Origin of the sequence: Streptomyces radiopugnans (assembly GCF_900110735.1) — a bacterium.
In the GTDB taxonomy this organism is placed as follows: Bacteria; Actinomycetota; Actinomycetes; order Streptomycetales; family Streptomycetaceae; genus Streptomyces; species Streptomyces radiopugnans.
The window spans coordinates 224,115-335,828 of the sequence record NZ_FOET01000005.1; the positions used below are offsets into that span (position 1 = coordinate 224,115).

104 protein-coding genes, 1 tRNA gene and 2 pseudogenes (1 of these 107 cut by a window edge) are annotated in these 111,714 nt (G+C 73.4%); 58 read left to right on the plus strand and 49 right to left on the minus strand.

All coding sequences use genetic code 11. From position 1 onward, the window contains the following. Both BMY40_RS13320 and thpR read left to right on the plus strand, forming a co-directional pair. Positions 1-792 carry the 3' portion of an MFS transporter gene (locus BMY40_RS13320; RefSeq protein ID WP_245770058.1) on the plus strand. Its footprint begins 822 nt before the window's first position, so only the last 792 of its 1,614 coding nucleotides appear in the window; the start codon falls outside the window, past its left edge; its stop codon occupies positions 790-792. 27 nt (positions 793-819) lie between these two features. Further along, the gene (thpR, locus tag BMY40_RS13325; protein ID WP_093658976.1) at positions 820-1,389 is read left to right on the plus strand and encodes an RNA 2',3'-cyclic phosphodiesterase; all 570 of its coding nucleotides are present in this window, start codon (positions 820-822) and stop codon (positions 1,387-1,389) included. 182 nt (positions 1,390-1,571) lie between these two features. On the opposite strand, the gene BMY40_RS13330 is transcribed toward thpR, so the two are convergent. The 18 genes from BMY40_RS13330 to BMY40_RS13405 all read right to left on the minus strand — a co-directional run bounded on the left by BMY40_RS13330 (position 1,572) and on the right by BMY40_RS13405 (position 16,414). After that, complete coding sequence (locus tag BMY40_RS13330) at positions 1,572-2,558, minus strand: aldo/keto reductase (protein WP_093658978.1); 987 nt, start codon at positions 2,556-2,558, stop codon at positions 1,572-1,574. Positions 2,559-2,692: 134 nt separating this feature from the next. Continuing rightward, the gene (locus BMY40_RS13335) at positions 2,693-3,361 is read right to left on the minus strand and encodes a hypothetical protein (protein WP_093658980.1); all 669 of its coding nucleotides are present in this window, start codon (positions 3,359-3,361) and stop codon (positions 2,693-2,695) included. Between the two features lie 145 nt (positions 3,362-3,506). After that, a complete protein-coding gene (locus BMY40_RS13340) occupies positions 3,507-4,847 on the minus strand; it encodes an APC family permease (protein WP_218158283.1) in 1,341 nt (446 codons plus the stop codon). Then, positions 4,844-5,230 (minus strand): cupin domain-containing protein, encoded by a 387-nt coding sequence (locus BMY40_RS13345; protein WP_218158285.1) that lies wholly within the window; start codon positions 5,228-5,230, stop codon positions 4,844-4,846. The genes BMY40_RS13340 and BMY40_RS13345 overlap by 4 nt, the downstream gene beginning before the upstream one ends. Before the next feature lie 11 nt (positions 5,231-5,241). After that, entirely contained in the window at positions 5,242-5,979 is a 738-nt protein-coding gene (locus tag BMY40_RS13350) for a YqcI/YcgG family protein (RefSeq protein ID WP_177213992.1), read from the minus strand. Positions 5,980-6,458: 479 nt separating this feature from the next. Then, a complete protein-coding gene (locus tag BMY40_RS13355) occupies positions 6,459-7,214 on the minus strand; it encodes a GDSL-type esterase/lipase family protein (protein ID WP_093658984.1) in 756 nt (251 codons plus the stop codon). 100 nt (positions 7,215-7,314) lie between these two features. After that, positions 7,315-7,488 (minus strand): hypothetical protein, encoded by a 174-nt coding sequence (locus BMY40_RS28050; protein ID WP_177213993.1) that lies wholly within the window; start codon positions 7,486-7,488, stop codon positions 7,315-7,317. A 49-nt stretch (positions 7,489-7,537) separates the two neighbouring features. Continuing rightward, a complete protein-coding gene (locus BMY40_RS13360) occupies positions 7,538-8,041 on the minus strand; it encodes a hypothetical protein (protein ID WP_093658986.1) in 504 nt (167 codons plus the stop codon). Beyond that, a complete protein-coding gene (locus BMY40_RS13365; protein WP_245770059.1) occupies positions 8,034-9,527 on the minus strand; it encodes a phytoene desaturase family protein in 1,494 nt (497 codons plus the stop codon). Before BMY40_RS13365 ends, BMY40_RS13360 begins: the two co-directional genes overlap by 8 nt. Beyond that, positions 9,524-11,317 carry an ABC transporter ATP-binding protein gene (locus BMY40_RS13370; RefSeq protein WP_093658987.1) on the minus strand — a complete coding sequence of 598 codons (1,794 nt, stop codon included), beginning with the start codon at positions 11,315-11,317 and terminating at the stop codon, positions 9,524-9,526. The genes BMY40_RS13365 and BMY40_RS13370 overlap by 4 nt, the downstream gene beginning before the upstream one ends. Then, on the minus strand, positions 11,314-11,493 hold the full coding sequence (locus BMY40_RS13375) for a hypothetical protein (protein WP_143071771.1): 180 nt from the start codon (positions 11,491-11,493) through the stop codon (positions 11,314-11,316). Before BMY40_RS13375 ends, BMY40_RS13370 begins: the two co-directional genes overlap by 4 nt. Positions 11,494-11,509: 16 nt before the next feature. After that, on the minus strand, positions 11,510-12,265 hold the full coding sequence (locus tag BMY40_RS13380; RefSeq protein ID WP_143071772.1) for a class I SAM-dependent DNA methyltransferase: 756 nt from the start codon (positions 12,263-12,265) through the stop codon (positions 11,510-11,512). Next, positions 12,262-12,804 (minus strand): hypothetical protein, encoded by a 543-nt coding sequence (locus BMY40_RS13385; protein ID WP_093658991.1) that lies wholly within the window; start codon positions 12,802-12,804, stop codon positions 12,262-12,264. Before BMY40_RS13385 ends, BMY40_RS13380 begins: the two co-directional genes overlap by 4 nt. Continuing rightward, positions 12,801-13,862 carry an alpha/beta hydrolase gene (locus tag BMY40_RS13390; RefSeq protein ID WP_177213994.1) on the minus strand — a complete coding sequence of 354 codons (1,062 nt, stop codon included), beginning with the start codon at positions 13,860-13,862 and terminating at the stop codon, positions 12,801-12,803. Before BMY40_RS13390 ends, BMY40_RS13385 begins: the two co-directional genes overlap by 4 nt. After that, entirely contained in the window at positions 13,859-14,695 is an 837-nt protein-coding gene (locus BMY40_RS28055) for a hypothetical protein (RefSeq protein ID WP_177213995.1), read from the minus strand. The genes BMY40_RS13390 and BMY40_RS28055 overlap by 4 nt, the downstream gene beginning before the upstream one ends. A gap of 202 nt (positions 14,696-14,897) precedes the next feature. Beyond that, the gene (locus BMY40_RS13395; protein WP_093658995.1) at positions 14,898-15,077 is read right to left on the minus strand and encodes a hypothetical protein; all 180 of its coding nucleotides are present in this window, start codon (positions 15,075-15,077) and stop codon (positions 14,898-14,900) included. A 249-nt stretch (positions 15,078-15,326) separates the two neighbouring features. Continuing rightward, a complete protein-coding gene (locus tag BMY40_RS13400; protein ID WP_093658997.1) occupies positions 15,327-15,527 on the minus strand; it encodes a hypothetical protein in 201 nt (66 codons plus the stop codon). 428 nt (positions 15,528-15,955) lie between these two features. Then, complete coding sequence (locus BMY40_RS13405; RefSeq protein WP_177213996.1) at positions 15,956-16,414, minus strand: RNA polymerase sigma factor; 459 nt, start codon at positions 16,412-16,414, stop codon at positions 15,956-15,958. A gap of 433 nt (positions 16,415-16,847) precedes the next feature. Here BMY40_RS13405 and BMY40_RS13410 point away from each other — a divergent pair, with 433 nt between their 5' ends. The 5 genes from BMY40_RS13410 to BMY40_RS13430 all read left to right on the plus strand — a co-directional run bounded on the left by BMY40_RS13410 (position 16,848) and on the right by BMY40_RS13430 (position 21,986). Next, positions 16,848-17,888 (plus strand): ABC transporter ATP-binding protein, encoded by a 1,041-nt coding sequence (locus tag BMY40_RS13410; RefSeq protein WP_093659001.1) that lies wholly within the window; start codon positions 16,848-16,850, stop codon positions 17,886-17,888. Further along, complete coding sequence (locus tag BMY40_RS13415; RefSeq protein WP_093659003.1) at positions 17,885-18,649, plus strand: ABC transporter permease; 765 nt, start codon at positions 17,885-17,887, stop codon at positions 18,647-18,649. Before BMY40_RS13410 ends, BMY40_RS13415 begins: the two co-directional genes overlap by 4 nt. Before the next feature lie 179 nt (positions 18,650-18,828). Continuing rightward, positions 18,829-20,076, plus strand: a complete 1,248-nt coding sequence (locus BMY40_RS13420; RefSeq protein WP_245770060.1) for a serine hydrolase domain-containing protein — start codon at positions 18,829-18,831, stop codon at positions 20,074-20,076. A 75-nt stretch (positions 20,077-20,151) separates the two neighbouring features. After that, positions 20,152-21,228, plus strand: a complete 1,077-nt coding sequence (locus BMY40_RS13425; protein WP_093659005.1) for an esterase-like activity of phytase family protein — start codon at positions 20,152-20,154, stop codon at positions 21,226-21,228. 257 nt (positions 21,229-21,485) lie between these two features. Further along, positions 21,486-21,986, plus strand: coding sequence for an anthrone oxygenase family protein (locus tag BMY40_RS13430; protein WP_093659007.1), 501 nt, complete (start codon positions 21,486-21,488; stop codon positions 21,984-21,986). A 67-nt stretch (positions 21,987-22,053) separates the two neighbouring features. On the opposite strand, the gene BMY40_RS13435 is transcribed toward BMY40_RS13430, so the two are convergent. Then, positions 22,054-22,836 (minus strand): TetR/AcrR family transcriptional regulator, encoded by a 783-nt coding sequence (locus BMY40_RS13435; RefSeq protein ID WP_093659009.1) that lies wholly within the window; start codon positions 22,834-22,836, stop codon positions 22,054-22,056. Positions 22,837-22,924: 88 nt separating this feature from the next. On the opposite strand from BMY40_RS13435, the gene BMY40_RS13440 reads away from it, so the two are divergent. Together BMY40_RS13440 and BMY40_RS13445 are read left to right on the plus strand one after the other, a co-directional pair. Beyond that, complete coding sequence (locus tag BMY40_RS13440) at positions 22,925-23,971, plus strand: ATP-binding cassette domain-containing protein (protein WP_093659011.1); 1,047 nt, start codon at positions 22,925-22,927, stop codon at positions 23,969-23,971. After that, positions 23,968-24,843, plus strand: a complete 876-nt coding sequence (locus BMY40_RS13445; RefSeq protein ID WP_093659013.1) for an ABC transporter permease — start codon at positions 23,968-23,970, stop codon at positions 24,841-24,843. Before BMY40_RS13440 ends, BMY40_RS13445 begins: the two co-directional genes overlap by 4 nt. A gap of 40 nt (positions 24,844-24,883) precedes the next feature. On the opposite strand, the gene BMY40_RS13450 is transcribed toward BMY40_RS13445, so the two are convergent. Beyond that, entirely contained in the window at positions 24,884-25,276 is a 393-nt protein-coding gene (locus BMY40_RS13450; protein ID WP_093659015.1) for a pyridoxamine 5'-phosphate oxidase family protein, read from the minus strand. Positions 25,277-25,531: 255 nt separating this feature from the next. Here BMY40_RS13450 and BMY40_RS13455 point away from each other — a divergent pair, with 255 nt between their 5' ends. The 9 genes from BMY40_RS13455 (at position 25,532) to BMY40_RS13495 (ending at position 30,378) form a co-directional block, all read left to right on the plus strand. Continuing rightward, positions 25,532-26,770: a helix-turn-helix domain-containing protein gene (locus BMY40_RS13455; protein WP_093659017.1), complete on the plus strand. Its 1,239-nt coding sequence runs from the start codon at positions 25,532-25,534 to the stop codon at positions 26,768-26,770. 111 nt (positions 26,771-26,881) lie between these two features. Next, the gene (locus tag BMY40_RS13460) at positions 26,882-27,226 is read left to right on the plus strand and encodes a hypothetical protein (protein ID WP_143071773.1); all 345 of its coding nucleotides are present in this window, start codon (positions 26,882-26,884) and stop codon (positions 27,224-27,226) included. Beyond that, positions 27,223-27,657, plus strand: coding sequence for a hypothetical protein (locus BMY40_RS13465; RefSeq protein ID WP_093659021.1), 435 nt, complete (start codon positions 27,223-27,225; stop codon positions 27,655-27,657). The genes BMY40_RS13460 and BMY40_RS13465 overlap by 4 nt, the downstream gene beginning before the upstream one ends. After that, positions 27,647-27,826, plus strand: coding sequence for a hypothetical protein (locus BMY40_RS13470; protein ID WP_093659023.1), 180 nt, complete (start codon positions 27,647-27,649; stop codon positions 27,824-27,826). The genes BMY40_RS13465 and BMY40_RS13470 overlap by 11 nt, the downstream gene beginning before the upstream one ends. A gap of 79 nt (positions 27,827-27,905) precedes the next feature. Continuing rightward, positions 27,906-28,388, plus strand: coding sequence for a hypothetical protein (locus BMY40_RS13475; RefSeq protein WP_093659025.1), 483 nt, complete (start codon positions 27,906-27,908; stop codon positions 28,386-28,388). A 119-nt stretch (positions 28,389-28,507) separates the two neighbouring features. Beyond that, a complete protein-coding gene (locus BMY40_RS13480; protein ID WP_093659027.1) occupies positions 28,508-28,945 on the plus strand; it encodes a roadblock/LC7 domain-containing protein in 438 nt (145 codons plus the stop codon). 212 nt (positions 28,946-29,157) lie between these two features. Continuing rightward, positions 29,158-29,643 carry a glycine-rich domain-containing protein gene (locus BMY40_RS13485; protein ID WP_093659029.1) on the plus strand — a complete coding sequence of 162 codons (486 nt, stop codon included), beginning with the start codon at positions 29,158-29,160 and terminating at the stop codon, positions 29,641-29,643. Positions 29,644-29,682: 39 nt separating this feature from the next. After that, entirely contained in the window at positions 29,683-29,934 is a 252-nt protein-coding gene (locus BMY40_RS13490) for a hypothetical protein (RefSeq protein ID WP_093659031.1), read from the plus strand. A gap of 126 nt (positions 29,935-30,060) precedes the next feature. Then, positions 30,061-30,378: a MazG-like family protein gene (locus tag BMY40_RS13495; RefSeq protein WP_093659033.1), complete on the plus strand. Its 318-nt coding sequence runs from the start codon at positions 30,061-30,063 to the stop codon at positions 30,376-30,378. Between the two features lie 104 nt (positions 30,379-30,482). On the opposite strand, the gene serC is transcribed toward BMY40_RS13495, so the two are convergent. Next, positions 30,483-31,601, minus strand: coding sequence for a phosphoserine transaminase (serC, locus tag BMY40_RS13500; protein ID WP_093659035.1), 1,119 nt, complete (start codon positions 31,599-31,601; stop codon positions 30,483-30,485). A 170-nt stretch (positions 31,602-31,771) separates the two neighbouring features. Here serC and BMY40_RS13505 point away from each other — a divergent pair, with 170 nt between their 5' ends. Both BMY40_RS13505 and BMY40_RS13510 read left to right on the plus strand, forming a co-directional pair. Beyond that, complete coding sequence (locus BMY40_RS13505; protein WP_093659223.1) at positions 31,772-34,702, plus strand: FAD-binding and (Fe-S)-binding domain-containing protein; 2,931 nt, start codon at positions 31,772-31,774, stop codon at positions 34,700-34,702. 202 nt (positions 34,703-34,904) lie between these two features. Then, positions 34,905-36,476 (plus strand): alpha/beta fold hydrolase, encoded by a 1,572-nt coding sequence (locus BMY40_RS13510; RefSeq protein WP_093659037.1) that lies wholly within the window; start codon positions 34,905-34,907, stop codon positions 36,474-36,476. A 228-nt stretch (positions 36,477-36,704) separates the two neighbouring features. Here BMY40_RS13510 and BMY40_RS13515 read toward each other — a convergent pair whose 3' ends face one another. Continuing rightward, positions 36,705-37,805 carry a citrate synthase 2 gene (locus tag BMY40_RS13515; RefSeq protein WP_093659039.1) on the minus strand — a complete coding sequence of 367 codons (1,101 nt, stop codon included), beginning with the start codon at positions 37,803-37,805 and terminating at the stop codon, positions 36,705-36,707. A gap of 438 nt (positions 37,806-38,243) precedes the next feature. Here BMY40_RS13515 and pdxH point away from each other — a divergent pair, with 438 nt between their 5' ends. Continuing rightward, a complete protein-coding gene (gene pdxH / locus BMY40_RS13520; RefSeq protein WP_093659225.1) occupies positions 38,244-38,888 on the plus strand; it encodes a pyridoxamine 5'-phosphate oxidase in 645 nt (214 codons plus the stop codon). Positions 38,889-39,313: 425 nt separating this feature from the next. After that, entirely contained in the window at positions 39,314-40,735 is a 1,422-nt protein-coding gene (locus BMY40_RS13525; RefSeq protein ID WP_093659040.1) for a PAS domain-containing protein, read from the plus strand. A gap of 86 nt (positions 40,736-40,821) precedes the next feature. On the opposite strand, the gene BMY40_RS13530 is transcribed toward BMY40_RS13525, so the two are convergent. Then, positions 40,822-41,625 carry an SIS domain-containing protein gene (locus BMY40_RS13530; RefSeq protein ID WP_093659042.1) on the minus strand — a complete coding sequence of 268 codons (804 nt, stop codon included), beginning with the start codon at positions 41,623-41,625 and terminating at the stop codon, positions 40,822-40,824. Between the two features lie 256 nt (positions 41,626-41,881). Between BMY40_RS13530 and BMY40_RS13535 the strand changes: the two genes are divergently transcribed. Together BMY40_RS13535 and BMY40_RS13540 are read left to right on the plus strand one after the other, a co-directional pair. Further along, positions 41,882-42,577, plus strand: coding sequence for an iron-dependent transcriptional repressor DtxR (locus BMY40_RS13535; RefSeq protein ID WP_093659044.1), 696 nt, complete (start codon positions 41,882-41,884; stop codon positions 42,575-42,577). A gap of 496 nt (positions 42,578-43,073) precedes the next feature. After that, positions 43,074-43,943, plus strand: coding sequence for an alpha/beta fold hydrolase (locus tag BMY40_RS13540; protein WP_093659046.1), 870 nt, complete (start codon positions 43,074-43,076; stop codon positions 43,941-43,943). A 174-nt stretch (positions 43,944-44,117) separates the two neighbouring features. Here the strand turns inward: BMY40_RS13540 and BMY40_RS13545 are convergent, their stop codons facing one another. Continuing rightward, the gene (locus BMY40_RS13545) at positions 44,118-44,858 is read right to left on the minus strand and encodes a bifunctional DNA primase/polymerase (protein WP_425443105.1); all 741 of its coding nucleotides are present in this window, start codon (positions 44,856-44,858) and stop codon (positions 44,118-44,120) included. Between the two features lie 330 nt (positions 44,859-45,188). Between BMY40_RS13545 and BMY40_RS13550 the strand changes: the two genes are divergently transcribed. Then, positions 45,189-46,574, plus strand: coding sequence for an NsdA family TPR-like regulatory protein (locus BMY40_RS13550; RefSeq protein ID WP_093659048.1), 1,386 nt, complete (start codon positions 45,189-45,191; stop codon positions 46,572-46,574). 198 nt (positions 46,575-46,772) lie between these two features. Beyond that, complete coding sequence (locus BMY40_RS13555) at positions 46,773-48,227, plus strand: hypothetical protein (protein WP_093659050.1); 1,455 nt, start codon at positions 46,773-46,775, stop codon at positions 48,225-48,227. A 79-nt stretch (positions 48,228-48,306) separates the two neighbouring features. Here BMY40_RS13555 and BMY40_RS13560 read toward each other — a convergent pair whose 3' ends face one another. After that, complete coding sequence (locus BMY40_RS13560) at positions 48,307-49,641, minus strand: ABC transporter substrate-binding protein (protein WP_093659052.1); 1,335 nt, start codon at positions 49,639-49,641, stop codon at positions 48,307-48,309. Between the two features lie 223 nt (positions 49,642-49,864). On the opposite strand from BMY40_RS13560, the gene BMY40_RS13565 reads away from it, so the two are divergent. Continuing rightward, the gene (locus BMY40_RS13565; protein WP_093659054.1) at positions 49,865-50,311 is read left to right on the plus strand and encodes an SCO4402 family protein; all 447 of its coding nucleotides are present in this window, start codon (positions 49,865-49,867) and stop codon (positions 50,309-50,311) included. A 137-nt stretch (positions 50,312-50,448) separates the two neighbouring features. Beyond that, positions 50,449-51,333 carry a formyltetrahydrofolate deformylase gene (gene purU, locus BMY40_RS13570; protein ID WP_093659056.1) on the plus strand — a complete coding sequence of 295 codons (885 nt, stop codon included), beginning with the start codon at positions 50,449-50,451 and terminating at the stop codon, positions 51,331-51,333. Between the two features lie 64 nt (positions 51,334-51,397). On the opposite strand, the gene BMY40_RS13575 is transcribed toward purU, so the two are convergent. Both BMY40_RS13575 and BMY40_RS13580 read right to left on the minus strand, forming a co-directional pair. Next, a complete protein-coding gene (locus tag BMY40_RS13575) occupies positions 51,398-52,588 on the minus strand; it encodes a maleylpyruvate isomerase mycothiol-dependent enzyme family protein (protein ID WP_177213997.1) in 1,191 nt (396 codons plus the stop codon). Next, a complete protein-coding gene (locus tag BMY40_RS13580) occupies positions 52,585-53,184 on the minus strand; it encodes an RNA polymerase sigma factor (protein WP_245770062.1) in 600 nt (199 codons plus the stop codon). The genes BMY40_RS13575 and BMY40_RS13580 overlap by 4 nt, the downstream gene beginning before the upstream one ends. A 335-nt stretch (positions 53,185-53,519) precedes the next feature. Between BMY40_RS13580 and BMY40_RS13585 the strand changes: the two genes are divergently transcribed. Beyond that, complete coding sequence (locus BMY40_RS13585) at positions 53,520-53,894, plus strand: STAS domain-containing protein (protein ID WP_177213998.1); 375 nt, start codon at positions 53,520-53,522, stop codon at positions 53,892-53,894. A 555-nt stretch (positions 53,895-54,449) separates the two neighbouring features. Then, entirely contained in the window at positions 54,450-54,971 is a 522-nt protein-coding gene (locus BMY40_RS13590) for an ATP-binding protein (protein WP_093659058.1), read from the plus strand. A 49-nt stretch (positions 54,972-55,020) separates the two neighbouring features. Here the strand turns inward: BMY40_RS13590 and BMY40_RS13595 are convergent, their stop codons facing one another. After that, positions 55,021-56,019 carry a GlxA family transcriptional regulator gene (locus BMY40_RS13595; RefSeq protein ID WP_425443106.1) on the minus strand — a complete coding sequence of 333 codons (999 nt, stop codon included), beginning with the start codon at positions 56,017-56,019 and terminating at the stop codon, positions 55,021-55,023. Between the two features lie 202 nt (positions 56,020-56,221). Between BMY40_RS13595 and BMY40_RS13600 the strand changes: the two genes are divergently transcribed. Then, on the plus strand, positions 56,222-57,457 hold the full coding sequence (locus BMY40_RS13600; protein WP_093659235.1) for an MFS transporter: 1,236 nt from the start codon (positions 56,222-56,224) through the stop codon (positions 57,455-57,457). Here the strand turns inward: BMY40_RS13600 and BMY40_RS13605 are convergent. The 4 genes from BMY40_RS13605 to BMY40_RS13620 all read right to left on the minus strand — a co-directional run bounded on the left by BMY40_RS13605 (position 57,447) and on the right by BMY40_RS13620 (position 59,922). Continuing rightward, positions 57,447-57,941: an NUDIX domain-containing protein gene (locus BMY40_RS13605; protein WP_093659060.1), complete on the minus strand. Its 495-nt coding sequence runs from the start codon at positions 57,939-57,941 to the stop codon at positions 57,447-57,449. The two genes, BMY40_RS13600 and BMY40_RS13605, sit on opposite strands and share 11 nt — an antisense overlap. After that, the gene (locus BMY40_RS13610; RefSeq protein WP_093659233.1) at positions 57,938-59,080 is read right to left on the minus strand and encodes a flavin-containing monooxygenase; all 1,143 of its coding nucleotides are present in this window, start codon (positions 59,078-59,080) and stop codon (positions 57,938-57,940) included. Before BMY40_RS13610 ends, BMY40_RS13605 begins: the two co-directional genes overlap by 4 nt. 105 nt (positions 59,081-59,185) lie before the next feature. After that, entirely contained in the window at positions 59,186-59,728 is a 543-nt protein-coding gene (locus BMY40_RS13615; protein WP_245770063.1) for a GNAT family N-acetyltransferase, read from the minus strand. After that, entirely contained in the window at positions 59,725-59,922 is a 198-nt protein-coding gene (locus BMY40_RS13620; protein ID WP_093659062.1) for a hypothetical protein, read from the minus strand. Before BMY40_RS13620 ends, BMY40_RS13615 begins: the two co-directional genes overlap by 4 nt. 283 nt (positions 59,923-60,205) lie before the next feature. On the opposite strand from BMY40_RS13620, the gene BMY40_RS13625 reads away from it, so the two are divergent. Further along, positions 60,206-61,273, plus strand: coding sequence for a helix-turn-helix transcriptional regulator (locus BMY40_RS13625; RefSeq protein WP_093659064.1), 1,068 nt, complete (start codon positions 60,206-60,208; stop codon positions 61,271-61,273). A gap of 246 nt (positions 61,274-61,519) precedes the next feature. After that, the gene (locus tag BMY40_RS13630) at positions 61,520-62,797 is read left to right on the plus strand and encodes a S8 family peptidase (RefSeq protein ID WP_245770064.1); all 1,278 of its coding nucleotides are present in this window, start codon (positions 61,520-61,522) and stop codon (positions 62,795-62,797) included. A 157-nt stretch (positions 62,798-62,954) separates the two neighbouring features. On the opposite strand, the gene BMY40_RS13635 is transcribed toward BMY40_RS13630, so the two are convergent. Further along, entirely contained in the window at positions 62,955-63,602 is a 648-nt protein-coding gene (locus BMY40_RS13635; RefSeq protein WP_093659068.1) for a TetR family transcriptional regulator, read from the minus strand. Positions 63,603-63,731: 129 nt separating this feature from the next. Between BMY40_RS13635 and BMY40_RS13640 the strand changes: the two genes are divergently transcribed. The 4 genes from BMY40_RS13640 (at position 63,732) to BMY40_RS13655 (ending at position 68,638) form a co-directional block, all read left to right on the plus strand. Beyond that, positions 63,732-64,541 carry a VOC family protein gene (locus BMY40_RS13640; RefSeq protein ID WP_093659070.1) on the plus strand — a complete coding sequence of 270 codons (810 nt, stop codon included), beginning with the start codon at positions 63,732-63,734 and terminating at the stop codon, positions 64,539-64,541. Between the two features lie 295 nt (positions 64,542-64,836). Then, positions 64,837-67,335, plus strand: coding sequence for a protein serine/threonine kinase AfsK (gene afsK / locus BMY40_RS13645; protein ID WP_093659072.1), 2,499 nt, complete (start codon positions 64,837-64,839; stop codon positions 67,333-67,335). A 176-nt stretch (positions 67,336-67,511) separates the two neighbouring features. Beyond that, positions 67,512-68,003: a hypothetical protein gene (locus BMY40_RS28060; RefSeq protein WP_093659074.1), complete on the plus strand. Its 492-nt coding sequence runs from the start codon at positions 67,512-67,514 to the stop codon at positions 68,001-68,003. 146 nt (positions 68,004-68,149) lie between these two features. Continuing rightward, positions 68,150-68,638 carry a hypothetical protein gene (locus BMY40_RS13655; RefSeq protein WP_143071774.1) on the plus strand — a complete coding sequence of 163 codons (489 nt, stop codon included), beginning with the start codon at positions 68,150-68,152 and terminating at the stop codon, positions 68,636-68,638. A gap of 89 nt (positions 68,639-68,727) precedes the next feature. Here BMY40_RS13655 and BMY40_RS28955 read toward each other — a convergent pair whose 3' ends face one another. From BMY40_RS28955 to BMY40_RS13665, 4 genes are all read right to left on the minus strand, one after another. Further along, a complete protein-coding gene (locus BMY40_RS28955) occupies positions 68,728-68,856 on the minus strand; it encodes a hypothetical protein (RefSeq protein WP_281250772.1) in 129 nt (42 codons plus the stop codon). Positions 68,857-69,050: 194 nt separating this feature from the next. Then, a complete protein-coding gene (locus BMY40_RS27525) occupies positions 69,051-69,209 on the minus strand; it encodes a sigma-like protein (RefSeq protein ID WP_107436768.1) in 159 nt (52 codons plus the stop codon). A gap of 230 nt (positions 69,210-69,439) precedes the next feature. After that, positions 69,440-72,397 carry an SARP-family global regulator AfsR gene (gene afsR, locus BMY40_RS13660; protein ID WP_093659078.1) on the minus strand — a complete coding sequence of 986 codons (2,958 nt, stop codon included), beginning with the start codon at positions 72,395-72,397 and terminating at the stop codon, positions 69,440-69,442. A gap of 207 nt (positions 72,398-72,604) precedes the next feature. Beyond that, on the minus strand, positions 72,605-74,137 hold the full coding sequence (locus BMY40_RS13665; RefSeq protein WP_093659080.1) for a CehA/McbA family metallohydrolase: 1,533 nt from the start codon (positions 74,135-74,137) through the stop codon (positions 72,605-72,607). A 203-nt stretch (positions 74,138-74,340) separates the two neighbouring features. Between BMY40_RS13665 and BMY40_RS13670 the strand changes: the two genes are divergently transcribed. Both BMY40_RS13670 and BMY40_RS13675 read left to right on the plus strand, forming a co-directional pair. Beyond that, positions 74,341-76,959, plus strand: a complete 2,619-nt coding sequence (locus BMY40_RS13670) for a bifunctional FO biosynthesis protein CofGH (protein WP_245770065.1) — start codon at positions 74,341-74,343, stop codon at positions 76,957-76,959. Between the two features lie 250 nt (positions 76,960-77,209). Then, complete coding sequence (locus tag BMY40_RS13675; RefSeq protein WP_093659084.1) at positions 77,210-78,334, plus strand: ADP-ribosylglycohydrolase family protein; 1,125 nt, start codon at positions 77,210-77,212, stop codon at positions 78,332-78,334. A gap of 236 nt (positions 78,335-78,570) precedes the next feature. Here the strand turns inward: BMY40_RS13675 and BMY40_RS13680 are convergent, their stop codons facing one another. From BMY40_RS13680 to BMY40_RS13690, 3 genes are all read right to left on the minus strand, one after another. Beyond that, on the minus strand, positions 78,571-78,780 hold the full coding sequence (locus tag BMY40_RS13680; RefSeq protein ID WP_093659086.1) for a DUF397 domain-containing protein: 210 nt from the start codon (positions 78,778-78,780) through the stop codon (positions 78,571-78,573). 226 nt (positions 78,781-79,006) lie between these two features. Then, positions 79,007-79,867 carry a helix-turn-helix domain-containing protein gene (locus BMY40_RS13685; RefSeq protein WP_093659237.1) on the minus strand — a complete coding sequence of 287 codons (861 nt, stop codon included), beginning with the start codon at positions 79,865-79,867 and terminating at the stop codon, positions 79,007-79,009. Positions 79,868-80,100: 233 nt separating this feature from the next. After that, positions 80,101-80,871, minus strand: a complete 771-nt coding sequence (locus tag BMY40_RS13690) for a GOLPH3/VPS74 family protein (RefSeq protein ID WP_093659088.1) — start codon at positions 80,869-80,871, stop codon at positions 80,101-80,103. Positions 80,872-81,193: 322 nt separating this feature from the next. Here BMY40_RS13690 and BMY40_RS13695 point away from each other — a divergent pair, with 322 nt between their 5' ends. Both BMY40_RS13695 and BMY40_RS13700 read left to right on the plus strand, forming a co-directional pair. Then, positions 81,194-83,425, plus strand: coding sequence for a serine hydrolase (locus BMY40_RS13695; protein WP_342745072.1), 2,232 nt, complete (start codon positions 81,194-81,196; stop codon positions 83,423-83,425). Positions 83,426-83,591: 166 nt separating this feature from the next. Continuing rightward, positions 83,592-84,668, plus strand: a complete 1,077-nt coding sequence (locus BMY40_RS13700; RefSeq protein WP_245770066.1) for a YihY/virulence factor BrkB family protein — start codon at positions 83,592-83,594, stop codon at positions 84,666-84,668. On the opposite strand, the gene BMY40_RS13705 is transcribed toward BMY40_RS13700, so the two are convergent. The 3 genes and pseudogenes from BMY40_RS13705 to BMY40_RS13715 form a co-directional block, all read right to left on the minus strand. After that, complete coding sequence (locus tag BMY40_RS13705; RefSeq protein WP_093659093.1) at positions 84,633-85,001, minus strand: DUF3618 domain-containing protein; 369 nt, start codon at positions 84,999-85,001, stop codon at positions 84,633-84,635. The two genes, BMY40_RS13700 and BMY40_RS13705, sit on opposite strands and share 36 nt — an antisense overlap. Beyond that, positions 84,998-85,432, minus strand: a complete 435-nt coding sequence (locus BMY40_RS13710) for a phage holin family protein (protein ID WP_245770067.1) — start codon at positions 85,430-85,432, stop codon at positions 84,998-85,000. Before BMY40_RS13710 ends, BMY40_RS13705 begins: the two co-directional genes overlap by 4 nt. A 95-nt stretch (positions 85,433-85,527) precedes the next feature. After that, a pseudogene (locus BMY40_RS13715) lies at positions 85,528-86,606 on the minus strand (C40 family peptidase). A 315-nt stretch (positions 86,607-86,921) separates the two neighbouring features. Between BMY40_RS13715 and BMY40_RS13720 the strand changes: the two are divergent. The 4 genes from BMY40_RS13720 (at position 86,922) to BMY40_RS13735 (ending at position 90,542) form a co-directional block, all read left to right on the plus strand. Further along, a complete protein-coding gene (locus tag BMY40_RS13720) occupies positions 86,922-88,352 on the plus strand; it encodes an FAD-dependent oxidoreductase (RefSeq protein WP_093659095.1) in 1,431 nt (476 codons plus the stop codon). Between the two features lie 134 nt (positions 88,353-88,486). Then, complete coding sequence (locus BMY40_RS13725) at positions 88,487-89,179, plus strand: esterase/lipase family protein (protein WP_093659097.1); 693 nt, start codon at positions 88,487-88,489, stop codon at positions 89,177-89,179. A 112-nt stretch (positions 89,180-89,291) separates the two neighbouring features. Continuing rightward, a complete protein-coding gene (locus BMY40_RS13730) occupies positions 89,292-89,960 on the plus strand; it encodes a hypothetical protein (RefSeq protein WP_093659099.1) in 669 nt (222 codons plus the stop codon). A 243-nt stretch (positions 89,961-90,203) separates the two neighbouring features. Next, positions 90,204-90,542: a MerR family transcriptional regulator gene (locus tag BMY40_RS13735; RefSeq protein WP_093659101.1), complete on the plus strand. Its 339-nt coding sequence runs from the start codon at positions 90,204-90,206 to the stop codon at positions 90,540-90,542. A gap of 183 nt (positions 90,543-90,725) precedes the next feature. On the opposite strand, the gene BMY40_RS13740 is transcribed toward BMY40_RS13735, so the two are convergent. The 3 genes from BMY40_RS13740 to BMY40_RS13750 all read right to left on the minus strand — a co-directional run bounded on the left by BMY40_RS13740 (position 90,726) and on the right by BMY40_RS13750 (position 93,061). Then, positions 90,726-91,031, minus strand: a complete 306-nt coding sequence (locus BMY40_RS13740; protein WP_093659103.1) for a CBS domain-containing protein — start codon at positions 91,029-91,031, stop codon at positions 90,726-90,728. A 59-nt stretch (positions 91,032-91,090) separates the two neighbouring features. After that, on the minus strand, positions 91,091-92,584 hold the full coding sequence (locus BMY40_RS13745) for a DEAD/DEAH box helicase (protein ID WP_093659105.1): 1,494 nt from the start codon (positions 92,582-92,584) through the stop codon (positions 91,091-91,093). Positions 92,585-92,857: 273 nt separating this feature from the next. Next, positions 92,858-93,061: a cold-shock protein gene (locus BMY40_RS13750; RefSeq protein ID WP_093659107.1), complete on the minus strand. Its 204-nt coding sequence runs from the start codon at positions 93,059-93,061 to the stop codon at positions 92,858-92,860. A gap of 532 nt (positions 93,062-93,593) precedes the next feature. Here BMY40_RS13750 and BMY40_RS13755 point away from each other — a divergent pair. The 3 genes from BMY40_RS13755 to BMY40_RS13765 all read left to right on the plus strand — a co-directional run bounded on the left by BMY40_RS13755 (position 93,594) and on the right by BMY40_RS13765 (position 97,915). After that, positions 93,594-94,022 carry a PIN domain-containing protein gene (locus tag BMY40_RS13755; protein WP_093659109.1) on the plus strand — a complete coding sequence of 143 codons (429 nt, stop codon included), beginning with the start codon at positions 93,594-93,596 and terminating at the stop codon, positions 94,020-94,022. A 1,478-nt stretch (positions 94,023-95,500) separates the two neighbouring features. Continuing rightward, entirely contained in the window at positions 95,501-97,177 is a 1,677-nt protein-coding gene (locus tag BMY40_RS13760) for an Eco57I restriction-modification methylase domain-containing protein (RefSeq protein WP_093659111.1), read from the plus strand. A 12-nt stretch (positions 97,178-97,189) separates the two neighbouring features. Further along, positions 97,190-97,915: a PaeR7I family type II restriction endonuclease gene (locus BMY40_RS13765; RefSeq protein WP_093659113.1), complete on the plus strand. Its 726-nt coding sequence runs from the start codon at positions 97,190-97,192 to the stop codon at positions 97,913-97,915. A gap of 12 nt (positions 97,916-97,927) precedes the next feature. Here the strand turns inward: BMY40_RS13765 and BMY40_RS13770 are convergent, their stop codons facing one another. After that, entirely contained in the window at positions 97,928-98,827 is a 900-nt protein-coding gene (locus tag BMY40_RS13770) for an HNH endonuclease (RefSeq protein WP_093659115.1), read from the minus strand. A gap of 193 nt (positions 98,828-99,020) precedes the next feature. Here BMY40_RS13770 and BMY40_RS13775 point away from each other — a divergent pair. Then, positions 99,021-99,227, plus strand: a pseudogene (locus BMY40_RS13775) (tyrosine-type recombinase/integrase); the annotation flags it as partial. Between the two features lie 82 nt (positions 99,228-99,309). Here BMY40_RS13775 and BMY40_RS13780 read toward each other — a convergent pair. Next, a complete protein-coding gene (locus BMY40_RS13780; RefSeq protein ID WP_093659117.1) occupies positions 99,310-100,026 on the minus strand; it encodes a hypothetical protein in 717 nt (238 codons plus the stop codon). A 158-nt stretch (positions 100,027-100,184) separates the two neighbouring features. After that, positions 100,185-100,260 (minus strand) — tRNA-Arg (locus tag BMY40_RS13785). A gap of 574 nt (positions 100,261-100,834) precedes the next feature. Here BMY40_RS13785 and BMY40_RS13790 point away from each other — a divergent pair. The 9 genes from BMY40_RS13790 to BMY40_RS13825 all read left to right on the plus strand — a co-directional run bounded on the left by BMY40_RS13790 (position 100,835) and on the right by BMY40_RS13825 (position 111,624). After that, positions 100,835-101,617: an SDR family oxidoreductase gene (locus BMY40_RS13790; protein ID WP_093659119.1), complete on the plus strand. Its 783-nt coding sequence runs from the start codon at positions 100,835-100,837 to the stop codon at positions 101,615-101,617. A 226-nt stretch (positions 101,618-101,843) separates the two neighbouring features. Further along, on the plus strand, positions 101,844-102,863 hold the full coding sequence (locus tag BMY40_RS13795) for an SGNH/GDSL hydrolase family protein (protein WP_093659121.1): 1,020 nt from the start codon (positions 101,844-101,846) through the stop codon (positions 102,861-102,863). Positions 102,864-103,061: 198 nt separating this feature from the next. Continuing rightward, positions 103,062-105,350 (plus strand): iron-containing redox enzyme family protein, encoded by a 2,289-nt coding sequence (locus BMY40_RS13800; RefSeq protein ID WP_093659123.1) that lies wholly within the window; start codon positions 103,062-103,064, stop codon positions 105,348-105,350. Positions 105,351-105,425: 75 nt separating this feature from the next. Further along, entirely contained in the window at positions 105,426-107,264 is a 1,839-nt protein-coding gene (locus BMY40_RS13805; protein ID WP_093659125.1) for a carbamoyltransferase family protein, read from the plus strand. A 183-nt stretch (positions 107,265-107,447) separates the two neighbouring features. Beyond that, positions 107,448-107,597, plus strand: coding sequence for a hypothetical protein (locus tag BMY40_RS28065; RefSeq protein ID WP_177214000.1), 150 nt, complete (start codon positions 107,448-107,450; stop codon positions 107,595-107,597). Positions 107,598-107,638: 41 nt separating this feature from the next. Further along, positions 107,639-108,592 (plus strand): TauD/TfdA family dioxygenase, encoded by a 954-nt coding sequence (locus tag BMY40_RS13810; protein ID WP_093659127.1) that lies wholly within the window; start codon positions 107,639-107,641, stop codon positions 108,590-108,592. 103 nt (positions 108,593-108,695) lie between these two features. Continuing rightward, positions 108,696-109,949, plus strand: coding sequence for an ATP-grasp domain-containing protein (locus BMY40_RS13815; RefSeq protein WP_093659129.1), 1,254 nt, complete (start codon positions 108,696-108,698; stop codon positions 109,947-109,949). A 113-nt stretch (positions 109,950-110,062) separates the two neighbouring features. Further along, complete coding sequence (locus BMY40_RS13820) at positions 110,063-110,365, plus strand: hypothetical protein (RefSeq protein WP_177214001.1); 303 nt, start codon at positions 110,063-110,065, stop codon at positions 110,363-110,365. Then, entirely contained in the window at positions 110,362-111,624 is a 1,263-nt protein-coding gene (locus BMY40_RS13825; protein WP_093659133.1) for an ATP-grasp domain-containing protein, read from the plus strand. The genes BMY40_RS13820 and BMY40_RS13825 overlap by 4 nt, the downstream gene beginning before the upstream one ends. Positions 111,625-111,714 lie beyond the last annotated feature (90 nt).

Below are 111,714 nucleotides of genomic sequence, written 5' to 3' on the forward strand. Positions count from 1 at the left end.
CTGATCTGGCCGATCACGCTCGTCGGCTTCGTCGGCACCTTCGCCTACAACTTCCCCATCTGGCTCACCGCCTTCACCGACAGGGTCTTCGACGAGGGCGCGGGCACCTACGGCCTGCTCAACAGCCTGATGGCCGCCGGCTCGGTCGCCGGCGCGCTGCTGGCCGCCCGGCGCGGTGTGAGCCGGATGCGGGTGATGGTCGGCGCCGCGCTGCTCTTCGGCGTGCTGGAGATGGCCGCAGCCCTCTCCCCGTCGTTCTGGGTCTTCGCCCTGCTGATGGCGCCCATCGGCGCGGTGGGCCTGACCTTCAACGTCACCGCCAACTCCACCGTCCAGCTCGCCTCCGACCCGGCGATGCGCGGCCGGGTGATGAGCCTGTACATGATGGTGTTCATGGGCGGCACCCCGCTCGGCGGTCCGCTGATGGGCTGGATCACCGACACCTACGGCCCCCGCGCCGGCTTCCTGGCCGGCGGTCTGGTCTCGGCCGTGGCCGCCGTCGCCACCGCCCTGGTGCTGGCCCGGATCGGCGGGCTGCGGCCGAGGGTGGGCCTGCGCCGCGGCCGCCGGGGCCTGACGTTCGTCCCGGTGGCGCGGGGCGTGCGGGCGGCCGGGGCCGCGGGCGCCGAAGGGCCGGAGAGCATAGCGGGCGACGGCCCGGCCCCGCAGGACCGCACCCCGGTCTCCTCGCGCCGCACCGCCCCCGCCGCCGCCCCGGCCACCGCGCCGCCCAGCGCCCCGGCCTCCGCGCCGGGCGAGGACCGCGACCACCGCAGGGACGTGCTCGCGTGAGCGGCCCGCTCGCGTGAGACTCCTCCCATGAGGCTTTTCACCGCCGTGCTGCCGCCGCCCCCCGCCGTCGCGGAACTGGCCGGGGAGGTGGAGCGGCTGAGGGGACTGCCCGGCGCGGACCGGCTGCGCTGGGCCCTCCCCGAGGGCTGGCACTTCACACTCGCCTTCCTGGGCGAGGTGGACGACGACCTGCTGCCCGCGCTGTGCGAGCGCCTGGAGCGCGCCGCCCACCGCCACCACCCCTTCGGGGTGCGGCTGGCCGGGGGCGGCCGGTTCGGCGACCGGGTGCTGTGGGCTGGGGTGGACGACGGCCGCGAGCCGCTGCGGCGGCTGGCCGACTCCGTCACCGCGGGCGTCAACCGGGCCGGGGTGACGACCGACGACCGCCCCTACAAGCCGCATCTGACCCTGGCCCGCGCCGGCCGCCGCGGGCCGGGCCCGGATCTGCGCCCCCTGGCGGCGGCCCTGGAGGACTTCGCGGGAAGCCCCTGGCGGGCGGAGGAGCTGACCCTCGTACGCAGCAGGCTGCCCCGCTCCGGGGTCCCCGGGGAGCATCCCCGCTACGAGACGCTGGCGGCCTGGCCGCTGGGCCGCTGAAGGGCCGCTGAAGGGCTTCCGGCCGGGCGGGCTACCGTTGGGGCGTGGACCCGAAGACCCGTACCCGCATCGTCAGCGGGGCCCTGGTGCTCATGCTCGCCGTGGTGATGCTGGCGGCCCTCATCGGCTGAGAGGGCCGCCCGTCCGCCCCGCCGGAGAGCGGGGCGGACGGGCGGCGGGCGTCACCAGGCGAACGCCTCCGGGGACGGCCCGGGGCCGGGGAAGATCTCGTCCAGCGAGGCCAGCAGCTCCTCGCTCAGCTCCAGCTCCACCGCGCGCAGCGCCGAGTCGAGCTGCTCGCGCGTGCGCGGGCCGATGATCGGGCCGGTGATGCCGGGCTGGGCCAGGTGCCAGGCCAGGGCCACCTCGCCGGGCTCCAGACCGTGCTTGTCCAGCAGGTCCTCGTACGCCTGGACCTGGTCGCGCAGCCCGGGGTTGTTCGCCAGCGCCTGCGACGAACGGCGCTCGGGGTTCTCCCGCTCCTTGCGGAGCACGCCGCCCAGCAGGCCCCCGCCCAGCGGGGACCACGGGATGACGCCGAGACCGTAGCCGCGCGCCGCCGGGATGACCTCCATCTCGGCGCGGCGCTCGACGAGGCTGTACTTGCACTGCTCGCTGACCAGGCCGAGACGGCCGGTGCGGGCGGCGGCCTCGTTGGCCCGGGCGATGTGCCAGCCGGCGAAGTTGGACGACCCGACGTAGAGGATCTTGCCCTGCTGGACCAGGACGTCCATCGCCTGCCAGATCTCCTCCCACGGCGTGTTCCGGTCGACGTGGTGGAACTGGTAGAGGTCGATGTGGTCGGTGCGCAGCCGCTTCAGGCTGGCGTCCACGGCGCGGCGGATGTTCACCGCGGACAGCTTGTCGTGGTTGGGCCAGACGTCGCCGTCCGTGGCCGCCATGTTGCCGTACACCTTGGTGGCGAGGACGACCTTGTCGCGGCGGTCGCCGCCCTTGGCGAACCAGTTGCCGATGATCTCCTCGGTGCGGCCCTTGTTCTCGCCCCAACCGTAGACGTTGGCGGTGTCGAAGAAGTTGACGCCCGCGTCGAGCGCGGCGTCCATGATGGCGTGGCTGTCGGCCTCCTCGGTCTGCGGACCGAAGTTCATCGTGCCGAGGACCAGGCGGCTGACCTTGAGACCGGTGCGTCCGAGCTGCGTGTACTTCATGGGTACCAGCCAACGTGCTGGAGTGGGCTCGAAGCAAGAGCGGCACGGCGGAGGGCCGGACCTCCGGAAACCGCCGCGCGGGGTCCGGAGGTCCGGCGCGGTGCGGGCGGGGGCCGCGCGGCGGGCCCGCGCCGTCAGGGCGCGTCGGTGACGACGAGTTCGGTGGCGGTGATGTCGGGCCGCAGACGGGCGAGCAGCTCCAGGACGGTGCCGCCCGCCTCGGCGGTGTGGCCGGCGCCGGTGCCGGGGCAGCCCAGGACGACCATCACCGCCTCGGTGGTGTCGTCGAGGAGCTGGAAGTCGGCGCTGTCGCAGTCGCGGCGCCCCAGCCAGGCCATGGGCCGAAGCTCCTCGCCGTCCCGGCCGCCGTGGAGCCCGTATACCAGGTCCCCCTCGGGGACGGGCCTGGAGCGGTCCGAGAAGGCGGGGACCATGCGCAGTCCGGCGGGGGCGCGGGTGATGAGCATCCGCGCGCCCCCGGTGTCGTCCGCCCGGTGCAGGCCGATGCCGCCGCCGTGCTCCATGGTGGCGGCGTTGACGGCGTCGACGACGGGCCCGTGGGAGCGCCAGCCGCGCTCGGCCACGGTGCGCCGCAGCCTCTCCCCGGCCGGAACCGTGCCGGGGTGGCCCAGTGCCGCCAGCAGGTCCCGGTACCCGGGCGGGTGCTCGCCGCCGCTGAACGCCGCGGCCTCCTCGGCGCCGATACCGGTCCCGGACAGCAGGGGCCGGCCGGACTTCAGGGACCAGACCCGGGGGTGGCGCAGCCCCAGGCCGCGGGCCGATGCGGAAAGCAGGACGTTCAAGGCTGCCTCTCTCGTGGCGTCTCGGTGCGGACGGACCGGTGCCGGCGGGATCCGTGCCCGTACCGGGTGCGGACCCCGCTCCGTCCCGGGGCATACTGCCGCGCCGCCCGGACACCGCCAAACCGGTGCCCGGGCGGCGCGGCCGTCAGCTCCCCGGTGCGGCCTCCCGCCGGTTCCCGCCCCGTCGCGACAGGGCCCAGCCGAGCACCAGCAGAGCCAGCGCGTACCCGAGCTGGAGGGGGCCGAAGGTCAGCGCCAGCAGCCCCAGCAGCACGGCGATGGTGATGCCGAACACCCTGGGGGCGCCGGCCTTGAGCCGCGCGTAGACGACCGCGGAGAACAGGTAGAGCAGGAAGAAGTTCTGCCCCGCGACGGTCAGCAGGTCCGACAGCGACAGCAGGTCGGACGCCGTCGCCAGTGCCATCAGGCTGAAGACCGCGACGCACACCGCCACCGCGTTGCGCGGGGGCGTGCCGGCCGACCGGCTCAGCCTGGCCAGGGGACGCGGCAGCAGCCCCTCGCGGGCGCTGGACATCACCAGCCGGGAGGCCGCCCACACGGCGCCCACCAGATTGGCGGCGATGATCACCACGCCCAGCACCGACACCACCCAGGCCAGGCCCGGGGCGGCGGCCGACACCACGGCGTGGATCGGCGAGGAGGCCGCCTTCGGGTCGTCCTCCGCCAGCCGTGTCTGGACCGCCCACGCCAGCAGGACGTAGAGGGTCGTGACGACGAGGAAGCTGATGACCACCACCCGGGGGAAGTCCCTGCGCGGATTGGCGTACTCCTCGGTGGTGAAGGAGAGCATCTCCCAGCCGGTGAACGCGAAGAACACCGCTCCCAGCGCCGCCACACCCAGCGCGAGCTCCTCCGGCCGGGCCGGCGGCAGGTGCTGCACGGGATCGCCGCCGGACAGGCCGATCACCGCCGCCGCGAGCAGTCCGGCCGTCATGAGCAGCGCCAGGACGATCTGGATGCGCGACGACACCGACCCGCCGATCGCCACCGACACGCCGGCCAGGGCCAGCAGCCCGATCGCCGCCGCCCAGGCCGGGACCCCGTGCAGACCGGGGATCTGCTGGAAGTAGAAGCCCCCGGTCAGGGCGATGGCAGGGATGCCGAGGCCGAAGGTGCCCAGGAGCATGACCTCCACGCCGGCCGCCCAGGAGCGGCCGAACCCGGCCTGGACGAAGCCGGCGACGCCCCCGGCGCCGGGCAGGTCGGCGCCCAGCCGGGCGAAGACGATCAGCAGCGGGACGGTGACGGCGGCGGCCACGAGCCAGGCGTAGAGGGCGGCCTGGCCGGTCTGGTGGTAGGCGATGCCGGGTGAGACGAGGGCGCCGCTGCCCACCACGATGGTGATGGCCAGCGCCACGGCCCCGGGCAGGCGCAGATGGCCCGCCATCCGTGTGGGAGGCCCGGCGGCGGCGCCCTCGGCGCCGGCCGCCTCGCCCGCGGCCTTCGTGCCGTGCGGACCGGTCACGCCGCGGATTCCCGTGCGACCGGGGTGGGGTGCGGGTGCTCGCCGTCGGCCAGGAACGTGGTCTCGGCCGTACGGCCGTCACGCGGGCGGATCATGTAGACCGCGCCCTCCGGGCCGGCCAGCGAGCCGTGCACGGTACCGGCGGGCAGCGTGATCCAGGTGCCCGCCGGGCAGTCGCGCTCCTGGTAGGCGCCCGCCGCGTCCCAGAAGAGCAGGGCACTGCCCCGCAGTATGAACAACTCCTCGTCCAGACTGTGGTGATGCCAGTTGTGGACCTTGCCCGGCTGGTCGTTCTGCAGCTCGAAGCTGCCCTGGTGCGGAAGGAGTTCGGTGAGGCCGGCCGGGACGGCGGGGGCCGTGCGGCTGTCGAAACGGGGGTTCATGCGGCGGTCTCCTAGGCGTTGTCGGCGTGCTGTGCTTCGTGCCTGACGCGCAGGGGGCAGCGCGTCCCCCGGTCGTGAGGCGTGTTGTCGTCGTCCAGGAAGTACTGGGCCCACTCCAGGTTGCCCGGCTTGCCGTAACTGCCCAGGAGCGGGCTGGCGGGGACGTCGTCGTAGGCGGCCAGGCGGCCGCGGATGATGGTACGGGCGTTGCGCCCCTGCTTGGAGTCCTCGGAGATGTCGTCGAAGACGAAGCGGGGCTGGAAGGTGATCGCGAGGTCCTCGAAGTAGCGGCTGTTGCGTCTGCGGTGGGCCGGGGTGTTCGCGACGACGAACATCGGCATTCCGGCGAAGACGAACTCCCACTCGGGGTCCTCCGTGTCCGGCGGGATGTCCGCCGGCCAGGGCACGGTGTCCAGGTCGTGCACCCCCTGGAGCAGGTCCCACACCAGGGTGCGGAAGCCCTCCACGTCGCGGGCGCGGTCCTCGTCGGTGGTCTCGAAGAACGCCACCAGGGAGGTTCTGCGGCCCAGTTCGGGCGCGAGGGCGACGAAGTCGCCGAGTGCCGCCGCGAGCCGCCGGGCGAGGTCGTCCCCCCGTTCCAGGAACGAGAAGCGCAGGGTGGCCTTGCGCAGCGCGTCCACGCCGAAGACGCACGGGAAGAGGGCGCTCTCGTCGAGCATGCGCTTGCGGAACCGCTCGACCGCGTCCGCCTCCCACGCCTTCCCGCGGGGCTGCCGCGGGTCGCACACCAGAGGTGTGGTCAGCGGAAGGGCAGATGGCTCGGAAAAGGAGATTGAAGCGGAATCGGTCATCTGGATACCCCCCGTTGCGTATTGACAGGACGGTGCCGCCGGAATCCCGCCGGGGATTCTCCGCCGGAGTTCCGGTGGCGCCGAGATGGTTTCAGCACAGCCGTGGGAGGGAGGACTGTTTATTGAGCCAAACACCGTCTTTTTCCAGCCACTCCGGCAGGTGCGCACGGCCGGCTGAGAGCGCGTCCAGCGCGCTGAACACCGTTGCTGTAAGCCCGTGTTCGCAGGGGGATGTCCGGATCCGGCGCCTTTTCCGACCGCGGTGAAACCAGGCATTCCGGAGCTCCGGTGTATGTCCGTCATCATTCCGGAGTCGCGCTTGCCTGTCTTTCGCCGCCCGTCGCGGCGGCCTTCCGGAAACCTTCGGAAAAACCTTCACCGCCGCCGGGGGATACCGGGGCGAACGGGAGCGGAATTTATTGTTCCACGGTGACCGGCTCGGCCCGGCGGGCGCGGGACCCACCCGGCTGGGCCCCCACCGCGCCCGCGCCGTACGGGCCGCCCACACCCCACGCCCGGTGCAGCGTGCCGGCGAAGGCCGCGGCGATGCGGTGCTCGCCGGAGGCGGTGGGGTGGGTGCCGTCGTAGGTGTCGCGGGCCAGGTCCCAGTCGTGCGGCGGTACGGCCGTCAGCAGCGGCGAGGAGGGGGTGGACAGCTCGGCCGCGGCCCGGGCCAGCAGTCCGTTGAAGCGCTCGCACTCGGCGGCGAAGAAGGCGTCGTGCCGCGCCCGTGTGTTGGGGATCACCGGCAGCAGCGCCATCCGTACCCGCGGTTCGGCGGAACGGGCCTCGGCGACGAAGCGGCGGACGTTGGCGGCGGTGGCGTCGGAGCCGGTGTAGAAGCCGAGGTCGATCAGGCCCAGGAAGACCAGCAGGGTGTCGGCGCGGTGCTCGCGCACCGCGCCGCCTATCACCGGAGCCATGTGCAGCCAGCCCTCGCCCCAGCCGGCGAGATGGCGGCGGGCGCCGGCGGGGAAGGCCGGATCTGCGTAGTCGTGGGAGACCGGGGCGTCGGCGGCCTTGTCGTACAGCGCGTCGCGCGGGCCGACGATCTCGTACGCGGTGCCGTGCGGGCCGCAGGTGCGCTCCAGATGCCGCCACATGCGGTGGCGCCAGGTGTGCTCCCCGGCGCTGCCGATGGTCATGGAGTCGCCGACGAAGAGCACGCGCATCCGCTCATCTTCCCGGAAGGCGGCTGTGACCTGCGACGTGACGCCCGTCACCCGACGGCGCCCGCAGGGCGGGGCGGACGCCGTCGGGGCGGTCCGGAGGTCAGCCGGCGGCGCGGTCCCCGGACACCACCTGCTGCCGCAGCTCCACCAGAGCGCGCAGGGCGTTGCTGTACATCTGGAGGCTCTTCTCGCTGTGGGTGTCGATGGCGGTGCGGACCTCCTTGAAGGTCTTGGCGATGGTCTCGTCCAGCTCGGCGCGGTCGATGCCGTTCATTTCTCTCCCTCTTTCTCTTTCTTCGGTGCCGGCCGCCTCTCGGCGGCGGTCAGCCCCCGCTGACGGGCCACCAGGTGATGTTCTGCCAGGCGGCGCAGTCCTCGGTGTCATCGGTGCCCCGGCACACGGTGAGATAGCCGCTTGTGGTGGGGCGGTACTGGTGCCGCAGGGCGACGGGGGTGCTGCCGGAGCCGCACACCTCGGCGTACTTGCGGGGCGGGGCCGGGGCGAGGTCGTAGGTGTAGCGGATCCACAGCGAGTGGCAGCCGCTGCCGGAACCGGTCAGTTCGCCCCGGATCACCAGGGTGTGGAAGATCCCGGCGACGCTCGTCTCGACCCACCGCTCGCCGGAGGCGGACGCCGACCCGTGCCGCACCGACCAGGGGACGCGGGCGGCCGCGGCGGTGGCGTCGGCGGTGGCGCCGGTCCCGGCGACTGTGCTCCCGGCTGTGCTCGCGGCCGTGCTCGCGGCCGCGGTGGCCGCGCCGGGCAGGGCGGTGGCCGCGAGCAGGGCGGCGGCGGCCGTGATCGCGGCCCGGGTACGTCTACGCATCGGATCGGCTCCTCGTGTCGGCGGGGGACAGGTCGGGCGGGGTGCGCAGGCCGTGGTGGCGGCGGAGCGCGGCCAGCGCGGCGAGATGGCCGCACATCCCGTGCACGGACGGCCCCGGCGGGGTGGCGGCCGAGCACAGGTACACCCCGCGCAGCGGTGTGGTGTACGGGTTCCAGCGCACGGTGGGGCGGGCGACGGACTGGCGCAGGGTCATGGCGCCGGCGCCGATGTCGCCGCCCGTGTAGTTGGGGTTGTAGGTCTCGTAGTCGGCGGCCGGGATGCCGCGGGAGGCGACGATCGTGTCGGTGAAGCCGGGCGCGTACTCCTCGATGCGGCGGCGCACCAGCTCCACCGGGTCGCGGGTGTCGCCGTTGGGCACGTGGGCGTAGGCCCACACCGGCCGCCGCCCGCCCGCGGCTCGCGAGGGGTCGGTGACGGCCGGGTCCACCACCAGCACGAACGGCGCGCCGGCGGGGTGTCCGGCGGCGGTGGCGTTCTCCTGCCGGACCACGTCGTCACGGGTGCCACCGAGGTGGACGGTGCCGGCCCGCCCCACCAGCGGGTTGCGCCAGGGGATCGGGGCGGAGACCAGGAAGTCGGCCTTGGCCGCGCCGGGCCCGTACCGGAAGCGCTCCAGGGCGCGCCGGTAGCGGGCGGGCAGCCGGCGGCCGGCCAGGGCCAGGAACTCCCGGGGACCGACGTCCAGCAGGACGATGGGTACGCCGCCCAGTTCGGCCAGGTCGCGCACGCGGTGGCCGGTGCGGAAGACGCCGCCGTGCGCGGCGATGTCGGCGGCCATGGCCTCGGCGATGCGCGCGCTGCCGCCCTCGGGCAGCGGCCAGCCGGTGCTGTGCGCGGTGTGGCCCAGCAGCATCGCCACCGCGGCCGAGGTCAGGGAGGGCATCCGCCCCACCGCGTGGGCGGCGACCCCGGCCAGCAGCGCCTCGGCCTCCTCGGTGGCGAACCGGCCGCCGCGCGCGGTGGCGTGGGCCAGCACCCGGGGAGCCAGCCGCAGCGCCGCGACCGGGTCCGGCGGCAGGGAGCGCTGCCCGGACAGCAGCAGGTCCACCACGCCCCGGCTGCGGTCGGCCAGCGGCGCCATCAGCTTCGTCCAGCGGGTCCCGTCCACGCCCAGGCGCTCGGCGGTGGTCTCCAGGCTGCGCCAGGCCGCCGCCGCCCGCCCCCGGGACAGCGGGTGGGCGTAGGGGATGTCGGGCTGGAGCAGCCGCACCCCCCGGGCGGGCAGGTCGAAGCGGCGGAAGAAGGCGGAGGCGGCGGCCATCGGGTGGACGGCCGAGCAGACGTCGTGCGCCACGTCGGAGTCGAACAGCGACTCGGTGCGCAGACCGCCGCCGATCGTCTCCTCCTTCTCGTACAGCACCACCCGCAGCCCGGCGCGGGCCAGCGTCACCGCGGCGGACAGACCGTTGGGCCCGGTGCCCACGATCGCCGCGTCGGGGGTCGCGCCGCCCACGGGGTCGGTCACTGCCCGGCCCCCGCCGGGGCGAGCTGCCGGCCGGCCAGCCGCCGGTAGGTCTCGTCGCTCTCCATCAGCTCGGCGTGGGTGCCGCGGGCGCGCAGCCGCCCGCCCTCCAGCACCAGGATCCGGTCGGCGTCGATGACGGTGGAGATGCGGTGGGCGATGGTCAGCACCTGGCAGCGGGTGCCGACGGTGGCGATGGCGGCCCGCAGCGCCGACTCGGAGTCGGAGTCGAGATTGGAGGTGGCCTCGTCCAGCAGCAGTACGTCGGGCCGGGCCAGCAGCGCACGGGCGATGGCCAGGCGCTGCCGCTGGCCGCCGGACAGGCCGGCGCCGCCCTCGCCGAGTTCGGTTTCCAGACCGTCCGGCAGCGCCTGGACGACGTCGGTGAGGTGGGCCGCCTCGACCGCCTCGGCGATCTCCTCGTCGGTGGCGTCGGGGCGGGCGTAGACCAGGTTCTCCCGCACGGTGCCGCGCATCAGCGGTGCCTCCTGCTCCACCAGGCCGATCCGGGAGCGCAGTTCGTCCAGCGGCAGGGCGGCGGCGTCCGAGCCCGCGACGCGGACGGTGCCCCGGTCGGGGGCCTGGAAGCGCTCGATGAGCTGGAACAGGGTGGTCTTCCCGGCGCCGGACGGGCCGACGACCGCGGTGACCCCGGTGGCGGGCAGGGAGAACGAGATCCCCTCCACCGCGGGGGCCGGGGCGCCGGGGTAGGCGAAGGCGACGTCCTCGAACTCCACCGCGGGGACCTCGCCGCGGCCCGCGGACGCGGAGGCGGGTGCGGACGCGGAGGAGGCGGCGGGGGAGGGGGTGCCGGGTGCGCCGTCCCGGCCGCCGTCCCGGTCACCGTCCTCGCCGTCGGTCTCCTGGCCGATGGCGGCCAGCTCCTTGACCCGGTCGATGGCGGCCCGCCCCTGCTGGAACTCCCCGAGCGCCATGAACAGCATCACCAGCGGGGACACCAGGTAGAACAGGTACATGATGAACGCGGTCAGGTCCTCCACCGGCAGTTCCCCGGTGGCGGTGCGGGCCATGCCCCAGGCGATCACCACGGCCAGCGACACCTGGGTGCCCACGTTCATGGCGGGCATCAGCATCGCCGACAGCCGGGTGACGTGGATGCCGCTGCCGCGCGCGGCGTCGGCCAGCCCCCGCAGCCGCTCGGCCTCGCGCTCCTCGGCACGGGACGCCTTGACGGTGGTCAGCGCGCCCAGGGCGCGCAGCAGCCCGGAGCCGTAGGCGCTGGTGTCCTCCCGGTTGACCACCGCCACCCGGCGCACCGCGCGGGCCAGCCCCAGGGCGACCGCCGAGGCGACGCCCAGGCAGCCGGCGGTGACCAGCAGCATCCGCCAGTCGATCCAGGCCATCACGGCGATGCAGCCGACGGTGGTGAACCCGGCGGTGATCATCTGCGCGACGGAGGAGGACAGCGCCACCCGGGCGATGGAGGTGTCGGCGACGGTGCGGGTGAACACGTCGCCGTGCTCCAGCCTGCTGAACTCCGCGATACGGGAGTGCAGCAGACGCCCGGTGAGGGTGGTGCGCATGTCCAGGACGATGTTCTCCCCCGCGCGCCCGATCAGGTAGAAGTGCGTGGCGGCCAGCAGGGCGTCGGCGGCGAACAGCGCGGCGATCAGCGCGATCGGACGGGCCGTCGGCTCGTCCAGCACCACGGCCTCGATCAGGTCGCCGATCAGCAGCGGCTGCAGCAGGGTCGCGGCCGTGCCCAGCAGACCGAGGAGCACACCGGCGCCGAGCAGCGGCCGGTGGCGGCGGACGATGGCGGATATGTTCACGACGGCCCCCTGCCGAAGACGACCGCGACCGCCGCGGCGATGCTCGCGGCGAACAGGGCGCTCTGGAGCCAGAGCGTGCCGCGGGTGAGCCCGCTGTCCCCGAACATGAGGAGCATGGCGGGCAGGGCGAAGACGAAAGCGGCGCCGAACCACGCCGCACGGCTCGCTGTCAGCACGGCCGTGGACCTCCTCTCAGGCGACACCGCGGGCGGTGTACCAGTCGTAGGGCAGCAGTTCCTCGGCCGGAACCACCTCCTGGACGGCGAATCCGGCGCGGACCAGGCAGGCCTCCACCTCGTCGCGCTCGATCAGCAGCACCTGCTCGGCGAACTCCACCGGCGCCTCGCCGTCCTTCTCCACGAGGGTGCCCATGGTCAGCACGTCCGCGTCGTCGACGGTGGTGGTGAACGTGGTGGTGCCCCCGTGGTGCGGCATGGGCACGGTGACGGTGCCCAGCTCCACCAGGGGCCGGTAGACGGCCGTGGAGTAGTACTCCAGCGACAGCGTCGCGCCGGGCTCCAGCACCTCGCGCACATGGGCGAGGGCGGCGGTCAGCTCCTCGCGGGAGTGGACGCAGGCCAGGGAGCCCATGGTGGAGTACGCGGCGCCGAACCGGCCCTGGAGCGGCAGCGGCCGGCGGAAGTCGGCCTCCACCAGCGACACGTTGGCCGGAACGCCCTTGGCGCGGAACTCCGCCAGCATCGGGCGGGAGTTGTCCACGCCGACCACCTCGCGGGCGAGGGCGGCGACGGGCACGGCCACCCGGCCGGTGCCCACCCCGACCTCCAGCACGCGCGCGCCGGCGACGTACGGGCGCAGGCGGTCGACGGCGACCTCGGCGGGCATGGCGGGCGCGATCAGTGAGTCGTACACGGACGCCACGGCCGTGCCGTACTGCACGCCGCGTCCGTCACGAACACCGGGAGCGTCATGGACGTCCTGGGTCACGGTGTCACCCTCTCGTAGTCGAAGACCATGTCGTACTTGGGGTCCTCGCTGTGGTCGTAGCCGGAGTAGCGCACCAGCATCACCTGGAACAGCGGATAGCCCGGCTCGGGCTGGATGCGCCTGCGGACGAAGTCGCCGACCAGCCGGTAGGCGGCCTTCTTGGCCTCCTGGTGCAGGGGCGTCATCGCGCCGGGGTTGTGCACCAGGGTGGAGGCCACGTCGAAGACGGCCTTCTCCATGCGGCGGCCGGGGAACCAGAACGCGTGGGCCATCTTCCGGGGCGTGATGGAGTACACCTCGCGCCACTCGGTGTGCTCGCTTCTGTCCTCGCTGGCCAGCCGGTACAGGAAGTGCTGGTCCTCGACGGCCGGATTGGGCGCGAAGAAGCGCCAGTTGGGGATGAGGATCCCCGTGCCCGTCTTGTCCATGCTCCGGAGCTTGTCGTAGCTGCGGTCGGGGTGCTGGCTGAGCACCGACGCCACGAACCAGCCGGCGAGTACCGCCGGGACCGCGCGCTCCAGTACCGCTGCCGCCTTCACGCCGCCTCCTCGCTCTCGGACTTCCCGTGTGCCTCGCGTACCTCGTGTACCTCGCGCGCCCCGTGGGCGGGCCGGGCCGCGGCGTCCGCCAGGACCTGCCCGATCGCCTCCGCGGTGTGCGGCGCGCACGCGGTGCCGCCGAGGACCGACAGGTGGTTGGAGCCGGGCACGGTGGTGATGCGGCCGCCGGTGCCGGAGGCGAGGTACTCCTCGTACAGCTCCCGGTGCTCGGGGGTGTCCCGCACCGTCCCCTCGGCCGCCACGACCGAGACCGGCACGTCCAGCCGGTCCAGGGGGCGGCCGCCGTCGAGCATGAACGCGTAGGAGTAGTCCCACTCGCGCCGCGCCGAGCGCCAGGTGGAGGGGGCGGAGCCCTCCAGCCGCAGCTTGCGGTGGTACGGGCTGCCCTCGGCGAACGAGAACAGGCCCTTCTTGTCGATGAGCAGGCCGGCGCCGAACACCGACGACCACGGGCCCAGCTTCATCGTCAGGTTCACGCCCCGGGACCCCTCGCGCTGCCGGCGCGAGTGCAACAGCTCGCGCGGGTGGGTGGGGTCCACCAGGACCAGCCCGTGCACCCGCCCGGGCGCCGCCGCGGCGGCGCGGTGGACGAGGTAGCCGCCCAGGGAGTGCCCGGCCAGCACGCACGGCCCGCCGCCGAGCAGACGGGCGTCGGCCGCGTCCGCGAGGACCTCCGTCAGGTCGCTCACCGACTCGTTCAGCGAGTAGTCCTCCGGGCAGCGCCGCAGCGAACCGCGGTACCCGGCCCGGTCGTACAGCAGCACCGTCACATCGGGGCCGAGGTGGTCGGCGACCAGCAGCCACGCCGCGGAGGTGCTCATCAGACCGGCCTCGCACACCACGGCCGGGCCGCCCTCGCGCCCGCGCCGCACGTGGTAGTCGACGATGTTGCCGGTGCCGCAGCGCACCCGGCGCCGCTCGAAACCGCGGTGGCCGGTGCGCGACATGACGGTGGCGTAGTTCTGGTGGGCGAGCCCGGCGGCCAGGCACGCCGCCAGGCCGGCCGCGGTGAGCCGGGTGAAGGACGTCCCCGTCACGACGCCTCCCCGGTGCCCCGGGCCAGCGCCCGTACGGACGGGTAGGTGGAGGCGAACGCCCACGCGAACCGGGACAGGCCCATGAAGCGGGCGTTGGCCAGGTGGAAGGCGCCCATCACCAGCAGCCCGGCGTCGATGTACCGGCCCTTCCTCAGCAGCAGCAGCGGGAAGCCGCACTCCAGGGCGAGCACGGCGTGGCAGATCGCCCGGGACGCGGCCGGGTACCTGTCGAGCTGCTTGAAGAACCACTCGTCGCCGTAGGTCTGGGTACGCATGATCTTCACCAGCGCGTCGCCCGAACGCCAGGCGTCGCCGGGCAGCTTGGCCCATCCGGAGGCGCCGTAGGACAGCACGGTCTGGGCGCCGATGAACTGCACCGCGGCGTTGCGGGTGGCGTCGGTGCCGCCGGCCCGGCCCAGCGCGGCGGCCGTCTGCACCAGGAACGAGACCTGGTCGGAGCCGTCGGTGCCGAACAGGTGGCGGGGGTAGATCAGGACCTGGCTGCCGGCCAGATAGGCGTTGGCGAGCATCCGCACCGTGTTGTTCCGCACCGGCGAGATGAGCACCGCCGCCGCCAGGGCGCGGGAACCGTGGAGGGCCTGGGTGACCGGCTCGCGGGCGACGAAGTCCCTGACCTTCTGCATCGCCTTCGTCTTCGCGGGCACCTGGGCCCTGGTGTGGGTCCAGTCGTTCAGGCCGCCCGGTTCCCGGTCGACCTTGCGCACCATGTACTCGAGACTGGACAGCAGGTGCGTGGCGGCGGAGAGCCGCTCGGCGGTGGCGAGCGGCCTGGCACACGCCGACTCCGCGGCCCTGCGGAGACGTGACAGCATGATCTGCTCCTGATCGCGCGGCGGTTGGGGGCGGGGTGGGGACGGATCGGGACGGTGGCGGGGAGGGAGGGGCGGCGGGCGCGAACGGCGGAAGCGGCGGAAACCGCGGAAGCGGGCGGCGGGAGGCGTGGGGCGGATGCGGGGGGCCCGGGCCCGTGAGACCCCCCGCGGGCGCCCGGTCGCTTCCGGGTCCGCCTCGTGCTTACTTCTGGGCGTTGGCGACCGCGGCGCCGACACCGGCGGCGGCGACGAGGATGGCGGACGCCTTCGCGCCGGCCACGACGCCCGCGGCGAACGCGGCCGGGGTCGCCATCACCGGGGCGGCCTCGTCCTCGACCGGACGACCGACACCGGCGTTGACCTTCTCGACGAGCACGGACATGGTGCTTCCTCCACTGGTCTGGTAGATCGGAGTGCGCTCCGGTTCCGGCGGGCAACGGGACTGTCCGCCGGAACCGGGGCCCGGGAGCGGTCCCGGGCACGCGGGGCTGTGCTCACCGGCGGCCGTACGCAGGGCGGCCGCCGAGGACCGCCGGGCCCACGGCCCCGGGTACGTCGATCGGCGCCGGAGGTCTCGCGGACTCCGGCAGTGGGGACGGTGCCGGTGGGCGGATCGGCGGGTTCACCGGGATCAGCCGGTGGCGGTCTTGTACGCCACGTAGGCGGCACCGGTCACCGCGCCGGCGCCGACCACGGCACCGGCGGCCTTGGCGATCACCGGGGTCGCGATCAGCGCCGGGGTGGCCATGACCGGGGCGGCACCGCCGAGGGGCGAACCGGGCTCCAGCGTCCCGCGCAGGGACGTGTCGGCGTTCACCTTCCGGATCAGCATGAGCTGTCCCTCCTTTCATGCGAATCGTTTCGGTTTCAAGGGCATCCCGCCGCCGGATCCCCACAGGGCAGGCGCCGGGAATTCTTCTGGTCCGGTCTCCCGGAGGCAGGGGGAATCGCCGGACGGCCGGAACGGGAAATCATCACCGCACGACCGCCGACGGGAAAGGGTCGAATTCCCGTGGCGCCTTGCGGAAGCCGCTCGCGGCCGTTTCCGTTTCCTCTGTCCCCCTTTTGCGGAATGGTCTGGGGAAGTGCGGCGGCGGCCTGTCCGGGATGCCCGGGCGCGGGACGCGGTCCGTGTTCCGGCCCGGCTCCCGGCCCTCTCCCCGGCGCGTCTTCCGGGTCTCCGCCGTACTTCTGCCTGGATAACCCCCCGGGGCCCGTCCGCGTATGACCGGCCGGCGGGGAATTTTTCCGGCAGGCCCCTCAGGAGGCCTCGGCCAGCCCCACCAGACCCCGCATGGCCCGCAGCCCGTGCGCCCGGGCCCGGGAGACCGTCCCCCGGTGGACGCCCAGCACGGCGGCGGCCCCGTCGATGGTGTAGTCCTGGACGTCGACGAGGAAGATCGCGGCGGCCTGCCCGCGCGGCACCGCGGACAGCAGCCGGCCCACCTCCCACCTGGCCTCCCGCTGCGCCATGGGGTCGCCGGGATGAGCGTGGTCGGGGAACTCGTCGACGGGGGTGTCCTTCGCCCGGCGCTCGGCCAGGTCGTACGCCGCGGTGGTGACCGCGCGGACCGCGTACGCGGCGGGGTTGGGGTGGGAGAGCCAGGAGTCGGACGACCTCAGCAGCTTGAGGCACGCGGTCTGCACCGCGTCGTCGGCGTCCTGTCCCAGCAGCCGGGAAGCCCGGCGGCGCAGCAGCGGAAGAAGTTCACGGATCAACGACTCCGTGTCTCTCCCGCCCTCTCTCTCGCGTCCCATCTCGCACTGAACATCGGCATTCGGCATCAAAACGCTCCCCCGGCGAGGCCCCTTCGCAAAGGGCGGCGGCACTGGTACTGCGCGTGGCGCGTTGGTCAGGCGCACGCAGCGCGGTAACTGTAGGCACGCATGACCGAATCTTTGACCGGTGGAGGCATCGATCTGAGCAAGATTTGAGGGTTACCGCCGGACCCCCGCGGACCTCCGGGCGTATGCCTAACTTCGGCTGCCGAGTGCGGATTTTTCGGACCGCTGCCGACTGGGGGCGAGATGACCGCCGACACCGATGGTATTGAATTCATCGACGGCGTGGCCAAGAATTCACGGGATATGCGCGGGTCTCGAACCGCCTCATGACATGATCACCCCGGCTCCCCACACCGAGGAAGGACACATGCCGGAAGCGGAAAGCAGCCACATACACGCCCATGACGTCTGGCGCCGCTACGGACGCGGGAAGAAGACCTTCGACGCGGTGCGCGGGGTGAGCTTCACCGTACGGCCCGGGCAGCTGTTCGCCCTGCTGGGGACCAACGGCGCCGGCAAGACCTCCACCGTCGAACTGCTGGAGGGACTGGCCGCCCCGTACCGCGGGCGCGTACGCCTCTTCGGCGACCTCGACCCGATCGCGGACCGGGCCCGTATCCGCCCGCGCACCGGCGCGATGCTCCAGGAGGGCGGCTTCATCTCGCATCTGACGGTGCGGGAGAGCGTGGAGATGTGGGCCGAGCTGACCTCCCGGCCCCGCCCCGTCGAACAGGCGCTGGAGCTCGCCGGGCTCTCCCACCGCCGCGACGTGATGGTGCAGAACCTCTCCGGCGGGGAGAAGCGGCGCCTGGACCTGGCCGTCGCCACCCTCTCCCGCCCCGAGGTGCTCTTCCTCGACGAGCCCACCGCCGGCATGGACGCCGAGGGCCGGCACGCCACCTGGCGGCTGATCGGGGAACTGCGGGAGCGGGGCTCGACGATCCTGCTCACCACGCACTACCTGGAGGAGGCCGAGTCCCTGGCCGACCGGCTGGCCATCATGCACCGGGGCCGTATCGCCGCCTCCGGCACCGTCGCGGAGATCGTCGCCGACCACCCCTCCACACTGTCGTTCGGCCTGGACGACCGGTGGACGGTGCGCGATCTGCCCATCGGCGGCACCTCGCTGGAGGAGCGGGGCGGGCGGGTGACGATCACCACCGGGCAGCTCCAGAAGGACGCCGCCCGGCTGCTGGCCTGGGCCGAGGAGAAGGGCGCGGAGCTGGAGCGGTTCACCGCGCGGCCGGCCTCCCTGGAGGAGGCCTTCATCAGCATCGCCGGCCGGGACGACGGGGACGACCGGGACGGCGAGGACGGCCGGGACGGCGGGAACGACGGGGACGGCCGGGGCGACCGGGGCGGGGAGACGCTCGCCGGCATCGGGGCGAAGCAGGGGGAGGAAGCGTGAACGGCCTGGCACTGCGGCACATGAGGACCCTGTTCCGCATCGAGTGGAAGCTGTTCAACCGGATCCGGGCCAACTACGTCTTCGCGGTCGCCGTCCCGCTGATGCTGCTGGTGGCGATGCGCTCCGTGCAGGAGCAGATGGACCTCGCCGCCCACGGCGTCGACGCGGGCCCGCTGATGGTCTCCACCTCCGCCGGCATCCTGCTGATCTTCACCCTGTACTCCTCCGTCACCGGTCTGTACGTGGCCCGCCGCGAGGAACTCGTCCTCAAGCGGCTGCGCACCGGGGAGGTCTCCGACCCGGTGATCCTGGCCGGCGGCGCGTCCATGTACGTCGCGCTCACCGTGGCCCAGATCGCCGTGGTGGCCGTGGTGCTGTCGGTGATGTTCGGCGCGGCGCCCCGGCAGCCGCTCTCGGCCGTCGCCGGGCTGGTCACCGGGGTCGCGCTGATGACCGCGATGGCCGCCGCCACGGCCGCGCTGTGCCGCTCCGTGGAGTCGGTGATGGTCGCCACCCTCCCGGCGATCTTCGTCCTGCCGCTGGCCTCGGGCGTCTACATCCCCCGCGAGGTGCTGCCGGACGCGCTCGGCGACGTGCTGGTGTACGCCCCCCTCTCCCCGACCGTGGACCTGATCCGCTCCGGGTGGACCGGGCAGCTCTCGGCGGCCGAGGTGCCGGCGCGGATCGTGCTGGACGCGGTGTGGGCGGCGCTGTTCGCGTGGGTGGCGTTCCGCAGGTTCCGCTGGGAGCCCCGCACCTGACGTGCCGCCGCCGGCCGGTGACCCACTGCCCGGGAGCCGTCCGCCGGGGGTGACGGGAAAAGGGCCGGAACCGGCCCAACCGTCCGGCGGCGGCTCAACGTTGCGGACTCCCCGTCCGTCCTCGGGGGTGCCGTGCGGCCCGTCCGCGCACGGCACCGCCGACAGGAAGGGGACACCCCTTGAGCAGGAGAAGCCTCCGCACCGCGACCACCCTGGCCGTGGCCGCCGCCCTGGCCCTGACCGCCGTCCCGGCGGCAGCCTCCGCCGCCTCCGGTCCCGCCGCGCCCGCGGACACCGCCGAGCGGCAGCGGCACCACGGCGGACACCACGCGGCGCTCCGGCAGGCCATGGACGACATGGTGGACGCCGGCGTCCCCGGGGTGCTCGCCCAGGCGCGGGACGGGCACGGCACCTGGACCGCCTCCGCCGGCGTCGCCGACCTGGACACCGGGCGGCCGCGGATCCGCCCGGACCGCTTCCGGGTCGGAAGCATCACCAAGACCTTCGTCGCCACCGTCATGCTCCAACTCCAGCAGGAGGGACGGCTGGACCTGGACGACACGGTGGAGGAGCGGCTGCCCGGAGTGGTGCGCGGCAACGGACACGACGGCCGCCGCGTCACCCTCCGGCAGCTCCTGAACCACACCAGCGGGATCTTCGACTACACCTCGGACGAGAGGTTCGGCAGAAGGCTGCGGGAGGACTTCGAGAAGCACCGCTACGACACCCACACCCCCGAGCAGCTGGTCGGCATCGCCATGGGGCACGAGCCGGACTTCGCCCCGGGCACCGACTGGTCCTACTCCAACACCAACTACGTCCTGGCGGGCATGGTGATCGAGGCGGTCACCGGTGACTCCTACGCGCACCAGGTCGAGCGCCGCGTCCTGCGCCCGCTCGGCCTGCGCGCCACGGTCCTGCCCGGCACCCGGGCCACGATGCCGCGCCCGCACGGCCGGGCCTACGTGCCGTTCGGCGGCCCCGGGGCGGAACTGACCGACGTCACCGACTTCAACCCCTCCGCGGCCTGGGCGGCCGGCGAGATGGTCTCCACCGTGGACGACCTCAACCGCTTCCTGCGCGCGCTGATGACCGGCAGGCTGCTGTCCGGGGAGAGCATGGCCGAGATGTTCGAGGCCGTCCCCACGGGCGAGCAGGGCGGCGACCGCTACGGGCTGGGCCTCCAGACCCGCGAACTGTCCTGCGGCAAGCGGGTGTGGGGCCACAGCGGCGGCATCCCCGGTTCGTCCTCCCTCGCCCTCGCCACCCGGGACGGCGGCCACTCCCTGGCCCTCAACCTCAACGCCCAGGGGATCCCCGTGAACGCCACCGCCGCCCTGGAGGCGGAGTTCTGCGGCACCCCGGCGGCCCCGGCGCCGAAGCCCGGGCCGAAGACCGGCCCGCTCCAGCCGGAACCGCTGTGGTGACGGCGGCACGGTGACCGGCGCCCGCCCGGGGCGCACACGTGCGGACGGCGCCCCCGCGGATGGCAGGCTTGGGGCATGCGGAGGCTTGTGCGCGCCCTGGGCGCGGCGACGGTGATCGTGCTGGCCGGGACGACCGGATCGACCGGAACAGCGGGGGCGGCCCGGGCGGCCGACCCCGCCTCCGACGGCTTCACGATCGAGGACGAGCGGATCACCGAGTCCAGCGGCCTGGCGGCCGGCCGCACCCACCCCGGCGTGTACTGGACGCACAACGACAGCGACGACGGGCCGTACGTCTACGCGATCGACGGCCGCACCGGCGAGACGGTCGCCACCGTCACCCTGACCGGCGTCTCGCCGCGCGACGTCGAGGCCGTCTCCGTCGGCCCGGACGGCGACGTGTACGTCGGCGACATCGGCGACAACTTCGGCGGCCGGTGGCCCGAGGTGTGGATCTACCGCTTCGCCGAGCCCGAGAGGCTGGCCGACCAGGCGGTCGAGGTCACCCGCCACACCGTGCGCTACGCGGACGGCCCGCGCGACGCCGAGTCGCTGGCCGTCCACCCCGTCACCGGGCGGGTGTACATTGTCAGCAAGCACGAGGACGGCGGCGCCCTGTACGCCGGGCCCGAGAAGCTCCCGGCGTCCGGCGCCGCCACCTTCACACGCGTCGCGGACATCGACCTGTGGGCCACCGACGCCGCCTTCTCCCCGGACGGCACCCGGCTTGCGGTGCGCGGCTACTTCGGCGGGACCATGTACGCCTGGGAGGACGGCAAGCCGCGCGAGCTGGGACGGCTGACGGTGCCGGTGCAGCGCCAGGGCGAGTCGGTGACCTTCACCCCGGACGGCCGGACCCTGCTGTACGGCACCGAGGGCGAGCGCAGCCCCGTACGGCCCATGCCCCTGACCGAGGAGCAACTCCCCGAGAGCGCGCGGGAGGAGAATCCGGACCGGACCGGCGGCGGTGACGGCGCCGGGGACGGCGACCGGAAGCCGGACGCCGACGGCGCCGGGGACGCCGGGGACGGCACCGGGGAGGACGGCGGGGGAGAGGGGAACACCCTCGGCTTCGTCCTCGCCCTCGCCGCGGGCGCCGTCCTCCTCCTGGCCCTGCGCCGCTCGAAGCGGCGCGGAGGCGACGCTTCCTGACGCCGTATCGGCAACCGACCCCGCCCGGGAGCGGGTGCCCGGCCGCCGCACCGGCCGGAAGCTCTGCCGCGCGGGGCGGCCGGTCGCGGTAGCGTCCTTCGGGGCCCGGTCCGTCGGCGCCCCGCCGTGCCCGCGCCTGTCCGCGCGTGCCCGTGCGTGTCCGTGAAGGAGAACCGCGTGCGCGAGCCCGTCCACCGCACCACCTGCCGTACCGCCTGCCGCACCACGGCCGCGTCCCGCGCCCTGAGGGCGGCGGCATGAGGGCGCTCACGACCCTCGCCCTGCTCGCGGGCACGCTGACCGCGGGCCTGATGGCCGGGCTGTTCGCGGGCTTCGCCTACGCCGTGATGCCCGGTCTGCGCCGCGGCGACGACCGTACCTTCGTCACGGCGATGCGGCGGATCAACGAGGCGATCCTCAACGGCTGGTTCCTGGGCTGCTTCATGGGCGCGCCCGTCGTCATCGCCCTCGCCACCGCCCTGCAGTGGGCCGGTGACGGGGGCGCGGCCCTGCCGTTCACCGTCGCCGGACTGGTGCTGTACCTGGTGATGTTCGCCGTCACCGCGGCGGTCAACGTCCCGCTCAACGAGCGTCTCGCCGCCGCCGGCGAGCCGGACGGCGAGGCCGGTCTCGCCGCCGTCCGCGAGCGCTTCGAGTCCTCGTGGGCCGCCTGGAACACCGTCCGCGCGGTGGCGGCCACCGCCGCGTTCGGCTGCCTGGCCTGGGCCCTGGTCCTGTACGGGCGCGCCACGGCCTGACGCGGTACGGGCGGTACGGGCGGTACGGCCCTCAGCCCCCGCCGCCCAGCCGCTCAGCCCCAGCCGCTCAGCCCTCGCCGCCCAGCCGCTCGGCGGTCCCGCCGTCCGCGGCGGCGAGGAACGCCGCCAGGCCGTCGAGCAGCCGCTCCAGGCCGAACTCGAAGAGCCGCTCCCCGGGGACGGCGAAGGTGTCCTCGGAGAGCGCGGCCGCATGCGGGTACGCGCCGCTGAGCATCGCCTTCTCCAGGAGGGGCCCGTGGGTGGTCCAGAACTCCTCGTCGCTGATGCCGGTCTGCCGCGCGGCGAGGGCCGCGTGCACGTGGGCGCGGGCGCAGCCGGCGACATAGCCGTCCACGGCGGCGATGAACCCCAGCCGTTCCTGGTCGGTGAGGGGGAGGGGGACCAGGCCGGACAGCGCGTAGTCGAATCCGGCCATGGCGCCGGGGCCGAGTACGGGCCGGGCCAGGCTGGTCTGGAGCAGCCAGGGATGGGCCAGGTACATGCGCCAGTTGCCGTGGGCGACGTACCGCAGGACCGTGCGCCAGTCGGCGTCCCGCGGCGCGTCGTCGCCGGGCATCATCCGGTAGGCCCGGTCGATCATCAGCTCCAGCAGTTCGGCCTTGCCCGGCACGTAGCGGTAGAGCGACATCGTGCCGACGCCCAGTTCGGCGGCGACGCGGCGCATGGAGAGCGCGTCGATCCCCTCGGCGTCGGCGATCGCGACGCCCGCGGCGGCGATGCGCTCCAGGGTCAGGCCCGGTTTGGGGCCGCGGGAGGGGCGCTCCCCCTGGCCCCACAGGAGGTCCAGGCTGCGCTTGAGGTAGCCGCGGTCGCTGTTCTCGCTCGTCATCGCGGTCCATCCTACGGGTGCGTCAGAAAACCGGGTACGGTGTACGCGTAATCGGGTACGCTGTACCCGGTTTCGAAGGGAGGCCACCATGACCACAACCGCGACCCCGTACGCCGTACTGGCGGAAGGGCTGGTGAAGCGGTACGGCGACAGGAACGCGCTGGACGGCTTCGATCTGGAGGTGCGGCGCGGCACCGTGCACGGCCTGCTCGGCCCCAACGGGGCGGGCAAGACCACCGCCGTACGCGTCCTGGCCACGCTCGTCCGGCCCGACGGCGGACGGGCCGGGGTGGCGGGGCACGACGTGGCCCGCGAGCCCGCCCGCGTGCGCCGCCGGATCGGGCTGACCGGGCAGTACGCGGCGGTCGACGAGATCCTCACCGGCCGCCAGAACCTGGAGATGTTCGGCCGCCTGTTCCACCTCGGCACCCGGCGCGCACGGCAGCGGGCCGGGGAACTGCTGGAGCGCTTCGCGCTCACCGAGGCGGCCGACAAGCCGCTCAAGGCGTACAGCGGCGGCATGCGGCGCCGCCTGGACCTGGCCGCCGGGATGATCCTCGCCCCCGAGGTGCTCTTCCTGGACGAGCCCACCACCGGACTCGACCCGCGCAGCCGCAACGAGGTGTGGGAGGCGGTGCGCTCACTGGTGGCCGGCGGCACGACGGTGCTGCTCACCACGCAGTACCTGGAGGAGGCCGACCGGCTCGCCGACCGCGTCACCGTCATCGACCGCGGCGTGCGCATCGCCGACGACACCCCGGCCGCCCTCAAGAGCGCCGTCGGCGGCGACCGGGTGGAGGTGGTGCTGTACGACGCGGCCGACCTGCCCGCCGCCGCCAAGGTCCTCGCCCGCGTCGCGGACGAGGGCGCCGAACCGTACACCGACCCCGTGGAGCGCCGGGCGCACGCGCCGGTCACCGACCGGGTGGCCGCGCTCACGGAGGTGGCCCGGACCCTCCAGGACGAGGGCGTCGGGGTGGAGGACATCGGCCTGCGCCGCCCCACCCTGGACGAGGTCTTCCTGAGCCTGACCGGCCACCGCGCCGACACCGCCACCGACACCGCCACCGCCGCCGTCTCGGCCGCCGCCACGGCCGCCGGCGCCGGCACCGAGCAGAAGGAGAACGCGGCATGAGCACCCCCACCGGTGCCCCGGCCGGCACCCGGACCGGCAGCCCGACCGGCACCGCCCCGCACCCCGCGGCCCCCTCCGGCCCGGAGAACCGCCTGTACTGGGCCCTCGCCGACTGCTGGACGATCGTCCGCCGCGATCTGACCCACCTCGTCCGCCAGCCGTCCATCATCGCCTGGCAGCTCGGCTTCCCGATCGTCTCGGTGCTGCTGTTCGTCTACGTCTTCGGCAGCGCCATGGACGTGGGCGCGGCCGACTACGAGTCGTACGCGCTGCCCGGCATGTTCACCATGACGATGGCCTTCGGCTTCATGAACACCGCGATGGCCGTCGCGGTGGACAAGGAGCGCGGAATCACCGACCGCTTCCGCTCCATGCCCATGTCACCGTCGGCGGTGGTCACCGGACGCGGCGTCTCCGACGTGCTGCACGCCGGGCTGGACCTGCTGGTCCTGGCCGCGATCGCCCTGGTGGTCGGCTGGCGCTCGGACGGCGGCCCGCTCGCCACCCTCTACGCCTTCGGGCTGCTGCTCCTGCTGCGCTTCGCGCTGATCTGGGTCGGGGTGTTCATCGGGCTGCTCGTGCCCAACCAGGAGGCGGCGGGGAACCTGTTCGCGCTCGCCTTCCCCTTCGGCATGATCTCCAGCGTCTTCACCCCGCCCTCGATGATGCCGGACTGGCTGGGCGCGATCGCGATGTGGAACCCGGTCTCCTCCACGGCGAACGCCGTGCGCGACCTCTTCGGCAACCCCGTGCCGGGCGGCGGGAGCTGGATCGAGCAGCACGCGCCGCTGATGGCGGTGGTCTGGCCGCTGGTGATCACGGTGGTCTTCCTGCCCCTGGCGGTACGGCGCTACCAGCGGCTCTCGACCTGAGGGCCGGCGGTGAGGGCCCGCGCCGCTCGACCGCCGGGCCTCACCGCTCGCCCACCGGGTGCAGCTCGTACAGCAGCGACCGGTCGAGCATCAGCCGGTGGCCCAGCGGCACCAGCACGCCCCGTACGGGGTGCTTGCGGGTCAGGTGCCGGGCCGCGTGCCGGGCCTCGCGGCCCGACAGCCGCCGCACGTCCACCTTCATCGGGGCGCCCGCCGGGGTGCCGCCCAGGGTGGAGGGGGAGATCTCCGCCTCGGGGCGGCGGCGCAGCCGCTCGGCCGTGCCCGACCGGCCGTGGGCGCGTACGTAGGCGCGGTCGCCCTCCACGGCGATCGCGGTGGCCGTGCCCACCGGCACGCCCTCGCGGTCGTACGTGGCCAGCCAGACGCGCGGCTCGTCGGCGAACAGACTCAGTCCGGTGCCGGGAGTGCTCATGCGCCGCCGGGTACCTCGCCGGGGCCGCACGGAAACGGGCGGGGCCCCACGGCCGCGTCCGCCGGGCGGTCCCGCCCGGCGACCGGCCGGGCCCGGAGCGCACCGCCGCCCCCGGCACCGCTGTGTGCGGATGAGTCACCCGGGATCGCGCACCGCAGCCCTCACGGGCCATACCTCGTACTCAACCCCCACACGAAAACGGCTCCGCCCCATACTCTGTGAGGGACGAGTCACACAGAGAGAGGGGGCGGAGCCATGTCCATCACCGATGTTGCCCCGGAACCCATCGCGTTCGGGGAGCGTCTGCGCATCCTGCGGACCCGCCGCGGCATGAGCCGACCCGTCCTGGCCGGGCTGCTGGGCCGCTCCCCGAGCTGGCTCAAGCAGGTCGAGCGGGGGGAGATCCACACCCCTCCACTGCCGATGATCCTGCGGATCGCCGAGGTGCTGCGGGTTCGTGATCTGTCCGACCTGACCGGGGACCAGTCCATGCCCACCGCTCTTTTCATCGGCCCTGGCCACCCTCGCCTGCCCGAGGTCCGCGCCGCCGTCGACGCCTTCCCCCTCGCCCGTGCCGACGGCCAGGCCCCCGACGCCGCGCACCTGCGCGCCCGCCTCGACCGCGCCTGGGCCGCCCGCCACTCCGCCCCCAACCACCGCGAAGTCCTCGGCTCCCTGCTGCCCGGCCTGATCCGTGACGCCCAGCTCGCCGTACGGCAGGCCGACGCCGCACCCGAGCGGCGCACCGCCCAGGCCGTGCTCGCCGAGGTCTACAGCCTCAGCCAGTTCTTCCTGGCCTACCAGCCCGACAGCGCGCTGCTGTGGCGGGTCGCCGAACGCGGTATGGTCGCCGCCCAGGAATCGGAAGACCCCCACGCCCTGGGCATGGTGGCCTGGTTGACCGCCGAGGCACATCGCGACTCCGGCCACTACGACGGCGCCGACGCCGTCACGATGGAGTGCCTGCGCCACCTTGGGCCCGAACTGCCCGACGCAGACGACCACGTCCGCGCGATCGCCGGAGCCCTGCAGGTCGCCGCGGGTTACACCGCCGCCCGCCGCGGTGACACCGGCGCGGCTTGGGGTTGGTGGGACAAGGCCGACCGCATCGCCCAGAGCCTGCCCGACGGCTACTACCACCCCGTCACCTCCTTCTCCCGCGCCGTCATGGGCGCCCACGCCGTCACCTTCGCCGTCGAGCTCAACGCCGGCGGGGAGAGCGTGAGGCAGGCCGCCCGGGCCGACGCCCGCTGCATCCCCTCCCGCCCGCGCCGCGCCCGGCACCGCATCGAGGAGGCCCGCGGCTACCAGCTCGACGGCCAGCCCGACACCGCGCTGGCCACCCTGGAGAAGGCCCACGAGAACGCGCCCGAGACGATCCGCTACAACGGCTACGCCCGGCGGATCATCCTGGAGGAGACCGAGGCGAAGTCTCCCGAGCGGCGGCGCCGCGCCTCCGATCTGGCGGTGAAGGTCGGTGTCCTCACCGCCTGAGTGATCGTCGCCTGAACGGGAGTGCGAGGGGCAGGAATCCTGCCCCTTCCTTCGCCACAGGGGTCCTACTTTCGGTGACGAACCGATCACCGGAACTGTTCGGGGGCTCCTGTGCAGACCTTGCCCACCGCACCACCACCTGCTGCCGCGTCAGCCGCAGCAGACGCCCTGGCCGACATCGCCACCGCCATGGCGACGATCGGCCGGGCCCTGCCCATCAGCACAGTCCTGCCCCGGCCTGCGGCCGCCGAGGGACTCGTCGCCGAACCGGCCGATCCCCCAAGGCTGTTGCCGGCCGTCGTGCCGCACACCCGCCCGGCACGGGCCACCACCGTGGCCGGTCAGGCCACGGCCGGCCTGGGCCGGCGCTCGGCCACCGGCCTGGCCCGGCTCCCGACCGCCGACTGCTGGCGGCTGCTGCACCGTCTCGTACCCGAAGAGGGGCCGGCACGGTGACCGCCTCCGCCGAGCAGGCCGTCCACGCCGCCCCGCTCGTCCGGCCGGGGGTGTGGTGCGAGGCGGTCAGCACCCTTGCGGGCATGCCGGGAACGGCTTCGCGCCGGGACGGGTACGCGGCCCTGAGCCCCGAGGCGGCGATCCGGTGGATACGGGCCGGGGCGCGCACCGTGGCCTGCGTACTCGGCCCGAACCAGGCCGAGTACGTGCTGGACCACTGGGTGGACGGACCCGGCTCGGCGCGGGCGTGCGCCCGGCTGCGCCGGGGCGAGCCCTGCTCGCTGACCCTCTACCCGGGCATTCAGCACCTCACCTGGGAGGCCCGCCCGGTGCGGTTCCTACGTCTGGCGGAGGTCAACGGCGGCTCCCCGTGCGGCCGTCGGTACCGGCCGCGACTGCTGCTGACCGGGAGGGGCGACCGTGCCCGGTGACGCGTCCCGGACGCCCGGCAGCGCGACGAAGACCAGGCAGCCCGGCCCGCTGGGCCGCGCGTACCGGACGGCCAAGGCCAACCCCGGCGCCCTCCTCGTCGTGCTGGCGATCCTCGGCTGCGCCGCCTGGTGGCTGTGGCCGCTCGCCGCCTTCGTACTCGGCCGGTAGCAACCGGCCCCATCGAACCGCCCCGCGGTCGGCAGGCCGACCAACCCCCGTAATACCTGATCGAGAGGCACCACGACCCGTGAACCCGACCCTGACGCACACCGATGCGGACCTGTCGGACCTGATCCTCGGCCCCCTGGAGCTGGGATGGCTGCGGCCGACCGGCCGCGTCCCGGACGTGCTGCTCGCCTGGGAGAACGGGGCGTTGGGTGAGGTGCCGGCCGGGCTCGCCTGGGACGTGGTGCGCCTCCCCACCGGGGTCGCGTACGAGACGGTGCGGCGGCTCCGCACGGCCCGCGCACCGCTGGGGCCTGTCCTGGCCACCCCGCTGGGCGTGGACTTCCTCGTCACCCCGGGTTCGGCGGACGGCTGGGACGCCCCCGGCAGCGCCCGCCTGCCCGACCGCACGCTGGTGCTGCTGCCGCACCCGGACTACTTCGAGCCCCGCCACCTGGGAAACCGGTCCTGGATCGTGCGCCCGGCCACGGGGGCGCTCACCGAGGGCCCCGCCCTGCGGGACGCCTACGCCCTGGCCCGCGCGACGGCGCAGACCACCCGGTGAGTGCCGTGGAGGAGACCCCTGCCCCCGGCGACGGACGTTCCGACTCCCCTGCGGCCCACCGCCGGGGGCAGGCACCAGACCGCTTTCCCATCCCGTCCCGCACCCGAGGAAGGCACCCCATGGCCGGCGCACAGAACACCGGCGGCACCGACCCGAAGACGTGGCTGCTCCAGGGCCTGGTCGAGCGCAACGCCCGCATCCGCAGCGCGGCACTGGTCACCTCCGACGGGCTGGTCCAGGCCGTCCACGGCCTGGACGACACCGACACCGCCGACGTCCTGGCGGCCACCGTCTCCGGCCTGTACTCCCTGGCCAGGGGCGCCGCCGCCCGCATCGACACCGGACCCGATCCACACCAGGACGGCGGCGTGCGGCAGATGATCGTGGAGCTGAACCACACCCTGCTGTTCGTCTGCGCCGCCGGCGACCGCGCCCACCTGGCCGTCGTCGCCGACCGTGACGCCGACCCGGCCGTGGTCGGCTACGAGACGGCGCGACTGGTCAGGCGGGTCCGCACCCACCTGGCCGCGCCCGCCCGCACCACGGTGGCCCCGTGAGGCGCGCGGCCGCCCCGCCGCCCGGCGTAGGCACACAGACCGCCGTCCCCGGGGCCGTGGCCGTCCACGGCTTGGGGGACGGCCGACGCGGTCGGCTGTGACACGGCCGCGTCCCGCGCCCCCAGGGCGCGCCCTGTACCCGCTCCGTCCAGCGATCTGACCGGACCACAGACGGAGCGGGCCCCTACCCGAACACAACTCAGGAGGGACCCATGAGCGTACCCACCGCACTGCCTCCCAACGTGAGGGAGCTGGTCACCGCGGACCAGTTCGCGAACCTGAGCAACACCGTTCTCGACGGCAACCCGGACATGGCCGAGGAGATGGCAGGCCGGATCGTGGAGGAGGGACTGAAGTTCGTCGTCGCCTGCGCCGCGTTCCCCAACGTGGGCTTGGCGCCGTCCCGTGTCGTGGACGAGGGATGGCACGCCCTGATCCTGCACACCAAGCTCTACGAGGAGCTCGGCGAGCGGCTGGGGAAGTTCGTCCACCACTACCCGGGCTGGGACCCGACCCACTACGACCCGGAGATCCTGGAGCGGACCCGCGCGACGATCGGCGAGTGCGGGTACGCCCCGGACCCGGAGTTGTGGGGGCACCCCACCGAGAACGTGCTGGTGTCCGTGGCGGCGAACTGCCAGCACGCGCCGGAGTGCACGATCATCCCGATGCCGCCGGATCCCGGCCCGACCGACTGACCCGGGCGTAGTGTCTGCGGGGAGCGAGAGGAGCAGGTCATGGAAGAACACCAGGCGCGGTTGGTCGCGGAGGCGATGCGGCGGCTCGGTATCCCCGGCGTAGCCGCTCCGGTGGCCGAGACCACCGGGGAGTGGGCCATCTACGACCGCTCTGCCGCTCCCCGCAGGGACATCACCGCCCGGGCGAGAGCTGCGGTCCGGGAGCGGCTCGGCGCCCGTCAGGGACTGCCGTGGTCGGACGTTCCGCCGGCCCGGGGATTCGTCTTCCCACGACTGGGCCGCAGGCCGTGAACTCCGGCTCCCCCCCCGACCGGGGGGAGCTGGACCGGGCCCTGTGCCTTCCCGGGACGTCCGGCCCTGTCCCGACAGCACACCGACCACAAGACCGGCCACTTCGAATCCTGTAGAACGGCGCACATGGACGACGAGACCTGGGAGACGATCGGCCGGCTCGTGAAGCGGCTGGACGAACACGGCACCGCCTCACCGGAGACGGTCCGGCTGCTGCGCATCCTCAAGATCGGCGAGGAGGCCGGGGAGGTCGCCGAGGCCGTCCACGGCGCGATGGGCTCCAACCCCCGCAAGGGGCACAGCCACACCTGGGACGACGTGCAGAAGGAACTGTGCGACGTGGTCCTCACCGCGATGGTCGCGCTGCGCACCATCACCCCGGACGCGCAGCGGGTGTTCCGCGAGAACCTGGAGCGCGTCGCCGCGCGGGACGCGCCCCGCTGACCCGCCTCCCGCGAGGGGCGGGGACGGCGGGGAAGACGGCGCCGCCGGCCGCCGGGACCGCGACGGGGTCCCGGCGGCCGGTTGTGTACGGGCCGCCGTACGGCTCAGAGGCGCTCGGCGACGTAGTCCACGCAGGCCGTCAGCGCCTCGACGTCCGCCGGCTCGACGGCCGGGAACATCGCCACGCGAAGCTGGTTGCGGCCCAGCTTGCGGTACGGCTCGGTGTCCACGATGCCGTTGGCGCGCAGCGCCTTGGCGATCGCGGAGGCGTCCACGCCCTCGGCGAAGTCGATCGTGCCGACGACCTGGGAGCGCTGGGCCGGGTCGGCCACGAAGGGCGTGGCGAACTCCGACTTCTCCGCCCAGCCGTACAGCCGCGAGGAGGAGTCGGCGGTGCGGGAGACGGCCCAGTCCAGACCGCCCTGGCCGTTGATCCACTCCAGCTGGTCGGCCAGCAGGAAGAGGGTGGCGATGGCCGGGGTGTTGTACGTCTGGTTCTTGCGGGAGTTGTCGATCGCGGTCGGCAGGTCGAAGAACGCCGGGATGTGCCGGTCGGTCGCGGCGATCCGCTCGGCCCGCTCCAGCGCGGCCGGGGAGAACACGCCCAGCCACAGGCCGCCGTCCGCGGCGAACGACTTCTGCGGGGCGAAGTAGTAGACGTCCGTCTCGGATACGTCCACCGGGAGGCCGCCCGCGCCGGAGGTGGCGTCCACCAGGACCAGCGCGCCCTCGTCCGCGCCCTCGACCCGCTTGATCGGCATGGCGACGCCGGTGGAGGTCTCGTTGTGGGTGTAGGCGTACACGTCCACGCCCGCCTCGGCGCTCGGCAGCGGGTGGGTGCCGGGCTCGGAGGAGATCACGGACGGCTCGGCCAGCCAGGGGGCGAGCTTGGCGGCCTTGGCGAACTTCGAGGAGAACTCGCCGAAGGACAGGTGCTGGGACCTGGACTCGATCAGGCCGTGGGTCGCGATGTCCCAGAAGGCGGTGGAGCCGCCGTTGCCCAGGACGACCTCGTAGCCCTCCGGAAGACCGAAGAGCTCCTTCACTCCCTCGCGCACCCTGCCGACCAGGTTCTTGACCGGAGCCTGGCGGTGTGAGGTGCCCAGCAGGGACGTACCGGTGGCGGCCAGGGCGCTCAGCGCCTCCGTCCGCACCTTGGACGGGCCCGAACCGAATCGTCCGTCGGCGGGCTTGATGTCTGCGGGAATCTGGAGATCGGCCACGCTGTGAAGCGTAGTCCGTGTCCGTCGGGTGTTCCGTGAGGCGTCCACCCCGCGAGACGCGCCGTGGACGCGCCGCGGGACGCACGGCGGGACGCGCCGTGGAGCACGTGACGGAACACACCGCGGGCCGCCTGGTGCGGACGGGGCCGGTCGGGATGCACGCTGTTGCCATGGGTGACGACGCGGCGAGGACGGCACAGCGGCAGGCGCGCACGGCGCTGGAGCGTACGGCGCAGGCGGAGGAGTACGAGCGGGCGCGGGAGGCGGTGCGGGCGCTGCGGGCGGCCGTACGGGGGGAGGTCGCCGACGACGCGGGCGCCCGCGCGCTGGTGACGATGGACGCGTCCAACTACCGGCGGGTGCCGCTGGCCGTGGTCGCGCCGCGCGACGCCGGCGACGTGGCGGCGGCGCTGGCGGTGTGCCGGGAGCTGGGGGTGCCGGTGGTGCCGCGCGGCGGGGGCACGTCCATCGCCGGGCAGGCGACGGGCACGGGGGTGGTGCTGGACTTCACCCGCCACATGGACGCGGTCCTGTCGGTCGATCCGCGGGCACGCACCGCCGTCGTCCAGCCGGGCGTGGTCCTGGACGACCTGTGCCGCGCGGCCGGCGCCCACGGGCTGACCTTCGGCCCCGACCCCTCCACCCACAGCCGCTGCACGCTCGGCGGGATGATCGGCAACAACTCCTGCGGCTCCCACTCGGTGGCCTGGGGCACGACCGCCGACAACGTCCGCGCCCTGGACGTGCTCACCTACGGCGGTGAACGCGCCCGGCTCACGCCCGGCGGGGAGGGCGTACCCGAGCGGCTGCGCGCCGGGGCGCGGGAACTGGTGGGCGGGGAACTCGCCCGCCTGCGCACCGGCTTCCCCGATCTGCCGCGCCGTATCTCCGGCTACGCCCTGGACGCGCTGCTGCCCGAGCGGGGCGAGGACTGGGTGCGGGCGTTCACCGGCAGCGAGGGCACCCTCGGGGTGGTCACGGCCGCCACGGTGAGGCTGGTGGAGCGGCCCGGCGCGCGGGTGCTGGCGGTGCTCGGCTACGCGGACGAGAGCGCTGCGGCCGAGGCGGCCGTCACCCTCCTCCCGCACCACCCGCTGACGGTGGAGGGCATGGCGAGCGATCTGGTGCCCGAGGCCGAGAGGGCGGCGCTGCCCCGGGGCGGGGCGTGGCTGTTCGCCGAGGTCGGCGGCGCGGACGCGGCCGAGGCGCGAGCGGGTGCCGAGCGGCTGTGCCGGGCGGCGGCCGGGGACGCGGCGGACCACGCGCTGGTCGCCGACCCGGCCGGGCAGCGCGCCCTGTGGCGGGTGCGCGAGGACGCCTCCGGCACCGCCACCCGCATGCCCGACGGCAGCGAGGCGTGGCCCGGCTGGGAGGACTGCGCGGTCCCGCCCGCCCGGCTGGGCGCGTATCTGCGGGACTTCCGCGCGCTGCTGGCCGACCACGGGCTGCGCGGGCTGCCGTACGGCCACTTCGGCGACGGCTGCATCCACGTGCGCATCGACTTCGACCTGATCGGCGAGGCGGGCATCGCCCGCTTCCGCCGCTTCTCCACCGACCTGGCCGATCTGGTGGTCGCGCACGGCGGCTCGCTGTCGGGCGAGCACGGCGACGGGCAGGCGCGCGCCGAGCTGCTGCCGCGCATGTACGGGCGGGAGACGGTGGAGCTGTTCGGCCGCTTCAAGGACCTGTGGGATCCCGACGGCGGTCTCAACCCCGGCATGCTGGTGCGCCCCCACCGCCTGGACGAGAACCTGCGCTTCGCGCCGCTGCCGCGCGAGCCCCTTCCCGTCGTCTACGGCTACCCGGAGGACGGCGGCGACTTCTCCGCGGCGGTACGGCGCTGCGTGGGGGTGGCCAAGTGCCGCAATCCCGCCGGGAGTCCGGGCGTGATGTGCCCCTCCTACCGGGCGACGGGGGAGGAGAAGCACTCCACGCGCGGCCGGGCGCGGCTGCTGCACGAGATGCTCGCGGGCGAGGTGGTCACCGACGGCTGGCGCTCGGAGGAGGTCCGCGATGCGCTGGACCTGTGCCTGTCGTGCAAGGGCTGCCGCAGGGACTGCCCGGTGGGGGTGGACATGGCCACCTACAAGGCGGAGTTCCTGCACCACCACTACGCGGGCCGCCGCCGTCCGATGGCCCACTACACGATGGGCCGGCTGCCGCTGTGGCTGCGGGCGGTGGCGGTCACCCGTACCGCGCCGCTGCTCAACGCGCTGGCCCGCACCCCGCCGGCGGCCCTGGCCAAGCGGCTGGGCGGCATCGCCCCGGAGCGGGACATCCCGCCGCTGCCGCGCGCCCCGTTCCTGCGCCGGTGGCGCGCGCACCGCCGCACGAGCCCCGCGCGGCCGGCGCGCGGCGGGCGGCGCGTCGTGCTGTGGCCGGACACCTTCACCAACCACCTCTCCCCCGAGGCGGGCACCGCGGCCGTCCGGGTGCTGGAGGCGGCCGGGCTGGAGGTGGTCCCGCCGCCGGGGGCGGACCGGGTCTGCTGCGGCCTGACCTGGATCTCCACCGGACAGCTCGACGGCGCGCGCCGCGTGCTGCGCCGCACCCTGGACCGGCTGGAGCCCGTACTGGAGGCGGGGGTCCCGGTGGTCGTGCTGGAACCGCCGTGCGCGGCGGCGCTGCGCACCGACGCCCCCGAACTGCTCCCGGACGATCCGCGCGCGAAGCGGCTGGCCGCCGCCGTGCGCACCTTCGCGCAGGCCCTGGAGGAGTACGCCCCCGACTGGACCCCGCCGCGGATCGGCCGCCCGGTGGCCGGCCAGACCCACTGCCACCAGCACGCCGTGCTGGGCGACGCGGCGGAGCGGCGGCTGCGGGAGAAGGCCGGGCTGACCGGCGGGCTGAGCGACGGCTGCTGCGGGCTGGCGGGCAACTTCGGCTTCGAGAAAGGGCACTTCGAGGTCTCGGCCGCCTGCGCGGAGGAGAAGCTGCTGCCGGCGGTGCGCGGCGCCGCGCCGGGTACGGAGCTGCTGGCCGACGGCTACTCCTGCCGCACCCAGCTCGCCCAGCTCGGCGGGTACCGCGCCCGCCACCTGGCGGAGGTGCTGGCCGAGGCGCTGGACGGGCCGCCGGACAAGGAGCGGCCGGAGCGGTGAGGCGGCGGCGCCCGCACGGCGGACGGAACCGGTCGCCGTTCGCCCGATGGTGCGACGAGAGGCGCGACAGGGGGCGGGGAAAGTTACGGATGCGTAACTTACCGATGGGTTACCAGCGGTAAGACCCGCGTCTAGTCTCGGGCCACCTTCCCCACACGCCCGCCGGCCCCCACGCCGGCGGCACGACTCAGGAAGAGGGCCCATGGGACACCCTCGCAGGCGTCTGCGCACGTCCACCGCCGTGGCCGCCGCCTCGGCCGCGATGCTGGCCGGGACCGTCGCCGGCCCGGCCTCCGCCGCCCACGGCGCGACCGCCTCGTCCACCGTCCGCTTCGTCGAGATCCCCGGCGACGGCGGCACGCCGCTGGCCGCCAACGTCGTCGTCCCCGGCGACGCGGACGGCGGGCGCCGCTACCCGCTCGTCGTACTCCCCACCAGCTGGTCCATGCCGCAGGTCGAGTACCTCGCCCAGGCGAAGAAGCTCGCCGACTCCGGCTACGTGGTGCTCAGCTACAACTCGCGCGGCTTCTGGCAGTCCGGCGGCGAGATCGAGGTCGCCGGCCCGCCCGACATCGCCGACGCCTCGAAGGCCATCGACTGGGCGCTGGCCAACACCCCCGCCGACCCCGGGCGGATCGGCATGGCCGGCATCTCCTACGGCGCCGGCATCAGCCTGCTGGCCTCCGCCCACGACGACCGGATCAAGGCCGTGGTCGCCATGAGCGGCTGGGCCGACCTGGTCGACTCCATCTACAGCGGCCGCACCCAGCACACCCAGGCGGCCGCGTTCCTCACCGGCGCCGGCTACCTCACCGGCCGCCCCGGCGACGAGTTCCAGGAGATCATCACCGGCTTCCTCTCCTCCGACCTGGAGAAGGAAGGGGACATGATCGCCTGGGGCGAGAAGCGCTCCGCCGCCACCCACATCGACCGCATCAACGCCAACGGGCCCGCGATCATGCTGGGCAACGCCTGGGGCGACTCGATCTTCCCGCCCAACCAGTACGCCGACTTCTACGAGAAGCTGACCGGCCCCAAGCGCCTGGAGTTCCGGCACGGCGACCACGCCACCCCCGAGATGCCCGGCCTGCTGGGCCTGCCCAACGAGGTGTGGAACAACGCCGAGCGCTGGCTCGACCACCACCTCAAGGGCGAGGACAACGGCATCGACCGCGAGCGGCCCGTTCAGCTCACCGACCGCCAGGGCGACCAGGAGGGCTACCCCGGCTGGAAGTCCGTCCCCTCGGGCGCCGAGCGGATCGCGCTGAAGGACACCGATCGGGTCCTGGCGAACGTCGACTCCGGCGCGAACGGCGGCACGGTCTTCCTCTCCAGCATCTTCGACCAGCTCACCGGCATCCCGCCGACGGTCTCCGTCCCGCTGCTGCCCGACTGGCACTCCGCGGTCTGGAAGTCCGAGCGGTACACCACCACCCGGCAGATCCGGGGCACCGCGAAGCTGCACACCACGGTGACCGCCGACAAGTCCAGCGGCACCTTCGTCGCCCACCTCTACGACGTCAACGCCCTCGGGGTGGGCAGGCTGGTCACCCACGCGCCGTTCAGCTTCCACGGCAGGACGCCGGGCGAGGCGTTCGGCGTGGACCTGGAGCTGTTCTCGACCGCATACGACGTCCCGGCCGGGCACCGGCTCGCCCTGGTGATCGACACCGTCGACCCGCTCTACGCCGAGCACAACCCGTTCGGCGCGAAGCTCACCTTCTCCTCGCCCGCGGACGACCCCTCGTACGCCGAGATCCCCGTGCGCGAATGAACGCCCCGCCGGCCCGCACCGGCGTCCACCGGCCGTACCCCGCCGCCTCCGGCGGGGTACGGCCGTCCGCTTTCCGCGGACGGTTCCGCCGGCGGTTCCGCCGGCGGGCCCGGGCGCGGGAGGGAGCGAGCCCGGACGCGGGCCGGCCCCGGCGCGACGGGGCTGCCGTCGCGCCGGGGCCGGAGGGCCGTACGTCCCGCCGCCCGGAGGCGGGCGCCGGGACGGGGATCAGCGGGCGATCTCGTCGTACCCCTCGATCTCCCGCAGGCTGCGCGAGCCCGGACCCACATAGCGCGCGGAGGGACGCACCAGGCGGCCGGTGCGCTTCTGCTCCAGGATGTGCGCCGACCAGCCGGCGGTGCGGGCGCAGCTGAACATCGAGGTGAACATGTGCGCCGGGACCTCGGCGAAGTCCAGCACGATCGCCGCCCAGAACTCCACGTTGGTGGCCAGCACCCGGTCCGGGCGCCGGTTGTGCAGTTCCTCCAGCGCCGCCTTCTCCAGGGCCTCGGCGACCTCGAAGCGCGGTGCGCCCAGTTCCCTGGCGGTACGGCGCAGCACACGGGCGCGCGGGTCCTCGGCGCGGTAGACGCGGTGGCCGAAGCCCATCAGGCGCTCACCGCGGTCCAGGGCGCCCTTCACGTACGCCTCGGCGTCCCCGGTCCGCTCGATCTCCTCGATCATGCCCAGCACGCGCGAGGGCGCGCCGCCGTGCAGCGGGCCGGACATCGCGCCGACCGCACCCGACAGCGCAGCCGCCACGTCCGCGCCGGTGGAGGCGATGACGCGGGCGGTGAAGGTGGATGCGTTCATGCCGTGCTCGGCGGCCGACGTCCAGTAGGCGTCCACGGCCGCGACGTGCTTGGGGTCGGGCTCGCCGCGCCAGCGGCGCATGAAGCGCTCCACGACGGTCTCGGCCTTGTCGATCTCGCGCTGCGGCACCATCGGCAGACCCTGGCCGCGCGCCGACTGGGCGACGTACGACAGCGCCATCACCGCGGCCCGCGCCAGGTCGTCGCGGGCCTGCTCCTCGTCGATGTCCAGCAGCGGGCGCAGGCCCCACACGGGCGCGAGCATCGCCAGCGCGGACTGCACGTCCACCCGGATGTCACCCGAGTGGACCGGGATGGGGAAGGGCTCGGCCGGGGGCAGACCGGGGTTGAAGCTGCCGTCCACCAGCAGGCCCCACACGTTCCCGAACGAGACGTGACCCACCAGGTCCTCGATGTCCACACCCCGGTAGCGGAGGGCGCCGCCCTCCTTGTCGGGCTCGGCGATCTCCGTCTCGAACGCGACGACTCCCTCGAGTCCGGGTACGAAGTCGGACATCTGGCGGCTCCTCGTATGTGGTTCGGTAGGAGGACGGCGGGCACCCCAGGGGGCCGGTCGGCTCTCTGCGGGCGTGCCTGCGCGGTTCCGCCGCCGCGGGGGCTGGCGGTCCGGGCCGGCACCCGGTCCTGCCCTGCTGCTGTTGGGCTGCCGGTGGTGACCGGGCAGCGACTGGTCGGACACGATAGCCCGCGCTGTGCGGAGGCCACAGTGGTCCAGCCAGCGATTCTGTCCGGTTCGGCAGATGCGGGGAAGAGTGAGATGCGGCACACTCGCCGTTTCCCCGTATCCAGGTGTACACGCTCCGGAGGACGGGCAAACTCGCCCGCCACCGCCCGATGCCGCGCGCCGGGCGTGTTGCAAGATGAACGCGTGCCCCAAGCCGACGACGCAGCCCGCGAAGCCCTCGCCCACCGCCCGCACCTGGACCCCGCCGCGATGCGGGCCCACTACCGGGCGGAAGGACTCCGGGAGGAGGATCTCGCCCCCGACCCCTACGGGCAGTTCCTGCGCTGGTTCGAGGAGGCGGTGGCCGCCGGGCTCCACGAACCGAACGCGATGGTCGTCTCGACGGCCGACCAGCAGGGACGGCCCAGCTCGCGCACGGTGCTGCTCAAGCAGTTCGACGAGCGCGGCTTCGTCTTCTACACCAACTACGACTCGCGCAAGGGCCGCGAGATCGACGCCAACCCGTACGTCTCGCTGCTCTTCCCCTGGCACGCCGTCGCCCGCCAGGTGATCGTCGGCGGCCGGGCGGAGCGCACCGGCCGCGACGAGACGGCCGCCTACTTCCGCACCCGCCCGCACGGCTCGCAGCTCGGCGCGTGGGCCAGCGAGCAGTCCTCGAAGGTGGCCTCCCGGGAGGAGCTGGACCGCTCCTACGAACAGCTCGCGGCCCGCTACCCGGAGACGGAGCGGGTCCCCGTCCCGCCGCACTGGGGCGGCTACCGGGTGGTGGCGCGGACGGTGGAGTTCTGGCAGGGCCGCGAGAACCGCCTCCACGACCGCCTGCGCTACGTCCGCCGGGACTCCGGCGGCTCCGGCGCCGAGGCGGCCTGGACGGTCGAGCGCCTCAGTCCCTGACGGGTCCGCCGGCCCCCGGCGGGCCCCTGCTGTCCGGGGGCTCCGGGGAACCCGAAGGCCCAGAAGGTCCAGAAGACGCAGACGACCCGCGGGCCTTGGCCCCGGTCGCGCCGTGCGGCGCGAGGGGGGTCGGTCGGACGTACCGACAGCCCGCGGGTCGGGTGACTGCTTGGGATTGGCCGGCGGCGCCGGCATCACGCTGTGACGTCGGCCTCCTAGGCCGCAGCCACCTCACGCGTCCGGTTGCAACTCATCTGCCGAACCACCTCCCTTCTCGTGTACCTCAAACGTTAGGCGGCCGTATGGGCACGGACAAGCGAATTTCGAGGGCACAACGATTTGCGTGAATCACATGTGTGCTGCGTCACGTTCGAGTTCAATGATCGGGAGTGCAGTTGCGCGCAGCGTCCAGCTGGGGGTGCCAGGTGACGGCTCAGTCCGAGACCCACTTCGAACACGGTGCAGGTGACGGAGGCGACACCCGCGGCGGTCCCGGGGGAGGAGCCGCCCCGCCGCGGTTCGCCGACTCCGAGGACGAGCTGCTGCTCGCCGCCCTCCTGGACGGCATGGACGCCGCCCTGTGCGCCTTCGACGCCGACGGCGTCGTCACCCACTGGAACCGCGAGGCCGAGCGCATCCTGGGCTGGACCAGACAGGAGGCCGTCGGCCGCCGGGGGCTGGCGGGGTGGGCGGTACGCGCCGCCGACGCGGAGGACGTCCAGGGGCGGCTGATGGCCGCGATGGCCGCGCCGGGACGCCGGGTCCACGAGTTCGCGCTGGTGCGCAAGGACGGCGGACGGGTGCTGGTGCGGGTGCAGTGCTCGGGGGTGCGCGGCGCGGGCGGCCGGCCGACCGGCGTGTACTGCGCGTTCGGCGAGGTGCGCACGCAGATCGACCTGGAGCGGTCCATCGCCCTGAGCGAGGCCCTGTTCGAGGGCGCCTCGTGGGGGGTGGTCCTGGTGGACGCCGACCTGCGCCCGGCCGTCGCCAACCTCCACGCCGCCCGCGCGCTGCGCGTCGGCCGTACGGCCATGCTCGGACGGCCGCTGGGCGAGCTGGTGGGGGAGGGCGTGGAGGAGCTGGAGAGCGCCCTCCAGCACGTGCTGGCGGAGGGCCCGCCGCCCGCTCCGGCGGAGCTGTGGGTGACGCTGCGCCCGCCGGCCGACGGGCGGGAGGACGGCCGGGAGGACGGGCCGGCCGGGGACGCGCGGCGCTGCTGGCGCAGCGGCTTCCTGCGGCTGGTCTCGCCGATGGCGGAGGAGACGCCGGTGCCGCTGGGCGTGGCGTGGTTCTTCACGGACGTCACGGACGCCAGGCGGGCCGAGCAGGAGGCGGCGCGGTTCCGCTTCCGGGGCAACCAGATCCACCGGGCGGCGCGGGCCGCGGCCGAGTGCGAGGACCCGATGGAGGCGGCGGCCGTCCACCTGGACTTCGCGCTGGCGGGCTTCGCCGACCACGCGCTGCTGGACCTGGCGGCGGCCGGCTCGCCGGTCCGGCTGGTGCGCACCGCCGAGGCCCCGGCCCCGGGCACGACGACGACGGGCGTCCCGATCCCCTACGCGCGCGACCACCCGGCGCTCCAGGCGTACGAGCGCTGCGGCCCGGTCCGCACCAGCGTGGGCGGCGCGGCGGTGCAGGGGTGGGCGCGGGCCCGCAGATGGCCGGAGGGCACGGTGCACGGCCTGTGCGTGGTCCTGCGCAGCCGCGGCCGCACCCTGGGCGTGCTCACCTTCCTGCGGGGGGCGAGCCGGCGCGCCTTCGACCGATCGGACGCGGTCTACGCGGAGGGCGTCGCCGACCGCGTCGCCGCCGCGATCGACCTCGCCCGCGCCCTGTCCCGGGACTGAGCCCGCGCCCGGGAGCCGGGGCGCGGGACCGTGACGCGGGCCGGGACATGGAGCCGGGACGCGGGCCGGGACACGGAGCCGGGCCGTCAGCGCAGGTAGAAGATCCGGTCCGCGTGTTCGGCCATCACCCGGGCGTTCCACTCGTGGCCCCCGTCCACGTTCCCCGAGCGCAGCAGGGGCGGGGTGACGCCGCGGGCGGCCAGCGCGCCCACGGCCGAGGCGACGACGGCCTGCATGATCGCGCCGGTCACCACCGTCGAGGCGGGGGCGAAGGGGGCGCCGACGCCGTCCGCCGTCAGCTCCGCGTCGCCCACCGCGATCTTGCTGTCGACGACGACGTCGCAGTGGTCCTTCAGGAAGGTGCCCGACGGGTTGCGCGGCGAGGTGGCCGACGCGTACGCCACCGAGGTCACGCCGATCACCCTCAGGCCGAGCTCCCGGGCGCGGGAGGCCATCTCCACCGGCAGCGCGTTGCGGCCCGACAGGGAGATCACCACCAGTACGTCGCCGGCCCGCGCGGGAGAGGTCTCCAGCACGGCCGAGGCCAGTCCCTCCACCCGTTCCAGCGCGCTGCCCAGCGTCGCGGGCACCACGTCGACGCCGACCGCGCCGGGCACGGGCAGGAGGTTCAGCACTGCGAGGCCGCCCGCCCGGTAGACCACGTCCTGGGCCGGCAGGGAGGAGTGGCCCGCGCCGAAGGCGAAGACGCGGCCGCCGCCGGTGAAGGCGTCGGCGATCAGCGCCCCGGCCGCCGAGATGCTGCCGGCCTCCTCCTTGCGGACCCGCTCCAGCAGGCCGATGGCCGCGTCGATGAACCGCTCGGCCGGGCTGCTCCCGTCCGCCGTCCCGCCTGCCGCCCCGTCCGCAGCCCTGTCCGCCGTCCCGCCCATCGCCCCGGCCTCCCGTCGTGTGCCGCCGTCGTACGGCCCCGGCGCGCGTCCGGCCGCATGCCCCGGTGAACGCTCCGGCGCGCGCCCCGGAACATCCCGTGACGCCGCGATCACGGTGAGGTCTGGACCAGTGCGCTGTCAATACGCCGCGCTTCGGTACGGCGTACGGACGGCCTCCGGCGGACCGGGAACGGTTGTCGGCTCCATGCGTCAGAATTGGTTCCCAGGGCCACCGCACGAGCTGACGAGGGGCACGATGTCCGGACTCATCGACACCACGGAGATGTATCTCCGTACCATCCTGGAGCTGGAGGAGGAGGGCGTGGTCCCCATGCGTGCCCGTATCGCCGAGCGGCTCGACCAGAGCGGCCCGACGGTGAGCCAGACGGTGGCCCGCATGGAGCGTGACGGCCTGGTCCGGGTCGCCGGCGACCGGCACCTGGAGCTGACCGAGGAGGGGCGGCGGCTGGCCACGCGCGTGATGCGCAAGCACCGGCTGGCCGAGTGCCTCCTGGTCGACGTGATCGGCCTGGAGTGGGAGCAGGTGCACGCCGAGGCGTGCCGCTGGGAGCACGTGATGAGCGAGGCGGTGGAACGCCGCGTGCTGGAGCTGCTGCGGCACCCCACCGAGTCTCCCTACGGCAACCCGATCCCGGGCCTCGAGGAGCTGGGCGAGCCGTCGGAGGCCGGGCCGTTCCTGAGCGACGACATGGTGAGCCTGTCGGAGCTGGACGCGGGCTCGGACGGCAAGACGGTCGTGGTGCGCCGGATCGGCGAGCCGATCCAGACGGACGCCCAGCTGATGTACACGCTGCGGCGGGCCGGTGTGCAGCCGGGCGCCGTGGTCAGCGTGACGCCGGGGGCGGGCGGCGGTGTTCAGGTCGGCAGCGGCGGCGAGGCGGCGGAGCTGACCGCCGACGTCGCCACGCACGTGTTCGTCGCCAGGCGCTGAGGGCGGGTCGGACTGCCGGACTGCCGGACTGCCGGGAGGGTGCCCGGCGTCCGGCCTTCCGGCGGTCCGGCCTTCCGACGGTCCGGGGTTGCGCGGAACGCGAGTGGCGGGGACCGTGTCGTGGCACGCTTTCGGTGACGCGTACGGGAAGACGGAAGGGGAGCCGTCCATGGGGCTGTCGTACCACCGGGGCCCCGGCGCCGTCGTCGGCCGCCGGGGCCCCGCCTCCCCGTGTCCCCCCGTTCCGCCGCCCCCCTGTGCGACCCTGAGCCCCGAACTCCCAGGGTCGCTCCCCGCGGGCCCCTGTCCCCGAGCGGCCCGCCTCCCGGTAGCTGTCTCCCCTCGGCCCGGCCGAACGACACTCGCTGAGTGTCACTCAAAAGAGGGGTGTTGCACGTCAGATGGGCTTGTTCGAATAAAGGTTCGATAGCGTGAGGCCGGCAGACGACGAGGCAGGCGCACGACACGGACGGGAGGGATGGGGGTGCCAGGACGCATGGTTCGACGCATCAACGTCAGGGGAGCGGACGGTCTGCGGCTCGCGGCCTGGGAGTTCGCCGACCCGCCCAAGGGCACGCTGCCGGGGGGCGACGGGCAGGCTCCGGGCGTGCTGCTGCTGCACGGCCTGATGGGCCGCGGCTCGCACTGGGCCTCCACCGCCCGCTGGCTCTCCGGGCGTTACCGCGCCGTCTGCCTGGACCAGCGCGGACACGGCCGCAGCGACAAGCCGACCGACGGCCCGTTCGGCCGCGAGGCGTACGTCGCCGACGCCGAGGCGGTCATCGAGCAGCTCGGTCTGGCGCCCGTGGCGCTCGTCGGGCACGGGATGGGCGCACTGACGGCCTGGCAGCTCGCGGCCAAGCGCCCCGACCTGGTGCGCGCCGTGGTGATCTGCGACATGCGGGCCTCGGCGCTGGGCAAGCGCTCCCAGCGCGACTGGGAGCAGTGGCTCGCGACCTGGCCGGTGCCCTTCGCCACGCTCGCGGACGTCCGCAGGTGGTTCGGCGAGGAGGACCCGCTTCTGGATCGCCCGAGCCCCTCGCGCGGCGAGTTCTTCACCGAGGTGATGGCCGAGCGGATGGACGGCTGGCGTCCGGTGTTCTCGCGCCGCCAGGTGCTGATGATCCGCCAGGAATGGGTGCACGAGGCGCACTGGGAGGAGCTGGCCCTGGTGCGCTGCCCGGCCCTGGTGGTCCGCGGTATCGACGGGGAACTCGGGCGCGCCGAGGCCCAGGAGATGGTCCGGGTGCTGCCCCAGGGCGTCTACGCCGAGGTCGCCGACGCGGGCCACCTCGTCCACTACGACCAGCCGGAGCAGTGGCGGCAGGCCGTCGAACCCTTCCTCCAGGGCGCGCTCCCGGCCTGAGCGGCACCGGCCGGGCGGACCGGCGCCGGAGGCCGGGGCGCGAGGGCCGGGCGGCCGGCCGTGGACCGGCCGCCGGATGCGTTCTCCCCGCCGCTCCCGGGCCCCCGTTCCCGGGGCCTCCGTTTCCCGTGCCCGCCGCCGTGGAACGCCGGGCACGGGCCGGTCCGAGGCCGGTCAGCGCGCGCGTGCCGCGGCGGCGTCGCGGCCGCAGGCGTAGGCCAGCGGCCGGACGATCTCCTCGATGTCGGGGAGCCGGTGCCCGGCGTCCTCCGGCTGCCGTACCCACAGCACCGCGCCGCGGGCGCCCACCCGGGTCGGCGGGGCCGCCACCCAGTCGCCGTCGCCCCGCGCGGTCATGTCGACACCGCTGGGCGACCAGCCCAGTCCCCGCACCAGGTCCGGCAGCCTGGCCGCGCCGCCGGGCAGGACGAAGAAGAGCATCCGCCCGTCCGGAGTGCCGGTGACCGGGCCGGACGCCAGGCCCATGCGCTCCATACGGGCCAGGGCCAGGCAGCCCGTGGTCTCCGGCACCTCGATCGCGTCGAAGGCCCGCCCGGTCGGCAGCAGCACCGACGCGTGGGGCCGGTCGGCCCACATGCGGCGCACGGCCGTGGCGCCGCCGGTGGCCTGCGCCGCCCAGTCGGGGCGCATGGGGTGTGCGCCGGGCGCCCCGCAGTTCGCCGCGCCGCACGAGCAGCGCGGTATGCCCCCCGCGGTCTCCAGCCACGCGCCGGGGAACACGTCCCACAGTTGTTCCCTCGTGTAGCGCACCGCGTGCTCGACCATCGGGCTCTGCGGGCCCGGGCCGGACGGCGCGCCGCCGTGTCGTCCGGTGATGTCGGGACCGGTCGCGACCGCGGTTGTCGCTGTTGTGATGTTCATGGGCTCCTCCACGATGATCACAACTTCCTCCATGACGAAGGGTTACGGCTTGGGGATCGATTCGTCTGAGGCATCGTTCCGGCACACGGGGCGCACAGGTGCATGGGCGGGGGCGCGTGCATGAACGGACGGCCTCGGATGGGTAGTTCCCTGTGCGGCACGACGCCGGAAATCTTGGCATATGCGCCCGGCGGCGCGGTCGAGGCGCCCGGAGCACCCGGAGCACCCGGAGCGCTGGACCGGGCAGAGCAGGCAGAGCAGGCAGAGCAGGCACAAGAGCACTCGCAAGAGCAGCCGCAGCAGACGGCGTGGTCGGAAGGACGGCGCGGTCAGGACAGGCAGCACGCAGAGGGAGGGGACCGTATGGCCGCGAGGCCGCTGGTCGCACGGCAGCCGAACGAACGGCTGCAGGCGCTCATCCAGGAGGCAGGCTGTTCCAACGCCGGGCTGGCCCGCCGCGTCAACATGTGCGGGGCGGAGCAGGGGCTCGACCTGCGCTACGACAAGACCTCCGTCGCCCGCTGGCTGCGCGGCCAGCAGCCGCGCGGCCGGGCCCCGGCGGTCATCGCCGAGGCGCTGGGGCGCAAGCTCGGCCGGACGGTGACGGTCGAGGAGATCGGCATGGCGGGCGGCCGGAACACGGCCGCCGGTATCGGCCTCCGGTTCGCGCCCACCGTCTCCGGCGCCGTCGAGCAGGCGAGCGAGCTGTGGCGCAGCGACGTGGGGCGCCGCGATCTGCTCGCCGCGCGGTCGGGGGCGTTCTCCGCGCTGGTCGAGCCCAGCCGCGACTGGCTCATCTCCGCCCCGGACCCCGAGGTGGAGCGCCGTACCGGCCCGAGGGTGGGGGCATCGGACGTCGCGGCCGTACGGGACACCACCGCGGCCCTGTCGGAGCTGGACCACCGCTACGGCAGCGGCCATGTGCGGCCGGTGGTCGTCCACTACCTCAACAGCGTGGTCTCCGGGCTGCTGACGGGCTCCTACACGGAGGCGGTGGGGCGCGAGCTGTTCGCCGCGGTCGCCCGGCTGACCGAACTCGCGGGCTACATGGCCGTGGACACCGGGCAGCCAGGCCTGGCCCAGCGGTACTACATCCAGGCGCTGCGGCTGGCCCAGGCCGCGGACGACCGCGCGTACGGCGGCTATGTGCTCGCCGCGGGCATGAGCCACCTCGCGGCCTCGCTGGGCACCCCCCGGGAGATAGCCCAGCTCGCGAGAGCCGCCCAGGAGGGCACGAGGGGCCGGGTGACCCCGCGGGCGCAGGCGATGTTCCACGCGGCGGAGGCGCGCGGCCACGCGCTGATGGGCGACGCCCGCACCTGCCAGCTCGCCGCGGGGCGGGCGCTGGCGGCGTTCGACCGGGCGGAGTCGGCGACGGACGCGGGCGACGACCCGGAGTGGATCGGCCACTTCGACGCCGCCTACCTGGCCGACGAACTCGCCCACTGCCACCGGGACCTGAACCAGCCCACCCCCGCCCAGCGCCGCGCCGAGGAGGCCCTGGCGGGCCATCCGGAACGGCGTGCGCGGCGGCGGGCGATCGACCTGCTGCTGCTCGCCACCGCGCGGCTCCAGCAGCGTGAGCTGGAACACGCCTGCCATGCGGGAGCGCAGGCGGCGGAGCTGCTGAACGGCCTGCGCTCGCAGAGGGGTTCGGAGTACCTGGAGGACTTCCGGGCGCGGCTGGAGCCCCACCGGGAGGAGCCCGTGGTCAGGGAGTTCGCGCAGCGGCTGGAGCCGGCGGCGTGAGGGGAGCGGGGAAGGGGGCGGCACAGGGCGGCGAGGAAGGCGAGGAAGAGGAAGGGGGACGGTGAGGTTTCGCCCCGGCCGGTGGTGGGGAGAATGTGCAGCCCTTCCGGGGGCGTGGTCGATCGTGTGAATGACCGGGTAGCGTGAGCCGACGAATTCGCAGTCGTGTTTTGGTAGTCAGGCGAACGAGGAGTCCCGGTGACGACGCACAGCCGACAGGGCGACGAGGCGCGTGAGGGTGTTGTCCTGCCGTCGAACGGTGACCGGTGGACTCCCGGTCACGGCGACTCCCAGGTGAGCCCGCCGGCGGGGCAGCCCTGGGGGCAGCCGTGGGGCCCTGCCGCCCCGTCCGGGCAGCAGGGGCAGCCGGCCCCGCCCCCGGGCGGGCCGGCTCCCCAGCCGCAGCCGCCGCAGTACCAGCCGCAGTACCAGCCGCCGAGCCCGCCGCCGCAGCCTCCGGTGGCCGGTGCCGTGCCCGGGGCCGCCGACGAGACGCAGCTCCTGCCCCCGATGACCCCGTCCGGCCCGGCGCCCCACGCTCCTCAGGCGCCCCACGCTCCTCAGCCCTCCCACGCTCCTCAGGCTGCGCCGGGAGCTCCGGGCTCGCCGGGTGCCCAGGGTGGCCGGGGCGGTCAGGAGAGCCTGGACGACGCCACCCGGGTCCTGCGGCCGGTCACCGGCGGCACGCCCCCGGAGCGCGACACCGAGAGCACCACGATGCTGCGCAGGCCGCTGCCGCCCGAAGGCGTGCCCGCCGCCTCGCGCCCGGTGCCTCCGCCGCCCGCCGGGGCCCCGTACGGGATACGCCCCGGCGCCCCCGGCGACCGCACCACCCCGCCCTCGGACTTCGACGGCCTGTTCCGGGGCGGCGCACAGCCCGGTGTCCAGCCGGGCGCCCAGCCCGCAGACGCCACCCAGCAGCTTCCGCCCATCGACGCGGGGACCGCACAGCCCTCCTACGGCGGCGGCCACGGCGGATACGGCGGCCCCGGTGGCCACGGGGACGGCGGCCGGGCCACCGGCGGGCGGCGCGGTCTGCCGCGTGCCGCCGTCGCCGGGCTCGTCGTCGCCGGACTCGTCACCGCCGGGCTGGCCGCGGGCGCGGCGCTGAGCGGCGGTGACAAGCCGGTGGAGCAGCCGCGGGCGGAGGCGCCGGCCCCCGCCGAGCCCGAGCGGTCGCCGTCCCCCTCGGCCGACCCGGCGGAGGCCCAGGCCAAGGAACTGGACAAGCTGCTCGCGGACAGCAACAACAGCCGCAACGCGGTCATCCGGTCGGTCGAGAACATCAAGAAGTGCGAGAACCTGGGCAAGGCCGCCACCGATCTGCGCGACGCCGCCCGGCAGCGCAACGACCTGGTCACCAGGCTGGGCGAGATCGAGATCGACGAACTGCCCAGGCACCAGGAGCTGGCCGACGCGCTCACCGATGCGTGGAAGGCGTCGGCCGCCGCGGACAACCACTACGCCGCGTGGGCCGACCAGGTCGCGGGGAAGGAGGGCTGCCGCAAGGGCCAGGCCCGGATCACCGACCGGACCGCTCAGGGCAACAAGGCCAGCGGCGACGCCACGGCGGCCAAGAAGAAGGCGGCCGGACTGTGGAATCCGACCGCCCGCCGGTACGGCCTGCCCGAGAGGCAGTTCAGCCAGCTCTGACCACGTGCCCGGTCCCGTTCCCGGTGGTGGCCGGGGCCGGGCTCCCGGGCCCGGTCCGGAGCCGTGCCGCGCGCGTGCCTCAGCTGCCGCCCGGCACGGTCTCCAGGGTGTCGCGCACGTCGACGAAGCCCTTGCGGGCCGGGGCCAGCGTGCCCTTCCTGATCTGCTGGAAGGTCACCATCGCGTTGACCAGCCGCGGATGGTCGCGAACGGCCAGCATGTCGTCGTAGCGCCAGCTCAGCTGCGGTGTCAGGTCTCCGGTGTCCACCGGGGGCATGGTCTCCAGGGCGCGCCGGACGGTCCTGGCGGTGACGGGCCCCTCGGTGTGCTCCAGCGCCGCCCGCAGCACGGTGTACGCGATCCAGGTGGTCTGGACGCCGGGGTCGGCGGCGTCGATCCGGTTGTCGCCGAAGGCGTGCTCGCGGATGACGCTCTTCATCTGCGCCCAGCGCGGGTCGGAGGAGACCGGGTACCAGCCGGTGGCGTACGCGCCCTCCCACTGGCTGTCCGGGCCGCCCGTCCGGTCCACGAGCGACTGCTGCACGCTGCCGAGCACCGAGGCGATCCGCACTCCGGGGCCGTCCTCGCGCAGCCGCCTGAAGGAGTCGAAGAAGGTGTCGGTACGGCCGCCGAGCACGGCGGTGACGCAGGCACCCTCCGCCTCGTCCCCCGCGGTGCCGTCCGCACCGCCGGCGGCCCGGGCCCCGCCGCCGTCCTCCGCCAGGCCCACTCCGGCCAGGGCGCGCCTGGCGTGCTCGGTGTAGGCGGAGGCGTCCTCCGGGGCGCGGATGTCGGCCGCCGGACCCCGGTCGCCGGCGGTGGCCAGGCCGGCGTTGAGCAGCCGGGGGAGCTGGTCGCCCGAGACGGTGTCGGGGCGTACGAGCGAGACCCGCTCGCAGTGGTCGGCGAGCTGGTGGCCGTTCCCGGCGAGCAGGGTGGCCTGGCCCCCGTTGACCGGGTACGACAGCGGGCTGGTGAACTCCTCGTCCGTCACGCCGTAACCGCCGAGGTAGGGGATGCCGGCCGACTCCAGGGCCGTCATGAACGTACGGCCGTGCTGGCTGTACGAGCCGACGACCGCGGCGACCTCCTCGGTGCGGGCGCGGTCGGCGCACCGCGCGGCGCCCACCGAGTCGTTGTGATCGTTGCAGGTGAGAACACGGAGTGTCCGCCCGTTGATGCCCCCGGTGGCGTTCACCCAGCGCGCATATGCCTGTGCCATAGCCGGCATACCGGGCATGTTGGTGGCCTCGGTCCCCTCCGGGGCCCAAGTCATCACGGTCACAGTGCCCTCGTCGGCCCTCGCGTCACCGGGCAGCATGCCGCAGCCGGTGAGCAGTGAAGTGCAGATCCCCGTGGTGGCGGCGAGAGCGGCCATGGTCCTAGCGGAACGTTTGCTACGCCATGCGGTCATGACCCCGAACGATTCCGCCGCGGCTGTAACGGACGAGTGATGAACAGACAACGCGGAGCAACGGCGAGGTGAACAGGCGGGGGGTGCGCGGATCCGTCCGGTGCGGAACGTACGATCGACGACCGTGCAGGGACAACAGGGTGAGCCACAGCAGGGCGAGCAGAGCGGGCAGGGCCGGCAGGGTCAGGAGAGGTCTTCCCGCCGCGGCGGTCGTTCGAGCACCATGGACGGCATGCCGCCCAAAGACATGCCCTGGTGGCGCTGGCGCAGCAACGTGCGCTCGGCGCTGCACATGCTCTCCGACCCCGTCTTCCAGCGGGAGTGCTGGCTGACGGGCCTGCCCGGGTACGGCGACGTCACGGACGCCGTCTACCGCCTGGTCGAGGACACCTGGCTGGACAACTGGTCCGCGGACAAGTACATCGGCACGATCTTCCGCGACGCACAGGAGGCCGCGCTCGTCGACGTCGCGGTGCTGCGCGTCCTGCGGATCATGCACCAGGTCGGGGCGGACGCCCCGGTGGCCGCCTATCTGGAGCACCCGGGCTGGCCGGAGGCCGTCCACGCGGCGCGCGACGCCCACGTCCTGCTCTCCGCCAACGACGGCGAGGACCCGGACCGCCCGCCCCACTCGCTGGACGTGCTGGCGGCCATGCTGCGGGCCGCCTGACCCCCGGTCCCGCCCCGGCGCCACGCCGCCCCGTCCCGACCTCGTCCGCCCCCGTCCCGACCTCGTCCGCCCCGGCCCCGTTCCCACCGGCGGGGACCGGTCACGGCGCCCGGCCCGGATGTGCCACGCTTGTGCGCATGAGCCAGCCGCAGCCCACCGCAGCGCCCGAGAAGCCCGAGCAGTACGTCCTGACGTTGTCGTGCCCGGACAAACAGGGCATCGTGCACGCCGTCTCCAGCTACCTCTTCATGACCGGCTGCAACATCGAGGACAGCCGGCAGTTCGGGGACCACGACACCGGGCTGTTCTTCATGCGGGTGCACTTCAGCGCGGAGGCCCCGGTGACCGTGGAGAAGCTGCGGGCGAGCTTCGCGGCGGTGGGCGACTCCTTCCAGATGGACTGGCAGATCCACCGCGCCGACGAGCGGATGCGCGTCGTCCTCATGGTCAGCAGGTTCGGGCACTGCCTGAACGACCTGCTGTTCCGCACGCGCATCGGCGCGCTGCCGATCGAGATCGTGGCCGTGGTCTCCAACCACACCGACTTCGAGGAGCTGGTCTCCTCCTACGGCATCCCCTTCCACCACATCCCGGTCACCAGGGAGACCAAGCCTCAGGCGGAGGCGCGGCTGCTGGAGATCGTCCGGGAGGAGGGCGTGGAGCTGGTGGTGCTGGCCCGCTACATGCAGGTGATCTCGGACGAGCTGTGCAAGGAGCTGTCGGGCCGGATCATCAACATCCACCACTCCTTCCTGCCGAGCTTCAAGGGCGCCAAGCCCTACCACCAGGCCCACGCGCGCGGTGTGAAACTGATCGGCGCCACGGCGCACTACGTCACCGCCGAGCTGGACGAGGGCCCGATCATCGAGCAGGAGGTGGAGCGCGTCGGGCACGAGCTCACCCCCGAGCAGCTCGTGGCGGTCGGCCGGGACGTGGAGTGCCAGGCGCTGGCCCGCGCGGTGAAGTGGCACAGCGAGCACCGCGTACTGCTCAACGGCCACCGCACGGTCGTCTTCGACTGACGCTCCCGCCCGCGGCCCCGCCGTGCCCGCGCCGAGGCGGGCCGGCGGACGGGGCCGGACGGGGTCACATCCGGGAGAGCGAGGCCACGGCCCGCAGGGTGTCGCCGACCGCCTCGTCGTCGCCCTCCCGGCCCGCGGCCGCCTCCCGCGGCGGTACGTGGCCCGCGGCCAGCCGGCAGAACTCCGTGTCCTCCAGCGCGAGACGGGCCACCGTGTGCTCCGGGGAGGCGAGGGCGGCCGGGGAGTCCAGGGGGATGTACCAGTCGCCGCCGCCCCGGCCCCCGATCTCCAGACGGAGGGTGCGGCCCGGAGCGCCCGCCGCCGTCAGCCGGCGCGGCGGTGCGGCCAGCCCGGCGCGGCGCCGCGCCGCGATGGCCTCCGGAAGCCGCCGGGCGATGAAGTCGACCATGCGGGCCAGGTGTTCGGGCGCGGGCGGCTCGTACGGGTAGTCGACCGCCGTGGCGATGTCCTCCGCGTGGATCCAGCACGCGAACGCCCGCCCGGCCAGCGCGTCGCGCAACGGGCGCCGGAACTCGGCGAAGTCCACCGGCAGATCGGCCTCGTGGGCGTGCAGGGCCGCGGTGCGCACGATGTTCCGGGTCTGGGTGCGCCACTTGTTCCGCACGAACGGCGGCCCGTGCGCGCGGCACCGCTCGACCGCCGTCTCCGTGCGGTCGCCCACGGTGCGCGGGGCGCCGGGGCCGAGGGGGTCGTCCAGCCCGAGCGCGGTGGCCACCAGGCCGTCCACCGAACCGAGGTGGGCGAGCACCCCGCACAGCGTCAGCGTGCGCTCGCCGGTCGCCCAGTGCAGCCGGACCGGGGTGTTCCACTCCGCCTCGCCCATGTCGCGCAGCAGCGCGTCGAGCCGCGCGGTCTCGGCGTCGTACGGCGCCGCCCACTCCGGCAGGGGCGTGTGGGCCGGGCGTCGGCGCAGGCACTCGTCCAGCACCCGCGAACGCAGCAGCGGGCCCGGGTCCAGGCTCTCCTCTCGGTGCATCAGCCCCACGGCGTCCCGCAGTTGACGCGCCTCCTCGGCGCAGGGCGGGCACCGGGGCAGATGCGCCTCGACGGCGGCGGTCTCCTCGGGCGAGCAGACCGCCAGGGCCCACACGCCCAGCAGGGACTTCAGGGCGAGGTGCTCGTCCGGGGAGGTGCGGCCGGCCTCGGCGGCGCTCTCTTCACCGTCCTCCGCGGCCGCCGGCCCGGACACCGGCCCGGCCGCCCGCCCGGCGTCCCGGCCCCCGGCGGGACTCACGAGGCCTTCTCCGTTCCGTTCCCCGCGGGCGGACGCGGCGGGTGGGGGGCCGGGCGGGCGGCGGCCGTGGAGAGCAACTGCAGCCCCAACCTCATCCGCCGCCGCGCCTCGCCCTCGCTGACGCCCAGTTCGGCGGCGGCCTCGCGGTAGTCCCGGCGCCCCACGTACGCCAGCTCCAGGGCCGTCCGCAGCGAGCCGGGCATGGCGGTGACCATGCGATCGGCGCGGGCGGCGGCGGACGCGGCACGGATCCGCTCCTCCAGCCGGGCCCGCGACTCCGGGGCGAGGGAGATCGCGTCCAGGTGCCGCAGCGCCCGCCGCTGGGTGAGCTCGGTCAGCCACAGGCGCAGCGAGCCGCGCTCCGGCTCGTACGCCCCGGGGTCCGCCCAGACCTCGGCGAAGACCTCCGCCACGACGCGGTCCGCGGCCTCCTCGTCGTCCAGGAAGCGGTGGGCGAGGCCGCGCACCACGGAGGCGTGACCGTCGTACAGCTCCGCCAGCGCGGACTCCTCGCCCTGCACCAGCCGCCGCCGCATCTCGTGGTCCCGGTGAGGACTTGTCGTGCCGGGTGTCCCGTCGGGCGTCTCGTTCGGCATCCTCCACCCCCCAGCCTGCTGCTCATCTCGAATGTAATGGCAGAAGCTGACAGGATGCCTCCCTTTACGGCAGTGTGCTCCTCCACACGGTTGCGCATGGTCGCGGACCGGTCACTTCGTGCGCCTTCGTGTTGATCGGGACCGTTCGGTCCTGTCCGGATCCGGTGGTGTGTTACGCGGGTGTGACCGGAAGTGGGGAGAGGCGGTGACCCGGTTCGGCATAGGGTCGAGGTCTGCAGGTGTCGTGACGATGCCCGGCAGGGGCGGTCGGCGAGGGGGCAGGGCGGGAAGGGAACGTTCCGGTCGGTGTCGGCGGATGAAGGGACTACGGGCACGTGTCGTTGAAGGTGATCGGGGAGGACCGGGGGGAGTGGGCCGTGCTGCGGGTGTCGGGTGAGCTGGATCTCGTCACCTCTCCCGTGGTCCGTCAGCATGTGCACGACGCCGTGGCCGACGGCCGCCGCAGCCTCGTACTGGACCTGTCGCAGGTGCTGTTCTGCGACTCCAGCGGCGTCGGCGTCCTCATAGCGTCGCGCAGGCTGATGCGCTCGTGCGCCGGCCGCCTCAGGCTGATCCTCCCCGCCCAGGGCGCGGTGGACGGATCCCACGTCAACCGGGTCCTCGCCGCGCTCGGCGTCCGCAGGCTCTTCGACTGCTACCCGGACCTCGACGAGGCGACGGACGACGCCGCCAGCCCGCTCAGCGCCTGACCCCTTCCCCGCCGCGCCGGTGCGGTGCCCGTCTCAGGGGGCTCGCCCACACAGGGCGCCGCCGCCGGGACGAAGCCCTCGACGGCCTGTTTCGATGAGATCCCGGAGGGCGTCCAGGCCCCGGCGTGCCAACTCCTCGCCGTACGCGGTCGTCCGGCGCCGGAACGCGTAGGTGATACCCGAGCCCGGCGGGGCGCCGAGGACGGCGATGAGCGCCGCCGTCGCTTCCACGACCCGAGTCGATCACGAAAAGCGGTCGAGGGAAGGGGAGTTGGCGATTGCGGGCGCATCCGGTCGCATATCGGCGCGTCCGGTGGTGCGCCGCGGCCGACCGCCGCGCGCCGGAGCGCGTTCCGCCCGCCGGGCTCGGATGTTCGACTCCCCGGCCCGGGCGTCGCACAGTATGCGGTGTCACTACTCCTTTGCGCCGGAATATGCCCGAAGCGCTTGTTGCCGCGGCGCCGGTTCCAGCACTCTGTGCGACACCGGGGGAACGGACAGTGGCCTCGCGTCGGCGTGAGGCCGTGCGGACCCGGGCCATGGACGGTGTGAAGGGTGCAGATGCTTCAGGTTCAGCTGGAGGTCGGAAGCGATCCCAGGGAGGTGAGCAGAGCCCGCAGATGGGCCCGGTCGAGACTGGCCGGTTTCGGCATGGAGCCGGACGAGTCCATGGTGGAGACGCTGGTGCTGCTGGTATCGGAACTGGTGACCAACGCCGTCGTCCACACCGGGCGCCCCGCGGTGCTGCGCATGCTCCTCTCCGGGTGCCTCGTGGCGGGGGGAGGGACCGTGCGCATCGAGGTCGCCGACACCAGCAGCAGCCCGCCGCTGCGGCGGCGGGCCGAGGGGGACGCCACCGGCGGACGCGGTCTGGAACTGGTCGTCGGGCTCGCCGACCGCTGGGGCTGGCTCCACGAGGGCGCGGGCAAGCGCATCTGGTGCGAACTGGACCGCGGCAGCGGTGCGGTGGCCGAGAGCGCGGACGCCCGGGACGCCGGGGACACCGGAAGGGCCGCGGCCCGTACCGCCCCGCGCGGGGCCTACGACGAGCCGCGGGCCCAGCCGGTCCGCACCTGACGCCGCGCCGGTCCGGCCCCGGCACGACGCGGCCCCGGCGCCCTGCGCGTCAACGGCCCTCCGCCGTACGGAAGGTACGGCGGTACGCGCCCGGGGAGACGCCCAGCGCCGCCTGGAAGTGCAGCCGCAGCGAGGCCGCCGTGCCGAAGCCCGCCTCCGCGGCCACCCGCTCCACCGGCAGATCGCTGCTCTCCAGGAGGTGCCGGGCGCGCTCGACCCGCTGCCGGGTGAGCCACCGCAGCGGGCTCGTCCCGACCTCCTCGCGGAAGCGGCGGGTGAAGGTCCGTACGCTCATCGCCTCCTTGCCGGCCAACTCCCGCAGTGAGATGGGCCGTTCCAGATTGCTCAGCGCCCAGGCGCGGGCCGCGCCGGTGGTGCGGATCTGCGGCTCCGGCACGGGCCGCCGCACGTACTGCGCCTGGCCGCCGTCGCGGTGGGGCGGCACGACGGTGCGGCGGGCCACGTCGTTGGCCACCGCCGAGCCGTGGTCGAGGCGCACCATGTGCAGGCAGAGGTCGATGCCGGAGGCGACGCCGGCCGAGGTCAGTACGTCGCCGTCGTCCACGTACAGCACGTCCGGGTCCACCCGCACCGCCGGGTACATCCGCCTCAGGCGCTCGCACGACGCCCAGTGCGTCGTCGCCGGCCGCCCGTCGAGCAGCCCGGCCGCGGCCAGGACGAAGGCCCCGGTGCAGATCGAGGCGGTGCGGGTGCCGGGCCGGACGCGGGCGAGGGCCTCGGCCACGGCCGGCTCCGGACGGCCCTCGGTGTAGGCCGGGTCCTCCCCGTGGGCGGCCGGGACGATCACGGTGTCGGCCTCGGCCAGCGCCTCGGGGCCGTGCTCCACGGTGACGGCGAAGTCGGCGTCGGTGCGCACCTGCCCGGGCTCCGGTGTGCAGGTGACGACTTCGTACAGCGGCTCGCCGGCGGCCGACAGCGCCCTGCCCATGATCCGGTGCGGGATGCCGAGTTCGATGGGCAGCAGGCCGTGGCGGACGAGGACGGCGACCCGGTGGCGTCCCGGATGGCGGAAGACGGCGGGGCTCATGGCCCGATCCTTGCACACCATGTCCTCCGGGCCACTCGTTCCGCTCCGGTCCGGCGGCCAGGGTGGGGGCGTGACCCAGACACCCTGGACCCTGTCGGCCGACGGAGCGGAGGACCCGAGCGGCCCGAGCGGCGCGAACGGCGCGGCGGGCGCTCCGAGCGCCCCCGCCTCCGCGCCTCCGGCACGCCACCGCGTCCCGCGTGTGCACCGCGCCTGGTACGTGGCCGCCGTCGCCTTCGTGACCATCGTCGGCGCGGCGGCCTTCGCCTCCCTGCCCGGCCTGCTGATCGACCCCCTGCACACGGAGTTCGGCTGGTCGCGCGGCACGATCGGCTTCGCGATCTCCGTCAACCTCGCGCTGTACGGACTGACCGCCCCCTTCGCCGCCGCCCTGATGGACCGCTTCGGCATCCGCCGCGTCGTGGCCTGCGCGCTCACCCTCATCGCGGCCGGGGCGGGTTCGGCGGTGTTCATGACCGAGCCCTGGCATTTCACGCTGACCTGGGGCGTGCTCGTCGGCCTGGGCAGCGGCTCGATGGCGCTGGCGTTCTCCGCGACCGTCGCCAACCGGTGGTTCGCCGCCCGCCGCGGCCTGGTCACCGGCCTCCTCACCGCCGCCGGGGCCTCCGGCCAGCTCGTCTTCCTGCCGCTGCTGTCCTGGATCGTCACCCGCCACGACTGGCGTCCCGCCGCGCTGACCGTCGCCCTGGCGGCGCTGGCGGTCGTGCCGTTCGTCTGGCTGCTGATGCGCGACCACCCCGCCGACGTGGGCCTGCCGCCCTACGGCGCGACGGAGTTCGTGCCGAAGCCCGCGCCCGTGCCGGGCGCCGCCGCCCGGGCGGTGCGCGTCCTGCGCGACGCGGCGCGCACCGGCCCGTTCTGGCTGCTCGCGGGCACCTTCGCCATCTGCGGTGCCTCCACCAACGGCCTGATCAAGACCCATTTCGTGCCCGCCGCCCACGACCACGGCATGCCGGTCACGGCCGCGGCCTCGCTGCTCGCCGTGATCGGCGTCTTCGACATCGCGGGCACGGTCTTCTCCGGCTGGCTCACCGACCGCTTCGACTCCCGCCGGCTGCTGGCCGTCTACTACGCGCTGCGCGGCCTCTCACTGCTTCTGCTGCCGCTGCTGCTGGCCCCGGACGTCCGGCCGCCGATGGTCTTCTTCATCGTCTTCTACGGCCTGGACTGGGTGGCCACCGTCCCGCCCACCATCGCCCTGTGCCGAGAGCACTACGGCCCGGACGGGGCGATCGTCTTCGGCTGGGTGCTCGCCTCTCACCAGGTCGGTGCCGGACTCGTCGCCTTCCTCGGCGGCGCGGCCCGCGACGCCTTCGGCTCCTACGACCCGGTGTGGACCGCCTCGGGCGCGCTGTGCGCGGCGGCGGCGCTGATGGCCCTGGTGATCCGCCGGCGCCCGGCGGCCGTCACGGGGTGAACCGCTCGCGCCGGGGACCGCCCGGCAGCAGGGCCGCCAGTACGGGGAGCAGGTGCGGCGGCTCGATCCGGCCGGGCAGCGAGCCCAGGTCCGGCCACGGCACCCAGGCGTACGCGTCCAGCGCGTTCCGCTCGTGGGGGAGCGGACCGGCCCGCGACACCGCCGGCCGGCCGCCGCCGAAGCGGGCGGGGAAGAACAGCTCCGTGCCGGAGTACCGCCGGCCCTTCCACCGCACGTCGCGGTCGACGGGCACCGGCCGGTCCAGGACCGCGGCCGGGTCCAGTCCGGTCTCCTCGGCCAGTTCGCGCCGGGCCGCCTTCAGCGGCGTCTCACCGGGCTCGGTCCCGCCGCCGGGCGGCTCCCGGAGCCGTGAACCGTCGTACGGGTCGCGCCGCTTCAGCAGGAGGACGCGGTCGGCGGCGTCCAGGCAGACGACCCGGGCGGCGGGCGGGCACGCGACCGGGCCCGCCGACCGGTCCGTCACTCGGTCGTCGTGCGCGCGACGGCCCGGGCGATCTTCCGCGCGTCGATGGCCAGTTCGCGCAGCATGCCGCTGATGGGGTTGGTGTAGCCGGTGAAGTACAGCCCCGCGGCGGTGGGCACCGTACGGGCGCCGCGGGCGCGGGGCAGTCCGCGCTCGTCCAGCACGCCGAGGTGGCCCACCAGTTCCTCCAGCCCGCGCCGGTAGCCGGTGGCCGCTATGACGGCGTCCGGGGCGATGGTGCTGCCGTCGGCGAGGGTGACCTCGGGTCCGTCGAAGGACTCCACCGCGGCCACCGGCTCTATCCGCCCCTGGCACACGGCCTTGACGAAACCCGTGTCCTGCACGGGGATCGCGCCCTGCCGCACCCGGGTGTACAGGCCGGCCTCGGGGCGCGGCAGGCCGTGGCGCGACAGGTCCGGCAGGGAGACCTTCGCCAGCCCCCGGGCCATTCCGTCCACCATGCGCACCGGCAGCCGCCGTACCGCGATGCCGGTGGCCTGCGCGGGCCAGCCCAGGGTGGAGCGGCGGACGATGTGGGGCGGGGTGCGCACCGCGAGCCGCACCCGGGCCGCGCCGCCCTCGGCCAGGTCCAGGGCTATCTCGGTGCCGGTGTTGCCGGTGCCGACGACCAGCACGTCCCGGCCCTCGTACGGCCGTGCGTCGCGGTAGGAACGGGCGTGCAGCAGCTCGCCCTTGAACGAGTCGCGTCCGGGCCAGTCGGGCACGCGCGGAGTGTGGTTGTGCCCGGTGGCCACCACGACCACCGGCGCGGCCAGTTCCCGGCCGCCGTTGGCCCGCAGCACCCAGCTGCCGTCGTCGGCCCGGTCGATGCGGCTGACCTCCACGCCCGCGGCGATCTCCAGCCGGTGGTGGAGCGCGTAGTCCTCCAGGTAGCGCACCAGGTCGTCCCGGCGCACCCAGCGCCCGTACGAGCGCGGGATCGGCATGCCGGGCAGCGCGGACCGGCGGCGCGTGGTGTGCAGGCGCAGCCGGTCGTAGTGGCCGCGCCAGGAGGCCCCGACGGAGTCGGCCCTCTCCAGCACGACGGACCGTATGCCGCGCTCCTTCAGCGCGGCGGCGGTGGCCAGCCCGCCGGGACCTCCCCCGATGATGTGCACCGGTCTGCTGTCGTCGGACATGTGCATGCCCATGAGTCTATGCCCCGCTTCCTCCCCCGCGTGCCCGGTCTCCGAACGCCGGGACGACATCGCGGGCCCGGCTTCCCGGGGAAGGGGCGCGGAAACCTAGAAGGGCAGCGACAGCAGGTGCACCGGGCCGGGCGGCCAGCCGGCGCCCTCGCGCAGCGGCGTCCACATGGTGCGCATCGGCATGGTCACCGGGCCGTCGGGCTGCTCGACGCGGACGTGCTCCTCCAACTCCCGCCATCCCAGGGACTCGTAGACCGGCATCCACTCCGGCCAGCAGAACAGCAGGCCGACGTCGGGACCCATGCCGCGCGCGTGGTCCACCGCCGCGGTGACGACCGCCCGCCCCAGGCCCCGTCCGCGCAGCCCGGGCGCGACGATCACACCGCCCAGGCCCACCGCCTCGGTGCGGGAGCCCGCGATGGCCACCGGCACGGTCACCAGGCCCGCGTGCGCGACGAGGCGGCCCTCCCGCCGGATGCCGAAGTGTTCCTGCTTGGGCCGCCACGCCATGACCAGCCCCTCGATCTCGAAGGGATCGGGGACGCCCCCGCGGACCTCCTCCCGGTCGGCCCCGGTGAACTCCGGCAGCCGTACCACCGTGTGCCGCTCCCCGTAAGTGCTCGCGCTCGTCGTCGTCACATGACGATCCTGCTCCGGCGGGGCGTCCGCCAATCCGCGCGGTGCGCGAAGCGGTGCGCGAAGAGGTGCGCGAAGCGGTGCGCGAAGCGGTGCTCGAAGAGGTGCGTGAAGCGGTGCGCGAAGGGGACGGGAAAGGGCCGGGGGCCGCCGGGACACGTCGTCCCGGCGGCCCCCGGCGCGATGCGGGGAGGCATCGCCGATCGCACTCCTCACCGGTTCGCCCCCGGCCGGACCCCGGAGCGCGGGACCTGCGCCCCGGAGCCCGGATACCCGGGGATCGCCGCCTGCCTCCGTGCGCTGTGCGGCATCCGGGAGGACCACCCGGGTGCCGGGCCGTGATCATCGCCACGGAGCGGACGGCACCCCGCCCGGCGGCCGGGGTTGCGACCGGTCGGCGAGCGGCGTACGCAGACTTTGTACACCGGTGTGCGAACGGCCGGTGACACCTGCGGGACAGCGGCACTAAGGTGCCGCAGCGTGAGGCGCGACGGAGGCGGAGCATCGGCGGAGGAGCCGCGCCCCGACACCCTGGCGGCCCATCTGTCCGCGCTCGGCGTGGACGGCGGGGCCGTCGCCCTGTACGTGGCGCTGCTGACGGGCCGCCCGGTGCCCCAGGCCTCCCCCGAGGCGCGGCGCGCGCTGCTCGCGCTCGGCCTGGCGGCGGAGGTGCCCGCCGGCGAGGGAGCCGGCGGCGAAGGGGCGGACGGTGAGGGAACGGGCGGTGATGAACGCGGCGCACAGGACTTCGCCGGCGGGCTGGTGCCCGTACCGCCCGCGTCCGCACTGGAGTTGCTCTCCCGGCGCGAGACGCTGCGGCTGGAGGAGGCCCGTTCGGCGGTGGCGCGCGCCTACGAGCGCTACCGCCGCCGTACGCCGTCGGCCGTGGGCGGCTCGGTCGCCGAGGAGGTGACCGGCGGCGACATCGACCGCGTGCTGGGCGAGGCGCTGGGCGGGGCGCGGCGGGAGGTGCTGTGGTTCGACTCGCCGCCGTACTTCTGGGACACCGAGCGCGGCACCAAGGAGGAGGTCGGGCAACTGCGCCGCGGAGTGCGCTACCGGGTGGTGTACACACGGGAGTCGCTCGCCCACCCCGGCTACCTCACCGAGAACGTCCAGCCGTGCGTGGACGCGGGCGAGGAGGCCCGGGTGGTGTCCGGGCTTCCGGTGAAGCTGATGGTGGTGGACGACCGCGTCGGCTTCGTCTCGATGTCCATCGCGGACGTGGACGTCAGCCGCAGCATGCTCGTGGTGCGGCCGAGCGCGTTACTCGCCGCGCTGCGGGCTCTGTTCGAGGCGTACTGGGACCGGGCGCTGCCCATCCACCCCGAGAGCGGGGCCGCCGCGCCGGGCGGCGCCCGGCCCGGCCCGGCCGAGCGCCGCATCCTGGCGATGCTGGTCGCGGGGGTGCCCGACAGCCAGATCATCCGCGAACTGGGCGTCAGCCGCCGCACGTTCTTCCGCCGCATGGAGCTGCTGATGGCGCAGGCCGGTGCGGGAAGCCGCTTCCAGCTCGCCCTCCAGGCTCAGCGGCGGGGCTGGCTGTGAGGCCCGGCCGCGCGATGTCCCGCGATGCCCGGACGTGCGATGCCCGGACGTCGCCGACCGCGCGCCGACGGGCCGCGTACCGCGGGAGCCCGCGCCACCGTGCCGCGTGCCACCGGACCGGCACAGAAGTGCACCGGGGCACCGCTGTGCCATGGCACCCCGGTGCCCCGCGGGTGACATGCCATCGGCTAAAACCGTGAGCACTCTCCAATGCACACGCACCCCCCAGCGAAGAGAGAACACACGTTGAAGAAGGCCAGAAGACCCCGAATAGCCGTCGGCGCCGCCCTGGCGGCGCTCGTCCTGGCGGGCACCACCGCCGGGGCGGCGTCGGCCGCCCCCGGTCCGGAGCCCGCTCCCCTGGGAGAGGTCCGGGGCGCGGACGCGCCCGGCGCGCTGGACGGCGAGTACATCGTGGTGCTGAAGGACTCCGGTGACCGGGCCCGCGGGCTGAGGACGGCGGGAGGCGTACGCGACCGGGCCGAGGAGCTGGCCGGCGCCTTCGGCGGCGAGGCGGAGCGCACCTACTCCTCGGCCCTCAAGGGCTTCTCGCTGAAGGCCACCGAGAAGCAGGCGCGGCGCCTGGCCGCCGACCCCTCGGTGGCGTACGTCGAGGCCAACCGCGTCGAGCGCGGCGACGTCCTGCCGCAGGCGCCGGGCGCGGCCGCCGCCCAGGGCGTGCTCCAGGACGTACAGCCGGACCCGGGCTGGGGCCTGGACCGCATCGACCAGCGCGACCTGCCGCTGGACGCGAGCTACGGCTACGGCACCACGGCGTCGAACGTCACCGCCTACGTCGTGGACTCCGGCGTCAACATCGCCCACGAGGACTTCGGCGGGCGCGCCTCCTACGGCTACAACTTCGTGGACGGCAACCGGACGGCCTCCGACTGCCACGGGCACGGCACGCACGTGGCGGGCCTCGTGGGCGGTGCGACGTACGGCGTCGCCAAGGGCGTGAAGCTGGTCGCGGTGAAGGTGCTCGACTGCCAGAACTCGGGCACCACCGAGGGTGTGCTGGCGGGTTACGACTGGGTCGTGAAGAACGCCGTCGGGCCCGCGGTCGCCAACGTGAGCATCGGCGGCGCCGCGAGCGACGCCAAGGACGCGGCGGTGCGGAGGATGGTCCAGGCGGGGATCACCGTCGTGGTCTCGGCGGGCAACAAGGCCACCGACGCGTGCACCCAGTCGCCCGCCCGCGAGCCGTCCGTGATCACGGTGGCCGCGACGGCGCGGGACGACTCCAGGCCGAGCTGGTCCAACCACGGCGGCTGCGTGGACGTCTTCGCGCCCGGCGCCTCCGTCCCATCGGCCGGGATCGACTCGAAGACGGCGGTGCGGACGATGAGCGGTACCTCGATGTCCGCGCCGCACGTGACGGGCGCCGCGGCGCTCCACGTCTCGAAGAACCCGGGCGCCACGCCCGCGGCGGTGACCCGGGCGCTGCTGGAGGTGTCGAGCGCCGGCCGGGTGGCGGGTCCGGGGGAGGGCTCGCCGAACCGGCTCCTCTACAGCCGCTTCTGACGCCTCCGGGCGCCTTGTGCGGCGGGGCTTCCCGGGCGGCCGGTGACAGGGGCCGGCCGCCCGGGAAGCCGGGCACGGACAGGAACTGGAACGGGACGGAGCGGGACGGGATCGGGAGCCGGGAGAGGACGGGGAGCCGGGCCGGCGGCCCGGACGCCTACCGGCTGGGCTTGCGGCCCGTGACGCCGAGGTAGAGCAGATAGGCGAGGTTCGGCTTCAGGTCGGACTTCTTGGCGCCCCAGCTCTGCGCGGCCTTCTGCTGGCCGGCCACCGAGGCGAGCATCGACACCAGGGAGCCCGCGACGGCCGCCGGACTGATGTCGGGGTCCGCCTTGCCCTTGGACTGGAGCTTTCCGATGGAGTCGGCCAGCGGTCCGGTGATCCCGTTGAGGACCTTCGTGCGGATCTTGGAGAAACGTTTGTCCCCCTCCGCCGCACCCAGGTCCACCACCCGCAGGATCGCGTCGTTCTCCCGCCAGAAGGAGAGGAGGCCGTCCACCAGCTCCTCCGCCGTCTGCCATCCGGCCTTGCCCGTCCACTGGCGGTCGGTGGCCAGCTCGCTCAGCGAGGAGCTCTCCTTCGACATCTCCTCGGCCAGCTCCAGGACGGCGCCCTCCACGTCCGGGAAGTACTGGTAGAAGGTCGCGGGAGAGGTGCCCGCGCGCCGGGCGACGTCGATCACCCGGACGTCGCGGTAGGGCGACGAGCTGAGCATCTCGTCGAGGCAGGTGAGCAGCTTCTGCCGCGTCGCCTGGCCACGGCGCCCGGCCACCCGACCGTCAACAGTTCGTACTTGTCCTGTCATGTCGTCAGCTTACCGAGGGATGATCGGCCCGCGATTCGACCGGCCCCAAATGGGGTGATCCCCTGCACGAGGGGTAATCCGCGGATAGCGTTCGCTTATCGGGACGCAACCGCACGGAAGGAGCCGGAGATGGTCGCTGCCGGAGGCGCCTTCGCCGAGGGCACACCCTGCTGGACCGACGCGATGCTCCCCGACCTGGAGGCGGGCAAGCGCTTCTACGGCGAGCTGTTCGGCTGGACCTTCGGCGACCCGGCCCCGCCCGGACAGGGGTCCCGCACGGTCGCGCTGCTCGGCGGCCGGCGGGCCGCGGCACTGCTCCGCAAGCCGGACGGCCGGCTGCCGACGGTGTGGACGGTCTACTTCGCCGCCTCCGACGCCGCGGCGACCGCCGGACGCGTCCGGGCCGCGGGCGGGCAGCTCGTCACCGAGCCCGAGGCGGTCGGCCGGGACGGGGTGGCGGCCACCGCCGTCGATCCGGGCGGCGCGGTCTTCGGCCTGTGGCAGCCGGGGGAGCTGGCGGGCTTCGAGGCGGTGCGCGAGCCCGGCTCGTACGTGTGGACGGAGGTGTGCACCCGGGAGAGGGAGCCGGTGGACGCCTTCTACCGGGAGGTCTTCGGCTACTCCATGTACCCGGCCGGTGACGAGAGCGCGGGGGAGGCGGCCGACGTCATGGTCTGGGCCCCGCGGGGGGAGCCCGCCGACGACGAGCACGCCGTCGGCAGCCGTACGATGATCGACGAGACGTACCCGGTGGAGATGCCCGCCCACTTCCTCGTCCACTTCGCGGTCGCCGACTGCGACGCGGCCGTCCGCACGACCGTGCGCCTGGGCGGCCGTACGGTCGACGGCCCGCAGGACACCCCCTTCGGACGCTACGCCGTCCTCGTCGACAACCAGGGCGCGCGCTTCGGGGTCCTGGACACCTCCACCGCACTCTGAGGCCGGTAGCGGAGGCGGCGGGTCCGGGGCGTCCGGGGACCGCGTCCGGGAAACCGCTTCCCGGGAACCGCGCCCGGGGCGGCGCCCGGGAGGGCCGCAGGGGCCGCAAGGGCCCGGCGGCCGCTGACCGGTCCCGTCCCGGACCTCACCGGCCGGGAATGGGCGACTCACCGCCCCCGGGTTCGCAACCGAGGGCTTCGCCAGGAAGAATCGCTGTCGGACCGCGGGACCGGTACGGCGGTGGAAGGCTGCACGGGGCGGCGATCGTCGACCCCGACGGGGAGGTGGCAGGCAAGTGGTGGAGCAGCTGACGCAGCACGATCCGCGGCGTATCGGCCCGTTCGAGGTGCTCGGACGGCTGGGCGCCGGGGGCATGGGGCTGGTCTACCTCGCCCGTTCGGCCTCCGGGCGCCGGGTGGCGATCAAGACGGTGCGCACCGAGCTCGCCGAGGACCAGCTCTTCCGCGTCCGCTTCACCCGGGAGGTGGAGGCGGCCCGCGCGGTCAGCGGTTTCTACACCGCCGCCGTCGTGGACGCCGACCCGCGCGCCGCGGTGCCGTGGCTGGCCACCGCGTACGTGCCCGCGCCGTCCCTGGAGGAGATAGTCAACGAGTGCGGGCCGCTCCCGGCACAGGCCGTGCGCTGGCTGGCCGCCGGCGTCGCCGAGGCGCTCCAGTCCATCCACGGCGCGGGCCTGGTCCACCGCGACCTGAAGCCCTCCAACGTGCTGGTGGTCGAGGACGGCCCGCGGGTGATCGACTTCGGCATCGCCTCCGGGGTGTCCAACACCCGGCTGACGATGACGAACGTCGCCGTCGGCACACCCTCGTACATGTCGCCCGAGCAGGCGCGGGACTCGCGCAGCGTCACGGGCGCCAGCGACGTCTTCTCCCTCGGCTCCACCCTGGTCTTCGCCGCCACCGGCCATCCGCCCTTCCACGGGGCGAACCCCGTCGAGACCGTCTTCATGCTGCTGCGCGAGGGCCCGGACCTGGAGGGCCTGCCCGACGAGCTCAGACCGCTCATCGAGTCCTGCATGCGCACCGAGCCCGACCAGCGGCCCACTCCGGCCGACCTCCAGGCGCAGCTCGCCCCGCACCTGTTCTCCTCCGGCGGCGACGACAGCGGCACGGCCTCCGCCTGGCTGCCGGCCGGCGCGGTGGCGCTGATCGAGCGGCACCGGGGCGGGCGGGTGCGGCCCGCGCAGCCGGCGTCCCGGCCCAGGCACCGGGCGCCGGAGCACGCGCCCGCGCCCGCCCACGCGCCCGCCCGGGCCTCGGCGGCGGCCGGACCGGGTGCCCAGTGGCGGCCCCCGGCCGCCGACCCGCGGGGCGGGGGAACGCCCGCCGCGTCCGTGGCCGCGCCCCCGGTGCCGCCGCCTCCGGTCCCACCGCCCCCGCACGCCCCGGTCCCTCCGCCCGCGCACGCCCCGGCGGAGGGCTCCGTACGGCTGCCGGGCGCCCCGCTGCCCATCGGCCCCGGTCCCCGGCGGCCCCGGGCCCGCGTCACCGAGGTGAGCGCCCCGACGTCCTGGGTGCTGCGCGCGCCGGACGGCGGCACCGGCGCCCTCGGCGCCACCGCGGCCCACCCCCCGTCCCAGGCCCCCTCCCACAGCCCCTCCGGCGGTCCCACCGACGGCCCCGGCGGCAGCGAGGCCGCCGCGCCGCCGCGCTGGCGGCCGTGGCGCTTCCGGATGTCGAACGACGTGTGGGGCACCCCGGTCGTCGCCGACGGACTGCTGTACGTCACCTCCTTCGAGGTCCACGCGCTGGACGTGGCGACGGGGCGGCGGCAGTTCAAGACCCGCGAGGTGGCGTGGTCGATGGCCGTCAGCAACGGCCGGGTCCACGCCTCCGACGGCCCGAGCCTGTACGCCCTGAACGCCCGCGACGGCTCCGACGTCTGGCGGCTGGCGGCGGACGGCTGGGTGTACGCGCTGCGCGCCGACCGCGGCACGGTCGTCACCGGCACCCGCGGCGGCGGCGTACAGGCGTGGGACGCGGCGAGCGGCGAGCGGCTGTGGGAGCTGTCCGGCGCGCAGACCGACTTCGAGACCCCCGAGGCCGGCCCGGTGATCCGGGGCGGTTCGGTCTACGTCTGGGGCGACGGGCGGCTGTACGCGCTGGACGCGCGCACCGGCGCCGAGCGGTGGTCGTACCCGGTCGGCGACTCCTCGGCCACCGGCGGCGTCCCGGTGCGGCTGCTGCCCGCCGACGACGGCGCGGTGTACGTCAGCGCTGGCTCGCGCGTCTTCGCCCTGGACGCGGCCACCGGAGCGGAGCGGTGGCGCTTCGACGCGCCCGCCGCGTTCCTGTGCCCGCCGGCCTTCGCGCCGGGCGCGGCGATCGCGGGCGGCGGCGTCTACCTGGCGGACTACCTGGGCACGGTGTACGCGCTGGACGCCGCCAACGGCCACGACCGCTGGCGGATCGCCACCGAGTCCCGCCAGTCGGCCGAGCCGGTGGTGGTGGCCGACGGGCTGGTCCACCTGGGCAGCGGCAGCGCGCTCTACACGCTGGACGCGGTCAGCGGCACCCCCCGCTGGCGCTTCGCGACGGGCGGCGAGATCACCGGCTCCCCGGTGTCGGCGGACGGCCGGGTCCACTTCGGATCGGCGGACCACTGCCTGTACACGCTGGACGCCGTCGGGGGCCGGCTGCGCTGGAAGCTCGCCACGGAGGGCGAGATCACCGGCTCCCCGGTGGTCGCGGGCGGCGTGGTCTTCGCGTGCAGCCGGGACCGCTGCGTGTACGCGCTGGACGCGGCCAAGGGGACGGGTCAGGCCCGCGCCTGACCCGCCCGCCCCGTTCCGCCCGTTCCGTTCCGCCCGTTCGCCCGTTCCGGTTTCCCGGCGAACCGCTGTGCGCGGGAACCCCGTTGGCCGTTCCCCGCGTGAACCCTGGTAGAAAGTCCGGCAGTCAACAGCGGGTGCGTACACGCGCCGTGCGTCCACCGGGGGAGAAACGCGATATGAAGCGCTCGGCGAAGCGCCGTCTCAGGCTGATAGCCGTCGTCACCGTCGTGACACTGGCCCTGTCCGGTTTCAGCCAGGCCCGAGGCGGCGGCGGTGGCAAGGGCGGCGGAGGCCGGGGAAGCAGCAGCAAGGGCGGAGGCGGCGGCTGCGGCAAGGACGGCTCCAGCAGCCGGTCGAGCTACAGCGGCTACCGGAGCACGACGGCCGGCAGCGGTTCCTCCGGCTCCTCCTCGCGCGGGGACGAGCCGGACGCCGAGATCGTCTCGTGCGCCAAGGGCCGGAAGGGGACGGTGGTCGAGCTCTCCGACGGCGACGCCGGCACCTACACCGTCTACGTGGACCTGGTGGACGACTTCGGGGACGTCATCGACACCTCCTCCCTGCGAGTCAGCGTGCGGAGGGACCAGACCAAGCGCGTCGAGGTGAAGCCGCGGGACCCGGTCATGGTGGATGCCGCGGACGACTGCCGTGTCCTTGTGATCGGCTGAACCGATCCGGGGGCGGCGGGAACCGCGGCGGGGGCCGGGCGCGTGTTCAGCGGGTGCCCGGCCCACCATCCGGGATGGCAGGGGCACGACATACACCTCGGCGCGCTCCGGCGCGCCCTTCACGGGTTCTTACGGGGGAATGAAGCGTGAGGCTTCGGCATGTGCGGGCGGTGGCCGTCACCGTCGTCGTACTGGTGGCTCTGACGGGTGCCAGGAAGTCGGACGGAGGCGGCTGCTCCGGCGACGACGACAGCGGCAGCGGCGGCTCCTCGTCGTCCTCGTCGGGCGGCGGTGACTTCGGCGGCACATCCGGCGGCACCGGGGGTTCGGGCGGCGGCAAGCAGCAGAAGGTGATGCGCGAGATCACCGTGCTGCACTGCGGGGTGGACGAGGCCGGCGAACTGGTGGCACGCCTGGAGATCGAGAACACCGGCCGCATGGACATGGACTACAGCGCCACCGTCGCGTTCGAGGACGCACGGGGCGCCTCCCGGGGGACCGCCGTCCTGAAGGACTTCGAGGTGCCCGCCGGGGAGACCCTGGCCACCGACGCCGGGGGCGGCGCGTACACGGGCCCCTCGGACGGCGCCGAGACCCTGCGGTGCGACGTGGTCAGGGCCGGCCGCACTCTGTGATCCGGATGCGGCCTGAACGGGTTCGGGGGCGGAACCGCTGACGCGGTTCCGCCCCCGAACGTTGCCCGGAGCCCTTCCGGGCGCCCGTCTCAGTTCCCGGCCGGCTGGGAGGGCGAGGGACTCGGGGTGTGGTTCTCGGCCAGCGCTGGAACCGCGCCGGCGCCCACCATCGCTATGGCCAATGCGAAGGTGGCCAGGATCTTCTTCACGCGGGTCATGCAGGCTCCTTGGTACGAAGTGAGGCTCGAAGGGTCGCGGCTCGCAGAGGCGAAGATATCTCGCAGGGGTACGGTCATGTTCTTCCGCGCACAACTGTCCGGTAATCGCCTGGACGCACACGACAGGACCGGTCGCAGCGGCTCCCCCTCCCTGCCGCCGGGACCGGTCCCGTGTATCCCCCGTGGGATGTGGCTCAGTTTGCGCTGTCCCCAGGCGCGTGGTTCTCCTGGGTGGTGACCTCACCGCCCGAGGCGTGGTTCTCCTGAGGCGCCGAACCGCCCTCGCCGGGAGCCGGCGCGTGGTTCTCGAGCTGTGGGCCGTCCTTCGCGATCTTCTTGCCGGTGTCGCTCATGTGGACCAACTTCCTCTTTCTGGTGGCGGGAGGTCCGGAGCGCGCCCGGCGGCTCCCCCGTGGGCCGCCGGACGTGCTCTTCGGGCTGCTCATCTCCGTTGGCTCAGGGGATGTCAGACCGTCGACTCGCCTGCCCCCCGACGCGGCGGATCGACATGTATAAGAATGGCGGGCGGCGATAAACAATCGATGAACGCCTACTGCCGGCGATCGCGGGACCGCTCGGCCTGTTACGCGGCGACGGCAGGAGACAGCAGTTTCCGTACCACCGAGGCCTCCGGGGAGCCCAGGGACTCGAAGATGTCCAGAGCATCCTGCCAGCATGCCCGTGCCCGGTCTGTCTGGCCCAGTGCGTCCAGGGCGCGCCCCAGTACCGTCAGCACGTTTCCGCGCCGCCAGTCTCCACCGACCACGCGTAGTGCGAGGGCCTGCTCCGCGTGGGAGGCGGCCTGTGCGGGGCGGTGTGCCGCCATGTAGGCCTCGGCCATCCGCAGGTGGGTGGCTCCCTCCCACATCGGCTGGCGGCTCTCCCGGAAGAGGGGGAGAGCCTGGTTGAGCTGGTCGAGTGCCTCCGTGGCGCGCCCGGCACCGGTCAGAGCCATCGCCAGGGCGTACTGGGCGTTCGCGAGCCGCATGGTCATCCCCATGTCGGCGTAGATGGCCACACCTTGTTCCGCGAGCCGGATCGCACTGTCCATCCGCCCCAGACCCAGGTGAGTCCGCGAGAGGTTGCACAGCACGCTGGCCTCGCTGGGACGGTTGCCGTCCGCACGGAACACCTCGATGGCCTGCTCCAGATACTTCTCGCCCTCTTCGTACCGACTGCGGGAGAGGGCGCTGATGCCACGGTCGTTGGGGGCGTAGCCTCCCGTCACGGGGTCGCCGGTGCGCTCGGCCAGTTCCATGGCACGCCGCGCGTTGTCATCGGCCTGATCGAACCGGCCCGCCACAGTGTGCACATGGGTGAGCATGATCTGGGCCCGTCCTTCGGCCCAGGCGTCGTCGGCGGCTTGGGAGGCCCGGCAGAGAACGGTCGCGGCCCGCTCGTAGCGCATTGAATGGACGCCGGAGTCTGCCAGGTCCTTGGCGGCGATCAGCAGGTCGGCGGCGCGGCGCAGCGCGCCGTTCTCCGTCGACTGCTCCACGCAGGCCAGCAGGCAGTCGGCCTCGGTGAACAGCCAGTCCAGCGCGGCGGTGTGATCGCCGAACTCCAGCCCGGGGTGCTCGGTGGCGGCCAGGTGGGCCACAGTCCTTTCTCCCGGGCGGGCCAGGGCGAACACCCGGGCGGTGGTGGCCAGGTAGAAGTCCAGCAGCCGGGATCGTGCGGCGGACCGGTTGGAGGCGGGGTCCTCGTCGCGTTCGGCGCAGGTGCGCGCGTAGAGGCGGACCAGGTCGTGGTAGCGGTAGCGGCCGGGGGCGGCCGATTCCAGCAGGGAGGTGTCGACCAGGGACTCCAGCAGGTCCTCGGTCTCCTCCGGGGTGCGCTCCAGCATGGCGGCGGCGGCGTGGACGGAGATGTCGGGGCCGTCGGCCAGGCCCAGCAGGCGGAAGGCGCGGGCCTGCTCCGCCTCCAGTTGGCCGTAGCCCAGTTCGAAGGTGGCCTTGACCGCCTGGTCGCCGGCCTGGAGTTCGTCCAGCCGGCGGCGTTCGTCGGCGAGTCTGCGGGCCAGGAAGGAGACCGTCCAGGTGCGGCGGGCGGCCAGGCGGGAGGCGGCGATGCGGATGGCCAGGGGCAGGAAGCCGCAGGCCGCGACGACGTCCATGACGGCCTCGCGCTCGGCGCCCACCCGTTCGGCGCCGACGATCCTGGTGAACAGGGTCATGGCCTCCTCGGGGCTCATGACGTCCAGGTCCACCAGGTGGGCGCCGGCCAGGTCCACCATCCGCACCCGGCTGGTGATCAGCGCGGCGCAGCCCTCGGTGCCGGGCAGCAGAGGACGCACCTGGGCGGCGTCGCGGGCGTTGTCCAGCAGGGTCAGGATGCGGCGGCCGGCCAGCGTCGAGCGGTAGAGCGAGGCCCGTTCCCCCACTCCGTCGGGGATCGCGGAGTCCGGGATGCCCAGGGCCCGCAGGAACGCGCCCAGGACCGCCTCCGGTTCGGCCGGGGCCGGGCCCGCGCCCTGGAGGTCGATGTAGAGCTGGCCGTCGGGGAAGCGGTCGCGGGCGGCGTGGGCGACGTGCACGGCCAGGGTGGTCTTGCCCACTCCGCCGATGCCCGCGACCGCCGACACCGCCATGACCCGGCTCTCGGCGGCGACGAGCTGGTCGCCCAGCTCCGCCACGAAAGCCGTCCGGCCGGTGAAGTCCGGTACGGTCGCCGGGAGTTGCGCGGGCCGTACGAAGGTCGCCGTGCCCGGCGGGGCGGACTCCTCGACGGGCTGCGCCAGTTCCTCGTCGGCCCGCAGGATGCGCTGCTGGAGTTCGGCCAGTTCCGGGCGGGGGTCCACGCCCAGTTCCTCGGCGAGCAGTCGCCGGGTGTCGGCGTAGACGGCCAGGGCCTCGGCCTGGCGGCCGCTGCGGTACAGCGCCAGCATCAGCAGTTCGCGCAGCCGCTCGCGCAGCGGGTGCTCGGCGGTCAGGGCGGTCAGCTCGCTGACCGCCTCGGCGTGGGAGCCGAGCTGGAGGTCGAGGTCGAGGTCGAGGCGGTGCTCCAGCAGGGACAGCCGCCACTCCTCCAGCCGGGTCCGCTGGTTCTCCGCGTACGGCCCGGGGATGTGGGCCAGGGGCTCGCCGTCCCACTGCGCCAGCGCCGCGGCGTACAGCTCGCGCGCCCGGTGGCGGTCTCCGGAGGAGACCGCCTTCTCCGCCTCCAGGGCGTGGGCGGCCGCCGTGTCCGCGTCGATCCCGGTGTCGGGGCCCAGCCGGATCGCGTAGCCGCCGGACTCGCTGATCAGGGCCTCGGCGCCGAGCGCCTTGCGCAGCCGGGAGGCGTAGGTGCGCAGCGCGGCCAGGGCACGCTGCGGCGGCTCCTCACCCCACAGCGCGTCCACCAGCTCCTGCGCGGTGGCCGTCTGTCCGCGGCGCAGCAGCAGGGCGGCGAGCAGGGCGCGCTGCTGGGGCGAGCCGACGCCGACCGGCTCGCCGTCCCGCCAGGCACGCACCGGTCCGAGCACGGCGAAACGCAGCCGGTGACGACCGTTGCCCGGCTGCTGCAGTCGTTCGCGCCCGGTGTGCCCCTCGCCGTCCATGGTGCCCCCTGCGAAGTGTGACGACCCGCAGCGCACAGTGTGCCTTGTCAAGGGTCGGTACGTCAGCCGTGCCCCTGTCTCTCCTCACAGTCACCGCAAACCCGCGACGGAACCGACAGCCGATGGCCCGACAGATGACGAGATGTCCGGTGGTAGAGCAACAGGCTTGATTATCAAGGGAGTTGCCGATAATGCCGCTTCGTCCTCTCAGTGCGCCTCCAGCCACAGCGGATTGGTCATCGCCGCCATCGGCCCCGGCAGCCCCGCGCCACCGCCCTGGACGGGGTGGCGCACCTCGGCGCGCACGTACGCGGCCAGCGAGGCGGTGGTGTGCCAGAGAACCGTGCCCGAGCCCGAGGCGGGCAGACGCTCCGAGAGCATCTCGCCCTGATCGGTCAGCAGCCGCACCGTGCCGTCCGGCACCCCCGACACCTCCAGCCGCACCGCCACTGCGGCGTCCGGCGCGACGCGCAGCCGCTCGCCGATCCCGGCGTGCTCGCCGCGCGGGCCCGTGGCCGACAGCTCCAGACCGATCCCCGAGGACTCCGCCAGCCAGCTCCGGCCCGCCCGTATGCCCTCCAGCACGGCAGCGCGCGACAGGTCCTCGGCGTGGACGACCGTCTGCGGCAGGCCGACGACCTGCGGTTCGCGATGGGCGTCGCTGTTGCCCATCGCCGGTATCCACCGCCGGCGCCCTTCCCCGCCTTCCCGGCGGCAGGACTCCAGCAGCATGTTGTCCCAGGCGGCCAGGGCCGGTTCGTCGTCGGCCGTCCACGGCCCGTTCCAGACCTCCACCGCGTCCGCGCCCGCGTAGCCGAACTTCCACTGGCAGCCCACGAAGGGGCAGTTGGGATGCGCCGGGACGACCAGCCCGCCCGCCCGGTGGATCCTGCGCACGTACCGCTCGTACGCGTCGTCGCGGGCCCGGTAGCGCCAGTCGACGAAGGTGCCCGGATCGACGCCGAGCGCCAGGTAGTGGCCGTTGCGGGTGGTCACCTCCTCGCCGCACAGGATCAGCAGGTCCTCTCCCCACAGCCCCTCCCAGGCGCCGTGCCCGGAGGTGGTGTTGTGCTCGGTGGTGGCGATGAAGTCCAGCCCGGCGGCCCGCGCCGCCGCCGCGACCTCGGCCGGGGTGCGCCGCCCGTCGGAGTGCACGGTGTGCAGATGGCAGTCGCCCCGGTACCAGGCGCGCCCCCGCCCCCTCGCGCGCTCCGGCGGATACGCGGGCCTGAGGGGGCGCCCCTGCTCCCCGTACCGCAGGGTGACGGTGACCTCGTACTCCATGCCCTGCGGGGCGACGGTGTACGGCCCCAGGACCACATGCCAGGTGCCCGGCCGCACAGGACCGGCCAGATATCCCGGTGTCGCCCGCTCGGCGCTGATGGCGAACTCCGTGCGGAAGCCGCCCGACCAGCCCCGGAAGCCGCGCCCGCCCGCGGCCGTGCCGCGCTCGTCGAAGATCCCGATGTCCAGGGCGTTGCCCGGCGTGCCGGAGGGCACGGCCGGCCTGTCGTAGGAGTACGAGACGGCCAGCTCCCGCACCCCGCGCGGCACCTCCACGGGCAGGTGGACGAAGTCCGGTGCGCCGTTGGGCAGGTGGCCGCGGACCGTTCTGCTCTCCTCGCCGCCCCCGCTCTTCTCCGCGTGCTCCTCCGCGTGCGCGAAGCTCACGCCCCGGAGCGTGAGCGCGCTCGCCGCCCCCGCGGCGGCGGACAGCCTCAGTACGTCGCGCCGGTCCATGACGGCCCCCGTCCTGTCGCCTCCGATGTGGTGCCGGTCACTTTCCCATGGGCGGGTGACGGACGGGAGAAGACCTGTGGATAACCCGGCCGACACCGTGTGACGGCGGGTGCGGCGGCGGGGCCGGCGGCGGGAGGGATGTGTGAGGGACATCCCCCGCCCGCCTCCCGGCCGGTGCCGGGGGCGCTCGTATGCTCGCTCCCATGACTTCGTCGAGCGGGCAGGCAGCACCCACCGCCAACGCCATGCGGCGCGCCCTGCGGCGGGCCCGTGACGGGGTCGCGCTGGACGCGGCCGAGGCCGCCGTGCTGCTCCAGGCGCGCGGGGAGGACCTGGCCGACCTGACGGCGTCCGCCGCCCGGGTACGGGACGCGGGCCTCGAAGCGGCCGGCCGCCCCGGGGTGATCACCTACTCGCGCAAGGTCTTCATCCCGCTCACCCGGCTGTGCCGGGACCGCTGCCACTACTGCACCTTCGTCACCGTGCCGGGGAAGCTGCGCCGCGAGGGGCACGGCGGGGGCCCCACCCGGCGGAGCCAGGGGGCGTACCTCTCCCCGGACGAGGTGCTGGACATCGCCCGCCGGGGAGCGGCGATGGGCTGCAAGGAGGCGCTGTTCACCCTCGGCGACCGGCCCGAGGACCGCTGGCCCGAGGCCCGCGAGTGGCTGGACGCGCACGGCTACGACGACACCCTCGCCTATGTGCGCGCCATGGCGATCCGGGTGCTGGAGGAGACCGGCCTGCTGCCGCACCTCAACCCCGGGGTGCTGACGTGGACGGACTTCCAGCGCCTCAAGCCCGTCGCCCCGTCCATGGGCATGATGCTGGAGACCACCGCCACCCGGCTGTGGTCCGAACCCGGCGGCCCCCACCACGGCTCGCCCGACAAGGAACCGGCCGTCCGGCTGCGGGTACTGGAGGACGCGGGGCGCTCGTCCGTCCCCTTCACCACCGGCATCCTCATCGGCATCGGCGAGACGTACGCCGAGCGCGCCGAGTCGCTGTTCGCCGTCCGCCGCGTCCAGCGGGCGTACCGGGGCGTCCAGGAAGTCATCGTGCAGAACTTCCGCGCCAAGCCCGGCACCGCCATGCGCGGCATGCCCGACGCCGAACTGGAGGAACTGGCCGCCGCCGTGGCCGTGGCCCGCCACGTCCTCGGTCCCGCCGCCCGCATCCAGGCACCACCGAACCTGGTGGGCGGGGAGTACGCGCTGCTGATCGGCGCCGGGATCGACGACTGGGGCGGCGTCTCCCCGCTCACCCCCGACCACGTCAACCCCGAACGCCCCTGGCCCCAGATCGACGAACTCGCCGGGCACACCCGCGCAGCAGGCTTCGAGCTGCGCGAACGCCTGACCGTCTACCCGGAGTTCGTCCGCCGCGGCGAGCCCTGGCTCGACCCCAGGCTGCTGCCCCACGTGACCGCCCTGGCCGACCCGGACACGGGCCTGGCCCGCGAGGACGCCGCCGTCACCGGCCGCCCCTGGCAGGAGCCCGACGAGGCGTTCACCGCCGTCTCCGCCGGCCGCACCGACCTGCACCGCACCATCGACACCACCGGCCGCACCGCCGACCGCCGCGCGGACTTCGACGAGGTCTACGGCGACTGGGAGGCGCTGCGCGAGAGCGCCGCGCCCGGCATGGCGCCGGAGCGGATCGACGCCGACGTGCGCGCCGCCCTGGCCACCGCCGCCGACGACCCCACCCGCCTCACCGACGACCAGGCCCTCGCGCTGCTCCACGCCGACGGGCCGGCCCTGGACGCGGTGTGCCGCATCGCGGACGACGTGCGCCGCGACACCGTCGGCGACGACGTGACGTACATCGTCACGCGCAACGTCAACTTCACCAACGTCTGCTACACCGGCTGCCGCTTCTGCGCCTTCGCCCAGCGCCGCACCGACGCCGACGCCTACACCCTCTCCCTGGACCAGATCGCCGACCGGGCGGCGCAGGCGTGGGAGGTCGGCGCGGTCGAGGTCTGCATGCAGGGCGGCATCCACCCGGACCTGCCCGGCACCGCGTACTTCGACATCGTGCGGGCGGTCGGGGAGCGCGTACCGGGCATCCACGTGCACGCCTTCTCCCCGATGGAGGTCGTCAACGGCGCCACCCGCACCGGCATGCCGATCCGGGACTGGCTGGCGGCGGCGAAGGAGGCCGGACTCGGCTCCATCCCCGGCACGGCCGCCGAGATCCTGGACGACGAGGTGCGCTGGATCCTCACCAAGGGCAAGCTGCCGGCCGCCACCTGGGTCGAGGTGGTCACCACCGCGCACGAGCTGGGCCTGCCGTCGTCCTCGACGATGATGTACGGGCACGTGGACCGGCCCCGGCACTGGCTGGGCCATCTGCGCCTGCTGGCGGAGATCCAGCAGCGCACCGGCGGCTTCACCGAGTTCGTCACGCTGCCGTTCGTCCACACCAACGCCCCGGTCTACCTGGCCGGGATCGCCCGTCCCGGGCCGACGGTCCGCGACAACCGCGCGGTGACGGCCATGGCACGCCTGCTGCTGCACCCGCACATCACCAACATCCAGACCAGCTGGGTCAAGCTGGGCGCCGAGGGCGCGGCCGAGATGCTGCGCTCGGGCGCCAACGACCTGGGCGGCACGCTGATGGAGGAGACCATCTCCCGGATGGCCGGCTCCTCCTACGGCTCGTACAAATCCGTCCGGGAGCTGGTCGCCATCGCCGAGGCCGCCGGACGCCCGGCCCGCCCCCGCACCACGACCTACGGCGAGGTCCCCGAGGAGCGCGTACGGGCCGCCGAGGCGTCCGGCGGACGCCTCCCGGAGCTGCTGCCGGTACTGGAGGACTGAGCCCGTCCGGGGACCGGTCTCCACGGGCCGGGACGGGCGCGGGGCGACTTCCGGCCGTCTTCCCGGGATCTCCGGCCCCCGTCCACCTCCGTGCCGCCTCCGCCTCCCCGGGGTCGATTACAGTGCGGTTCGAAACCGGCGGGCCGGGCGGCGAGGGAGCGGCACGGAAGGCGCGGGAGCCGGCGGGAACGGGACACGGGAACGGACGCGAGCGGACGAGAACCGAGGGGCGAACGGGAGGGACGGCACGGTGACCGCGACACCTGGCGGTGGCATCTGGGGCCGCACCGAGCAGCAGGACTTCCGCAGCCGGGTGCGCGGCTGCCTGCTCGGTGGCGCGATCGGCGACGCGCTCGGCGCGGGCGTCGAGTTCGACTCGCTCGACGCCATCCGGGCCGCCCACGGCCCCCAGGGAGTGACGGACTACGTGCCCGCCTACGGGCGGCGCGGCGCTGTCACCGACGACACGCAGATGACCCTGTTCACCGTCGACGGCCTCATCCGCGCCCATGTCCGGCGCGACACCGGGGCCTGGCACCCGCCGACCGACGTGCACGCCGCCTATCTGCGCTGGGCCGCCACCCAGCGCGACTGGGGGCCCGACGAGCGCCGCACCGAGGACGGCTGGCTGGCCCGCCAGGAGTGGCTGTACTCGCAGCGCGCGCCCGGCCGCGCCTGCCTGACCGGGCTCGCCGACAGCCGGATGGGCACGCTCGACGCCCCCAAGAACCCCGACTCCAAGGGCTGCGGCACCGTCATGCGATCCGCGCCCTTCGGACTGCTCGTCGGCTGGGAGCCGCAGCTCGTCTTCCAGCTCGCCGCCGAGTGCGCCGCCCAGACCCACGGCCATCCCACCGGGTATCTGGCGGCGGGGGCCTTCGCCGTCATCGTCCACGCCGTCGCCCGGGGCGAGAGCCTGGACGCCGCGGTGCAGCGGGCCATGGCCCACCTGGCGGCCCACCCCGGCCACGAGGAGACCACGAACGCCCTCAAGCACGCGCTCGGAGCCGTGCGCCAGGGGCTGCCGACCGCGGAGCGCGTGGAGTCGCTGGGGGAGGGCTGGACGGCGGAGGAGGCGCTGGCGATGGGCGTGTACTGCGCGCTGGTGGCCGAGGACGTACGCCACGGCCTGCTGCTGGCGGTCAACCACGGCGGCGACTCCGACTCCACCGGCTCGGTCTGCGGCAACCTGCTGGGCGTGATGCACGGGGAGACCGCCCTGCCGCCGAACTGGGTCGCCGAACTGGAGGGCCGCGCCACCATCCTGGAGCTGGCCGACGACTTCGCCATGGAGATGACCCAGGGGCCCGCCCTCCACAGCCCCGCCACTCCGGCCGGCTCACCGGGCTGGCTGACCCGCTACCCGCGCACCTGACGGGACCGGGCCCCGCGTACGGAACCGGGCCCGCTCGGAAGGGCTCACGGGGCTTGCGGAGACTTACGGGGCCCGGAAGCGCCGAACCCCCTCGGCCGGGACGGCGGACCAGTCGAGAGGGCTTCGGCCGCGGTGCCGAGCGGCACCGTGAGACGCCGCGAGTCACCGCGGGACACGGCGCCACCGTGGTCCGGTGCGCGGCGTGCGGTGCGTGGTGTCGCGGCGTGCGGGAGCGGTCAGCGCCGGGCGAGCGCGCCCCGGCCGAGGGCTCCCACGAACGCCGTCCACGAACCGGGGACGAAGTCCAGCGACGGCCCCTGCGGGACCTTGGAGTCGCGCACGGCGACCGCCTGCGGCTCGGCGGACCGCACCTCCACGCACGCCCCGTTCCCGGCGGAGTGGCTGGACTTGGTCCACCTGTCGGTCATGCCCTGTCGGATTGCCATGTCTGCTCCGTTTTCTCCCAGACGGTGAAAATCGCCGGTTGGGCCCGGCGTGCGGCAGACGGTACCCCTCAACTGGGGCCGCCAATAACGCCGTTCACTCGACCGGATGGCATATTCCAGACAGCTCTTCACATCGACAAGCCGCCAGGTGTAATTTGCTGCGCCGCCCGTTCGCCGCCGTGTGCCGCGTGCCGTGTGCCGAGTGTGCGCCACCGGCGCGCCGGTCTCAGCCCCGGGTGTACTCCTTGGCGATGTCCTCGACGAACTCCCGCGTCTGCTCGACGTTGAGGGCCTGCGCCCGCAGGTGCTCGTACATCACGCTGTAGCTGTGCACGTCGCCGGCCTTCTCCAGGTAGAGGTCGCTGGTGACGCCCTCCAGGTAGACCACCGTCGAGTCCGCCGCGTCCGGGAACTCCAGGATGGCGTACTGGCCGTTGAGCCCGGGGTGCGCGCCCATGGCGAAGGGCAGCACCTGCACCGTCACATGGGGCAGCCGGGAGAGTTCGAGCAGGTGCTCCAACTGGTCCCGCATGATCTGCCTCCCGCCCACCGTCCGGCGCAGCGCGGCCTCGTCGATCACCGCCCACAGGCGCAGCGGACTCTTCCGGTCGTGGATGCGCTCCTGCCTGCGCAGCCGCACCTTCACGCGCTTCTCCACGTCCTCCGCCGACGCCTCGGGCAGCGCACCCGCGACGACGGCCTCCGCGTACTGGGGGGTCTGCAGCAGCCCCGGCATGACCTGCGGCTCGTACACGCGCAGGGACGCCGCGTCCGTCTCCAGGCCGATGTACACGCTGTACGGGATGTCGCCGAACGCGTGCCACCAGCCCTGCTGTCTGGACTCCTTGGCCATCTGCATCAGCGAGTCGACTATCCGCTGGTCGTCGACCTCGTAGACCCCGCACAGATCGCGGACGTCGCGCTGGCTGATGCTGCGGCGGCCGTTCTCCAGCCGGCTGATCTTGGACTGGGAGACCAGCAGCCGGTCGGCGACCTCCTCGGCCGTCATGCCCCTCTGCTCACGGAGCCGGCGCAGCTCCTGACCCAGCCGGCGCCGCCTGACGGTGGGATTGACACTGGATGCCACGGTGCGCACACCTCCGCTTACGCCAATAAGACCGCTCCTGGAGCAGATTGCCACCAACGGCCGTGTTCGCGCTGGAAAACCGCCACACAGGGTGCGCACGCGCACGCGCGGGGTGGCGGTCCGTACTCCGTGGTCGGAGTACGGACCGCCACCCCGCGCTCAGCGGCTGACGGAGCGGATTTCGGCCGGATCGGGAAATCCGCCGGGTGTCCGCCGGTGGGGGTGCGGCGGGGTCAGTGGGCGCCCGCGCGGGCCATCCCGCCCCGCCGTGCCTGCCCGGCGAGCGGCTGCGGCGCGGCGGACCGTGCCGCCGTCCGGCCGCCGCCCGGTCCGCCCGGCCCGCCCGCACCCCTGCCGGGAGCGGTGCGCCGGGGCTGCGCGGCCACGCCGTTCTGCACGTCCATCACGGCGTGCGCGACGAGGCCGCCCATCGGGTCGTGCCTGATCAGATCCCTCAGCCGGGAGCGGGATGACCGCCCCTCGTTGCCGGGGTAGAGGTGCTTGCCGAGGCCGACCGCGTGGGCCAGCGCGGCGAGTGCGGCGGTCCGCGGGTCCGGCGGTACGCCGGTGCGGATCGCGTTGTCGAGCCGGGCCCTGATCTCCCGGCTCACTGCCGTGTCCGTCGCCTGGTAGCGAGTCGTCGGCAACACCCCGCACATCTGGCTGGATACGGCATGAACCATGCCGCAGCGCTCCAGGTGTGTGAGATAGGTTTGGCGCAGCCCGAGTCTGGGCCCGCCGATCCAGTGGACCGCGCGGACGGGGCTGCCGCGCCTGCGCAGCAGCTCCAGCGCGGAGTCCAGGGTTGGATCTCCGGTCGGCCGTGGCAGCACCACGGCTATGCGATCCCCGTCAGGGGCTATCCGTCCTGCGAGAGCCAGCTCCACGAGCTGGGCCCCGGCCAGGCCGAGGTCGAGCGACTGCGGCTGCGCCGTGGTACCCGTGGCCGGGTCCAGGGCCAGCAGCAGAAGCTCCTCCGGAATTGTTCTGCGGCTCCTGCCCATCCATGCCTCCCCGCGTGGATGCATGACAGGGTGACCCCTCTCACAGAGGTCTGTCGAGAGTGCCTGGGTGCTTTGTCATGGAACCAGTAGGTATGTCGTTACCGTCTGGCAATTTAGCGGGCCCTCGCGGCCGCGAAACAGGGCCGGAGTGCCGGGCGAGGACCGGTGTTCAGGACACTGTTTACTGATACGACGAGTGGTGAGCACCAAGCGGGAGGCATAGGTGGCGGGCAAGTCCCCCGACAGTTCGGAACGGCAGACTTCGTTGGGGGAGACGACCGGAGAGGCCGGAACGGTTCCCGATCAGACGCGCGATCCCCGTGTGGCGCTGTACGAGGCGCCCCGGGACGAGGCGGAGGCCGGTGGCGGGAAGCCCTCGCCGAACGGTGACGGCCCGGCGGCAAAGGCCGGGGAGACGGCCGACGGGGCGGCCGGAGAGGCCGGCACCGCCGAGGAGGCGGACGGCGGCGCCGAGCCTGCCGGGGACGCCGGGACCGGGAACGCCGGGACCGCCGAGGACGGTGCCGAGGCTGAGGCCGAGGAACCGGAGGAGGCCGGGAAACCGGAGTCCGCCGACGGGGACGAGCCCGTCGGCGGGGACTCAGGGGAGCCCGGGGCCGAGCCGGTGGACCAGGCGACGGCGGTCTTCCGCGTCCCCGGGGACAAGGCCGGGAGCAGGACCGGGACCGGCGAGGACGGCGAGGCCGAAGCGGAGCCCGACGGGGGCGGGACCTCCCGGGACACCAGCGCCGACACCGACACCGGCACCGGCACCGACGCCGATGACGTCGACGGCACCGCTGGCACCGCTGGCACTGGTGACGCCGAGGAGACGCGCGGTGGCGCCGAGCCCGACGGGGACGGTGCCGAGGCGGAGGCGGAGGATTCCGGGGCCGGGGGGCCGGTGGACCAGGCGACGGCGGTCTTCCGCGCTCCCGGGAGCAGGACCGAGGCCGGCAAGACCGGCGAGGACGGTGAGGACGCAGGGACCGGACGGCCGGTCGACCAGCCCACCGCGATGTTCCGGGTACGCCCGGGAAGCACCCCGGAGGAAGCGGGTTCGAAGGGCCGGGGGAAGACCGGGGCCCCGGAGAAGGCCGAGGAGCCGGAGAAGGCCGAGGAGAGCGAGGTCGAGCGGACGAGCCGCTTCGTGCCGCTGCGGTCCGCCGACGCTCCCCGTGTGCCCCCGGCCGTGGTGCCGCCCGAGCAGCCGCCGCACACGCCGGGCCCCGAGCTGCCGGAGGCCGAGCGGACGAAGCAGCAGCCGCTGCCGCCGCACAAGCCGCTGGAACTGCTGGCCGAGCTGACGAACAAGCCCGCCCCGCCCGAGACCCCGCTGCGGGTCGCCCTGCGGCGGATCAAGATCTGGTCGCCGCTGGTCCTGCTGCTGGTGATCGTTCTGGCGGTCGCGCAGCTCATGCGTCCGCTGCCCGCCCCCGAGCTGGTGCTCACCGCCTCCGCCACCCATACCTTCGAGGGCGACAGGCCCGCCCTGGACTGGCCGTCCGAGGGCCAGGCCGTACTGGAGGTGGAGGGGCTCGGGTCCCTCGGCTCGTACGGCGAGGAGGAGCCGGTGCCGATAGCGAGCGTGGCGAAGGTGATGACCGCCTACGTCATCCTGCGCGACCATCCGCTCGAGGCGGGCGAGGAGGGCCCGAAGATACCGGTCGACGCGCAGGCCGAGAAGGACGCGGGTCTCAGCGCCCAGGGCGAGTCGACCGTCGAGGTCGAGGAGGGCGAGGAGATAACCCTCAACGAGGCCCTCCACGCCCTGATGATCGCTTCCGCCAACAACGTGGCGCGGCTGCTGGCCCGCTGGGACTCGGGCGGTTCGGAGAAGGCGTTCGTGGAGAAGATGAACGCCGCCGCCGAGGAGCTCGGGATGGAGAACACCACCTACACCGACGCCAGCGGGCTGCGCAAGGACACCGTCAGCACGGCTGCCGACCAGGTGAAACTCGGCAAGAAGGTGATGGACTACGAGGCGTTCCGGGAGATCGTCAAGAAGCCCTCGTACGAGGACCGCAACGGTGTCTCCCACCGCAACTGGAACGGACTCGTCCCTTACAACGGCTCGGTCGGCATCAAGACCGGTACGACCACCGCCGCCGGCGGCAACCTGCTGTTCGCGGGGGAGAAGGAGGTCGGCGGCACCACGCAGCTGATCGTCGGCGCGGTGATGGGGCAGCACAAGCCGCCGATCATCGACACGGTGATCGCCGAGAGCCGCGATCTGCTGGTCTCCGCGCAGGAGGTCCTGAAGTCGGAGAAGATCGTCGCCAAGGGCGACGTGGTGGGTTACGTGGACGACGGCCTCGGCGGCCGCACGCAGGTGGTCGCGACCGAGGACGTCTCGGCGGTCGGCTGGTCCGGCCTGAAGGTGGAGCTGGCACTGACCGACGGCGGCAAGGGCGTGCCGCACACGGCGGCTCCGGGCGACACCGTCGGCACCCTCACCGTCGGCAGCGGGCCGGGTCAGGTGAAGGTCCCAGTGGCCGTCCGGGGCGAACTGGCCGAACCGGGCGTTGGGAAGCGGCTCACCCGCATCCTGTGACGCGCGGGCCGCGGGGCCCGTACGCGGGGCGTGGTACGGACGGCAGGCGCCGCCCGTACCACGCCCCGCGCGTCTGCGGCGGGCGCGGGCCGTCCGGGCCCGCCGTTACGCAGCCGTGTCCACCGGGCGGCACATGTCCGGGCCCGCGGCGGTAACCAGTAGGGCCATGGCGAAGACGTGGTGGGCCCTCGCACGGGGCGTGGCCAAGGAGTTCCTCGACGACGAGATCCCGGACCGGGCGGCGACCCTCACGTACTACGGCGTGCTGTCGATCTTCCCGGCCCTGCTGCTGCTCGTCTCGCTGCTCGGCGCGGTCGGCGAGACGGCGACGGAGTACATCCTGGAGAACCTCCAGCGGCTCACGCCCGGCCCGGCCCGCGAGATCCTGAGCGACACGGTGGGCGAGATCCAGCGCAGCAGTGGTGGCGGCTTCCTGGCGGTCATCAGCCTGCTGGGCGCGGTGTGGGCCTCCTCCGGCTACGTCGCGGCGTTCATCCGCGCGGCCAACCGCGTCCTGGACATCCCCGAGGGCCGCCCGGTGTGGAAGCTCACGCCGCTGCGGATCGGCGTGACGCTGGCGCTGATGGTGCTGCTCGCGGTGAGCGTGGTGATCGTGGTCTTCACCGGCGGGCTGGCCGAGCAGGCCGGGAAGGCCGTCGGCATGGGCGAGCAGGCACTGCTGGTGTGGTCGGTCGCCAAGTGGCCGGTGCTGGTGCTGCTGGTGGCGGCGATGATCAGCATCCTGTACTGGTCGGCTCCCAACGCCCGGCTGCGGGGGCTGCGCATGGCGCCGGGCAGCGTGGTGGCCGTGCTGCTGTGGCTGGCCGCCTCGGCGGGCTTCGCGCTCTACACGGCGAACTTCGGCTCGTACAACAAGACGTACGGCACCCTCGCCGGCGCCGTGGTCTTCCTCGTCTGGCTGTGGCTGTCGAACCTGGCCATCCTGCTCGGCCTGGAGCTGGACGCCGAACTGGCCCGCCGGCGGGCGTACGCGGACGGGCTGCCGAAGGGGGAGGAGCCGTACGTGGAGCCGCGCGACACCGCCAAGTGGCCGCGTTCGCTGCGGCTGCGGCTCAGGCGGCGCAGGACGGAGCGGCGCAGGACGGAGCGGCGCGGGAGCGAGCCGCGCGGAGGGGACGTGCCCGCCCGCACCGGTCCGGACCGGGAGCCTGGCCCGGACCGGGACCAGCCCCCGGGCCCGGACGCCTCACGCGGCCATACGCTCGACAAGACGGCGGACTGAGGCCGGCGTCCGCGGGTCGTGGCGCAGCGGGTACCGTCGCCGCTGTACCTGCCGCCGCCGCAGCACCACGGCGGCCACGACGAGGGCGAGCACGGTCCCGCCCGCCGCGGCCAGCGGCACGGCGTTGCGCCGGCCCACCCGTACGGCGCCCGCCGCCTTGCGCTGTGCCAGGGCCTTGACGTCGGCCCTGGCCGCCAGTTCCTCGATGGTGTCGCCGAGTTCCCGGCGCGTGCGGTCGATCCGCTCGCGCAGCTCGGCGGGGGTCTCCGGGTCGGAGGGGATGCCCGGGGTGTTCGGGAACTCCGTCTGCCTGGTGTCCCTCGAAACGCTCATCGCCGTACCCTTCCCCTGATCTCGTCCAGGTCGTCGTGCATGCCCCGCAGCGCCCGCTCGGGCTTGGCGGGCGCCGCCCTGCGCATCTGCTGCCGCCCGAGGGCTGCCAGCACCCCGGCGACGAGGAACAGCACCGCCATGATCACCAGGGCGGACAGCCAGACCGGCCACACCACGGACAGACCGGCGATCGCGGCCGTCACACCGGCGCCCACCGCGTAGAGCGCGACCACCCCGGCACCGCCGAGCATGCCGCCGCCCATCCCGGCCCGCTTGCCCTTCTCGGCCATCTCCATCTTGGCGAGCTGCAACTCCTCCTTCATGAGCTGCGACATCTGCGCGGTGGCCCGCGCCACCAGTTCGCCGACGGAGTGCTCCTCCCCGGGCCCGTGCCCGTGTTTGTGTCCGTCCATCCGCTGCATCGTGCTCATCGTCGCGCTCCCCTCATGGGTCAGCACTCCGAGTACCTCCGCTCACCGCCCGCTAACCAGGTCTCACCCGTTCGTCAGCGGGCGGAGGGCGGACGCTACAGCCGCTTGGCGCTGCGCAGGGCCTTGGCGTAGTAGCCGTTGCCGTCGAGCCGGGAGGTGCCGCCCTTGTCGCCGATGGTCGGCCCGTTGACCTCCTCCCTGCTGGAGATGAAGATCTTGTGGCCGTCGGTGTCGTGCCCGAGGTAGATGCCGACGTGGTCCAGGCGCTCCTTGGTGCGGGCGTCCAGCCAGAAGAACACCAGATCGCCCGGCTGGAGGACGTCGATGGAGGCCGGCCTGCTGTACCGCGGCGCCTTCCCGGTGAGGGGGATGACGTCCGTGCCCAGGTCGGAGCGGGCCATGCCGTTGGCGGTGCGGGGCAGGCCGTCGCCCTTGGCGTCGAGGGCGCGCAGGGGGTAGCGGGCGCGGTACCCGAAGACGGTGCGGATGAATCCGGAGCAGTCCATCGCCCGGTACCGGGCGGTCTCCGGCTGGATCGTGGTGCCGTCCCGGAAGGTGTAGGGGATGCCGAGGTAGTCGTAGAAGTCGGACTGCTCCAGCCGGTAGTCGGCGCCCTCCGCGCCATCGGGGTTGATCGGGCCGAAGTCGGCGTCACCCGCGTAGGGGACGCCCTCGTCGTCCTTCACCGGGGCCTGGTCGACGTACTGGAAGGCCATCGCGAAGAGGTCGTCCTCCTCGCTGCCGAAGTACTCCCCGAACCAGTCCTTGAACCACTTCTCCTTCTCGGCGCCCTTCTTCCAGTGCTCCGGCATCAGCCGCACCCAGTCTCGGTGACGACCCGGGAGGTGGTGTTGGCGGGCTCGGTGAAGGTGCGGCTGGGACCGGTGAGGGCGGCGGTGCGGGAGCCGTCGGTGAAGGTGGCCAGCACCTGCCCGCTCTCGTCCCGCAGAACCGAGCGGTCGGGGTTCTTCAGCCGCTCCCAGGTCTGCCGGCCGGTCTGCTGGGCGGCACCCGACTTCACCAGGGGGGTGTCGGTGACCGCCTGGACGGCCGGGGCCTTGGCCTGCTCCTCCTTGCGGAGTTCCACGGTCAGGTACGCGCTGCCCGCCAGCAGGGCGAGGATCGTCGTGGCGTGCAGGACGGGACGGGACCCGCGCTTGGTCTTGGCACTCATCAGGTCAACTCCGGTCGGGGGTGAGGACGGCATGACGCGTACGGCCGAGGCCGTGGCGGCGACGGCGGCCGGCTGGAGGTGACGGCGGGTCCCGCCGAAGGGCCTCGGCGCTTCGGCGGCGAAGACGCCCTCCGGGCGGTGGAGCAGGGCGCGGCCCTGCCGGCGGCCGGCCGCCGGCGAGCATCACCACCCCGGCGGCGGTGGACGCGGGCACGGAAAGGAACGGGTCGGACACTTGGAGTCGCTACGCTCGTAGCCGCACGGCACCCGACGGCCCAGGGGCCGAACCGCCCCCGTACGGAACGGAGTTCGCCCATGGACCAGATCCCCCGACCCGCCCGCGCGGCGGACCGGTCCCACGCCGTGGTGATCGGCGCCGGTCTCGCGGGTCTGACGGCGGCCCGCGCGCTCGCCGACGCCTACGACCGGGTGACGGTGCTCGACCGGGACACGCTTCCCGCCGACCCGGCCCCCCGCCGCGGCGTACCGCAGAGCCGGCAGCTCCACGTCCTGCTCGCCCGCGGCGCGCAGGCGCTGGAGGAGCTTTTCCCCGGGTTCCTGGAGGAACTGCTCGCGGCGGGGGCAACCCGGGCGGACACCCAGGGCGAGGTCCACTGGTACCTCGACGGCCACCTCCTGCGTCCGGCGCCCTCCGGGGTCATCTCGTACGGCGCGAGCCGGCCGCGGGTGGAGCACCACGTGCGCGCGCGTGTCGAGGCGCTCCCCGGCGTCGTGGTCAGGGAGCGGGTGGAGGTGCTGGGCCCGGTCACCACGCCCGAACGCGACCGGGTCACCGGAGTCCGGGTGCGCCCGCGCGCCGACGGGGCGGGGGAGGCCGGCGGGGCCGGGGAGGAGACGATCCCCGCGGATCTGGTCGTCGACGCCTCGGGCCGGGGCTCGCGGGCCCCGGCCTGGCTGGAGGAGCTGGGATACCCCCGGCCGCGGCAGACGCGGGTACGCGCCGACGTCGTCTACGTCACCCGCCACTTCCGGCGCGAGCCCCACCACCTCGGCGGCCGGAGCGGCGTCGCGCTGGTGCCCTTCCCCGGACTGCCGCGCGGCGGGGCCATCGTCTCGGAGCGGGAGGACCGGTTCGCGGTCGTCCTCTTCGGTCTGCTGGGCGAGGAGCCGCCGGCCGACGAGGCGGGCATGCTGGCCTACGCCGAGACCCTGCCCGGACCGGACGTGGCCGAGGTGCTGCGCACGGCCGAGCCGCTCAACGAGCCGGTGAGGATGCGCTATCCGGCCAGCGCGCGCCACCACTACGAGAAGCTGGACCGCCACCTCGGCGGCTTCCTCGTCACCGGTGACGCCCTGTGCGGTTTCAACCCGACCTACGGGCAGGGCATGACGGCGGCGGCCCAGCAGGCGATCGTGCTGCGCACGCTCCTCGCCCGGAACCGGGACCGGGACCGGGGGCGGGGCCGGTCCCGGGGCGCCGGTGGCCTGCCCCGGCGCTTCTTCCGCGCCGCCGCCAGGGTCGTCGACACCCCGTGGCTGCTGGCCGCCGGCGGCGACCTGCGCTTCCCCGAGGCGGAGGGGAGGCGCGGCCCGGCCGACGGGCTGCTGGACCGGTACCTCACCCGCTACCGCGCGGCGGCCTCCGTCGATCCCGTACTGGGCCGGACGTTCCTGGCGGTGGCCCACATGCTCCAGCCGCCCGCCCGGTTGATGTCCCCCGGCCATGTGCTCCGCGTGCTGCGCGCGTCGGGGAGGGCCGGCGGGCCGGTGCGCACGGAGTCGTAAAGAAGTCGTGTACGCGACAAAAAAGGCGTGCACGGGTCTTGCCCGGCGCCGGTGACCGGCCAGTAACCTGCGATCCCCCCCCACGGCGCAACCGCTCCTCATCCCCCGTCCCCCCGCACCCACTCGAGGTCGCAGTGAAGAAGAAGTCACTGGCCGTCGCGGCAACCGCGGCATCCGTGCTCGCACTCACCCTCCAGGCCCCGGCCGCGGCGGCCGCGGTGTCCCCCTCCGCCTACGGCCCCGGCAGCAACCCGATCCTCTTCGTCCACGGCTGGAACAGCAGCGGATCCACGTGGAACACCATGGCCGAACGCTTCCGCGCCGACGGCTGGCCCGCCGGCCACCTGAGGCAGTGGAGCTACAACACCAGTCAGTCCAACGCCACCACCGCGCAGCAGCTCGCCACCGAGGTGGACCGGCTGCTCGCCGCCACCGGCGCGAGCAAGGTCGACGTGATCACCCACTCCATGGGCGGCCTCTCCTCGCGCTACTACGCCAAGAACCTCGGCGGCGCGACGAAGATCGACGCCTGGGTCTCCCTCGGCGGCCCCAACCACGGCACCGACACGGCCAACTGGTGCTTCCAGACCTCCTGCTCCGAGATGCGCATCGGGTCGGCCTTCCTGAACTCCCTCAACTCAGGTGACGAAACGCCCGGTTCGGCGCGCTACTCCACCTGGTGGTCGCCCTGCGACACCGTCATCAACCCCGACAGCAGCGTCGCCCTGTCGGGTGCGGTCAACACCAGGACCGCCTGCCTGTCGCACTCCGGGCTCCTGAGCGACGCCACGGTCTACGGCCAGGTCCGGGACACGGTCGACAGCTGACCCCGGCCGGACGTCCCCGGCCCGCCCGGCCGGGGACGTCCCCGCGACGGCCCGGCCGCACGGCCGCGTCATCCGCTGTGCGGTTCCGCCCGGCCGCTGTACGGTGCCCGCCATGTCCCCTCCCGCCGAACCCCGTACCGCCTCGTCCCCCGTCACCGCCGACGACCTCCGGCTCTCCGTGCACCGCGCCGTGGACGCCCTCCGCCCGGCGCCCGCCGACGGCTGGGGACGCATGGCCGGGCTCCTGGAGTGGGACTGCTGGGAGACCGCCGAGCACCTCGCCGACGACCTCTTCGCGTACGCCGTCCAACTGGGCCCGCGCAGGCCGCCGTTGGCGGACGAAGTCCCCTTCGCCTGGGAGAGCCGCAGAACCGGCGGACCGGCGAACGCCGTCCGCGCCGACCGCGCGGCGGGCCCCGGGGGACTGCTGCAGGTGCTGGAGGCGAGCGGTGCGCTGCTGACCGCCATGGTGCGCACCACGCCCCCGCACATCCGAGCCCACCACGTGCACGGGGTGTCGGACCCGGAGGGCTTCGCCGCCATGGGCATCGTGGAGACCCTGGTGCACACCCACGACGTGGCCGAAGGGCTCGGGCTCCCCTGGGAACCGCCGTCCGGACCGTGCGCACGCGCCCTCGCCCGCCTCTTCCCCGACGCCCCCGCGGGCCCGGACGTACCCGACGACCCCTGGCCCGTCCTGCTGTGGTGCACCGGGCGCGCCGACCTGCCCGGCCGCCCCCGCCCGGCCACCTGGCGCTGGTACGCCGAGCCGCGCGCCTGAGCTGCGGCCGCCGCCAGGGCCGCCCGGGCGGGAACGGCCCGCCCGGGTACCGCGGCCCCCGGAGCGGAGGGTGGTGCCACGGTCACGCGTCCGCGATCCTGTACCCCCGCCCTCCGGCGGAAGCCGGTGCGGAAACAGAAGGCCGTCATCGCAGCAGGCCGGCCGGTGGTGTTACAAATCCCTGGGGGCCTTGGCGCCGTACGGTGCCAGGCCCCCGGACGCATTCCCCGATCAGAGGTGCAGATGACCGCGGACACACCGCTCGGCCGAATCGACGACGACGACTACCCCGCCTACACCATGGGACGAGCGGCGGAGATGCTCGGCACCACGCCCGCCTTCCTGCGGGCCCTCGGTGAAGCCCGGCTGATCACGCCCCTGCGTTCCGAGGGCGGCCACCGCCGCTACTCCCGCTACCAGCTGCGCATCGCCGCCCGCGCCCGTGAACTGGTCGACCAGGGCACCGCCATCGAGGCGGCCTGCCGCATCGTCATCCTGGAGGACCAGCTCGAGGAGGCCAGGCGCATCAACGACGAACTGCGACGCGGGGACACCGGGTCCGGTCACGACGCGGACGCCTGATCCGCCGATCACGGGGTCGCCGGTGACCGGCCCGGGCTCGGCGCCCTCCATCGACGTCCGCCGACCACGGGCCCGGCCCCGAGCCGCCGGTGCAGCATCGCGTGCTCGGCCCCGGTCTCGGCCACGGTGGTCGGCGGGGTCAGAGGGCCTGTGGTGCGCCTGGGACCTGTGAGACCGACGGGTTCAGCGGGCCGGCGGCCAGGCAGAGGCCCCGCCGTCCGCGACGTCGTGCAGACGGATCCGGTCCGTGTATCCGGAACCGTTCCGCACAGCGATGAGCCGGGCCCGGGTGACCAGGCCGGTGCGCCTGCCGTCCCCGTCGCAGACGACGAGGTGACCCGTGCGGGCGGCGGCCATGACGGACAGCGCCACCTCGACGGTCATGTCGTCCCAGACCTGAGGCCCGGCCGTGTCCACGGCCTCGGCGGCCGTCCTGTGCGCGGAGTCGGTGCTCGTCGCCGAGCGGGAATGGGTCCGGACCGGTGTCAAAAGGTGCCTCCTGGAGATGGGGGAGAGAGATCGGGGCCGGCTTCCCGGCCGGGGCGGCTCTAGGCGGCCGTGCCGGAGGCGGGCCGCCGCGCGGGCGCGCGCCGGGCCGCCGGGACCGAACGGCGCCGGCCGCGCGAGGCACCGCCGCGCCCGGGGCGCTCGGCCGCCGGCGCGGTGACGACGACCGGGATGCCGGAGGGGGCCTGGGCACCGGTGATGCGGTGCAGCGCCTCCGCCCCGGCACGGACCTGGGCGGTCTGCGGGGCGATGCCGGCCGTTGCCATGAGACGGGTCACGGCACGGCGCTGGTCCGGGGTGACCAGGGTGACGACGCTGCCGGACTCGCCCGCGCGGGCCGTGCGGCCACCGCGGTGGAGGTAGTCCTTGTGGTCGTTCGGAGGATCGATGTTGACGACGAGGTCGATGCCGTCGACGTGGATGCCGCGGGCGGCGACGTTGGTCGCCACCAGTACGCTGACGTGTCCGTTCCTGAACTGCGTCAGCGTACGGGTGCGCTGCGGCTGCGACTTGCCCCCGTGCAGGGCGGCGGCCCGCACCCCGCTGTTCAGAAGGTGCCCGGTGAGGCGGTCGACGGCGTGCTTGGTGTCCAGGAACATGATCACGCGGCCGTCGCGCGCGGCGATCTCGGTGATGGCCGCGTTCTTGTCGGCGCCGTGGACGTGGAGCACGTGGTGCTCCATCGTCGTGACCGCGCCGGCCGACGGGTCGACGGAGTGCACGACGGGGTCGCTCAGATAGCGGCGTACGAGCAGATCGACGTTGCGGTCGAGGGTGGCGGAGAACAGCATCCGCTGGCCGTCGGGGCGCACCTGGTCGAGCAACTCGGTGACCTGCGGCATGAAGCCCATGTCGGCCATCTGGTCCGCCTCGTCGAGGACGGTGACGGCGACCTGGTCCAGCCGGCAGTCGCCGCGTCCGACGAGGTCCTTGAGGCGTCCGGGGGTGGCGACGACGACCTCGACGCCGCCGCGCAGCGCGCCGGCCTGCCTGCCGATCGGCATCCCTCCCACGACCGTGGCCAGTCGCAGCCTCACCGAACGGGCGTACGGCGTGAGCGCGTCGGTGACCTGCTGAGCCAGCTCACGCGTCGGTACCAGGACCAGCCCCAGCGGCTGCCGGGGCTCGGCGCGCCGTCCGGCCGTACGGGCCAGGAGGGCCAGCCCGAAGGCGAGGGTCTTGCCGGAACCGGTGCGCCCCCGGCCCAGGACGTCGCGGCCGGCCAGGGAGTTCGGCAGCGTCGCGGCCTGGATCGGGAACGGTACGGTCACGCCCTGCGAACCGAGCGCGGCCAGCAGCCCCGCGGGCATGTCGAGTTCGGCGAAGCCCGCCGCGGCGGGCAGCGCCGGGGTGATCGTCTCCGGGAGGGCGAACTCGCCCTGGAGCGCGACGGGGCGGCGGCCGTGGCCGTTGGAACGGACCGGCCCGCCGGAGCGGCCGGGAGCCGACGAGCCGAACCGGCCGCCATCCCTCCGCGGGGCGGCACCGCCGCTCCGAGCGCGGGCGAAACGGTCGTTCGTGCGTGTGCGATTCATGCGGAACCTTCCTCGACACGGCGCATGTCAGGGAATTCTCGCTGCGGGGAACGGCATGGAGAATCGCAAGAGCAGGCCGAATGGAAACGTAATTGGATTATGCGCTGCGGCACGGTCGAAAGGGCATGCGCCGGCTCTTTCGAAGGGTGTCCGGTGGTGCGTTCCCGCCGGTTCTCCGCAGTCGCGCCGAAGGCGAGGAGCTGCGGGAAGCGCGTACAGCCGGGGCCCGCACCCCGAAGGATGCGGGCCCCGGCTGCGATGTGCGCGTCGGCGTCAGGCGATGACGATGTTCTCGGCCGTCGGGCCCTTCTGCCCCTGCGCGATGTCGAAGCTCACCTTCTGGCCTTCGAGCAGCTCACGGAAGCCCTGGGCGGAGATGTTCGAGTAGTGGGCGAACACGTCCGCGCCGCCGCCGTCCTGCTGGATGAAGCCGAAGCCCTTTTCCGCGTTGAACCACTTCACGGTGCCAGTAGTCATGTCTTTTCTCCTTCGGGGCAGTGAGTCGGCGGCCGCACTGCGCAGACGCCGTGTCGCCGCGATGATCACCCCGCCCGGAAAAAGACCGGAGCCAAAAAGCACTTCCAGTGGCGCAGAAGCCGACTGGGAGGGTCTGGAACTCGGGAACCACAACTGCAACTGGAATCGACAGTAGCACGTTGCGGCGATCCGTGCAGGCCGAGATATTTCTTTCCGCTCATTGTCACAGGGAAACTGTCCGCGCGTTTCGCGGAAATCTCATGCCGCGGGAACAGATATGGTTGCGAGATCCAAGCGCGGCTGTACCCGGCGGCACCGCCGGGTACAGCCGCCGGACCGGCGTCGTGGGCGGCCGTACGCACGCGGCGCGGGGTGCCTACGCGAGACGGCCGGCCGCACGGGCCGGCCGACGGGCCTCCCGGCCTCGCTGAGTGAAGCTGAGCAACGACGGCTTCGAGGAGTTCCTGCTCTCCGCTCCCTTCGAGGGGCTGGAGTTCGGCGCCCGATCCCACGAAGGACAGACGGACACCGAGTGATCTACCTGCTCGACACCGACGTCGTCGCCGAACTCACCACCCGGGCGAGGCCGGACCCGCGCGTCACGGCCCGGTTCCGGTCCACGGCCGGGCTCAACCGCTTTCTGAGCGTGATCACTGTTGCCGAGATCGAGGCAGGGGTGGCCGCCACTCCGGATCCCGTACGACAGGCCCGCTACGCCCGAGCGCTTGCCGCGGTACGGCACGAATACCACGACCGCATCGCGTCGATCGGCGGGCCGGAAGCAGCCGCCTACCTCGCGATCCACAAGACGCTCAAGGCCGCCGGTGCCGGCATCGACCCACCGGATGCCCTGATCGCCGCCACCGCCCTGGCCGACGGCTGGACCGCAGCCACCCGGAACATCAAGCACATGGCCCGGACCGGGGTCCTGGTGATCAATCCGTGGGAGGAGAAGCTGTAAGCGGCACCCGCGGTCACGACCTACTCTGCTGACGCCGGACGCGGGGCGGCGTGCCTCTCTCCCCTGCCTTCCGGTCGCTCCCACGTTCGCCATCCCCGCCTCTGAGGCAGGGTCTTGGAGAGTGACTTGTTCCGACGTCCTCAGCCTCTCCGGCGGCCGGCACGGTCAGCGACCGTGGCCGGGCCGCCGCCGGCCGGCTCGGGAGTGTGGTCCGCGAGGGCGTGAGAGGCCACCGGCAGGGGAGACGGCCTCGAACACGTCGAAGGGCCGACCCGGGAGGCTTGCCTCCCGGGTCGGCCCTTCGACCTGTGCCCCCGGCAGGATTCGAACCTGCGACACCCGCTTTAGGAGTTCGATCCGGGTCTCGGTAGCACCATCCCAGCTCGGCCGCATTACAGGTGGCTTGGTTTGCTGACGACCATTGCCGTTCATCGCCGTTGATGTCACCCGGTGATGTCAGGTGGGTACGGCTGTGGTGCGCTGTCACTGGTGAACCCGTGGGCAGCTCTTGCGAAACCCGCTATGTGACGAAGGTCACATTCGTGGAAGTCGGCGCCTGCGTCCTGTCCCTGCATGAACTTGTCTGTTCACGCTCAACCTCTGTGTGGCCGTCTGACGGCCTCTCTGGCGCCTGGAGGTCAAAAATGGCTCCCGCGCAGCGAGAGTTTGTCGAATAAGTACGTGCATAGGTGCTGCCAATAACGCGTGGCCGACCGACTGTGCTCAAGACCTCGTGTGAGGTGGTGAGTTCCAGCGCTAAGCTCGTAGCGCTGCTCATCTTCCCCCAGGGATGTCCCGGCTACGGCCGGGTTGGTTGGAGCTTCCCGACGTGGAGTGCTCTGGGAAGAGAGGAGCGACAGTGAGAGATCGATCGTTCAAGAAGGCTGGGAAGCGCTGGCCTGGCCCGGATCGCTGGCAAGTGATCCTGTCGGCACTCAGCCTTCTCGTGGCGGTCGTTGCTCTCGTGGAGCAAGTAAGGCGGTGAGTCCGGCCGTGACGTAGACGGCCGGACTCGACCGCCGCTCCGCGGGCGCTGGTCCGGTCTGGGTGCGACCAGGCCGGACCATGTCCGGGAGCTGCTCTTGCTGTACCTCTGGCTGTGGACCCCAGAATCAAGTTGTGACACAGGTTGAGCTGCCACTTGTGTCACAGCCCAAGCTACACGGAGTGGGCGCGGGGCACCTCACCCTGTAGGCGCAAGGTTGATGGATACCCAAGACCGGCCTTCTTGTTCTGGCGCTTCATGACTGGTTCCGCGGCCTGCGGCTGTGTGAGCGATCACTACTCTGAGCTGCGATCGATCCATTAGCGTTGGCAGCGCCGGTTGTTGTTGGCTGTCTTTCCCCGGCCATGCACGTTGCGTAGACGGCCACCTGACTCGACCGGCCTGCGTCCGGAGCACTGCCCCCACTGTCAGCAGGTGAGTACGTTCTGTGGACGAATCCGGCTCGTTGTGTCTGGGGCGATAGTGTCCAAGGGTGGCAACTCTCGCGCTCTTCGGCACCGACAGCCTCGCCCTTCCCAAGTCTCTACAGGAGGCCGTGGAACACGGCGAGGTGTTCACCCGTGGCTGGGTGGTCGAGCTGATCCTGGACCTGATCGGCTACACGCCGGACAAGGACCTGTGCGACACCAAGCTGATCGAGCCGGCCTGTGGCGGCGGCGCGTTCCTGGGTGCCATTGCCTCCCGCGTAAGCGCCTCCTGCCACGCCCACGGACGCCCCCTCACCGACGCGACCGAGGCGGTTCGGGCTTTCGATCTGCTGGACCACAACGTGGAGCAGAGCCGGACCCTGATCACGCGCGCACTGCAAGACGAGGGCTGGGGCCCAGCAGACTCCGAGCAGATCGCCGCGGCGTGGGTGCGCCAGGGCGACTACCTGCTCCAGGCCGACTCCGACTACCGCGCCGACTACGTCGTTGGCAACCCTCCCTACATCCGACTGGAAGACGTCCCCGACGACCGCATGGCCGCCTACCGGGACGCCTGCCCCACCATGAGCGGCCGGGCCGACATCTACATCGGCTTCTACGAGACCGCCCTGCGCAGTCTCACCCCGGGTGGCCGCCTCGGCTTCATCTGCGCCGACCGCTGGATGCGCAACCAGTACGGCCGCGCCCTGCGCCGCCTGGTGACCCGCGGTTTCAGCATGGACCTGGTGTTGACCATGCACGACGTGGACGCCTTCGACGAGCAGGTCTCTGCGTACCCGGCGATCACGGTCATCTCCAACCGCCGCCAGGGACCGGCCGTCGTCGCCGACACCACACGGGCCTTCGACGCCGCACGGTCCCGCGACTTCGCCGCCTGGTGCCGGTCCGGGGCCCGCGAGCAGATCGACGCGGAAGCCTTCCAGGCTGTGCGCCTGCCGCACTGGTTCCCCGGGGAGGAGTCCTGGCCGGCGGCTTCCCCGGCCCGGCTGGCGATGCTGGAAGACCTCACCAAGCGCTTCGGGCTGCTGGAGGACCCCCGCACCGGGACACGTGTCGGCATCGGGGTCGCCACCGGTGCGGACAAGGTGTTTCTCACCCAGGACGCCGACGCGGTCGAACCCGATCGGCTGCTTCCGATGGCGATGGTCCGCGACACCACCAACGGCACCCTCGACTGGGGCGGCACCTACCTGGTCAATCCGTGGAGCACGGACGGTGACCTGGTCGACCTCAGCGCCTACCCCCGGCTCGCCTCCTACCTCGACAGGCACGGGGATGCCCTGCGCAAGCGGTACGTGGCGGTCAAGCAGCCTCACCGCTGGTACAAGACGATCGACAAGGTCGACGCCCGTCTCACCCGCCGACCCAAGCTGATGTTCCCGGACATGAAGTTGACGATCCATCCGGTCCTCGACGAAGGCGGCCTGTACCCTCACCACAACCTGTACTACATCGTCTCGGACACCTGGGATCTGCGCGTTCTCGGCGGCCTGCTGTTGTCCAGGATCGCCCAGGCGTTCGTGGAGGCCTACGCGGTCCGGATGCGCGGGGGAACCCTTCGTTTCCAGGCCCAGTACCTCCGTAAGATCCGTGTTCCCGACCCGGATGCGATCGACGAGCGGGACAGGGCCGCGCTCGCGGACGCCTTCGACCGTCGGGACGTGGAGGCTGCCACCGAGGCCGCGCTGCGCGTGTACGGACTTGCCGAACTGCCCGAGTAGGAGAAGCCGACGGTGACAGTCACCCGCCAGGACTTCGAGGACGCCATAGCCGCCTACTGGGGCGCCAAGCAGATGCAGGGCGAGCAGTCCGCGATCCGGGAAGCGGTGGGCGCCGGCACCGCGGGCACCGTACGGGGCGGCAAGCACTTCGACGCCATCGCCACCCTCCTGGCCAAGTTCTTCCTCGACGCCGGTTACCCGCCCGAGAGCATCCGCGTCACCAAGTCCCAGGGGCTCGCACTGCCCGGCTACTACCGGCCGCAGAAGCAATGGGACGTCGTGGTCGTCCACGAGGGCGTCCTCATCGCGGCCTTCGAACTCAAAGGGCTGGGCGGGCCGTCGTACGGCAACAACTACAACAACCGGGTCGAAGAAGCCCTCGGCAGCGCCGTCGACCTGCGCCGCGCGGCTCTGGCAGAGCTGTTCCCGAAGGAGAAGCCCTGGCTCGGCTACTTCTTCATCATGCAGGATGGCGAGGGGTCAAGGACTCCGGTCAAGATCGCAAAGGGCGGCCTGCCAGTCGACGACATGTGGCACGGGACCTCGTACCAGGACCGCTTCGGGATCTTCTGCCAACGACTCGTCGACGAACAGCTCTACGACGCCGTCTGCTACGTGACCTCCTCGCTGGAGAACCCAAGCCCGGTCGAACCGGTCGACAGCCTCGACTGGCGCCACTTCGCCGCGGCCATAAACGCCCGCCTCACCTACTTGAAGAGTCTTGGGATTCCGAGGTAGTTGACCGGAATTTTAAGTGGATTTGGGTTTCAATTTTTGCCATGCTGCAATAGCCTTGCGCAGTCTTACGTCCGGATCATACTCGCTAATAAGGAAGCCAGACTTCAGCTGGGAGTCGATTTCCACCACCTGATCCAATGTGTTGACCTTAAGCATCATTCCGGCGAAGGCTAGACCTTGCGATATCTCTTGGCCAGCATTTACTCCATCGACTCGAATGCCGACCCCGCGGAGGTCGATCAGAGATCCGGAGTGCCAAAATTTGGCACGAAGGTGGGCTGGCTCCCCCTTTGCGCTCAGATGCATTGCTACTTGGTTGGCGGCAGAGCGAACCACTAATTTCCGGTGTTCCGCCTCCAGGTCCCAAATTGCAGCGTCCCCTGAGACCCGCTCGTTATCATCGATTAGGGCGATCAGGTTACCGAGCCGGTCATAAAGAGTGGCAGATAGTCTGAGGTGTCCATCATTTCCCGGGCTTAGGCTCAGCAGTGGCTCTTCGTTCGCAATCAGCAATGGCCCCTCTCCTGCCAACAAGACACCTCCGGCGAGGACGGCGCAGTACTCCTGGTTAACATGGAGCATTCCCCCAGTGAGCCCTCTCCTAGAATTGAAATGGTTCGCCTGTATCTCTCTTTGCTGAGCCTCGCTTAGGGCTCCCTTTGAAGCCATGTCGTGACAGAGGGGGCACAGGAGCATCATATCTTCCACCCGAAAGTGCTGCTCCCGACTGTATGGAATTATGTGGTGATACTGATAGATTGGTATTCCGCATCTACAGCAACCGAACCGTGCATGCTGGCGAAGTTTTCTCTTCACATCAACTGGCGGCTTAGGCCTATTTTCCAAGACTTCCCTCTCGGAACGCTTAAGCGGAGTATGCAGAACATTCTGTAGCGTAGTGGGAGATCTCATCGCATGTCACGGGAACAGGTTGGCAGAGCGGGTTTGGGCGGTGTCCTGCCTGGGCTGGGGTCGAGCATGGCCAGGGGGCCGTACGCTGGTTGGCAACTCGGGCAGGCTTTGGACCTGCCCGCAATGTGTCCGAGTGGCCCCCTGGGCTTGCTCGACGCGGGTCCCGGACCGGGCAGGTGCGTAAAGCCGCGGTCGGGTGATCCGGCTGCACGACGCCCGGCACGGCTGCGCGACGCTGCTCACCGCCGCCGGGGTCGCTCCCCGTGTGGTGATGGAGATCCTCGGCCACAGCCAGATCAGCATCACCATGGATGTCTACACGCACGTGGTGCAGGACACCCAGCGGGAGGCGATCAGCCACATGGACCGACTGCTCAGGAGACGTCCTGGCACCGGTTGATCCCCGCCGGTGCCAGTGCGAGGCGCGCGGAAGCCCTGGAATTTGCCGTGATCAGTCCGGGGCTTCCGGCGGTTGTGGCCGGTCAGTGCTCACGCTCCCCGCACGCGGTCGGGTGGAGCGCGGAGCCTGGTACGGCTTTTTCCGTGGGAACCCCCCTGAGCAGCAGGCATGCCTGCCCGGTGTCGTCCGCGGGCGGGTATTCGGTTTCAACTGCCGGCACAGGGAACCGAGACGGCCCCGCATGCAGTTCGCCTTCGACGGGAGGGCTCGGGAGCACCCCTTCCAAGACGCCGAACGCTGCGACCACGCCCTCGGACACCGGCAAGGTTTCCTCGATGTCGAACCGCCAGTGCAGTCGCGCCTCTGCCAGCAGCCTCTTTCCGGGGTGGCCCTGGGCGAGAACGATGTCTCGGCGACTGCGCACGCTCCGGGCCACGGCACAGCAGATGGGTACGTGCATCCCATGCTCTGTGACCACCCGGTTGTAGTCGGCTGCTGGATGGAGGCACAACGCGTCGTCCAGCAAGCCCACAGCAGCCACCCGAGCATGCGGGTGGCCCTGCTCCACGATGTCCAGCAGCAAAGGAGCAGCCCAGCTTGCGGAGGGGAACACCATGCCGCTGTGGTCGTGCACGATGCCGCCGCCCGCGAGGCGGGACGCCGCATCGGCGGCCTGGTCGAGTGTGGTGGCGGTGGCCAGCTCCTTGAGACTGCCGACGATCACCTCGGGGCGGTATCGCGGGTTGGGAGGAGCCGGTACGGCCGACCAGTCCACGGCGTCGATGGCGTCGGAGAGCACGGGGGCATTGTGCCGAGGTCTCGGGGCCCGCGCAGCCTTGTCCGCGCGGCTCACGGACTGCTCGCGCAGTAGGCACATCGACCGTGACCGACTGTCCCGTTGATGTCAGACGTAGATGTCAAACGCCCCGGACCGTACCCGGTCCGGGGCGTTCGCGCTGGTGCCCCCGGCAGGATTCGAACCTGCGACACCCGCTTTAGGAGAGCGGTGCTCTATCCCCTGAGCTACGAAGGCGGGGTGTGTGGGGATCCCCGCGGGAAACCCCGCCGGGACCGGTACACGCAGTCGGCGCCTGCTGCCGGCCGCGGGTGGACGGAGTCCCATGGCGCGGATCCCCGGTCCTCTTCCCGTGGCGGCAGAGGTGCCGGGGACAGTCTAGCGGATGGCGAGGAGTGGAGCGGCGGCGCCCGGGTCGTCTCCCCGGCTCCGGCTCCGGCCCCGGCCCCGGCTCCGGTCTCGGCCCGGTCGGGGGCGGCGGGCCCCGGTCCCGCCCCGCCGGCGGGGTCCGAGGAGGTGCGGCTTCTGTTCTTCCTTGCCCCCTGTGTCCGTTCTTCGGGAATCCGCACTGCGTGTTCCCGACCACGCCGTCCCCTTCAGCCGGTGCCGCTGTCCGGAGATGCTCCAAGGGCGCGGAAGGACGTGCGGAAACCGGGGTGGCACACAGGACGCGCATTCCGCGACTGCCGTCGAGGGCCGGCATCGGAAACACAGGTGGGTTCGCCGCACGGGCCGTGGTCACCCCTGCGCGGATTCCAGGTGGTCGTCCGCGCGGCGGAGCGCGGAGGTAACGGAGAGGTGGTGGTGCCCGGTGGCCGGCACAGCGGTGGTGACCGGGGCGAGCAGCGGGATCGGGGCGGCGACCGTACGCCGCCTGGCGAAGGACGGTTTCGACGTGGTGGCCGTCGCCCGGCGCGCGGACCGGCTTCGCCGGGTGGCGGAGGAGACAGGTGCGCGGGCCCGCCGGCTGGACATCACGGACGCCGAAGCCGTCCGGCGGTTCGCCGGCGAGCTGGAGTCCTGCGACGTCCTGGTCAACAACGCCGGCGGCGCCCTGGGGGTGGACAGGGTGGAGGCCGGTTCGGTGGACGACTGGGAGCGGATGTTCGCCGTCAACGTGCTGGGCACGCTGCGGATGACGCAGGAGCTGCTGCCGCTGCTGAGGCAGGGGGCGGGGGGCACCGTCGTGACCGTCACCTCCACCGCGGCCTTCACCGTCTACGAGGGCGGCGGCGGGTACAGCGCGGCCAAGCACGCCGAACACGCGCTCAGCGAGACCCTGCGGCTGGAGCTGTGCGGTGAGCCGGTCCGGGTCGTCGAGGTGGCCCCCGGGATGGTGAGGACCGAGGAGTTCGCCCTCAACCGCGTGCGCGGCGACAGGGAGAAGGCGGCCGCCGTGTACGAGGGCGTCGACCGTCCGCTGACGGCGGACGACGTCGCCGAGTGCGTCGCGCTGGCGGTCGGCCTGCCCCAGCACGTGAACGTGGACCACCTCGTGGTGCGCCCCCTCGCCCAGGCGGCGCAGCACAGGGTCCACCGCGGACCGCTTTTCCGCGAGGCGCGCAACCCGGCTGCCCGCGGCGCTACGCGGTGACCCGGGAGGACGGTGGCGGTGCGGCCGGGCCGCGGCGGAGTGGTCCGCACAGGTCCGCACGGGCTCGAACAGACCCGCACGGGCCCGCGCGCCCGCCGCGCCGTGCCGCCGCCGTCCCCGCCCCCGGCCGCTCCGGAGGCCCCGGGTGCGGCGAACCCCGCCCCCCGGAGGCGGTTCGGCAAGGTCAATCCAACCGAGGCCAATCCAACCGAGGAGTGTCCCAGTCTTGAGCTCCCAGCGTGAACTCCTGACGCCGCAGATGCTGCGGTACGACGACTTCGACGACCGCGCGGAGACCCGCTATCTGCCCTATCTGATGTATTTCCATCGGGCCGGATACCGGTCCGAGACGGTGAACACCGACCGGCTGGGATTCCGGATTTCCTGCGGGGCCACCGAACAGGGGTCCGTGGAGGAACCGCCGAAAGGTCCGGTGCGGCTGCTGGCCGGCAGTTCCACTCCGTTCGGGATCGGCGCCACCAGCGATGCCGCGACGATGGCGTCGCGTCTGTGGTCCAAGTACGCGCCATCGGTCCCGTGGCTCAACTTCGCCGGGCGCAGCCACAACTCGATGCAGGAGCTGCTGCTCTTCCTGATGCACCGGCACCTGCTTCCGGAGCTGGAGGAGATCGTCGTCTTCTCGGGCCTCAACGACCTTGCGCTCAGCAGGCTTCCGCAGTGGCAGCGTGGGGAGCACGGGGCGTTCTTCAACTGCGGCGAGTACTTCGAGCAGATGGAGGACCTGCGGGCCAGGCACCGCAAGCCGAAGCGGGGGTTCGGGCGCCGCTCGGCAGCGGCCGGGGCCGAGGAGCACGAGGAGCACGTGGTGCCCCCGCTCGGGGAGCGCATCGCCTACGCGGTGGAGCTGACCGCACGGCACCTCGCCTCCCTGCGTCTGCTGGCGGAGCCGACCGGCGCGCGCATCACCTACGTGCTGCAGCCGCTCGCCACCTGGGTGCGGGAGTCCCCCTCGCCCGAGGAGAGGGCGGTCTTCGGCGAGCTGGACGAGATCTCCAACTTCTGGGAGCTGTACGGCGACATCGCCACGATGGAGACGGGCCGGAAGTACGCCGAGGCGCTCCGCACGGCCTGCGAGGCGCAGGGCGTGCGCTTCCTCGACATCAGCCCGGTGATCGCCGGATCGGTGACGGAGCGGGACTGGCTGTACGTGGACCGCGCGCACTTCACCGACCACGGTACGGAGGTCGTGTCCGGCCTGCTCGCCGACTCCCTCGGCCTTTCCTAGCCTCCCCGTCCACCGCAGCACCACACGCATCCGAGAGAGGGCATCCAGCCATGTCGTTCGTGCGAAGGATCGTCGCGAAGCTGTTCAGGCGCAAGCGGAAGACCAAGAACGACGCATCCATCTACCCCATGTTCTGACCGGACGGCCGGACGTGCTCCGCACGGCCGGGAGCTCGATCACGTAGAGGAGAGGGGAACGATGCAAGCCCAAGAGGCAACCGCCTCGGCGACGCCGTCCGCGCGGCAGCGGACGGGCGGGCCGCCCGGGCCGCCGCGAGGCGGCGGTTCCGCGCGGGCGGTGTACGCGTACGCCGCCGATCCGGAGGCGTCCGTCCCCGAGGGCGGGTTCGTCGAGGAGGTCCGCACCGAGCTGCGCCGCCACGCCCACTGCGGGGAGGGCGCCTCGCTCGACGCGCTCGTCCGGCGGGCCGCCGCCTGGGCGGCCGGTGAGCGCGAGCGGTACCTGGCCCTTCTCGGCTCCGGGGACGGGGAGGGGCGGGAGCCCGGGGAGGACCGGAAGCCGGGGGGAGGCCCCTCGGAGGGGTACCGCGAGGTGCTCGTCCGCCGGGCCGTCCTCGGCTGCGCCCCGCTGTCCCTGGTCTCCGGCGCGTGGCTGCAGTGGCTGAGCGCCCCGGGGAACGCGGAGAGCCCGGTGGTGCTCAGGATCCTCGCCCTGTACGCCTCCGACGTGGGTGTGGGCCACCCGGACGCCTCCCGGGGCAGTGCCTATCTGGGGCTGCTGCGCCGGCTGCGGCTGGCGGAGAACGCGGTGCCGGTCGCGCGGCTCACCGGCGACCGGCGCATCGCGGAGGGGGCGTTCCGTCTCCCGGCGCTGCTCCTGGCGATGAGCAGGCGGCCGGACGACTTCCGGGGCGAGATCCTGGGGGCCGACCTGTGCCTGCGGTCGGTCGGGCTGCTGCCCGCCCTGTCGGTGGTCCGGAGGGAGCTGCCCACGGGCACGGACTGGGCCGCCGTCGACCCGGCGGAGGGACGGGGCCGGGAGGAGGCGCCGCCGGCCGGGCAGTGCCGTGCCGCTGTGGAGGAACTGCTGGAGCAGGAGGGCGACCGGGCCGCCGACGCGGTGCGCGAGGGCTTCGGCTGGGCGCTGGCCGTCCTGCGCGACTGGTCCGACGCGCTCCACGCGGAACTGGTGGCGGCCGGGGACCCCGCGTTCGACATGGCGGAGCTGATGCGTCTGCGGTCGCGTGAGGGCGCCGTCTACCACCACCGGTTCATGCTGGAGGGCAGGCCGCTGGCGGCCTGGCTGGCGGAGTCCCGCACCGATCCGGGGCCGCTGCTCGACGCACTGGCCCGCAGCAGGCTGGTCAAGCCCGGGCGTTCGGAGGCCAGCTCGCTGGTGCGGGGGCTGGTGGGCGAGCGGGGGCCGATGTTCCGGGTCTTCTCGCCCGAGGACCTGGAGGTCGTCCGGCGGTGGATCGACTCCCTGCCCGCGCGGCCGTCCGCGGACTCCAGCGGCGCGTCTGCGGGGGACGCTCCCTCCGGTGCCCCTCCCGGCGCGACCGGGACGGGCGGCGGGGACGCCCTGGTCGCCGTGGCCGGCGCGCTGCGGGCGGGGCCGCGCTCCGCGGGCCGCGCGCCGTCGGGCCCGCGCGAGGCCTACCACATGCTGATGCGCCGTACCGACACCCCCGCACTGCGCTCCTGGGCCATGGAGTACGTGGCCGGCTGGCTGGCGCGTTCCCGGTACGGCATGGACCGCGGGACCATGCCGCTGCCGGAGCGCTGGGGCCACGAGGGGCTGCGTCCCTGGCTGCAGGCCCAGCACGACCGCCACGGCGCCGAGTTCGAGGAGAACGCTGCCGTTCCGCTGCCGTCCAGGGAGGCCCTCGTCGACGACACGGTGCAGACGGCGCCGCTGACCCTGATCGACGGCAGCTGGCTGCAGGGGTTCACCGACTACGAGCAGGCGTCGTCCGGCATCGGGCACTCCCTCTTCGAGACGTACTGGGACGAGCTCGGCAACGGCGAGCCGCGTCTGAACCATCCCCTCATCTACCGCGAGGTGCTCAGGGAGATGGACGTGGAGCTGCCGCCGACGGCCTCGCCGGAGTTCGCCCGGTGGCCCGGCTTCCGGGACGAGTCGTTCGAGCTGCCGGTGTACTGGCTGTGCGTGGGGCGCTTCCCGCGGACGTTCCTGCCCGAGGTGCTGGGACTGAACCTGGCGATGGAGCTGTCGGGGGTGGGCGGCACGTACCGCAGGGCGCGGCTGGCCCTGAAGGAGTACGGCTTCAGCACGCGCTTCGTGGACATCCACAACACCATCGACAACGTCGCCACCGGGCACTCCGCCTGGGCGGCCGACGCTGTGGACACCCTGCTGGCCGCGCTTCCCGAGGCGCCCGGGCCCGGCAACCGGGCGGACGTCTGGGATCGGGTGCGGGTGGGCTACCGATCGCTGAATCCACCGAGCGGCGTGGGCGCGCGCCTGGCGGCCCGCCGAGGCCGTCTCTCGGGGCGGCGGCGGTGAGGTCCTTGCGCGCGGCGACGTACACATGCCCGGCCACACAGGGGTGTGGCCCGATCCCGGTGGAGGAACACGGCGATGTCTGACCTGATCATCGGAGTATCCGCCTTCTACCACGACAGCGCGGCCGCGCTGGTCGCCGACGGCGTACCGGTCGCCGCGGCACAGGAGGAACGTTTCAGCAGGCGGCGGCACGATCCCTCCTTCCCCTCGCGCGCGATCGCGTACTGCCTGGACGAGCAGGGCGTGAGCCTGGACGACGTCTCCGCCGTCGCCTACTACGAGGACCCGCGGCTGAAGTTCCGCCGAGTGCTGGCCACCTTCGCGGGCGCCGCGCCCACCGGTTTCGCCTCCTTCCGCGACACCCTGCCCGCCTGGCTCGGCCGCGAGGGCAAGCTGCGCACCGCGGACACCGTGCGCGCCGGGCTCGCGGCGCTGGGCAGGGGCCGGGTGCCCGAACTCTCCGTACGCCGCCACCACGAGTCGCACGCCGTGTCGGCCTTCTTCCCCAGCCCCTACGAGTCCGCGGCCGTCCTGTGCATCGACGGCGTCGGCGAATGGGCCACCACCACCCTGTGGCACGGCCGCGGCACCGAACTGCGGCCCCTGGCGGAGCTGCGGTTCCCGCACTCGCTCGGCCTGCTGTACTCGGCGTTCACCTACTTCTGCGGTTTCAAGGTCGACTCGGGCGAGTACAAGCTCATGGGCCTCGCGCCGTACGGCAGGCCGCGCTACGCGTCCCTCATCCGCGAACGGCTCATCGACATCAAGCCCGACGGCTCCTTCCGTCTGGACATGCGCTACTTCGAGTACCTGCGCGGCCAGGTGATGACCGGGCGCGGCTTCGAGAGGCTCTTCGGCGGACCGCGGCGCATGCCGGAGAGTCCGCTCACCGAGCGGGAGTTCGACCTGGCGGCCTCGGTGCAGGCGGTGACCGAGGAGGTCGTGCTCCGGCTGGCCAGGACGGCGCGCGAACGAACCGGGGAGTCCAGGCTGTGCATGGCCGGCGGTGTCGCGCTCAACTGCGTGGCCAACGGCAAGGTCGTCGACGCCGGGATCTTCGACGAGGTGTGGATCCAGCCCGCCGCAGGCGACGCCGGAGGCGCGCTCGGCGCGGCCCAGGCCGTCTCCCTGGAGCGCGGCGCGCGGCGCGACCACACCCGCACCGGCCGCGACGCGATGAGCGGCGCGCTGCTGGGCCCGGCCTACGGCGACGAGGAGATCGCCGAGTACCTGGAGTCCAACGGCATCCCGCACCGGCGGCTGGACAGCACCACGCTGGCCGAGACGGTCGCGGACGGGCTGGCCGAAGGGAAGATCGTCGGCTGGTTCCAGGGGCGCATGGAGTTCGGGCCGCGTGCGCTGGGCGCCCGGTCCGTCATCGGGGATCCGCGCAACCCGGACATGCAGTCGACGATGAACCTGAAGATCAAGTTCCGGGAGTCGTTCCGCCCGTTCGCGCCGGCCGTGCTGGCACCGGACGCCAAGGACTACTTCGACCTGCCGCAGGAGAGCCCGTACATGCTGGTGGTCTCGCAGGTCGCCGCCGCCCAGCGGCTGGAGGCCGACGACGGCGGCGCCTCCGGGCTCGACCTGCTGAAGGTGCGGCGCTCCACCATCCCGGCCGTCACCCACGTCGATTCCTCGGCGCGGGTGCAGACGGTCACGGAGCACGGCAACGCCGCGTACCACCGGCTGCTGACCGCCTTCAAGGCCCGCACGGGCTGTCCGGTCCTGGTCAACACCTCCTTCAACGTGCGTGGCGAGCCCATCGTGAACTCCCCGCACGACGCCTACACCTGCTTCATGCGCACCGACATCGACATGCTGGCGCTCGGAAACTTCCTGCTGGAGAAGCACGAACAGCCCTCCTGGACAGAGGCGTCCGACTGGCGCGACGAGATCCCGCTCGACTAGATCCCGCTCGACTAGATCCCGCTCGACTGGAGCCCGCTCGACTGGAGCCCGCCCGCGGAGCCGCGCCGGACGAGCGGGGCCCCGCGACGTACGCCGTCCCGCCGCCGTCCCGCCCCAGGGCCCCGGCCCCGCACGGGCGGACAGGCCCGGCCCCGCACCGTCCGCCGAGAGAACGGAACGTCCATGCGCACCTTCCTGCTCCTCATCCTCTACTACCTGCTCGTGACGCCCGCCGGCCTGCTCGGCCGGCTCGTCAAAGACCCCCTGGCCCGCCGCTGGAACCGGAGTACGGACACGTACTGGATTCCGTCGGCCCCGCCGCCCGTCCGCTGAGCGGCGCACAAAGGCGTGCAACTGACTGAACGGAGACATCGATGACCAGCCTGCTCCAGTTCGCCCGGTATCGCGTCGAGGACGGCGTCCGGGACCTGTTGGGCAAGGAGATCTCGGCGCGGGTCTCGGAGACCAACCTGGAATCGGACCTCGACGACGCCATACTCGCCGGCATCGGCGCGTACGCCCTGCGGCGCCACCTGCCCGGCGACATCCTCCAGGGAATCCAGGTGTTCACCGCGGCGGGCTCCCACGCGCTCCTGCTCTCCAACCTGCCGATGCAGGAGTTCCCGCCCACACCGGTGAGCGGATTCGGGGACGAGACCGAACTCGCCGTGACCAACGCGATCCACCTGGGGCTCATACGGATCCTGGGGTGCACGCCGTTCGCCGTCCGCTACGAGAACGACGGCCGGCTCGTCCGCAACGTGGTGCCCAACCCGGCGGCCTCCGGGACGACCAGCTCCTGGGGGGCGGACTCGGAGTTCTTCTGGCACACCGACAACCCGCACCAGCCGTTCGGACCGCCCGGCTCGGACCCCCGGCTGTACACACCGCCGTACCTGACCTTCTACGCCGTGCGCAACGAGGAGCGGGTGCCCACGGAGATCGCGGCGCTCGACGACGTCGTCGTACGGCTCGACGAGGAGACCCGGCTCGGCCTGACGGCCGCGGAGTTCGAGATCGGCGCGCCCGACTCCAACGACAGGGAGGCCACCGGGCCGCTGGTGCGGACCGAGGTCCTCGAGATCGGCCCGGACGGCCGCCACCGTGCGCGCTACGACCGCGGGACGACGGTCGGCATCACGGACGCCGCCAAGCGGGCGCTGGAGCGGTGGTGCGCGGTCCTGCCGACCGTGCCGTCGGCCGAACTGGTCCTGGAGACCGGCGACTTCATGATCTTCGACAACCGCCGGGTACTGCACCGCCGCAAGGCGTTCACCCCGCGCCCCCACGTGCGGGCCCGCTGGCTGCGCCGCTGCTACGCCGCCTGACGGCCGGCCCGGACCGCCGCCGCCCCGCCCGGCACGCACCGCACACCGAACGCACCACACCCCGCACATACCGCACATACCGCACACCACCGGAGGGAACGTCATGGGCAAGTACCGCGTAGCGGTCGTCGGCGGAAGGCCGGCACCGGTCACGGGCGCGAGAGAACTCGGCATCGACGTCGTCCTCGTCCACGAGGAGGGCGCCTACGACGTGGCCGTGGCGGAGCACTGCGAACGCATCGTGCACGCCCCCATCGCCGACGGCCAGGCGGTCCTCGACGCGCTGAAGCCGCTGCACGACGAGCGCCCCTTCGACCGCGTCCTCACCACCACCGAACCGGCCGCCGAGTCCACCGGCTTCGTCGTGGACTCGCTGGGCCTGCCGGGCGTCACCGAGGCCACCGCCCGGGCACTCAAGGACAAGGCGCTGACCAGGGAGCTGCTGGACCGGCACGGGCTGAGCCCGGTGCGGTACCGCAGGGTGGAGGGCGCCGCCGAGATCGAGGCGTTCCGGGCCGAGACCGGCGGCCGGATCATCGTCAAGCCGGTGGACGGCGTGGCGAGCCTCCACATCCACACCGTGGAGGGCCCCGGGGACGCGGAGAGGGCCTGGCGGGCACTGAGCGAGGCGGACGTCTCCGGGGTCATCGCCGAGGAGTACCTGGACGGCCCCGTCGTCAGTGTGGACTCCTTCTCGCACGAGGGCCGGCACCTGCCCATCGGCTACTCCGAGTACCGCATGAACGACCGGTACGTCGAGTGGGAGGTCAGCACTCCCAGCCGCCAGGCCGCCCCGTGGCTCGCCGAACTCCGCGACCTCACCCCCAGGGTCCTGGACGCCGTGGGCCTCACCGAAGGGCCCTCGCACAGTGAGTTCGTCCTCACCGAGAAGGGCCCGCGCGTTCTCGAGTCGCACGCCCGGCTGGCCGGCAGCGGCGCGCCCGAGCTGGTCCGCCGCGCCTTCGGGCTGGACCTGAACCGGATGTTCCTCACGGTGCCGCTCGGCATCGACGAACTGCCGCAGACCCCGCCCGAGCCCCTGGGCGGCGCCGCGGTCCGGTTCTTCACCCCGGAGCCGGGCACGATCACCGGGATCGAGGTGGCCGACGACGCGGCCGACGAGATCCGCCACGTCCCCAGGGGCGAGAAGCTCCACGTCTTCCTGCCCTACCTGGACGAGTTCACGGGCACCGAGGTGGCGGCGGTGATCGGCAAGAGCGTCGGTGAGACCGTGCCGCCGCTGCTGACCGTCGCCGACTGCGTCTCCGGATACGTCATCGCCTCCGGGCGCGACGCGGACGACGCCGTCGCCAGGTGCGAGGCCGCCAACGACAGGATCCGCTTCAGGACCAGCTGAAGGCCGCCGCCCGCCGCTCCCCCTCCGCACCGTGCCGGCCGGGCGGCCGGGCCCCGGTCGTGGGCCCGGCCGCCCGGTCCCGGGCAAGCCCCCGCACCCTCACGCTCCCTGGGATGGAACCTCCTGTGAACACGATCACCTCCACTGTCCTGGCGGAGGGCTCCACACCGGATCCCGTCGCCCAACTGAACTCCGTCCGCCGGCTCGTCGAGGACCGGTACACCTGCGATCAGCCGCTCGCCCGGGCCGCTCTGCACCTGATCGACTGCGCGACCGACATCGTGGCCCAGCTCCCGGGCGGCGATCTGGAGGCGGCCCGCGGCGCGCTCGGCTCGGCCCGCGCCGCGGTGGTCTCGGCGACCTTCGCGGTGGGCCGGGTCCGGGACATGGCGACCGCCGAGGCGGAGCGCTCATGAGCGGGCACATCGTCGTCATCCACCGCTGGCGCGACCGGCACGCCCACTACGAGGACTATCTCGACCACCGCGCCCACCGGGTCACCTACGTGACCACGGAGACGGCGCTCGACTCCGTACCCGTCCGCGCGGCGGCCGTCGACGTGGTCCCGGCCACCGACGACCCGGACGCGGTCTGGCGAGCCGTGAGCGGGCTGCGCGCCCGTTTCGGTGCGCCCGAGAGGGTGGTGGCCCTCAACGAGGGCGACCTGGACACCGCCGCCCTCGTACGCGAGCGGCTCGGCTGCGCGGGGCAGACCCCCGGCACACTGGCCCGCTTCCGCGACAAACTGGTCATGAACCGGACGGTCGAGGGCGCGGGCATACCGGTTCCCGCCTTCGCGGACGCCCCCGACGAGGCGGCCGTCCGGGCGTTCGCCGACCGCCACGGATGGCCCGTGGTGGTCAAACCGCGCAGGGGCACCGCCAGCCGGGGCGTCGTGCTCCTGGAGAGCCCCGCCGACCTGCCGTCGCTGCGCACCCTGCCTCCCGAGCCCCGTCTGGTGCAGGAGTTCTGCGCAGACGCGGTCTTCCACATCGACGGCCTGTGGACCGGCGACGGGCTCGGCCCCTGGCGGGCGTCCCGCTACGTCAACACCTGTGTGGACTTCACCAGGGGCGAGGCACTCGGCTCGGTCGAGGTCGACGATCCGGACCTCCTCGCATCGCTCTCCGGCTTCACGGACCGGGTCGCGCGCGCACTCGGCCCGGAACCCTGGGTCTTCCATCTGGAGGCATTCGTCGGTACGTCGCCCGACGGCCGGCGCACGGTCCGGTTCCTGGAGGCGGGCTACCGGGTCGGCGGGGCGGAGATCCCGTTCGTCTGGCGTGAGGTGCACGGCATCGACCTGATGCACGCCGCCGCCGACGTCCAGCTCGGCCGCCGCCCGGCGCTCCCCGTGCCGGACCGCTGGCGTACGGGCGGCTGGCTGCTGGTGCCCTCGCCCGTACCGGCCCCCTGCCGTGTGACGTCCTGGGCCCTTCCCGAGGCCCCGAGCCCTGACGAGGGCCCCTACGCGTCGGTGATCCCGGCCGTCGGCCATGTCGTCCCGCAGGTGGGCGGGTACGAGCACGTGGGCGCGCGGTTCCGGTTCCGGGGCGAGTCCAGCGGCGACGTGGAGAAGGCAGTCCTCCGCACGGCGGCGCAGTTCCGGCTGGAGTGCGTTCCCGCCGGGACGAACCGGGGAGGAGGCCGGGCGGTGTGCGGGCTGGACCGATGACGACTTCTGTTCGCACGGCCGCCAGGGTGCCCGCCGTACTGGTTCTGGAGGACGGCCGCATCTTCCGCGGCCGTGCCTACGGGGCGGTGG

Excerpts from the sequence above, each read along its gene's own strand:
- thpR (WP_093658976.1), top strand. The coding sequence starts at position 820 with ATGAGGCTTTTCACCGCCGTGCTGCCGCCGCCCCCCGCCGTCGCGGAA.
- BMY40_RS13330 (WP_093658978.1), bottom strand. The coding sequence starts at position 2,558 with ATGAAGTACACGCAGCTCGGACGCACCGGTCTCAAGGTCAGCCGCCTG.
- BMY40_RS13345 (WP_218158285.1), bottom strand. The coding sequence starts at position 5,230 with ATGAACCCCCGTTTCGACAGCCGCACGGCCCCCGCCGTCCCGGCCGGC.
- BMY40_RS13355 (WP_093658984.1), bottom strand. The coding sequence starts at position 7,214 with ATGCGCGTGCTCTTCGTCGGCGACTCCATGACCATCGGCAGCGCCGGG.
- BMY40_RS28050 (WP_177213993.1), bottom strand. The coding sequence starts at position 7,488 with ATGAACGGCATCGACCGCGCCGAGCTGGACGAGACCATCGCCAAGACC.
- BMY40_RS13360 (WP_093658986.1), bottom strand. The coding sequence starts at position 8,041 with ATGCGTAGACGTACCCGGGCCGCGATCACGGCCGCCGCCGCCCTGCTC.
- BMY40_RS28055 (WP_177213995.1), bottom strand. The coding sequence starts at position 14,695 with ATGCTGTCACGTCTCCGCAGGGCCGCGGAGTCGGCGTGTGCCAGGCCG.
- BMY40_RS13395 (WP_093658995.1), bottom strand. The coding sequence starts at position 15,077 with ATGTCCGTGCTCGTCGAGAAGGTCAACGCCGGTGTCGGTCGTCCGGTC.
- BMY40_RS13400 (WP_093658997.1), bottom strand. The coding sequence starts at position 15,527 with ATGCTGATCCGGAAGGTGAACGCCGACACGTCCCTGCGCGGGACGCTG.
- BMY40_RS13410 (WP_093659001.1), top strand. The coding sequence starts at position 16,848 with ATGCCGGAAGCGGAAAGCAGCCACATACACGCCCATGACGTCTGGCGC.
- BMY40_RS13425 (WP_093659005.1), top strand. The coding sequence starts at position 20,152 with ATGCGGAGGCTTGTGCGCGCCCTGGGCGCGGCGACGGTGATCGTGCTG.
- BMY40_RS13430 (WP_093659007.1), top strand. The coding sequence starts at position 21,486 with ATGAGGGCGCTCACGACCCTCGCCCTGCTCGCGGGCACGCTGACCGCG.
- BMY40_RS13435 (WP_093659009.1), bottom strand. The coding sequence starts at position 22,836 with ATGACGAGCGAGAACAGCGACCGCGGCTACCTCAAGCGCAGCCTGGAC.
- BMY40_RS13440 (WP_093659011.1), top strand. The coding sequence starts at position 22,925 with ATGACCACAACCGCGACCCCGTACGCCGTACTGGCGGAAGGGCTGGTG.
- BMY40_RS13445 (WP_093659013.1), top strand. The coding sequence starts at position 23,968 with ATGAGCACCCCCACCGGTGCCCCGGCCGGCACCCGGACCGGCAGCCCG.
- BMY40_RS13450 (WP_093659015.1), bottom strand. The coding sequence starts at position 25,276 with ATGAGCACTCCCGGCACCGGACTGAGTCTGTTCGCCGACGAGCCGCGC.
- BMY40_RS13455 (WP_093659017.1), top strand. The coding sequence starts at position 25,532 with ATGTCCATCACCGATGTTGCCCCGGAACCCATCGCGTTCGGGGAGCGT.
- BMY40_RS13480 (WP_093659027.1), top strand. The coding sequence starts at position 28,508 with ATGGCCGGCGCACAGAACACCGGCGGCACCGACCCGAAGACGTGGCTG.
- BMY40_RS13485 (WP_093659029.1), top strand. The coding sequence starts at position 29,158 with ATGAGCGTACCCACCGCACTGCCTCCCAACGTGAGGGAGCTGGTCACC.
- BMY40_RS13490 (WP_093659031.1), top strand. The coding sequence starts at position 29,683 with ATGGAAGAACACCAGGCGCGGTTGGTCGCGGAGGCGATGCGGCGGCTC.
- BMY40_RS13495 (WP_093659033.1), top strand. The coding sequence starts at position 30,061 with ATGGACGACGAGACCTGGGAGACGATCGGCCGGCTCGTGAAGCGGCTG.
- BMY40_RS13505 (WP_093659223.1), top strand. The coding sequence starts at position 31,772 with ATGGGTGACGACGCGGCGAGGACGGCACAGCGGCAGGCGCGCACGGCG.
- BMY40_RS13510 (WP_093659037.1), top strand. The coding sequence starts at position 34,905 with ATGGGACACCCTCGCAGGCGTCTGCGCACGTCCACCGCCGTGGCCGCC.
- BMY40_RS13515 (WP_093659039.1), bottom strand. The coding sequence starts at position 37,805 with ATGTCCGACTTCGTACCCGGACTCGAGGGAGTCGTCGCGTTCGAGACG.
- pdxH (WP_093659225.1), top strand. The coding sequence starts at position 38,244 with ATGCGGGCCCACTACCGGGCGGAAGGACTCCGGGAGGAGGATCTCGCC.
- BMY40_RS13530 (WP_093659042.1), bottom strand. The coding sequence starts at position 41,625 with ATGGGCGGGACGGCGGACAGGGCTGCGGACGGGGCGGCAGGCGGGACG.
- BMY40_RS13535 (WP_093659044.1), top strand. The coding sequence starts at position 41,882 with ATGTCCGGACTCATCGACACCACGGAGATGTATCTCCGTACCATCCTG.
- BMY40_RS13540 (WP_093659046.1), top strand. The coding sequence starts at position 43,074 with ATGGTTCGACGCATCAACGTCAGGGGAGCGGACGGTCTGCGGCTCGCG.
- BMY40_RS13545 (WP_425443105.1), bottom strand. The coding sequence starts at position 44,858 with ATGGAGGAAGTTGTGATCATCGTGGAGGAGCCCATGAACATCACAACA.
- BMY40_RS13550 (WP_093659048.1), top strand. The coding sequence starts at position 45,189 with ATGGCCGCGAGGCCGCTGGTCGCACGGCAGCCGAACGAACGGCTGCAG.
- BMY40_RS13560 (WP_093659052.1), bottom strand. The coding sequence starts at position 49,641 with ATGACCGCATGGCGTAGCAAACGTTCCGCTAGGACCATGGCCGCTCTC.
- BMY40_RS13565 (WP_093659054.1), top strand. The coding sequence starts at position 49,865 with ATGGACGGCATGCCGCCCAAAGACATGCCCTGGTGGCGCTGGCGCAGC.
- purU (WP_093659056.1), top strand. The coding sequence starts at position 50,449 with ATGAGCCAGCCGCAGCCCACCGCAGCGCCCGAGAAGCCCGAGCAGTAC.
- BMY40_RS13580 (WP_245770062.1), bottom strand. The coding sequence starts at position 53,184 with ATGCCGAACGAGACGCCCGACGGGACACCCGGCACGACAAGTCCTCAC.
- BMY40_RS13595 (WP_425443106.1), bottom strand. The coding sequence starts at position 56,019 with ATGAGCCCCGCCGTCTTCCGCCATCCGGGACGCCACCGGGTCGCCGTC.
- BMY40_RS13610 (WP_093659233.1), bottom strand. The coding sequence starts at position 59,080 with ATGTCCGACGACAGCAGACCGGTGCACATCATCGGGGGAGGTCCCGGC.
- BMY40_RS13620 (WP_093659062.1), bottom strand. The coding sequence starts at position 59,922 with ATGCCTCCCCGCATCGCGCCGGGGGCCGCCGGGACGACGTGTCCCGGC.
- BMY40_RS13635 (WP_093659068.1), bottom strand. The coding sequence starts at position 63,602 with ATGACAGGACAAGTACGAACTGTTGACGGTCGGGTGGCCGGGCGCCGT.
- BMY40_RS13640 (WP_093659070.1), top strand. The coding sequence starts at position 63,732 with ATGGTCGCTGCCGGAGGCGCCTTCGCCGAGGGCACACCCTGCTGGACC.
- BMY40_RS28060 (WP_093659074.1), top strand. The coding sequence starts at position 67,512 with ATGAAGCGCTCGGCGAAGCGCCGTCTCAGGCTGATAGCCGTCGTCACC.
- BMY40_RS28955 (WP_281250772.1), bottom strand. The coding sequence starts at position 68,856 with ATGACCCGCGTGAAGAAGATCCTGGCCACCTTCGCATTGGCCATAGCG.
- BMY40_RS27525 (WP_107436768.1), bottom strand. The coding sequence starts at position 69,209 with ATGAGCGACACCGGCAAGAAGATCGCGAAGGACGGCCCACAGCTCGAG.
- afsR (WP_093659078.1), bottom strand. The coding sequence starts at position 72,397 with ATGGACGGCGAGGGGCACACCGGGCGCGAACGACTGCAGCAGCCGGGC.
- BMY40_RS13665 (WP_093659080.1), bottom strand. The coding sequence starts at position 74,137 with ATGGACCGGCGCGACGTACTGAGGCTGTCCGCCGCCGCGGGGGCGGCG.
- BMY40_RS13670 (WP_245770065.1), top strand. The coding sequence starts at position 74,341 with ATGACTTCGTCGAGCGGGCAGGCAGCACCCACCGCCAACGCCATGCGG.
- BMY40_RS13680 (WP_093659086.1), bottom strand. The coding sequence starts at position 78,780 with ATGGCAATCCGACAGGGCATGACCGACAGGTGGACCAAGTCCAGCCAC.
- BMY40_RS13690 (WP_093659088.1), bottom strand. The coding sequence starts at position 80,871 with ATGGGCAGGAGCCGCAGAACAATTCCGGAGGAGCTTCTGCTGCTGGCC.
- BMY40_RS13700 (WP_245770066.1), top strand. The coding sequence starts at position 83,592 with ATGGCGAAGACGTGGTGGGCCCTCGCACGGGGCGTGGCCAAGGAGTTC.
- BMY40_RS13705 (WP_093659093.1), bottom strand. The coding sequence starts at position 85,001 with ATGAGCGTTTCGAGGGACACCAGGCAGACGGAGTTCCCGAACACCCCG.
- BMY40_RS13710 (WP_245770067.1), bottom strand. The coding sequence starts at position 85,432 with ATGAGCACGATGCAGCGGATGGACGGACACAAACACGGGCACGGGCCC.
- BMY40_RS13720 (WP_093659095.1), top strand. The coding sequence starts at position 86,922 with ATGGACCAGATCCCCCGACCCGCCCGCGCGGCGGACCGGTCCCACGCC.
- BMY40_RS13730 (WP_093659099.1), top strand. The coding sequence starts at position 89,292 with ATGTCCCCTCCCGCCGAACCCCGTACCGCCTCGTCCCCCGTCACCGCC.
- BMY40_RS13735 (WP_093659101.1), top strand. The coding sequence starts at position 90,204 with ATGACCGCGGACACACCGCTCGGCCGAATCGACGACGACGACTACCCC.
- BMY40_RS13745 (WP_093659105.1), bottom strand. The coding sequence starts at position 92,584 with ATGAATCGCACACGCACGAACGACCGTTTCGCCCGCGCTCGGAGCGGC.
- BMY40_RS13750 (WP_093659107.1), bottom strand. The coding sequence starts at position 93,061 with ATGACTACTGGCACCGTGAAGTGGTTCAACGCGGAAAAGGGCTTCGGC.
- BMY40_RS13770 (WP_093659115.1), bottom strand. The coding sequence starts at position 98,827 with ATGAGATCTCCCACTACGCTACAGAATGTTCTGCATACTCCGCTTAAG.
- BMY40_RS13800 (WP_093659123.1), top strand. The coding sequence starts at position 103,062 with ATGCAAGCCCAAGAGGCAACCGCCTCGGCGACGCCGTCCGCGCGGCAG.
- BMY40_RS13805 (WP_093659125.1), top strand. The coding sequence starts at position 105,426 with ATGTCTGACCTGATCATCGGAGTATCCGCCTTCTACCACGACAGCGCG.
- BMY40_RS28065 (WP_177214000.1), top strand. The coding sequence starts at position 107,448 with ATGCGCACCTTCCTGCTCCTCATCCTCTACTACCTGCTCGTGACGCCC.
- BMY40_RS13810 (WP_093659127.1), top strand. The coding sequence starts at position 107,639 with ATGACCAGCCTGCTCCAGTTCGCCCGGTATCGCGTCGAGGACGGCGTC.
- BMY40_RS13815 (WP_093659129.1), top strand. The coding sequence starts at position 108,696 with ATGGGCAAGTACCGCGTAGCGGTCGTCGGCGGAAGGCCGGCACCGGTC.
- BMY40_RS13820 (WP_177214001.1), top strand. The coding sequence starts at position 110,063 with ATGGAACCTCCTGTGAACACGATCACCTCCACTGTCCTGGCGGAGGGC.
- BMY40_RS13825 (WP_093659133.1), top strand. The coding sequence starts at position 110,362 with ATGAGCGGGCACATCGTCGTCATCCACCGCTGGCGCGACCGGCACGCC.